Origin of the sequence: Rhodococcus sp. 05-340-2, from assembly GCF_002258915.1 — a bacterium.
Lineage (GTDB): Bacteria > Actinomycetota > Actinomycetes > Mycobacteriales > Mycobacteriaceae > Rhodococcoides.
This window is the reverse complement of sequence record NZ_NOYU01000006.1, coordinates 398,012-512,121: the sequence shown is the minus strand read 5'-3', so window position 1 is coordinate 512,121 and position 114,110 is coordinate 398,012. Positions and strand designations below refer to the sequence as shown.

General features: G+C 64.7%; 115 protein-coding genes and 1 pseudogene (1 of these 116 cut by a window edge). 37 read left to right on the top strand and 79 right to left on the bottom strand.

What is annotated here, in order from left to right; genetic code table 11:
• From CH271_RS03965 to CH271_RS03935, 8 genes are all read right to left on the bottom strand, one after another.
• Positions 1-621, bottom strand: partial view of a hypothetical protein gene (locus tag CH271_RS03965; RefSeq protein ID WP_094632703.1) — the 5' portion only. It extends 6 nt beyond the left edge of the window; the window shows 621 of its 627 coding nt (coding positions 1-621); its start codon is at positions 619-621; the stop codon falls past the left edge of the window.
• On the bottom strand, positions 618-1,592 hold the full coding sequence (gene hemB / locus CH271_RS03960; RefSeq protein ID WP_094632702.1) for a porphobilinogen synthase: 975 nt from the start codon (positions 1,590-1,592) through the stop codon (positions 618-620). Before hemB ends, CH271_RS03965 begins: the two co-directional genes overlap by 4 nt.
• Before the next feature lie 49 nt (positions 1,593-1,641).
• Positions 1,642-3,204 carry a uroporphyrinogen-III synthase gene (locus tag CH271_RS03955; RefSeq protein ID WP_037186964.1) on the bottom strand — a complete coding sequence of 521 codons (1,563 nt, stop codon included), beginning with the start codon at positions 3,202-3,204 and terminating at the stop codon, positions 1,642-1,644.
• The gene (locus CH271_RS28680; protein ID WP_155289207.1) at positions 3,201-3,371 is read right to left on the bottom strand and encodes a hypothetical protein; all 171 of its coding nucleotides are present in this window, start codon (positions 3,369-3,371) and stop codon (positions 3,201-3,203) included. The genes CH271_RS03955 and CH271_RS28680 overlap by 4 nt, the downstream gene beginning before the upstream one ends.
• Positions 3,364-4,332: a hydroxymethylbilane synthase gene (hemC, locus tag CH271_RS03950; RefSeq protein ID WP_094632778.1), complete on the bottom strand. Its 969-nt coding sequence runs from the start codon at positions 4,330-4,332 to the stop codon at positions 3,364-3,366. The genes CH271_RS28680 and hemC overlap by 8 nt, the downstream gene beginning before the upstream one ends.
• 5 nt (positions 4,333-4,337) lie before the next feature.
• Entirely contained in the window at positions 4,338-5,750 is a 1,413-nt protein-coding gene (locus CH271_RS03945) for a glutamyl-tRNA reductase (RefSeq protein WP_094632701.1), read from the bottom strand.
• Positions 5,747-6,607: a redox-sensing transcriptional repressor Rex gene (locus CH271_RS03940; protein ID WP_094632700.1), complete on the bottom strand. Its 861-nt coding sequence runs from the start codon at positions 6,605-6,607 to the stop codon at positions 5,747-5,749. Before CH271_RS03940 ends, CH271_RS03945 begins: the two co-directional genes overlap by 4 nt.
• Positions 6,608-6,763: 156 nt before the next feature.
• Positions 6,764-7,045, bottom strand: coding sequence for a glutaredoxin family protein (locus CH271_RS03935; RefSeq protein ID WP_037186951.1), 282 nt, complete (start codon positions 7,043-7,045; stop codon positions 6,764-6,766).
• A 193-nt stretch (positions 7,046-7,238) separates the two neighbouring features.
• Between CH271_RS03935 and CH271_RS03930 the strand changes: the two genes are divergently transcribed.
• On the top strand, positions 7,239-8,174 hold the full coding sequence (locus CH271_RS03930) for an HAD family hydrolase (RefSeq protein ID WP_052047400.1): 936 nt from the start codon (positions 7,239-7,241) through the stop codon (positions 8,172-8,174).
• 19 nt (positions 8,175-8,193) lie between these two features.
• On the opposite strand, the gene CH271_RS03925 is transcribed toward CH271_RS03930, so the two are convergent.
• From CH271_RS03925 to CH271_RS03880, 10 genes and pseudogenes are all read right to left on the bottom strand, one after another.
• Positions 8,194-8,682: a GNAT family N-acetyltransferase gene (locus CH271_RS03925; protein ID WP_094632777.1), complete on the bottom strand. Its 489-nt coding sequence runs from the start codon at positions 8,680-8,682 to the stop codon at positions 8,194-8,196.
• A 22-nt stretch (positions 8,683-8,704) separates the two neighbouring features.
• Positions 8,705-9,754, bottom strand: coding sequence for a lysophospholipid acyltransferase family protein (locus tag CH271_RS03920; RefSeq protein ID WP_037186946.1), 1,050 nt, complete (start codon positions 9,752-9,754; stop codon positions 8,705-8,707).
• Complete coding sequence (locus CH271_RS03915) at positions 9,751-10,860, bottom strand: NAD-dependent epimerase/dehydratase family protein (RefSeq protein ID WP_230596131.1); 1,110 nt, start codon at positions 10,858-10,860, stop codon at positions 9,751-9,753. The genes CH271_RS03920 and CH271_RS03915 overlap by 4 nt, the downstream gene beginning before the upstream one ends.
• A 144-nt stretch (positions 10,861-11,004) precedes the next feature.
• A complete protein-coding gene (locus tag CH271_RS03910; RefSeq protein WP_003402602.1) occupies positions 11,005-11,106 on the bottom strand; it encodes a 30S ribosomal protein bS22 in 102 nt (33 codons plus the stop codon).
• A 218-nt stretch (positions 11,107-11,324) separates the two neighbouring features.
• A complete protein-coding gene (locus tag CH271_RS03905; RefSeq protein ID WP_008713658.1) occupies positions 11,325-11,561 on the bottom strand; it encodes a helix-turn-helix domain-containing protein in 237 nt (78 codons plus the stop codon).
• Positions 11,562-11,688: 127 nt separating this feature from the next.
• Positions 11,689-12,504 carry a pyrroline-5-carboxylate reductase gene (proC, locus tag CH271_RS03900; RefSeq protein WP_037186940.1) on the bottom strand — a complete coding sequence of 272 codons (816 nt, stop codon included), beginning with the start codon at positions 12,502-12,504 and terminating at the stop codon, positions 11,689-11,691.
• 18 nt (positions 12,505-12,522) lie between these two features.
• Positions 12,523-13,380: a thioesterase family protein gene (locus tag CH271_RS03895; RefSeq protein ID WP_037186938.1), complete on the bottom strand. Its 858-nt coding sequence runs from the start codon at positions 13,378-13,380 to the stop codon at positions 12,523-12,525.
• A gap of 22 nt (positions 13,381-13,402) precedes the next feature.
• Entirely contained in the window at positions 13,403-14,245 is an 843-nt protein-coding gene (locus CH271_RS03890) for a sugar phosphate isomerase/epimerase family protein (RefSeq protein ID WP_037186935.1), read from the bottom strand.
• 12 nt (positions 14,246-14,257) lie between these two features.
• Positions 14,258-15,427 carry a hypothetical protein gene (locus CH271_RS03885; RefSeq protein WP_094632698.1) on the bottom strand — a complete coding sequence of 390 codons (1,170 nt, stop codon included), beginning with the start codon at positions 15,425-15,427 and terminating at the stop codon, positions 14,258-14,260.
• Positions 15,424-15,663: pseudogene (locus CH271_RS03880) on the bottom strand (Ppx/GppA phosphatase family protein); the annotation flags it as partial. The pseudogene CH271_RS03880 and the gene CH271_RS03885, both read right to left, overlap by 4 nt.
• Positions 15,664-15,777: 114 nt before the next feature.
• Here CH271_RS03880 and CH271_RS03875 point away from each other — a divergent pair.
• Positions 15,778-16,530: a hypothetical protein gene (locus CH271_RS03875; RefSeq protein ID WP_170945923.1), complete on the top strand. Its 753-nt coding sequence runs from the start codon at positions 15,778-15,780 to the stop codon at positions 16,528-16,530.
• A 67-nt stretch (positions 16,531-16,597) separates the two neighbouring features.
• Here CH271_RS03875 and CH271_RS03870 read toward each other — a convergent pair whose 3' ends face one another.
• The 11 genes from CH271_RS03870 to CH271_RS03820 form a co-directional block, all read right to left on the bottom strand.
• Complete coding sequence (locus CH271_RS03870; protein ID WP_032393874.1) at positions 16,598-17,287, bottom strand: response regulator transcription factor; 690 nt, start codon at positions 17,285-17,287, stop codon at positions 16,598-16,600.
• Positions 17,284-18,456: a sensor histidine kinase gene (locus CH271_RS03865; protein ID WP_037186927.1), complete on the bottom strand. Its 1,173-nt coding sequence runs from the start codon at positions 18,454-18,456 to the stop codon at positions 17,284-17,286. The genes CH271_RS03870 and CH271_RS03865 overlap by 4 nt, the downstream gene beginning before the upstream one ends.
• A gap of 137 nt (positions 18,457-18,593) precedes the next feature.
• On the bottom strand, positions 18,594-19,349 hold the full coding sequence (locus tag CH271_RS03860; protein WP_037186924.1) for a phosphoglyceromutase: 756 nt from the start codon (positions 19,347-19,349) through the stop codon (positions 18,594-18,596).
• Positions 19,346-20,488 carry a low temperature requirement protein A gene (locus CH271_RS03855; protein ID WP_094632775.1) on the bottom strand — a complete coding sequence of 381 codons (1,143 nt, stop codon included), beginning with the start codon at positions 20,486-20,488 and terminating at the stop codon, positions 19,346-19,348. Before CH271_RS03855 ends, CH271_RS03860 begins: the two co-directional genes overlap by 4 nt.
• A gap of 228 nt (positions 20,489-20,716) precedes the next feature.
• Entirely contained in the window at positions 20,717-21,085 is a 369-nt protein-coding gene (locus CH271_RS03850) for a hypothetical protein (protein WP_256986201.1), read from the bottom strand.
• A 47-nt stretch (positions 21,086-21,132) separates the two neighbouring features.
• Positions 21,133-21,699 (bottom strand): DUF3558 domain-containing protein, encoded by a 567-nt coding sequence (locus CH271_RS03845; RefSeq protein WP_143546001.1) that lies wholly within the window; start codon positions 21,697-21,699, stop codon positions 21,133-21,135.
• Between the two features lie 137 nt (positions 21,700-21,836).
• Positions 21,837-23,027, bottom strand: coding sequence for a lipase family protein (locus CH271_RS03840; protein WP_230596130.1), 1,191 nt, complete (start codon positions 23,025-23,027; stop codon positions 21,837-21,839).
• A gap of 56 nt (positions 23,028-23,083) precedes the next feature.
• Complete coding sequence (locus CH271_RS03835) at positions 23,084-24,835, bottom strand: CocE/NonD family hydrolase (protein WP_094632695.1); 1,752 nt, start codon at positions 24,833-24,835, stop codon at positions 23,084-23,086.
• A complete protein-coding gene (locus tag CH271_RS03830) occupies positions 24,832-26,040 on the bottom strand; it encodes a lipase family protein (RefSeq protein WP_037188651.1) in 1,209 nt (402 codons plus the stop codon). Before CH271_RS03830 ends, CH271_RS03835 begins: the two co-directional genes overlap by 4 nt.
• An 89-nt stretch (positions 26,041-26,129) precedes the next feature.
• Entirely contained in the window at positions 26,130-27,584 is a 1,455-nt protein-coding gene (locus CH271_RS03825; RefSeq protein ID WP_094632694.1) for an MFS transporter, read from the bottom strand.
• Complete coding sequence (locus CH271_RS03820) at positions 27,581-29,029, bottom strand: condensation domain-containing protein (RefSeq protein ID WP_094632693.1); 1,449 nt, start codon at positions 29,027-29,029, stop codon at positions 27,581-27,583. The genes CH271_RS03825 and CH271_RS03820 overlap by 4 nt, the downstream gene beginning before the upstream one ends.
• 259 nt (positions 29,030-29,288) lie before the next feature.
• Between CH271_RS03820 and CH271_RS03810 the strand changes: the two genes are divergently transcribed.
• Positions 29,289-30,311, top strand: coding sequence for an alpha/beta hydrolase (locus CH271_RS03810; protein WP_094632691.1), 1,023 nt, complete (start codon positions 29,289-29,291; stop codon positions 30,309-30,311).
• A 35-nt stretch (positions 30,312-30,346) separates the two neighbouring features.
• The gene (locus CH271_RS03805) at positions 30,347-31,312 is read left to right on the top strand and encodes a glucosyl-3-phosphoglycerate synthase (protein ID WP_094632774.1); all 966 of its coding nucleotides are present in this window, start codon (positions 30,347-30,349) and stop codon (positions 31,310-31,312) included.
• Between the two features lie 58 nt (positions 31,313-31,370).
• Here CH271_RS03805 and CH271_RS03800 read toward each other — a convergent pair whose 3' ends face one another.
• The 10 genes from CH271_RS03800 to CH271_RS03755 all read right to left on the bottom strand — a co-directional run bounded on the left by CH271_RS03800 (position 31,371) and on the right by CH271_RS03755 (position 43,805).
• Positions 31,371-32,960 carry an AMP-binding protein gene (locus tag CH271_RS03800; RefSeq protein WP_094632690.1) on the bottom strand — a complete coding sequence of 530 codons (1,590 nt, stop codon included), beginning with the start codon at positions 32,958-32,960 and terminating at the stop codon, positions 31,371-31,373.
• A 99-nt stretch (positions 32,961-33,059) separates the two neighbouring features.
• Positions 33,060-34,328: an ABC transporter permease gene (locus tag CH271_RS03795; protein WP_094632689.1), complete on the bottom strand. Its 1,269-nt coding sequence runs from the start codon at positions 34,326-34,328 to the stop codon at positions 33,060-33,062.
• Positions 34,325-35,572 (bottom strand): ABC transporter permease, encoded by a 1,248-nt coding sequence (locus tag CH271_RS03790; RefSeq protein ID WP_256986194.1) that lies wholly within the window; start codon positions 35,570-35,572, stop codon positions 34,325-34,327. The genes CH271_RS03795 and CH271_RS03790 overlap by 4 nt, the downstream gene beginning before the upstream one ends.
• Positions 35,556-37,058, bottom strand: coding sequence for an ABC transporter ATP-binding protein (locus CH271_RS03785; RefSeq protein ID WP_037186905.1), 1,503 nt, complete (start codon positions 37,056-37,058; stop codon positions 35,556-35,558). Before CH271_RS03785 ends, CH271_RS03790 begins: the two co-directional genes overlap by 17 nt.
• Positions 37,059-37,080: 22 nt before the next feature.
• Positions 37,081-38,172 (bottom strand): BMP family lipoprotein, encoded by a 1,092-nt coding sequence (locus tag CH271_RS03780; protein ID WP_230596128.1) that lies wholly within the window; start codon positions 38,170-38,172, stop codon positions 37,081-37,083.
• A 75-nt stretch (positions 38,173-38,247) separates the two neighbouring features.
• Positions 38,248-39,693 carry a nucleobase:cation symporter-2 family protein gene (locus CH271_RS03775; protein ID WP_094632687.1) on the bottom strand — a complete coding sequence of 482 codons (1,446 nt, stop codon included), beginning with the start codon at positions 39,691-39,693 and terminating at the stop codon, positions 38,248-38,250.
• A gap of 58 nt (positions 39,694-39,751) precedes the next feature.
• Complete coding sequence (locus CH271_RS03770) at positions 39,752-40,240, bottom strand: YbjN domain-containing protein (RefSeq protein WP_037186901.1); 489 nt, start codon at positions 40,238-40,240, stop codon at positions 39,752-39,754.
• Positions 40,237-41,565: a D-inositol-3-phosphate glycosyltransferase gene (mshA, locus tag CH271_RS03765; protein ID WP_179274749.1), complete on the bottom strand. Its 1,329-nt coding sequence runs from the start codon at positions 41,563-41,565 to the stop codon at positions 40,237-40,239. The genes CH271_RS03770 and mshA overlap by 4 nt, the downstream gene beginning before the upstream one ends.
• Before the next feature lie 24 nt (positions 41,566-41,589).
• A complete protein-coding gene (locus CH271_RS03760; protein WP_256986191.1) occupies positions 41,590-42,519 on the bottom strand; it encodes an alpha/beta fold hydrolase in 930 nt (309 codons plus the stop codon).
• 11 nt (positions 42,520-42,530) lie between these two features.
• Entirely contained in the window at positions 42,531-43,805 is a 1,275-nt protein-coding gene (locus CH271_RS03755) for an ROK family protein (RefSeq protein WP_094632772.1), read from the bottom strand.
• A 336-nt stretch (positions 43,806-44,141) separates the two neighbouring features.
• Between CH271_RS03755 and CH271_RS03750 the strand changes: the two genes are divergently transcribed.
• The gene (locus CH271_RS03750) at positions 44,142-44,897 is read left to right on the top strand and encodes an SDR family NAD(P)-dependent oxidoreductase (protein ID WP_094632686.1); all 756 of its coding nucleotides are present in this window, start codon (positions 44,142-44,144) and stop codon (positions 44,895-44,897) included.
• Between the two features lie 18 nt (positions 44,898-44,915).
• On the opposite strand, the gene CH271_RS03745 is transcribed toward CH271_RS03750, so the two are convergent.
• The 3 genes from CH271_RS03745 to CH271_RS03735 form a co-directional block, all read right to left on the bottom strand.
• Positions 44,916-46,172, bottom strand: a complete 1,257-nt coding sequence (locus CH271_RS03745) for a L,D-transpeptidase (protein WP_179274748.1) — start codon at positions 46,170-46,172, stop codon at positions 44,916-44,918.
• A 51-nt stretch (positions 46,173-46,223) separates the two neighbouring features.
• On the bottom strand, positions 46,224-47,774 hold the full coding sequence (locus CH271_RS03740; RefSeq protein ID WP_094632684.1) for an MBL fold metallo-hydrolase: 1,551 nt from the start codon (positions 47,772-47,774) through the stop codon (positions 46,224-46,226).
• A gap of 62 nt (positions 47,775-47,836) precedes the next feature.
• On the bottom strand, positions 47,837-48,853 hold the full coding sequence (locus CH271_RS03735; RefSeq protein WP_094632683.1) for a UDP-N-acetylmuramate dehydrogenase: 1,017 nt from the start codon (positions 48,851-48,853) through the stop codon (positions 47,837-47,839).
• Between the two features lie 58 nt (positions 48,854-48,911).
• Between CH271_RS03735 and CH271_RS03730 the strand changes: the two genes are divergently transcribed.
• From CH271_RS03730 to CH271_RS03720, 3 genes are read left to right on the top strand one after another with little or no spacing between them, the layout of a single operon-like run.
• Complete coding sequence (locus CH271_RS03730) at positions 48,912-49,421, top strand: DUF2505 domain-containing protein (protein ID WP_037186887.1); 510 nt, start codon at positions 48,912-48,914, stop codon at positions 49,419-49,421.
• Positions 49,422-49,432: 11 nt separating this feature from the next.
• Entirely contained in the window at positions 49,433-49,936 is a 504-nt protein-coding gene (locus tag CH271_RS03725; RefSeq protein ID WP_032380350.1) for a DUF2505 domain-containing protein, read from the top strand.
• The gene (locus CH271_RS03720; protein WP_256986189.1) at positions 49,893-50,714 is read left to right on the top strand and encodes a class I SAM-dependent methyltransferase; all 822 of its coding nucleotides are present in this window, start codon (positions 49,893-49,895) and stop codon (positions 50,712-50,714) included. Before CH271_RS03725 ends, CH271_RS03720 begins: the two co-directional genes overlap by 44 nt.
• 52 nt (positions 50,715-50,766) lie before the next feature.
• Here the strand turns inward: CH271_RS03720 and CH271_RS03715 are convergent, their stop codons facing one another.
• Positions 50,767-51,354: a type IV toxin-antitoxin system AbiEi family antitoxin domain-containing protein gene (locus tag CH271_RS03715; protein ID WP_037186882.1), complete on the bottom strand. Its 588-nt coding sequence runs from the start codon at positions 51,352-51,354 to the stop codon at positions 50,767-50,769.
• Positions 51,355-51,464: 110 nt separating this feature from the next.
• Here CH271_RS03715 and CH271_RS03710 point away from each other — a divergent pair, with 110 nt between their 5' ends.
• On the top strand, positions 51,465-52,211 hold the full coding sequence (locus CH271_RS03710) for an LmeA family phospholipid-binding protein (protein ID WP_052047274.1): 747 nt from the start codon (positions 51,465-51,467) through the stop codon (positions 52,209-52,211).
• Between the two features lie 14 nt (positions 52,212-52,225).
• On the opposite strand, the gene deoC is transcribed toward CH271_RS03710, so the two are convergent.
• On the bottom strand, positions 52,226-52,879 hold the full coding sequence (gene deoC / locus CH271_RS03705; protein ID WP_373453590.1) for a deoxyribose-phosphate aldolase: 654 nt from the start codon (positions 52,877-52,879) through the stop codon (positions 52,226-52,228).
• A 59-nt stretch (positions 52,880-52,938) separates the two neighbouring features.
• Here deoC and CH271_RS03700 point away from each other — a divergent pair, with 59 nt between their 5' ends.
• A complete protein-coding gene (locus CH271_RS03700) occupies positions 52,939-53,781 on the top strand; it encodes a class I SAM-dependent methyltransferase (protein ID WP_094632681.1) in 843 nt (280 codons plus the stop codon).
• Between the two features lie 13 nt (positions 53,782-53,794).
• On the top strand, positions 53,795-54,679 hold the full coding sequence (gene purU, locus CH271_RS03695; protein WP_094632680.1) for a formyltetrahydrofolate deformylase: 885 nt from the start codon (positions 53,795-53,797) through the stop codon (positions 54,677-54,679).
• A gap of 15 nt (positions 54,680-54,694) precedes the next feature.
• Here purU and CH271_RS03690 read toward each other — a convergent pair whose 3' ends face one another.
• The 5 genes from CH271_RS03690 to CH271_RS03670 form a co-directional block, all read right to left on the bottom strand.
• A complete protein-coding gene (locus CH271_RS03690; RefSeq protein ID WP_094632679.1) occupies positions 54,695-55,720 on the bottom strand; it encodes an alpha/beta fold hydrolase in 1,026 nt (341 codons plus the stop codon).
• Positions 55,721-55,801: 81 nt separating this feature from the next.
• Positions 55,802-56,089 (bottom strand): DUF2516 family protein, encoded by a 288-nt coding sequence (locus tag CH271_RS03685; protein WP_371828356.1) that lies wholly within the window; start codon positions 56,087-56,089, stop codon positions 55,802-55,804.
• Positions 56,090-56,161: 72 nt separating this feature from the next.
• Positions 56,162-56,953: a heparin-binding hemagglutinin gene (locus CH271_RS03680; RefSeq protein ID WP_094632678.1), complete on the bottom strand. Its 792-nt coding sequence runs from the start codon at positions 56,951-56,953 to the stop codon at positions 56,162-56,164.
• Positions 56,946-57,413: a helix-turn-helix domain-containing protein gene (locus CH271_RS03675; RefSeq protein WP_052047273.1), complete on the bottom strand. Its 468-nt coding sequence runs from the start codon at positions 57,411-57,413 to the stop codon at positions 56,946-56,948. Before CH271_RS03675 ends, CH271_RS03680 begins: the two co-directional genes overlap by 8 nt.
• A gap of 73 nt (positions 57,414-57,486) precedes the next feature.
• Positions 57,487-58,761, bottom strand: a complete 1,275-nt coding sequence (locus CH271_RS03670) for a DUF445 domain-containing protein (protein WP_037186872.1) — start codon at positions 58,759-58,761, stop codon at positions 57,487-57,489.
• A gap of 73 nt (positions 58,762-58,834) precedes the next feature.
• On the opposite strand from CH271_RS03670, the gene CH271_RS03665 reads away from it, so the two are divergent.
• Positions 58,835-59,575, top strand: coding sequence for a TetR/AcrR family transcriptional regulator (locus CH271_RS03665; RefSeq protein WP_037186871.1), 741 nt, complete (start codon positions 58,835-58,837; stop codon positions 59,573-59,575).
• Here the strand turns inward: CH271_RS03665 and CH271_RS28675 are convergent.
• Entirely contained in the window at positions 59,572-59,748 is a 177-nt protein-coding gene (locus CH271_RS28675; RefSeq protein WP_179274747.1) for a hypothetical protein, read from the bottom strand. The two genes, CH271_RS03665 and CH271_RS28675, sit on opposite strands and share 4 nt — an antisense overlap.
• A 61-nt stretch (positions 59,749-59,809) precedes the next feature.
• Between CH271_RS28675 and CH271_RS03660 the strand changes: the two genes are divergently transcribed.
• Positions 59,810-60,355 carry a type 1 glutamine amidotransferase domain-containing protein gene (locus tag CH271_RS03660; RefSeq protein ID WP_094632770.1) on the top strand — a complete coding sequence of 182 codons (546 nt, stop codon included), beginning with the start codon at positions 59,810-59,812 and terminating at the stop codon, positions 60,353-60,355.
• A gap of 16 nt (positions 60,356-60,371) precedes the next feature.
• Positions 60,372-61,364: an iron-siderophore ABC transporter substrate-binding protein gene (locus CH271_RS03655; protein ID WP_037186870.1), complete on the top strand. Its 993-nt coding sequence runs from the start codon at positions 60,372-60,374 to the stop codon at positions 61,362-61,364.
• Between the two features lie 68 nt (positions 61,365-61,432).
• On the opposite strand, the gene CH271_RS03650 is transcribed toward CH271_RS03655, so the two are convergent.
• On the bottom strand, positions 61,433-61,894 hold the full coding sequence (locus CH271_RS03650; protein WP_094632769.1) for a PPOX class F420-dependent oxidoreductase: 462 nt from the start codon (positions 61,892-61,894) through the stop codon (positions 61,433-61,435).
• Positions 61,895-61,926: 32 nt separating this feature from the next.
• On the opposite strand from CH271_RS03650, the gene CH271_RS03645 reads away from it, so the two are divergent.
• Positions 61,927-62,784, top strand: a complete 858-nt coding sequence (locus CH271_RS03645) for a PPK2 family polyphosphate kinase (RefSeq protein ID WP_094632677.1) — start codon at positions 61,927-61,929, stop codon at positions 62,782-62,784.
• Positions 62,785-62,862: 78 nt separating this feature from the next.
• On the opposite strand, the gene CH271_RS03640 is transcribed toward CH271_RS03645, so the two are convergent.
• The 4 genes from CH271_RS03640 to aceA all read right to left on the bottom strand — a co-directional run bounded on the left by CH271_RS03640 (position 62,863) and on the right by aceA (position 66,692).
• On the bottom strand, positions 62,863-63,903 hold the full coding sequence (locus tag CH271_RS03640; RefSeq protein WP_037186868.1) for an NAD(P)-dependent alcohol dehydrogenase: 1,041 nt from the start codon (positions 63,901-63,903) through the stop codon (positions 62,863-62,865).
• Positions 63,904-63,999: 96 nt separating this feature from the next.
• Positions 64,000-64,275, bottom strand: a complete 276-nt coding sequence (locus CH271_RS03635) for a hypothetical protein (protein ID WP_037186866.1) — start codon at positions 64,273-64,275, stop codon at positions 64,000-64,002.
• 91 nt (positions 64,276-64,366) lie between these two features.
• Positions 64,367-65,242, bottom strand: coding sequence for a 3-hydroxybutyryl-CoA dehydrogenase (locus CH271_RS03630; RefSeq protein ID WP_037186864.1), 876 nt, complete (start codon positions 65,240-65,242; stop codon positions 64,367-64,369).
• A 160-nt stretch (positions 65,243-65,402) separates the two neighbouring features.
• Complete coding sequence (gene aceA / locus CH271_RS03625; RefSeq protein ID WP_037186862.1) at positions 65,403-66,692, bottom strand: isocitrate lyase; 1,290 nt, start codon at positions 66,690-66,692, stop codon at positions 65,403-65,405.
• 531 nt (positions 66,693-67,223) lie between these two features.
• Between aceA and CH271_RS03620 the strand changes: the two genes are divergently transcribed.
• Entirely contained in the window at positions 67,224-68,147 is a 924-nt protein-coding gene (locus CH271_RS03620) for a DUF559 domain-containing protein (RefSeq protein ID WP_143546000.1), read from the top strand.
• A gap of 85 nt (positions 68,148-68,232) precedes the next feature.
• Here the strand turns inward: CH271_RS03620 and CH271_RS03615 are convergent, their stop codons facing one another.
• Positions 68,233-68,637 carry an SPW repeat domain-containing protein gene (locus tag CH271_RS03615; protein WP_094632675.1) on the bottom strand — a complete coding sequence of 135 codons (405 nt, stop codon included), beginning with the start codon at positions 68,635-68,637 and terminating at the stop codon, positions 68,233-68,235.
• A gap of 147 nt (positions 68,638-68,784) precedes the next feature.
• Here CH271_RS03615 and ramB point away from each other — a divergent pair, with 147 nt between their 5' ends.
• Positions 68,785-70,197 carry an acetate metabolism transcriptional regulator RamB gene (ramB, locus tag CH271_RS03610; RefSeq protein WP_037186857.1) on the top strand — a complete coding sequence of 471 codons (1,413 nt, stop codon included), beginning with the start codon at positions 68,785-68,787 and terminating at the stop codon, positions 70,195-70,197.
• A gap of 18 nt (positions 70,198-70,215) precedes the next feature.
• The gene (locus tag CH271_RS03605; RefSeq protein WP_094632674.1) at positions 70,216-71,004 is read left to right on the top strand and encodes an LLM class flavin-dependent oxidoreductase; all 789 of its coding nucleotides are present in this window, start codon (positions 70,216-70,218) and stop codon (positions 71,002-71,004) included.
• 6 nt (positions 71,005-71,010) lie between these two features.
• On the opposite strand, the gene CH271_RS03600 is transcribed toward CH271_RS03605, so the two are convergent.
• Both CH271_RS03600 and mqo read right to left on the bottom strand, forming a co-directional pair.
• A complete protein-coding gene (locus CH271_RS03600; protein ID WP_256986175.1) occupies positions 71,011-72,006 on the bottom strand; it encodes an MBL fold metallo-hydrolase in 996 nt (331 codons plus the stop codon).
• A 9-nt stretch (positions 72,007-72,015) separates the two neighbouring features.
• Positions 72,016-73,338, bottom strand: a complete 1,323-nt coding sequence (mqo, locus tag CH271_RS03595; RefSeq protein ID WP_094632673.1) for a malate dehydrogenase (quinone) — start codon at positions 73,336-73,338, stop codon at positions 72,016-72,018.
• Positions 73,339-73,408: 70 nt separating this feature from the next.
• Between mqo and CH271_RS03590 the strand changes: the two genes are divergently transcribed.
• The 5 genes from CH271_RS03590 to CH271_RS03570 all read left to right on the top strand — a co-directional run bounded on the left by CH271_RS03590 (position 73,409) and on the right by CH271_RS03570 (position 79,982).
• Positions 73,409-74,071 (top strand): TetR family transcriptional regulator, encoded by a 663-nt coding sequence (locus CH271_RS03590; RefSeq protein WP_179274746.1) that lies wholly within the window; start codon positions 73,409-73,411, stop codon positions 74,069-74,071.
• Between the two features lie 97 nt (positions 74,072-74,168).
• A complete protein-coding gene (locus CH271_RS03585) occupies positions 74,169-75,608 on the top strand; it encodes a gamma-aminobutyraldehyde dehydrogenase (RefSeq protein ID WP_094632671.1) in 1,440 nt (479 codons plus the stop codon).
• A complete protein-coding gene (locus CH271_RS03580; protein WP_094632670.1) occupies positions 75,605-77,557 on the top strand; it encodes a primary-amine oxidase in 1,953 nt (650 codons plus the stop codon). The genes CH271_RS03585 and CH271_RS03580 overlap by 4 nt, the downstream gene beginning before the upstream one ends.
• A gap of 27 nt (positions 77,558-77,584) precedes the next feature.
• On the top strand, positions 77,585-78,472 hold the full coding sequence (locus tag CH271_RS03575; protein ID WP_094632669.1) for a universal stress protein: 888 nt from the start codon (positions 77,585-77,587) through the stop codon (positions 78,470-78,472).
• Positions 78,465-79,982: an APC family permease gene (locus CH271_RS03570; protein ID WP_037186847.1), complete on the top strand. Its 1,518-nt coding sequence runs from the start codon at positions 78,465-78,467 to the stop codon at positions 79,980-79,982. Before CH271_RS03575 ends, CH271_RS03570 begins: the two co-directional genes overlap by 8 nt.
• A 67-nt stretch (positions 79,983-80,049) precedes the next feature.
• On the opposite strand, the gene CH271_RS03565 is transcribed toward CH271_RS03570, so the two are convergent.
• Complete coding sequence (locus tag CH271_RS03565) at positions 80,050-80,667, bottom strand: TetR/AcrR family transcriptional regulator C-terminal domain-containing protein (protein WP_256986174.1); 618 nt, start codon at positions 80,665-80,667, stop codon at positions 80,050-80,052.
• A gap of 82 nt (positions 80,668-80,749) precedes the next feature.
• Between CH271_RS03565 and CH271_RS03560 the strand changes: the two genes are divergently transcribed.
• On the top strand, positions 80,750-81,736 hold the full coding sequence (locus CH271_RS03560; RefSeq protein WP_094632668.1) for a nitrilase-related carbon-nitrogen hydrolase: 987 nt from the start codon (positions 80,750-80,752) through the stop codon (positions 81,734-81,736).
• The gene (locus tag CH271_RS03555; RefSeq protein ID WP_179274745.1) at positions 81,733-82,779 is read left to right on the top strand and encodes an agmatine deiminase family protein; all 1,047 of its coding nucleotides are present in this window, start codon (positions 81,733-81,735) and stop codon (positions 82,777-82,779) included. Before CH271_RS03560 ends, CH271_RS03555 begins: the two co-directional genes overlap by 4 nt.
• A gap of 10 nt (positions 82,780-82,789) precedes the next feature.
• Here CH271_RS03555 and CH271_RS03550 read toward each other — a convergent pair whose 3' ends face one another.
• The 3 genes from CH271_RS03550 to CH271_RS03540 form a co-directional block, all read right to left on the bottom strand.
• The gene (locus CH271_RS03550) at positions 82,790-83,116 is read right to left on the bottom strand and encodes a hypothetical protein (protein ID WP_143545999.1); all 327 of its coding nucleotides are present in this window, start codon (positions 83,114-83,116) and stop codon (positions 82,790-82,792) included.
• Positions 83,117-83,448: 332 nt separating this feature from the next.
• Entirely contained in the window at positions 83,449-83,970 is a 522-nt protein-coding gene (locus CH271_RS03545) for a hypothetical protein (RefSeq protein ID WP_094632666.1), read from the bottom strand.
• Entirely contained in the window at positions 83,967-84,179 is a 213-nt protein-coding gene (locus CH271_RS03540; RefSeq protein WP_094632665.1) for a helix-turn-helix transcriptional regulator, read from the bottom strand. The genes CH271_RS03545 and CH271_RS03540 overlap by 4 nt, the downstream gene beginning before the upstream one ends.
• Before the next feature lie 181 nt (positions 84,180-84,360).
• Here CH271_RS03540 and urtA point away from each other — a divergent pair, with 181 nt between their 5' ends.
• From urtA to CH271_RS03510, 6 genes are all read left to right on the top strand, one after another.
• Positions 84,361-85,638 (top strand): urea ABC transporter substrate-binding protein, encoded by a 1,278-nt coding sequence (urtA, locus tag CH271_RS03535; RefSeq protein WP_094632664.1) that lies wholly within the window; start codon positions 84,361-84,363, stop codon positions 85,636-85,638.
• A gap of 72 nt (positions 85,639-85,710) precedes the next feature.
• Positions 85,711-86,595, top strand: a complete 885-nt coding sequence (gene urtB / locus CH271_RS03530; protein WP_037186827.1) for an urea ABC transporter permease subunit UrtB — start codon at positions 85,711-85,713, stop codon at positions 86,593-86,595.
• Positions 86,592-87,683 carry an urea ABC transporter permease subunit UrtC gene (urtC, locus tag CH271_RS03525; protein ID WP_037186825.1) on the top strand — a complete coding sequence of 364 codons (1,092 nt, stop codon included), beginning with the start codon at positions 86,592-86,594 and terminating at the stop codon, positions 87,681-87,683. Before urtB ends, urtC begins: the two co-directional genes overlap by 4 nt.
• Positions 87,680-88,510 carry an urea ABC transporter ATP-binding protein UrtD gene (gene urtD / locus CH271_RS03520; RefSeq protein ID WP_037186823.1) on the top strand — a complete coding sequence of 277 codons (831 nt, stop codon included), beginning with the start codon at positions 87,680-87,682 and terminating at the stop codon, positions 88,508-88,510. The genes urtC and urtD overlap by 4 nt, the downstream gene beginning before the upstream one ends.
• Positions 88,503-89,195, top strand: coding sequence for an urea ABC transporter ATP-binding subunit UrtE (gene urtE, locus CH271_RS03515; RefSeq protein WP_037186821.1), 693 nt, complete (start codon positions 88,503-88,505; stop codon positions 89,193-89,195). The genes urtD and urtE overlap by 8 nt, the downstream gene beginning before the upstream one ends.
• Positions 89,196-89,206: 11 nt before the next feature.
• Positions 89,207-89,875: a GntR family transcriptional regulator gene (locus tag CH271_RS03510; protein ID WP_094632663.1), complete on the top strand. Its 669-nt coding sequence runs from the start codon at positions 89,207-89,209 to the stop codon at positions 89,873-89,875.
• A gap of 4 nt (positions 89,876-89,879) precedes the next feature.
• On the opposite strand, the gene CH271_RS03505 is transcribed toward CH271_RS03510, so the two are convergent.
• The gene (locus CH271_RS03505) at positions 89,880-90,797 is read right to left on the bottom strand and encodes an ABC transporter substrate-binding protein (RefSeq protein WP_179274756.1); all 918 of its coding nucleotides are present in this window, start codon (positions 90,795-90,797) and stop codon (positions 89,880-89,882) included.
• A 115-nt stretch (positions 90,798-90,912) separates the two neighbouring features.
• Here CH271_RS03505 and CH271_RS03500 point away from each other — a divergent pair, with 115 nt between their 5' ends.
• Entirely contained in the window at positions 90,913-91,473 is a 561-nt protein-coding gene (locus CH271_RS03500; RefSeq protein ID WP_094632661.1) for a carboxymuconolactone decarboxylase family protein, read from the top strand.
• Positions 91,470-92,234, top strand: coding sequence for a class I SAM-dependent methyltransferase (locus CH271_RS03495; RefSeq protein WP_252342042.1), 765 nt, complete (start codon positions 91,470-91,472; stop codon positions 92,232-92,234). The genes CH271_RS03500 and CH271_RS03495 overlap by 4 nt, the downstream gene beginning before the upstream one ends.
• A gap of 36 nt (positions 92,235-92,270) precedes the next feature.
• On the opposite strand, the gene CH271_RS03490 is transcribed toward CH271_RS03495, so the two are convergent.
• Genes CH271_RS03490 through CH271_RS03475 form a run of 4 tightly spaced genes read right to left on the bottom strand, consistent with a single transcriptional unit; the run spans position 92,271 to position 96,419 of the window.
• Positions 92,271-93,122 (bottom strand): SDR family NAD(P)-dependent oxidoreductase, encoded by an 852-nt coding sequence (locus CH271_RS03490; RefSeq protein ID WP_094632660.1) that lies wholly within the window; start codon positions 93,120-93,122, stop codon positions 92,271-92,273.
• Positions 93,119-94,633 (bottom strand): flavin-containing monooxygenase, encoded by a 1,515-nt coding sequence (locus tag CH271_RS03485; protein ID WP_094632659.1) that lies wholly within the window; start codon positions 94,631-94,633, stop codon positions 93,119-93,121. Before CH271_RS03485 ends, CH271_RS03490 begins: the two co-directional genes overlap by 4 nt.
• Complete coding sequence (locus CH271_RS03480) at positions 94,630-95,493, bottom strand: diiron oxygenase (RefSeq protein ID WP_094632658.1); 864 nt, start codon at positions 95,491-95,493, stop codon at positions 94,630-94,632. The genes CH271_RS03485 and CH271_RS03480 overlap by 4 nt, the downstream gene beginning before the upstream one ends.
• Complete coding sequence (locus CH271_RS03475; RefSeq protein WP_094632764.1) at positions 95,490-96,419, bottom strand: AurF N-oxygenase family protein; 930 nt, start codon at positions 96,417-96,419, stop codon at positions 95,490-95,492. Before CH271_RS03475 ends, CH271_RS03480 begins: the two co-directional genes overlap by 4 nt.
• Before the next feature lie 172 nt (positions 96,420-96,591).
• Here CH271_RS03475 and CH271_RS03470 point away from each other — a divergent pair, with 172 nt between their 5' ends.
• Together CH271_RS03470 and CH271_RS03465 are read left to right on the top strand one after the other, a co-directional pair.
• Positions 96,592-97,377, top strand: a complete 786-nt coding sequence (locus CH271_RS03470; RefSeq protein ID WP_256986172.1) for a TetR/AcrR family transcriptional regulator — start codon at positions 96,592-96,594, stop codon at positions 97,375-97,377.
• A complete protein-coding gene (locus CH271_RS03465) occupies positions 97,374-98,483 on the top strand; it encodes a DUF4873 domain-containing protein (protein WP_170945904.1) in 1,110 nt (369 codons plus the stop codon). Before CH271_RS03470 ends, CH271_RS03465 begins: the two co-directional genes overlap by 4 nt.
• Positions 98,484-98,490: 7 nt before the next feature.
• Here the strand turns inward: CH271_RS03465 and CH271_RS03460 are convergent, their stop codons facing one another.
• The 9 genes from CH271_RS03460 to CH271_RS03420 all read right to left on the bottom strand — a co-directional run bounded on the left by CH271_RS03460 (position 98,491) and on the right by CH271_RS03420 (position 106,799).
• The gene (locus CH271_RS03460) at positions 98,491-99,006 is read right to left on the bottom strand and encodes a hypothetical protein (RefSeq protein WP_141217024.1); all 516 of its coding nucleotides are present in this window, start codon (positions 99,004-99,006) and stop codon (positions 98,491-98,493) included.
• A gap of 55 nt (positions 99,007-99,061) precedes the next feature.
• Entirely contained in the window at positions 99,062-100,006 is a 945-nt protein-coding gene (locus CH271_RS03455; RefSeq protein WP_094632655.1) for an MlaD family protein, read from the bottom strand.
• The gene (locus CH271_RS03450; protein ID WP_170945903.1) at positions 100,003-101,028 is read right to left on the bottom strand and encodes an MlaD family protein; all 1,026 of its coding nucleotides are present in this window, start codon (positions 101,026-101,028) and stop codon (positions 100,003-100,005) included. The genes CH271_RS03455 and CH271_RS03450 overlap by 4 nt, the downstream gene beginning before the upstream one ends.
• Positions 101,025-102,134, bottom strand: coding sequence for an MCE family protein (locus CH271_RS03445; RefSeq protein ID WP_141217023.1), 1,110 nt, complete (start codon positions 102,132-102,134; stop codon positions 101,025-101,027). The genes CH271_RS03450 and CH271_RS03445 overlap by 4 nt, the downstream gene beginning before the upstream one ends.
• The gene (locus CH271_RS03440) at positions 102,134-103,144 is read right to left on the bottom strand and encodes an MlaD family protein (protein ID WP_094632762.1); all 1,011 of its coding nucleotides are present in this window, start codon (positions 103,142-103,144) and stop codon (positions 102,134-102,136) included. Before CH271_RS03440 ends, CH271_RS03445 begins: the two co-directional genes overlap by 1 nt.
• On the bottom strand, positions 103,141-104,148 hold the full coding sequence (locus CH271_RS03435; RefSeq protein WP_094632652.1) for an MlaD family protein: 1,008 nt from the start codon (positions 104,146-104,148) through the stop codon (positions 103,141-103,143). The genes CH271_RS03440 and CH271_RS03435 overlap by 4 nt, the downstream gene beginning before the upstream one ends.
• Entirely contained in the window at positions 104,145-105,182 is a 1,038-nt protein-coding gene (locus CH271_RS03430; RefSeq protein ID WP_094632651.1) for an MlaD family protein, read from the bottom strand. The genes CH271_RS03435 and CH271_RS03430 overlap by 4 nt, the downstream gene beginning before the upstream one ends.
• Before the next feature lie 2 nt (positions 105,183-105,184).
• Entirely contained in the window at positions 105,185-105,964 is a 780-nt protein-coding gene (locus CH271_RS03425) for an ABC transporter permease (RefSeq protein WP_094629802.1), read from the bottom strand.
• Between the two features lie 94 nt (positions 105,965-106,058).
• Positions 106,059-106,799, bottom strand: coding sequence for an ABC transporter permease (locus tag CH271_RS03420; protein ID WP_094632761.1), 741 nt, complete (start codon positions 106,797-106,799; stop codon positions 106,059-106,061).
• 334 nt (positions 106,800-107,133) lie between these two features.
• Here CH271_RS03420 and CH271_RS03415 point away from each other — a divergent pair, with 334 nt between their 5' ends.
• Positions 107,134-108,183, top strand: a complete 1,050-nt coding sequence (locus CH271_RS03415; RefSeq protein WP_094632650.1) for a M48 family metallopeptidase — start codon at positions 107,134-107,136, stop codon at positions 108,181-108,183.
• 78 nt (positions 108,184-108,261) lie between these two features.
• Here CH271_RS03415 and lpdA read toward each other — a convergent pair whose 3' ends face one another.
• The gene (gene lpdA / locus CH271_RS03410) at positions 108,262-109,677 is read right to left on the bottom strand and encodes a dihydrolipoyl dehydrogenase (RefSeq protein WP_037186801.1); all 1,416 of its coding nucleotides are present in this window, start codon (positions 109,675-109,677) and stop codon (positions 108,262-108,264) included.
• Positions 109,678-109,792: 115 nt separating this feature from the next.
• Between lpdA and CH271_RS03405 the strand changes: the two genes are divergently transcribed.
• Positions 109,793-111,826: a prolyl oligopeptidase family serine peptidase gene (locus CH271_RS03405; RefSeq protein WP_094632649.1), complete on the top strand. Its 2,034-nt coding sequence runs from the start codon at positions 109,793-109,795 to the stop codon at positions 111,824-111,826.
• Positions 111,827-111,829: 3 nt separating this feature from the next.
• Here CH271_RS03405 and CH271_RS03400 read toward each other — a convergent pair whose 3' ends face one another.
• Both CH271_RS03400 and CH271_RS03395 read right to left on the bottom strand, forming a co-directional pair.
• Positions 111,830-112,810, bottom strand: coding sequence for an alpha/beta hydrolase (locus CH271_RS03400; RefSeq protein WP_094632760.1), 981 nt, complete (start codon positions 112,808-112,810; stop codon positions 111,830-111,832).
• Positions 112,811-113,022: 212 nt separating this feature from the next.
• Positions 113,023-113,856 (bottom strand): alpha/beta hydrolase family protein, encoded by an 834-nt coding sequence (locus CH271_RS03395; RefSeq protein WP_094632648.1) that lies wholly within the window; start codon positions 113,854-113,856, stop codon positions 113,023-113,025.
• Positions 113,857-114,110 lie beyond the last annotated feature (254 nt).

Genomic DNA, 114,110 nt, shown 5'->3' with positions numbered 1-114,110 from the left:
TTTTCCCGAAGCGGCGACGAAGTATTCGTTGGATTCCCGACGATGCATCAGGTAGATCGCCCCGGCTGCCAGCACACCCTGGCCGATGCCGAGCACACTCATCACGATGTTCATCGCACCCGAGCTCGACGCAATGGAGAACAGCTCGAGGATCGTGGTGAACACGGTGAACGATCCGATGATGGTGAGCAGCATGCGCGCCCACATCTTGCCCGCACGCATTCGCTTGACCCAGAACAGGAACAACGCCCCGAAACCGAGCACGACGAACACCGTGACGACGAGCATCACCGTCACCATCGACTGCGTGGACTCCACCGTCATGTCGGCGGCCGCGTCCTGCGCTGCGAGATCGTCGAGTAGCGACTGTGCGAATTCCTCGCGCGCCCCGAACAGCGTCCACACCGAGAACAGCGCCGAGATCGCGCCGATCAGCGCCACTCCCCACCACAGGTGGCGTGCGGTCTCGACGTCGACGGGGGCCGGACGCGGGGTCGGCTCGAGCTCCGGGCCGGTCTGCGGAAACCCGTGTTCCATTTCCCAGCGCTGCCAATCCGGCTGCGGCGGCGGGTTGCCCGGTGTGTTGCTGTCGGGGTTGTTGTTCGGAGGATATTCGTTCACAACCAGCCCGCCACTTCGGTAGCCCAATAGGTCAGTACGACGTCGGCACCGGCGCGCCGAATGCCGACGAGCGATTCCAGTACCGCTGCGTCGCGGTCGATCCACCCGTTCTGCGCGGCGGCGGTGATCATGGCATATTCCCCGGAGATCTGGTACGCCGCAACCGGAACCGGTGACATCTCGGCGACGTCGCGAAGAATATCGAGATACGACATCGCCGGCTTGACCATCACCATGTCGGCGCCCTCGGCGAGATCGAGTTCCACCTCGTGGGTGGCCTCGCGGCGGTTGGCCGCATCCTGTTGATATGTCCGGCGATCGCCCTGCAACGAGGACCCCACTGCTTCGCGGAACGGTCCGTAGAACGCCGAGGCGTACTTCGCCGAGTACGCCAGCTGACCGACCTCGACGTGGCCGGCAGCGTCGAGTCCGGCGCGGATGGCACCGACCTGCCCGTCCATCATTCCGCTGGGTCCGAGCAGGTGCGCACCGGACTCCGCCTGCGCGACGGCCATGTCGACATAGCGGAGCAGGGTGGCGTCGTTGTCGATGGAACCGTTCTCCCCCAGGACTCCGCAGTGCCCGTGGGAGGTGAACTCGTCCAAGCAGGTGTCGGCCATGATGACGGTCGAATCCCCGAGGTCGGCCTTCAGCCGCGCCAGACCCCGATTGAGAATTCCGTCCGGGTCGGTTGCGCCCGAGCCGGTCTCGTCCTTGTCCTCGACCCTCGGTACTCCGAACAGCATCACGCCGCCGACGCCGGCCGCGACGGCCTCCTCGGCCGCAGCGCTCAGCGAATCCAGCGTGTGCTGGTACACCCCGGGCATCGAGCTGATCGCCCGAGGCTCGGTGATGCCGTCGGCCACGAACATCGGCAGCACCAGATGCCGTGCCTCGAGCGAGGTCTCGGCCACGAGTCGACGCAGTGCCGGGGTGCGGCGCAGGCGTCGGGGACGGTCGGTGGGGAACAAGCGAACTCCTTACGGACCGGGTGTGCCGATCGTCAGATCCGCGGCCGAGTTACCGGCGGCGCGACTTCTTTCGCGGCGGGGGCAGTGCACCCTCGGCCCGCAGGCGAGCCGCGTGCTCGGCGAGAGCCTCGACCAGCGGTCCGACCTGTGCCGACTCGGGCTGCACGTCCACGCGCAGACCGAATTCGACAGCCGTCTCGGCGGTCTTGGGGCCGATGCACGCCACCAGTGTGCGAGCGTGCGGCTTTCCGGCGATGCCGACCAGGTTCCGGACGGTGGAGCTCGACGTGAAGCACACTGCGTCGAAGCCGCCGGTCTTGATCATCTCGCGGGTCTCGGCGGGGGGCGGTGCCGCCCGGACGGTGCGGTAGGCGGTGACGTCGTCGATCTCCCAGCCCCGCTCACGCAGACCCTCGGCGAGAGTTTCGGTGGCGATGTCTGCACGGGGCAGCAGCACTCGGTTGACCGGGTCGAAGACCTCGTCGTACGGCGGGAAGTCCTCGAGCAGTCCGAGCGAGCTCTGCTCACCCGAGGGCACCAGTTCGGGGTTGATGCCGAACGAGCGCACCTTCGCCGCGGTCGCTTCGCCGACACAGGCGATCTTGACGCCCGAGAACGCGCGAGCGTCCAGGCCGAACTCCTCGAACTTCTCCCACACGGCGCGCACGGCGTTGGTGGAGGTGAAGACGACCCACTGGTAGCGGCCGTCGACCAGGCCCTTGACGGAGCGTTCCATCTGCGCCGGACTACGCGGGGGCTCGACGGCGATGGTCGGGACCTCGATGGGGATCGCTCCGTGGGTGACGAGGCGATCGCTCATCTCCCCGGCCTGATCCTTGGTGCGGGGCACCAGGACGGTCCAGCCGTACAGTGCGCGAGATTCCCACCAGGACATCTTGTTTCGGCCCGAGACGACCTTGCCCACAGTGACGACGAGCGATCCGACGAGCTCGGATCCGGCGTCGTTGAGGGTGGCGAGGGTGGCCTCGACGGTGCGCTGCTGGCGGGTGGTGCCGCGGACGGTGATGGCCGCGGGCGTCTGCGGTGCCAGACCGTGTTCGACGAGGGCACTGGCGGTTTCGGCCAGGTGACCCGATGTCGCGTGCAGCACCAGCGGGCCCGGAGCAGCAGCGAGCGCTGCCCAGTCGACCTCGCCGCGGACGTCGGCCTCGGTGTGACCCGAGCCGAGTGCCATTCCGGCGTAGCTGGGGACGGCCGATCCTGCGGGCAGACCGGGGAGCACCTCGAACGGCACGTGGGTGCGAGCGACGGCGCTGACCTCGGCGATCACCGAGTCGGTCGTGAGCGGATCACCGGAGACCAGGCGAACCACGTCGTGGCCGTTCTTGGCTTCGGCGAGAAGAGTTTTGGCGACCTCGGCCGGTTCGCCGAGTGCCGGACGAACCTCGACACCGTTCTCGCCCGTCTCCGGGTCACGCGGAACGTCGGCACCGACCAGGGCGGTGACGCCCTTGTCGACGTCGGGATCGGTGAATGCGAGCTCGGCCGCTCCGAGCACTTCCCGTGCCCGGACCGTGAGCAGAGCCGGGTCACCCGGCCCGGATCCCACGAACAGGATCCGTCCGTTGGTGTTCTTGCGGACTGGGCTCATCGGTTGTTCTCCAGTGCTGTCTTGTGTGGGTACTGCAGTTCTATCGGGGTTGCGGTGCCCCGTTTCGGAATCAGTCGAGCGGTGGCGATCGACTCACGTCGTACGACGGGACGGGTCGCCGTGCGTTTGGCGCGTCCGCGGACGGGTGCCGTTATGGCCCTAGACATGAGATCCACCCTGTACCCGAGAACCGGCCTGCGCTGGTTCGGTGACCGAAACGAGTTCGCGCGCACCGAGATCGAGCAGTTCGCGGGCCAATTCTCGGCCCAGCTCCTCGGCTCGGTCGGGTGATCCGACGATCGATGCGCGGATGGTGTCGCTGCCGTCGATGGCGGCGACGCAGCCCCTCAGGGACAGTTCGTCGAAGATGCGGCCGTCCTCGTCGATGGATTCGACGACCTCTGCGATCGCGCCGACCGGTGCGGTGCAGCCGGCTTCGAGTTCGGCGAGCAGTCCGCGTTCGGCTGCCACCGCGGCGCGTGAGTGTGCGTCGTCGAGGGTGGCGATCGCGGTCACGAGATCGGTGTCCTCGACGCGACATTCGACTGCCAGCGCTCCCTGGGCGGGCGCCGGGAGCAACTGAACCGGGTCGAGTGCTTCGGTGACGACGTCGAGTCGGCCGATGCGGGACAGTCCGGCGCGGGCGACGATGACGGCATCGAGCTCACCCGACGCCACCTTTCCGATCCGCGTGTCGAGGTTGCCGCGCAACGGCCGAACGTCCAATCCCTGTCCGAGAGCGCGCAATTGAGCGATACGGCGCGGAGCGGACGTGCCGACCTTCGCGTCGGCGGGCAACTCACCGAGTACCAGACCGTCACGGGCGACCAGGGCGTCACGAGGATCCTCGCGAGCCGGGATGGCGGCGATGACGAACCGGTCGTCGGCCGCAGTCGGCAGATCCTTGTACGAGTGCACGGCGATGTCGACGGTGCCGTCGGCCAGGGCCTCACGCAGCGCCGCGGTGAAGACACCGACGCCGATCGTCTGCACGGGAGCAGCAGACAGGTCGCCTGCAGTCTTGACGATCACCAGTTCCGCTTCGACTCCGGCTGCCGCGAGGGCCACCCGAACGGTGTCGGCCTGGGTGGTCGCGAGAAGGCTACCGCGAGTACCGATCTTGACGATGCCGGTCATTCGGCACGCTCCTGACCGGTGGTGCCGCCGGGGAAAGAGTCCGAGCGTAGGTCGGTGCGGCTGGCGGTGAAATCGTCCACCAGCTCCAGCGAGCCGATCTCCATCGGCGTGGCAACGGCGTCGACCGAGCCGGGGCTCAGCTCGAACAACTCGCGCAGCGCAGCGGCGTAGGAATCCCCGCCCGGCGTGCTGGCGAGCTGCTTGACCCGCACGGTGGGCGAATGCAGCAGCTTGTCCACGACGCGGCGCACGGTGCGCGCCACCTCGTCGCGCTGCGGCGAGTCGAGACCGGGCAGCCGCGATTCGAGCCGCAGCAGCTCACCTTCGACCACCTCGGCAGCGCGCTGGCGCAATGCCGTGACGGTGGGGGTGACCTCGGCAAGTCGTTGTCCGGCAAGGTAACCCGAGAGTTCACTGGAGACGATCTCGCGGGCGGCCGACGCGTCGTTCGCCGCGGCACCGGCGGCGGGATCGCGCTGCAGGGACTCCATGTCGAAGACGGTGATGCCCGGCAGACCCGACACCGCGGCGTCGACGTCGCGCGGCAGACCGAGGTCGCAGATGACCAACGGTCGATCCGAGCCGCGGCGGGCGAGCGCGAGGTGAGCGTCGGCGATGGAGACGACGGCCCCCACCGCTCCGGTACAGGTGACGAGGACGTCGGCCTCGGCGACTGCGTCGGCCAGGCTCTCCAGGGCGACCGAGGTTGCCGCGATGCCGTTGGAGACGGCGTTCTCGGCCAGGTGGTCGGCACGCTCGCGAGTGCGGTTGACGACGGTCAGCTCGCCGATGCCTGCGCGGCCGAGGTGGGCGACGGCGAGGCCGCCCATCGCTCCGGCTCCGAGGACGACGGCCTTGCGGCCGGCGAGGGAACCGTCGAACAGATCGGCGGCGCGGTCGAGGGCGACCGAGACCACCGAGGCTCCGGCGGCGTCGATTCCGGTTTCGCTGTGTACCCGCTTGCCCACGCGCAGGGCCTGCTGAGCCAGTTCGTGCATCACTCGGCCCGATGCCTGCTGCCCGTCGGAGGCGGCGTAGGCCGATCGGATCTGGCCGAGGATCTGCTGCTCGCCGATGACCATCGAGTCGAGGCCACTGGCCACGGCGAAGAGATGCTCGACGGCAGCCTCGCTGTAGCGGACGTAGGCGTGCTTGGTCAGGTCCGCGATCTCGAGCCCGGAGTGCTCACCGAGAACTTCGCCGACGGCGGTCAGCGCGCCGTGGAAGGCGTCGACGACGGCGTAGATCTCCACGCGGTTGCAGGTGGACACCACCATGACCTCGGAAATGCTTCCGCTGGCCATCAGCTTGTCGGTCAGTTTCGGGCGGTCGGTGTCCGTGATGGCGACACGCTCGAGGACTGCGACGGGAGCGCTACGGTGCGAAATCCCGACGAGAAGGACACTCACGGTGCAATCACCGATCCGTTTCTTGTCGAACTGTTGACTGGGCTTGGATTGCCGGCGATACGCGGGCCGTGACTGCGGCCGAGGCGTGCCGTGGACGTGAGCGGTGACGATGCGAGCGGTGACGACGTGAGAGGCGGCGGCGAGACCGGCTGCGGTCGGGGCGCGGTGACGATGGCCGGAGCGGCGATATCGGCAGGCACGGAGACGTTGCGAGAGCTGTTGAAGGAGAGCACCTGCATCTCCACCGCCAGGTCCACGCGGCGCACCTCGACGTGTTCGGGGACGTCGAGAACCATCGGCGAGAAACTCAGAATGCACTCGACGCCGCCCGAGACGAGCTTCTCGGCGACGCTGTGCACGGCCTCGTCGGGGGTGGCGATGACGCCGATGGTGGCTTCGAGTTCGCGGCAGGCGACCGCGAGTTCGTCGACGTGCCGGACGGTGAGGCCGTCGATGTCGGTGCCCACCCGCGCGGAGTCGCTGTCGAAGAGCCCGACCATCGTGAAGCCGCGTCGAGCGAATCCGCCGTAGCCGGCCAGCGCCTGCCCGAGGTTGCCGACTCCGGCCAACACGACGCGGTGGCCGCGATCGAGTCCGAGTGCACTGTCGATCTTGGCGCGCAGGCGGGCCACGTCGTAGCCGACTCCGCGAACGCCGTTGGGGCCGAGAAAAGAAAGATCCTTGCGCAGTTTCGCCGATCCGACGCCTGCCGCGGTGGCCAGTTCTTCACTGGAGACGATGAGAACGCCCTCGTCTGCGAGGATCGAGAGGACCCGCAGGTACGTCGCCAGACGGGTGACCGTAGCCTGAGGAATGACCCGCTCTACGCCGCTGGGCGACGGGCGCTCTTCGGTCACGTCTGGGGCTCCTCGTCCGAACGGCGTCGATGCCGGTCTTCACGCTGATCCTGCGTTCGTGTCTATTTCACGGACGCTGTTCACACCACGGTAACTGCTTGTGAACGAATGAACAAAGTTGCGCACACCGGCCCTCACCTGCACACGCGAGAGCAATCACACGTTCTTAGGGTGCCCTGCACGGGCGAGATCGGCCCGCAACCGCGGCACGTCTACCTCCCAGTAACTGTGTTCGATGCCGTCGAGCAGCACCACGGGCACTCGATCCCCGTACTCCGCACGCAGGTCAGGCGATTCCGCTGCCGCCTCGTCGACGTCGACGACGGTGACTGCCACGTCGAATTCACGGCACACCTCGCTCAACACCTCGAACGCGTGAGTGCAGGAATGGCAGCCTGCGCGGGTGAGAAGAGCCACGCCGGTGGGTGTCGTCTGCATCCGTCCACTGTGACACGACGGCAACGGAGACGAAGGTCACAGTCCCGGGTCCGGACGAGGGCGTCGAGTGCTGCCCTTCGCCTGCGTCCGGGCGACCCCGACTAGGCTTGCGGCGAGCGACTCGACTGGGAGGAGGACGGAAGTGAGTGACGGGGGACCAGACCTGCCGATCGAGGACACGCCAGATATCGACATGGTCGATACGAACGATCCGAGCCAGGACAAGCAGTTCAAGCGCCGCATCCGCAGAATCCGCAATCCGTTCGGTCCGACCGACGCCGAGGTTCGCGCCAACGTTGCAGGCCAGGCCAGTGCCGATGCCGCCCTGGCGTTGCAGATCGAGTCCGAGGGTGCCGTTCCGCGGGATCTGACTGCTGCGGCCTTCTTCGACGTGGACAACACGATGGTGCAGGGCGCGTCGATCATTCACTTCGCTCGCGGGTTGGCCGCACGCAAATACTTCACCAGCGGTGATCTGGCCCAATTCGCTTGGCAGCAGGTCAAATTCAGGGTCAGCGGGAAAGAGAACAGCGAGGACGTGGCCAGCGGACGGGAGAAAGCGCTCTCGTTCATCACCGGACGTCCCACCTCGGAGCTGACCAGGCTCGGCGAAGAGATCTACGACGAGATGATCGCCGACAAGATCTGGGCCGGTACCCGGGCTCTCGCCCAGATGCACCTCGACGCCGGTCAGCAGGTCTGGCTGGTGACGGCCACTCCCCTCGAACTCGCCCAGATCATCGCCAAGCGCCTGGGCCTGACCGGGGCCCTCGGAACGGTCGCCGAGAGCAAGGACGGGGTGTTCACCGGCCGCCTCGTCGGCGACATCCTGCACGGCATCGGCAAGGCGCACGCGGTGCGCTCGCTCGCGGTGCGTGAAGGTCTCAATCTCAAGCGCTGCACCGCATATTCGGACAGCCACAACGACGTGCCGATGCTCTCGCTGGTCGGTACCGCCGTGGCGATCAACCCCGATACCGATCTGCGTGAGCTGGCCAAGAACCGGGGCTGGGAGATCCGCGACTACCGCACCGGACGCAAGGCCGCCAAGATCGGCGTGCCCACGGCGTTGGCCCTGGGCGCGGTGGGCGGCGGGCTGGCTGCGGTGATCGGCCGTCGCAAGGCCTGATCCGTCCGGGTGACGGCGATCAGAGCGTGAGCTGCATCAGCGTCAGGTCGAGCCACCGACCGAACTTGACGCCCACCTGCGGCATCTGTCCGACGGTGACGAATCCGAACTTCTCGTGCAGAGCGATCGACGTGGTGTTCTCGGACTCGATGAACCCCACCAACACGTGTATGTCGTGTGCTTTCGCTCGCTCGATCAGCTCGCTCAGGAGCGCACTGGCCAGCCCGCGACGGTAGAAATCTCGGTGGATGTACACCGAGTGTTCCACCGAGTGCCGGTAGCCGCTCTTGACCCGCCACTGCCCGTACGACGCGTATCCGGCCACCCGTCCGTCGACCTCGGCCGTCAGGACGGGGTACCCGGCGGCGATCCGTCCTTCGAACCAGGCCGTGCGGTCGGCGAGATCGACCTGTTCTTCGTCCCAGATGGCGGTGGTGTTGGCGACCGCATCGTTGTGGATGTCGAGAATCTCGGGTAGATCGGCAGCGGAAGTCTCGCGAATATGCACTGCCACACGATAACCCGAGCGTCTAACCCAAGAAGACGTTGCGCCTCTTGGCCAGCAGTCGATACAACGTGTGCTGAATGGTTTCGCGTACATGGTCGGTCAACTCGAACAGCACCATCGGATCCTCGAAGGCGGTGGAGTCGTATCCATCGGTGGGGATCGGCTTGCCGAACTCGATGTACCACTTGGACGGCATCGGGATCAGACCCAGCGGGCCCAGGTGCGGGAAGAACGGCGTGACCGGAAAGTAGGGCATGCCCATCAACCGAGCCAGTGGTGCGATGTCGCCGATCTTGGGGTAGATCTCTTCCGAGCCGACGATCGAGCACGGAATGATCGGCACACCCGTCCGCAGAGCGGCCGAGACGAATCCACCGCGACCGAATCGCTGCAACTTGTAGCGCTCGCTGAACGGTTTGCCGATGCCCTTGAACCCCTCGGGGAACACGGCGGCGACCTCGCCGGTACGCAGCAGACGCTCGGCGTCGGGGTTGCACGCGAGCGTGTGCCCGGCCTTGCGCGCGATCGTACCGACGCCGGGCATCTCGAATGCCATGTCGGCGGCCAACATTCGCAGAGGCCGGTGCGCCGGGTGGTGATCGCGCACGGCGACCGACGCCATCAGCGCATCGACGGGGATGACACCAGCATGGTTGGCGACGACGAGCGCACCGCCGTCGGACGGGATGTTCTCGATGCCCTTGACCTCGACGCGGAACCACTTGTCGAACAGCGGCCGCAGCAACGGGAGCCAGACCGCGTCGGCGAAGTGCGGGTCGTAGCCGAACTCGTCGACGCTGTAGTCACCGGCCAGACGCCTGCGTACGAACTCGGCGACCGAGGAGATCTGGTCGACGATCGTGGACTTGGTGTCGTCGATCATCGACAGCAACGGAGTCGGGATCGACGGCGTCACAGCCGACGCGTCGGCGGGAGCCGGGTCGAGCAACGGCGTCGGCTCTCGAGGATCGGCGTAGGCGGAGGGGTGCCGTTCACGCGAGCCCGCAGCCGCGCGGGCCGAGCGGCCGGACGTGCCGCCGTGCAATGGAATCACTTTGGCCACGTCGCTCACCTGTCCCCTCCCGAACTGCGCAGCGCTGCCAGGGCACGCGCCGTGGACGCGCCCGTTTCGACGGCCGAGACCAGTCGATCTTCGACGCTGTCCACCCATTCGGTTCTGATGACCGGCCGCAGCGCTGCGCCTCGGACGAAGTCGTCGAACGCCTGAACCGTGGTCCACCGCGGCTCGAAGCCGAGGACGGACCGCATCCGGGTGGTGTCGAGTCCACAGCCGAAATGGAAGTAGTCGAGCTGCTCGGTGGTGAACTCGCGCATCATGCCGCCCATCAGGGCGCGGCCGACGCTCTTGAACAGCGGAAACGGTACCGGCACCTGAACGCGGCCTGCTCGGCGAATCGCCTGGGAGAGCATGATCGTGCCGTCGGCTCCGATGTTGAACGTGCCTGCCGACCCGCCGAGAGTCGCGCGCTCGAGCGCAGCCAGGGCGTCTTCCTCGTGCAACAACTGCATGCGCGCGTCGCGACCGACGATGCTGGGGATGAGCGGCGAGGTCATGTAGCGCGAGATGGTGCCGTTCAGTCGTGGACCGATCAGCGGTGCCATGCGCAGGATCGACACCGCGATGTCCGGTCGTCGACGCCCGAGACCGCGCACGTATCCCTCGATGTCGATCGAGTCCCGCGCGTACCCACCGCTCGGGGGGCGTCGGGCGCTCATCTCCTCGGTGAATTTCACCGGGTCCTTCGCGCTGCAGCCGTACACCGAGGACGACGAACGCAGTACGACCCGCTCGACGGTCGGTGACTTCTGGCAGACCGCGAGCAGCTGCATCGCGCCGATGACGTTGAGGTCCTTCATCGTCGCGCGTCCACCGGATTTCGGGGGCTTGGCGACGGTGGCTGCGTGCACGACGGTGTCGACGCCGGCATTGCGAATCACTTTGCCGATCAGCGGATTACGGATGTCGGCGCGGACGAATTCCGCGCGCCCCATGCGGCGCAGCAGATCCTTGCTCGGAGAGACCGCATCGACGGCGATGACACGCTCGATGTTCGGATTCTGGGCCAGCCTGGTGACGAGGTAGCCGCCGAGGAACCGGCTCGCTCCGGTCACGAGGACCACTCGGGGCGCAGCCGATCCACGATCGCTCGGACTCACTGCGCACCCCCAACGTCGGTTCCGCTGCAAAGCCTACTGGATCATCAGGGGTCGGCGTGGGTGAGAAGCAAAGCCCGTTCTTCGAACGGAAGAAGCCCGCCACCGATGGTGACGGGCTTCCTCGTGAAGCAGATGACGGCAGGCTTACTTGCCGAGTTTCCTGCGCTGCACGCGGGTACGACGAAGCAGCTTGCGGTGCTTCTTCTTCGACATGCGCTTGCGACGCTTCTTGATCACTGAACCCATGCGGGTGTCCTCACGTTCTTCTCTAGCGTTTTCGCGCACGCCGTTTGCGTACGCCTACCTGACAACCAAGCCCAAGGGCCTCGAGCCAAAAGCCTTGGTCACCGAGCTGGCGCTGGGGCCACGTACTCGCCCACGGCTGCACACCGGCTGGCTGGCACGACGAGCGCCAATCCTACCGGTGTGAACCAGGACTTACGAAACCGGCCCCACGTGCACTACTAGCCTGCGTCGAAGTACGAGGTCTCGAGATAGTCGTGGACCGCCTTGGCGTGCACACGAAAAGATCGACCCACTCGTACAGCGGGCAATTCTCCGCCGTGCACCAGCCGGTACACGGTCATTTTCGAAACCCTCATCAGCGTCGCCACTTCGGCGACCGTGAGGAACTGCGTTCCGGCCAGAGCCGGTTGACCGTCCGGGGACGAACCCTTGGACGGCTTGTTTATAGACGCCATCAATCCACATACCTCCGGCACGTCTCATGCGGCAGGCTTCCCCTCCTGCCGAACAGACACGCACGTGCTGCCCCCGAGCCTATAGGGACAGATGGGGTTACTGCGACGGGTGTGGGGAAAAGATTTTTTATTCTGCTGTGATGCCCATCTCAATGGATCGGGCATTTGCGGCACCGAGGGCATCGAAAAACGCTGCTCGGAGGCCTTTTCGCTCCAGTTCACGGACCGCTGCGGCGGTGGTTCCGCCCGGAGAAGTCACCGCATATCGGAGCTCGCTCGCGCTCTCGTCGGAGCGATCGAGCATCGCCCCCGACCCCACCATCGTCTGAACCACGAGCGCCGACGCCACGTCGCGGGTCAATCCAAGGCCCACTCCCGCGTCGATCATGGCCTCCGCCACCAGGAAGAAATAGGCCGGACCGGAGCCGGACACGGCCGTCACGGCGTCGAGCTGATTCTCCTTGACCACGACCACCTTGCCGACGGCCGAGAGGATCGAGCGCACGAGTTCGAGGTGCTCGGCGCGGGCGTACTTGCCCGGTGCCAACACGCTGACGCCCTCCCCCACGAGCATCGGGGTGTTGGGCATGACCCGAACCACCGGGAAGCCGGCGGGCAGCTTGGGCTCGAACTTGGCGGTGGGGACGCCTGCGGCCAGGGAGACGATGAGCTGTTCGCGATCGCCGTCGAGCTCGATCTTCGTGATCTCGGTCAGTGCCGTCTCGACGTCGGCCGGCTTGACCGCCAGCACGATCACGTCGGCACCCTCCGATGCGTCGCCGACGGAGGTGGTCAGCACACCGAATTCCTCGGCGATCTCCTTGGCGCGGGCCTCGGACTTCTCGGCGACCACCAGATCGCGCACTGCGTGGCCGGACTCGAGGAGTCCCGCGATCAACGCCTCGCCGATCCGTCCGCCGCCGATCACTGCAATTCTCGTCATGCGAACAAGCCTGCCATGTCAGTTCGAGCGCGGCACCATCGCCAACTGTCTGCTCTGCACCACGACGGCACCGGTGGAATCGAGCACAACGTGGTCCTCCTCGAACCAGGTGCTGCCGATGACGGTGCTGGTCGCCGCCACGCGCAGCCAGCCCGGTGCCGGACGGCGGCGCAGGTAGGTCGTCAGCTGCACGGTCGGAGCCCAACCGAACATTCCGCGGTTCATGGTCACCGGAGCCGAGATGTCTCCGGTCATCAGTGCGAACAACACCGCCGTGTCGACGTCGGCCTCGTCGCCCGCGAAGGGTCGCACCCACAATCGAATCTCCGCCTCGCCCTGCTTACCGGTCAGGAACGACGCCGAGGACTCGTCGATACGCATCTCGCAGCCCTTGGCCACGTGCACGATGGACGCCATCGGATGATCGCCCGCAACCGCGAGGGTCTCCGCGGGCGGCTCCACGGCCATGGACGCCAACGACGTCGGCGTCTCGTGGTGAGGGTCGTCGGAATCGGGACGACCGAGGGTCACCACCGCCCGCACGGCAACGCGTCCGGCCTGGGTGAGTTCGACGTCGACGTGCGAGACCTGGCGACCGCGCTTGCGCACCACCGTCGTCAGCGCGACCTCGCCGGGATCGGGAGCGGCCAGGTAGCTCACGCTCACCGCGAGCGGCTGGATCTCGGCCTGATCCGGGTCCGTCGCGACGATGTGCTTGCGCGCTGCGGCCGCGCAGACGGCGAGCATCACGCCGCCGTGCACCTTCGGACCGATGGTCCAGGTGGAGTCGATCGCGCCCGCGAAGGACGCGGTGTCGGCGGCGACCTCGAGCGCGGTCAGGGTGGTGGCGGCTGTGAAGGGGCTGGCAGAACTCATTCCCGACAACTTACCGGCGGCCTCAGGACAGGTGTGCGCGGGCGAACTGCAGTGCTTGTCCGAGCATCGAGGAACGCTCGGGGACCGTCCGCGCGTTCTGTGTGTTGATCTCGATCACTGCCTGACCCTCGAAGCCGCGGCGTACCAGTTCGGTGCACACCTCCACGCAGGGCTGACTACCGTGGCCGGGGATCAGGTGCTCGTCGACCGATGCGCCCCGGCCGTCGGCCAGATGCAGGTGCGCGATCCCCTCGCCCATCCGGTCGAGCATCTCGAGCGCGTCCGAGCCTGCGGTGGCCGTGTGCGAGAGGTCGAGCGTGTAGTGACCGTGGCCGACGTCCGTCGGGTCGTACGACGGCGAGAACGCCGACAGTGCTGCGCCCGGCCCACCACGTCGTTCGAGTCGCTGTGCGGATTTCTCCTTACGCCCGAAGAAGCGGTCGGCGCGCATGGGGAACATGTTCTCGACCGCGACCACCACGTGCGAGTTCGATTCGAGTTCGGCAACCTGATCGGCGAAGCCGTCGCTGTACTTGCGCTGCCACCGGAACGGTGGATGCACCACGACCGTCGCCGAGTCCAGCTTCTCGGCCGCCTCGACCGAGCGGGTGAGTTTGGCGACCGGATCCGATCCCCACACTCGCTGTGAGATCAGCAGACACGGCGCATGGATGGCCTGCACCGGAATCGAGTACTCCCGGGAGAGCGCGGCCACCGCGTCGACGTCCTGGCTGACGGATTCGGCCCACACCATCAGTTCGATGCCGTCGTACCCGAGCTCCGCCGCGTAGCGGAACGCCGCCTCGGTGTTCTGCGGGTAGACCGAGGCCGTGGACAGTCCCACCCGAATTCGCTTCGCGCCCATCGGAGTGCCGACTCAGCCGGTACTGAGCTGGAAGGCGAGCGGACCGAGCGTGACGAAGACACCGACGGCGATCGCGATGACGATCGATATCAGATCGTCGGTGCGTCGCAGAATCCTCACCACCGCGACGAGCCCGACGATGACCAGCACCGACAGCACCAGAGCGACCCACGGCAACACGTCCCACAGTTGCTCGAAGCCCTTGAACAGCAGCGCGCCGACGGCGATCGACACCACTGCCTGACCGATCAGCACCAGCCACTGCCGGACGGCACCGCCCTTGCCCTTGACCGCTGCTGCCCGGCGGTCGGTGCGCGAGGCCGCAGTCGCGCTGTCGGCCTCCGTGTCCGACGCGGTTTCGGTGTCGGGCTCGACGTCGGTCGTGGTCTTTTCTTCGTCGTCGATCTCCGGCTTCACGAGATCGACGGTCTCGGTGGCGGCGGCCGCCTGGACCTCCGTCGGCTCGTCGGTCGAGATGTCCTTGTCGGCAGACCCGGCTTCTTTGTCGTCGGCGCGTCGGATGCGCGGGGACACCGCGGTCTTGGCCACGTCGTCGACGTCGACGAGCGCTGCTCGCGGAGCGACGTCGGTGTTCGGCTCGGCCACCTCGACCTGCCGCGATGCCCGGAATCCCACAGGCTTGCGGGTCCGTCCCTGCTCGGCCGGGGTGGATCCGTACGGAAGCCGATCCGACGTCGGCGTGGAGGGCGCAGCCGGACGCTTGGCGCGTTCGGTGTCGTCGTGCGAGCGGTTGAGCAGATCCCCGGCAACCGTGGTGGAGCCCGACAGCAGCTCCGGCTCGGGCTGTTGCTTCTCGCGCTTGCCTGCCGGTTGGAACGGGGTGGGGCGAGTGGTCTGCGGCCGGGCCGGTTGCGGCCGGGAGGAGCCGGCGGCGCGTGCGTCGTCCTCGGCCACATCGCTGCTCTGCGGCGCTGCCGGGGCGACGTCGGGCGTCTCGGGCTCGGACGCGTCGGGAGCCGGGGTTTCGACCACCACGGCGCTGCGGTTGCCGGGCTCGTCCCGAACGACGGGGATCTCACCGGTCAGCTCGGCGACGGAGATGCCGCCCTTGACGCCACGGCGACGGCGACCGCCTGCGCTCAGGTTCGTCTTCTGACCGTTTCGGGCCAGCAGCTCGGCAACCGAGATCTGTCCGGTGTCCTCCGGGTTGGTGTCGCTCATCTCGAACTCCCCACCAGATCGCCGTCGGTTTCGGGGTCCAGCTTCCTCAACATCAAACCTTCCTTCAGCGCCCACGGGCATATCTCGAATGACTTCGTTGTCGATGCCCGCATGCTCGCCTCCGCTACCAGAGCCCCGGCCACCCGTTGTGGCGACCTGTCGGCGCTGACACGTTCCAATTCTGCACGGTCGGCCGTCATGATCCGCGATACGAACGCTACGAGTCGCCTCGAGCCCGCGTCTGCACCGACGTCGAGCACCCCTATTCGCACATGCCCACGGTACTGGGTCTACCGTCGACGTTTGTGACATCAGGTCGTGAGCAGCAGTCGTTCGCTGCAGAGGTCGAGATGGATTTCCCTCGAGAATGGGTCGAGTTCCCCGACCCCGACAATTCGGAACATCTCATCGCTGCGGATCTGACGTGGTTGTTGTCCAACTGGACCTGCGTGTTCGGAACTCCGGCATGCCAGGGAACCGTCGCGGGCCGACCCGACGACGGTTGCTGCTCCCACGGCGCGTTCCTGTCCGACGATGACGACAAACGCAAGCTCGACGAGTCGGTGAAGTTGCTCACTCCGCAGGATTGGCAGCTCATGGACAAGGGTCTCGGCAAGAAGGGGTACGTCGAATACGACGATCTCGACGACGAGCAGTCGCTGCGTACGCGGCGCTACAAGGGTGCCTGCATCTTCCAGAACCGTCCCGGGTTCGAGGGCGGAATCGGGTGCGCGCTGCATTCGATGGCGCTGCGCAAGGGCATCGAGCCGCTCGAGGTCAAGCCCGACGTGTGCTGGCAGCTGCCGATCAGGCGCACCCAGGACTGGGTGACGCGGCCGGACGGCTCCGAGATTCTCAAGACCACGATCGGCGAGTACGACCGACGCGGCTGGGGCGAGGGTGGTCTCGATCTGGACTGGTACTGCTCGGGCTCGCCCGATGCGCACGTCGGATCGAAGCAGGTGTTCGAGTCCTACAAGCCGGAATTGACCGAGCTGCTCGGTAAGGCCGCCTACGAGGAATTGGCGTCGCTGTGCAAGCGCCGCCGCGGTCTGGGTCTGATCGCGGTGCATCCCGCCACCCGTGAGGCGCAGCGCCGATAACTGCCTCCGGCAGTGGTGTGGTCATGTGCCCTGGAGAGCACTCGACCGCACCACTGCGCGCAGCGCACTACCCCTCGAGCTTGTAGCCCAGTCCACGCACTGTCACCAGGTGTTCCGGCTTGGCCGGATCGGATTCGATCTTCGAGCGCAGTCGCTTGACGTGCACGTCGAGTGTCTTGGTGTCGCCCACATAGTCGGCTCCCCACACCCGGTCGATCAACTGTCCGCGGGTCAGTACGCGACCGGAGTTGCGCAGCAGGTACTCGAGCAGATCGAATTCCTTGAGCGGCAACGTGATCTGCTCGGATCCGACCATCACCACGTGGCGTTCGACGTCCATTCGCACCGGTCCGGCTTCGAGCACTCCGGTGTCGACTCCACCGTCGACCTCGGCGTCGGAGCCGCGTCGCAGAACCGCGCGGATCCGGGCGATGAGTTCGCGTGCCGAGTACGGCTTGGTGACGTAGTCGTCGGCACCGAGTTCGAGCCCGACGACCTTGTCGATCTCACTGTCGCGTGCGGTCACCATGATCACAGGAACGCCTGAACGCGAACGCAATTGCTTGCACACGTCGGTTCCGCTCATGCCCGGAAGCATGAGGTCCAGCAGCACGATGTCCGCCCCTGCGCGATCGAATTCCGCGAGTGCCGACGGTCCATCTCCGACGACCGTGGCCTCGAAACCTTCCTTGCGGAGCAGGAAGGCCAGTGGATCGGCCAACGACTCTTCGTCTTCCACGATCAGAACGTTGGTCACTGATTCTCTCTTTCTGTAACCGAAGCGTCGTCTTCTTCTTCGAAGTACGCAGGGATCTGGAGGGTGAAGGTGGATCCGGTGCCCAGCTTGCTCCACAGCGAAATGCTGCCGTTGTGGTTGGCTGCGACGTGTTTGGCGATGGCCAGGCCCAGGCCTGTGCCACCGGTTGCCCGCGACCGAGCTTTGTCGACGCGGAAGAATCTCTCGAAGACGCGTTCCTGGTCTTCCTTGGCGATGCCGATGCCGCGGTCGGTGACGGCGAACGCGACGTTGTCTCCGCGCAGGGCGCGGCTCACCGACACCGGAGCACCGTCCGAGGAGTAGGCGATGGCGTTCTGAATGAGGTTGGCCAGGGCCGTCACCAGCAGCGCTTGATCGCCGAGAACTTCGAGGCCGCTCGGGTGGTCGGTGGTGACGAAGATACCGGCGTTCTCGGCGGCGAGTTTGGATCGGTCCATCGCCTCGTTGACGACGGTGTCGACGTCGACGACCTCGAGGTCGGGGAGCTTCTCTGCACCCTGCAGTCGCGAGAGGGCGATCAGTTCGGTCACCATGTTGCCGAGCCGTTTGGATTCGGCGACGACCTTGCCGCCGAAGTGCCGGACGGACGCCGGATCATCGGCCGATTCGAGCAGCGCTTCGGCCAGCAGGCTCATCGCGCCGACGGGCGTCTTGAGTTCGTGGCTGACGTTGGCCACGAAGTCCCGACGCGTCGCCTCCATCCGGACCTGCTCGGAATCGTCGTCGGCGAAGAGCACCACGAACCGCTTGTCTTCCTTGCTGAGCAGGCGCGCGACGCAGCGGACGGCGATCTTGTCCCGGCCGGTTCTCGGGTTCTTCGAGCTGAGGTCGACTTCGACGGGGTTGCCGTCGGCGAGGACCTTGAGCGCGGCATCCCAGGCCCGGTCGTCGATCAGACGGTTACGCACGAGCCCGAGCTCCTCGGCTCGCGGATTCGACAGCACGACGTCGTGAAATTGGTCGACGACGGCGATGCCGCTCTCGGATGCGAGGACGATCAGGTCCAGTACCTGCGACATCGTGAGCCCGGACGTGGCTCGGCGGCGCTCCGAGTGTCGGGTGTTGAGGTAGGGAATCAGAACACCGCCGACGAGGTATCCCACGAAGGCCGCGGCGATAGCCAGTAGTACGGCCGATGCAACACTCACACCGGAATCGTACGTTCGATGGACAGCTCACATACGCAGGGTGCAGGCATTTCCCTGGTCGTCATAGTCCCCGTCGGCAGTGTTCTTCGATCGTTCACCTGCAGTTACGACAAAACGTCGGTTCGAGCGCCGTAGAGCTACTTACCGCCCTGGTTTGCCACGGCAGCTGCACCTGCGGCCGCTGCTTCGGGATCGAGGTAGGTGCCGCCCGGGTTGGTGGGCTTCAGCTTGCCGTCCGACTCGGTGAGGTCGTACTTCAACGGAATGCCGGTGGGGATGTTGAGTTCGGCGATGTCCGCGTCGGAGATCTCGTCGAGGTACTTCACCAGCGCACGCAGCGAGTTGCCGTGCGCGGCGACGAGGACGTTCTTGCCTGCCTTCAGATCGGCGACGATCGTCTCCTCGAAGTACGGGATCAGGCGCTCGACGACGTCGGCGAGGCATTCGGTCAGCGGAACGCTGTCCAGGTCGGCGTAGCGCGGATCGGCGTCCTGGCTGTGCTCGCTGCCGACCTCGATGGGCGGCGGGGGGGTGTCGTAGCTACGACGCCACAGCATGAACTGCTCGTTGCCGTACTTGTCCTTGGTCTCGGCCTTGTTCAATCCCTGCAGCGCGCCGTAGTGCCGTTCGTTCAGACGCCAGTCGCGGACGACGGGGATCCAGTGCCGGTCGGCAGCGTCGAGCGCGAGGTTGGCGGTGCTGATCGCGCGACGCAGCAGCGAGGTGTACAGCAGGTCGGGCAGGATGCCCGCCTCGGCGAGGAGTTGGCCGGCGCGCTTGCCCTCGGCCTCGCCCTTCTCGGTCAGTCGCACGTCCACCCAACCGGTGAACTGGTTGGACGCGTTCCATTCGCTCTCGCCGTGACGAAGCAGAATCAGTGTTCCGATACTCATGTGGTCAGTTTCTCATGCTCCGCGTCTCTTGGCCCGCGTGCGACCAGGACTCCGACGACGACGATCATGACGACTGCGGTGAGGGTGATCGGGATGGGAATGATCGGGTCGAACAACACGAGTAGGGCGCCCAGCGGAACCGCGATGTTGACGATGCGGTCCGCGTGGGCGCGAATAGCGATCAGCCAGACACCGAGGACGAATATCGCAATCGGCACCGTGACGGTGAACGACGCGGCGACGTCGCCGAGCTTGCTGTGCTCGGTCAATACGTCGATCTCGACCTCGATGCCGGCCGAGAACGCACCCGCTGCCGCGAAGATGAAGTAGTGCGCGTAGCCGTAGACCACCGAGTTGCCGAACTGGCCGATCGCCCGGTGATGCGGGGGCCAGAAGTAGATCCACCACAGGCTCGCGGTGACGACAAGGGTGAGGACGGAGATCGAGATCAACGGTGCCAGGGCGGTCTCGTCGTGTATCGCTTCGATGATCGCGTTGGCCGACGCGAGTAGGGATTCGCCGAGCAGAATCAGCGTGAACAGTCCGTAGCGTTCGGTGATGTGGTGGGGATGCCAGGGTGTGGTGCCGTTGCGTTCGGCGATCAGCGGCACCGACATCTCGACGCCTGCGAGTACGACGAACACGATGACGGCTGGGGTGCCGTCGAGCAGCAGGGCCCAAAGAATCCACAGAATCTGAACTCCCGCAATGCCTGTCGCGTAGGTCAGCGCGGTCTGCCGATGTTCGGGATTTCTCGATGCCCGCAGCCATTGAGTCACCATCGCCACGCGCATCACCACGTAACCGATCACCACGATGGTGAAATTCTCGTCGACGACGGACGGTTCGATCCCGGCGGCCAAGGTCAGGACGCCGGCCATCTGTACGACGGTCAGCACGCGATACAGCCAGTCGTCGGTATCGAAGGACGTGGCGAACCACGTGAAGTTCATCCACGCCCACCAGATCGCGAAGAACACGAGCGCGTAGCCGAGCAGGCCGTCGGCGATGTGGTTCTCGGTGAGGTCGTGATGGAGTTGAACCGCCGCGATGCTGACGGCCACCACGAACACCAGGTCGAAGAACAATTCGAGGGGGCTCGCGGAGCGATGCGGTTCCTTCGGATCGCGCGGTCGCATCGGCACCAGACGGGCAGCGGAGAGATTCACGATCGCAGACTAAGTCATCGGATTCGCGAATGTTGTCTCGATTGTGTTGCAGGGGTTGGCGTTACGGACAATTCGGACAGTGTTCGACGGTATGGCGCAAGGATCTACGGGACCTCACACCCTTTTTGCCGACCGAGCGCCTGGGTTCACGTCATAGCGGGGGTGTGAGGTCGAGAAATGGGGTGTGAGGTTGCGAGCTCACTCCCCCAAGCCCGCCCCGATACCTCCGATCCGAGCGCCCACACCCCGATCGAGCTCTTCGGTCTCGACGAAATAGCGTCGAAACACCGACCGCATCAATTGAACGACCTCGATGTGTTGCCTGATCACGACGGCCGCCGACCCCTCTTCCCCATCGGCAAGTCGCTTGAACTTGCGACCCAGCTGTTGGGCTGAAGGAAGGGTGCCGAATGCGTCGACATCGACGAGAAACTCCGTCCTTTGCAACATGCCATTCAGGTGTCTGAGGTATTCGGCACACGCCTGGTCGCACTGGAACGCCACGCCCTCCGGAATCTCCAGCGCCCCCGCGGCAGCCTGCTCGGACAGGTTGCGCCACTGCTGCATCGGCGCTGCAAGACTATCGACGTTAGATCCCACCAAACCCCCGTCAGTCAATTTGCTGCCCGAGGCAGCGACGAGTGCAGAGAGCCTGCGATTCGCATGATCTCCATGCACGGGTCACCCTGCGGTTCTTCGGAACCCATTGTGTCGAGGACGAAGTACACCAATCCGTAGTCGACTTCGAAGGCCATGCCGCAGCTTCTTCCAGCGGGACGATCGGCACGCAAGAATTGGTATCCACCAAGGTTGTCGACCTTCGAGAACTGGCCGAAGCGGTCGTTGCTTCGCAGATTGTCCAATGAGTGGAAGCCAGAGAACACTCCCAGGAAATACCACGATCCGGGATCAGGGTCCGTCCAGATGCATGTCTTCCAATCGGTGGACAACGGCGCGTCTCCGAACAGGTTCGTGCTCTTGCTGTCCACATCCAATCCCGCTGCCTCGATGGCGTCGTTCGGGATGGTGCAGGGATCCCATAGGTCGTCCGCCACCGGCGACGCAACCACCGAGCTCGTTGCCGGCTCTGCAACCGGCGCACCCTCCGTCGCCCCGCCACATCCGGCGACCAATGCCATCACGCCGACCACTCCCGCCACCCACCACCGCGTTGCCTTCACCTCTGGTTGGACGCGGCGAACAGCGTTCCGGTTCCACAACGACCTCACACACCTACTACCGACTGCGCGCCCCCACTCACTCGATAGCAAGGGCGCGCAGTCGACAAATACGGTGTGAGCTCACTACCGAGCGGACATCAGCCGCAGTTCGACGGTGCCGGCTCACCTCGGAATCGTGCGTCCACGTAGGCGTAGGCGTCGGGCAGACCGACGAGCGATCCGCTGAAGTGCTCGGCAAGCGGATAAGCCCGAAATTGGACGGTGGCTCCGGCCGCACAGTATCGGTCGACCGTCTCCTTCACAGGCGCGAACGGGGTGATGAAGTCGTTGACCCCCTGCCACATGTACACCGGGGCCGTGGGCACGCCCGGGTAGTCCACCAAGCTGTTCTTCTTCAACACCGCCTGCGCGGAGGGCAACGACGCGATGTCCACGTTCGAGAGATCGCGCGCACTGCGAAACGCTCCTCCGACGATGATGCTGCGCCTGCACTCGTTGCTGACGCGATCCCGCAACGCCAGGCCTGCCGCATTCAGGTTCTCCGAGACGGGAAACTCGGTCGGGTATTCACGCTCGAGCCCGAGTGATGCCGCGAGTGCCATTCCGAACGCGGGGTGCGGAATCGGGCTGTAGCCCAGGTTCTTCGCGATCAATTCGAGGTCGGCCGGAATACCGCCCTGCACGGTGGCCACGATGTTCAGCTCCGGCGCATACGTCGGTGCCATGGCTCCGGCCCACGAGGTCGCCAGTGCGCCACCGGAGTAACCGAGCAACGCGACCGGGCTTTCCTTCAGCGGCAATTGCTCGAAGTTCTGCACTGCCCGAACTCCGTCGAGCGTCAACCGACCCTCGTACTCCGCTGCCCCGTAGGCACCGTTCGGGCCGAGGTAGTCCGGAACTGCGACAGCCCAGCCGCGGGCGACCATGCCGAGGTACAGGCTCGGAGCCTCACCGATCTCGTACGTGAAAAGGCCATGCGACGGAGCACATTTGACACCCAGAGCATTGATCACGGCCTGGTACGACACCAGTGGCGTTCCCGCACCTCTACCTCGGGGCATCAGCACAGTGGTCACCGCGGCAACGGGAGCACCTGCGGAGTTGGTCGATCGGTACTTGAGCTGCCAGATGTCGGTGTTGGGGTACATCCATGCGTCGGCCCGACGGCTGGCGAGGATGTCACCCGGCGCATGATCGGCTATGTCGGCCGGTGCAGCGTAGAAGACGTCCGGATCGGGGATCGTCGGCGCGGGGGCTGCCGAAGCTGTTGGCCCCGTTGCGAACAGGGACGCACACAGTGCCACGAGGGTGAAACCCAGGGCAGACATTCTTCTTTTCAAGGCGAGCCTTTCGGTGATTTCTGATCGATCGCCACGGCACTGCGTCACGGCGTTACGGGTAGGGAGAACTGATTGATCGGATCCGTCGAGGAGAAGGTGACGTCCGCCGGGCCGGGTCCACCGGCGAACGACGGATCGGACGCGGTGATGTCGACGCCGATGCGATGGCCACGGTCGAATCGATGGACGATGTTGGGCAGCGAGATCGTCACCGGGTCCGAGGATCCGGTGAGCACGGCGGGTGCGACGAGCCCGTGAATCGGACTCCGCGCACCGTTCGGTGCGACGTCGAGCACGGTGACGAAGACCGTCGCAGGCCCGGACACCGTGGGGCTGATGGACAGCTCCGGTGCGCCGACCACGTCGACGGGTTCGGCGAGCGGCGCGGTAGTCCAGGTCGCGGCAGAACCGGGTAGCGAGACCCGCGGCACGGGCAATTCGGCCGCGAGATTCGGGAGTCCGAACGTGGTGGGCATCGACGCACCTGCACCCCGAATCGTTTGCGTCCACGCACCGTTGGTCGAGTCACCCACGGAAAGCGATCCATTCGACAAGAAGAACGTGCGGCGGGCACCGACGGGAAATATCTCGGATTCGACGTAGGCCGGCGACGCGACGCCGGTGTAGGGCACCCAGTCCCTGAAGTAGGTGAATGCGGGTCTGCGGTCGACGTCTCGATCCTTGAGGAGTCGGTCGAGCCAGTTGCCCACGAGGGCCGCTTCGTGCTGAGTGAACGGGTCGGGCGCCTTGATGTCGAACTCGCCGGGAGCACCCTTCCGATCGTTGTGTCCCCAGGAGTGCCAGATCATCGACGTTTCCACCCCGCGCGAACGCAAGGTCTCGTAGGTGGCCGCTGCCTCGTCCAGACCGAACAGCGAATCCTTCTGCCCCTGAGTGAGCAGAACCGGAACGTTCACACGATGGAGATAGTCCACGGGTGAGACGTGCCGCATGGCCGCCAGAGTTTCCGGGTCCGGTTCCCGGTTCGCAGCGAACGCGAGTGCCGCGTCGCACACCCACTGGGCATAATTCGGGCAACCCTCCGCCCGCGCCGGATCGACGGCGTAACCGGACGGGCCGGCCAGTACCGCACCGGCCGTCAGGAATGCCGAGCCGAGGATGCTCTTGACCGGCCCCACCGGCCGTCGGCCGGTCGCCTCCGGTGCCAGCGAACGCGACAGATCGTTCCAGGTGATCATCGATGCAACCGTGTCCAACCGCGAATCCATCGACGCGGCGGCCAATCCTGTTGCGCCGGCATAAGAACCACCGAGGTAGCCGACACGTGGATCACCTGGTCCATCCAGCCGAACCACATCGAGCGGCGGGGCGGCCGTCGTCCGCGCAGGATCGGTGAACACACCGTCGTTGTCGCCGGCGAGATAGCCGATGAGCGACGACGCAGCGATGCCGTCGTAATCGGGATCCGCGAAATAGATCTTGCACGTCGAGCCACCGAAACCCAAGGCGGAGTATGACAGAACAACGTAGCCGTGCGTCGCGAATCTCGCCGCGGCACCCGCTTGGTCGTCCTTGGATCCGCCGAAACCGTTGCTGGTCAGGATGGCCGGAGCCCGGTTGTCCGGTCCCAGACCATCTGGGACGTAGATGTCGCCCACGACGGTGCAGTGTCGATCCCGCTCAGGTCCCACCACGACGTCGAAATATCGAGTCTGCACCGAGAAGTCGCCGAACGATTGCGGGGCCAACACCGGAAGGTCCGCGGCGTGAGCCGGCGTAGAGGCCACGACCAGAGCTGTGGTCGCGGCCACCACGGCGGGTGCGAGCCGTTTCATCGGACGCAGTTGGTCGGCGGTGCGACACCCCGAAACCTGTTGTCCAGGAATGTGAGCGCAGCAGGAAGACCCTCGAACGCCGCCTGAATGTGCTGCGGGGCATGAACGACGTCGAACTGCAGAGTCGCCCCGTTCGCGCAGTACCGTGCGGCCGTGTCGCGCAGGGCACCGATCGGGATCAGGGGGTCGTTGTCGCTTCCCCACAGCAACGTGGGTGCGGTGGGAACCCCCGCATACTTCACCAAACTGTTTTCGTCGATGATCTGCTGCGCTTCCGGGCTGTCCACCAAGGACGTAGTGGTCGAGACCGCCAGTGCACTCTTGAAGGCTCCGGCGGCAAGGATCACCGGGGTGCACGCGTTCGAGACCTGATCCCTCAACACGAGACCGGTGGGATTGAGCTGAGCCGTGATCGGTAGACGGTCGGGATACTCGCGTTCGAGTCCGAGAGCGGCGGCAAACGCGAGCCCGAATGCCTGATGCGGCGCAAAGCCCAACGCGCGAGCGATGTTGTCCAGATCGGCCGGCACCCCTCCGGCTGCGGCACCGACGATGTTCAGCTCGGGTGCATAGCTCGGAGCGAGCGCCGCGGCCCAGGCCGTCGCCATTCCGCCACCCGAATACCCGGCCATTCCGACCGGACCGGCCGACAGTCCGAGTTCGGGAACCCGCTGCGCGGCGCGAATTCCGTCGAGGGTGATTTGTCCGCCCAACCTGGCTGCACCGTAGGCACTCTGGGGTCCGAGGTGGTCCGGTACAGCGACCGACCATCCACGCACCAGCGCCAGGTTGAGAAACTCACGCTCCTGCACACCGGTCGTCGGATCGGCCCCGAACAACGATTCCGACGGTGCGCACTGCAACCCGAGCGCGTTGACGAACGGCTGATACGACAGCAGTGGCCCACCGGGTGCTCGGTTCGCAGGCGCGAGAACTGTTGTCACAGCGGCGATGGCGTCTCCTCGGGAGTCGGACGATCGATACTGGATCTGCCAGATGTCGGCCCCGGGATACAACGGACTCGAAAAACGCCTGGTGCCAACGACATCACCGTTCTCGGTTCCGGACAGATCCGGCACCGATGCGTACAGGGTGCCGGGTACCGGTGTCGGACCGGTGGGCGCAGCCGACGCGTGCGGTGCAACGACGAACGACATCGACATCAGCCCGACCACGAGTGTCGAGGTCACGAGGGTACGAAGCATGCTGTAACTCTTCTCGATTTCGATCGGCTCGAACGCTCGGTTCGGGTGAGGGGTTCTTCGATTGCACTGTTGTGCAGTGGATTTCGCAGTCACTGTGGCACCCTCGTGGAGACAATCGACTGGTCGGCGTCGACAGCCCTGTGACCGCCTCGCGGCAGGGCGGCCGCGACGACGGTGGCCACCGCCATGGTGGCGGCCAACCCGAACAGCACCGTCCGCTGCGACGTCAGGTAGTCGGCGGCCACCGGATCCGAAGGAAGCAGCGCGAAGTACACGGCACCGGTCGTTGCCGTTCCCACGGCCGACCCCACTTGCTGGACCGTCGGCAGAATCCCCGAGGCCGAGCCGAGAGCATGCGGCTCCACCCCGGCCACGATGGTGCTCTGCAGCGGCGCGATCACCGATCCCAAGCCGGCACCGACCAGAACCAACGGGATTGCCATCCACCAAGGGAAGCCGACTCGATCCAGGTAGTCGGTGGTGACGCCGAGGACGAACAGCGATATGCCCATGGCCGCCGCGCCCGCAGCCACGACGCGAGAGTCCCAGCGGCGGAACGACACCGGCGCGGCCACGGACGCGACAATGGCACCGAGCGCAAAGGGAACCGTGATCGCGCCCACGGTCGTCGCGCTGTCCCCCAGGCCGGTCTGCAGTGTCACCGACATCGTCAGGACGAACCCGGTGAACGTGCCGTACACCAGAGCAGACACAGCGCAGCCCAAAGAGAACCCGCGCTCACCGAAGACCCCGATGTCCACCATCACGTGTGCGCCTGCCGCCCTTCGTCGGCGTTCCCACATGGTGAATCCCGCCAGTGTTGCCAGGCCGATCGCCACGGCGGGCACAGCCGTGACGAAACTCGAGCTCGCCATGACCGGATAGACGATCATCAGCGCCCCGATCGACCACAGGCCAACCCCTACGGGGTCGAACCGTCCACCGCTTCCGACTCCCGAGTGCTTCGACTCGGGTGGGACGAACCGGCGGCCGAGTGCAATCGCGGCCAGCGCTATCGGGGCGTTGATCAGAAATATTCCTCGCCAGCCTGTTCCGAGCATGTCGAGGTGCAGAAGCAGTGCACCGATGGCCGGTCCGGTCAGTCCGGCCAGCCCTGCGGTGCCGCCGTACAGCGCGAACGCGGTGGTACGCCGAGTGCCGGAGTAGGCGGCGGTCACGATTGCCACCGTTTGAGCCGACATCGCCGCTCCCGCAAGTCCTTGCAGCACCCGAGCGAGAACGAGCAACTCTATGGTGGGCGCGTACGCGCAGAGCACCGACGTCACCGCGAACAGTGCAGTGCCGGTGACGAACACGGTTCTGCGCCCGAACACCTCCCCGGTGCGCGCCATCGTGAGCAGCGCGCAGGCGAATGCCAGCAGGTACGCCGTCGGTATCCAGACCTGCTGCGCGCCCGATGCATCCAGATCCCGGCCGATCGACGGCAATGCCACGGTGACGGCGGTGACGTCGATCATCTGCATCGTGACCGCCAGCAGGCAGGCGCACAGCGTCAGCCACGACCCTCGGCGGCGGTGTGTCATACCCTGCTGACGTCCGTGAGCTCGTGCGCGAACACGCTCGCGATCTCCGGCGTGTAGTCACCCGATTCGACGACGGCCGTGAAGATCTCGAATATCTTGGAGAAGTACAGGTCGATCGATCGATCGGCCTCGTCGGTGCCGGGATAGAGAAACTCGACACCAGTGTGGTCCTCGAAGCGGTTGATCCACATGAAGACTTCCTCGGAGCTGCCACGGTTTCCGTACAGGCCGGCCCCCGCGGCATCCAGTTCGGCTTCGCCCGGCAGCTTCCGAACGTCGACGTAGGAGATCATCGGCGCGGTCCAACCCGGCTGCGTCGTGATTCCGTGCTCCGGCAGCGCCAGTTCGAGTACCCGGTGGTAGGAGGTGTTCGCCAGCAGCTTGCCGGAGTCGAATGCCTGCTGCGCGAGGACCGCGAGGGTCAGGAACGTCGGCTTCGCACCGAGATCGAAACGCACGGGAATCAAGCTCGAATACCATCCGATGGAGGCGAATTCGCCCGGCGTCGACCGAGTGCTCTTGGGCGTCAAGCCCAAGTAGCTGCTCCGGCCGGCAAGCTCGTACTCCGCCAGGGCCGCCGCGGCGAAGATGCCTCCGATGAATTTTGCTCCCACTCCCGCACATGCTTCGTCGACGGCCCGGGCCTTCGCGCCGTCGAACAGTGGGAACGAACTGTGCGAGGTCCGCGTGTAGTCGATACTGCTGCGTCCCAAAGGAAGTGGGAACGTCGGAAGATCGCCGCCGTTGTCCGTCACCAAGTCGATCCAGGTCTGGACGGCCGAGGACTCCAGAGTCGTGGCATCGCTCTCGAGGCGTTCGCGCTGGCAGTACTCGAGGTAGCTGCCCGGGGTGAACAGTCCATCGGACTCCCCCGTCACCGCGTTGCGGTAGAGCTGGCGCAGTTCGTAATACGTCAATGCCTGCGAGATACCGTCGGTGTCGAGGTGGTCCACCGCCGCGTACACCACGAAGTGGTCGTCGTGTTCGATCGTGCCGAACGAGAAGCAATCCCAACTGTCGGGACCGGGAGTGCTGTCCTGAACGTGACGCCGAATGGCCTCGGAGTCCGAGGGAGTGCCGAAATCGGTTGGTTCGAGCACGATGTCGGCGACGTCGACCAGGTGGCGCGTCGCCCCCTCGGCCGTCGTGGAGAACCAGCTGCAGAAGGAATCGTGTCGGGTGACGAACGTGTTGAACGCCCGACCCATCGCCGCGCGGTCCAACGTGCCCTCGATTCGGAACGTCACGAGACACAGCCGGGAGAAGCGGAACGACGAGCCTCGGTTACGGAACGCGGCCTCGAGATACGCCTGCTGGATATGGGAAGGGGGTGCCGGGTGGGCAGGCGCAGCCGCGGCAGCAGCTCGCGAGGAGACGGTGGGCGACCACGTGGTGAGCGGTCCTGGAGCTGGCTTCCACTCGTCGATGAGTCCGAATGCGACCACGACACAACCTTTCGAAGGAGACAGAGCGATTCGACGCGGTGAGTGCGTCGGAGGAGTCAGTGGATCATTCGGGCCGAATCGAAGAAACCCCGGCGACGAGGATTTTGGAAAATCGACAAGGATTCGCGGGATACCTGTGTCAGAAATGAGGAATCGTCAACGTTGTTGTCGATTGCAGCCATTCGCTCTACCGTCGGTGACATACCGCGCCCGTCGGACTCCTTGTCGTGCGCACCTCCCACGATGTCAGGAACGGTTGATGCTCAGTCGATTTCGCCTTCGGGAGGCGACTGTCTCGGCTCTCGGCGTCGTCGTGACGGTCGTCGTCCTCGTGTCGAGCTCGGCCGCCGTGGCGTCAGCAGAAACGGGGTCGTCGATCGTCGCCGTGGACAGCGCCGGTGCGCGCCGGGACGTCGTGCAGGTTCACTCCGCGGCGATGGATCGCGATATCACCATCGACGTATTCCGGGCAGAGGTGCGCGGTGCCCCCACTCTCTACCTGCTCAACGGCGCAGCCGGTGGAGACGGCGGAAGCAGCTGGTTCGACCAGACCGACGTCGCCGGATTCTTCGGCGCCAAGAACGTCAACGTCGTCGTGCCTCGGGGAGGTGCCGCCAGCTATTACACCGACTGGTTGAAAGACGACCCGGTTCTGGGCCGAAACAAGTGGTCCACCTTCCTCGGTCTCGAACTCCCGCCGCTGATGAACGAACTGCTGGGTGGCAACGGCATCAATTCGGTCGCCGGTATCTCGATGGCAGGAACGTCCGTTCTGCAGTTGGCGATCGCCCACCCTTCGGTGTATCGCTCGGTCGCGTCGTTCAGCGGATGTGCGCGCACATCCGACCCGGTCGGTGCGATGTACGTCAGATCCGTCGTCGAAGCCCGCGGCGGCGGATCGACCGCCAACATGTGGGGACCTCCCGGTAGCGACGGCTGGGCGGCAAACGACCCCTACGTGCGCGCAGAAGGTCTGCGCGGCATCGCCGTCTACATTTCCAGCGGTACCGGAGCGCCCGGCGCTTTCGATGTGCCCGGTGGACCCGGCATCGGAAGCGACTACGGCAAGCTCGTGCAGCAGCTGGCCGTCGGCGCGGTCATCGAAGCGACCACGGACAACTGCTCCCGTCAGATGCAGCAGCGACTGCAGGAACTCGACATCGCCGCCACGTACAACTTCCGGCCCACCGGAACCCATTCGTGGGCCTACTGGGAACAAGATCTGCACGACGCGTGGTCGGTGATCGCGCCGTCCATGGGCCTGCCGACGGGCACCCGCTGAATCCACGACGTTCGCGCGACAACGAAGGAAATTCGATGAAACGATTCGACGCTGTCGGCACACCCGCTCTTGCCGCCACGTGGGTTCGACCCCCGTGGCCGCTCGCGGAGATCGTTCGGGCCAAGCGCGGCCGGACCGTGTCCGTTGTGCTCCCGGCGCTCGACGAGGAAGACACCGTCGCCGGCGTCGTCTCCTCGATCACTCCGCATCTGGGCGGCTTGATCGACGAGGTGGTGGTTCTGGATTCGGGGTCGACCGATCGCACAGCGGAACGGGCACGCGGTGCAGGGGCCACAGTGGTCTCGCGGGAGGAGGCGCTCCCGGGCACACCCGTTGTGCGCGGCAAGGGTGAAGTGCTGTGGCGAGGGGTGGCCGCCACCTCGGGCGACATCGTCGTGTTCGTCGATTCCGACCTGGTCGAGCCGGGCTCGCACTTCGTCCCTTCGCTGGTCGGCCCGTTGTTGATGACAGAGGGCCTGGAGCTGGTGAAGGGCTTCTACCGCCGGCCGCTGACGATCGGCGACAGCACGGACGAGGACGGCGGGGGCCGCGTCACTCAACTGACGGTGCGGCCCCTGCTGACCGCACTGGTTCCGGAACTCGCGGGAGTGTTCCAGCCGCTGGGCGGCGAATACGCCGCCACCAGGCAATTGTTGGAGTCCCTCCGGTTCGCCCCGGGCTACGGAGTCGAAATCGGTCTGTTGTTGGACACCTATCACCGGCTCGGCGCAAGCGCGATCGGACAGATCGGCCTCGGGACCCGTCGGCACCGGAACCGGCCGACCTCCGAACTGGCCGTCATGAGCCGCCAGATCGTCGCCACGATGTTCTCGCGGCTCGGCCTGACCGACTCGGGAGCCGGTTTCACGACGTTCGAAACGTCCGGAAATCAGCTCTCCGCGAAGATCGCACCGCTCTCACTCGTCGACCGCCCACCGTTGATCACGCTGGACCAGTACACCCGCACCGCCCGACGTCATGCGATGAGCCAGCCCGTCTGATACGAACGCACCCCCCACCGTCGAACATGGTGAGGGGTGCGAGCATCGAACTGCGGAGCTACTTTCCGGTCTCCGCGGCGCGCAGGTCCTTGCGCAGAATCTTGCCGGCCGCGGACTTCGGGACGATGTCGATGAACTCGACGCGTCGTACCTTCTTGTGCGGCGACACGCGCTCGGCGACGAAGGCGATGATGCCCTCCTCGTCGATGGTGGCACCCTGCTGGCGGACGACGAATGCCTTGGGGATCTCTTCGCCCTCGTCGTCGAGCACACCGATGACGGCGGCGTCGGCGATCTCCTCGTGCGTGAGCAGCAGTGCCTCGAGCTCGGCCGGGGGCACCTGGTAGCCCTTGTACTTGATCAGTTCCTTGAGGCGGTCGACGATGTAGACGACACCCTCGGGATCGACGACGGCGATGTCGCCGGTGTGCAGGTAACCGTCGGAGTCGAGGGTTTCCGCGGTGGCGGTGGGGTTGTTGAGGTACCCGACCATCACGTTCGGTCCCTTGACCCACAGCTCACCGGGCTTGCTCAATCCCTCTGTGGGCAGGTCGATCTCCTCGAGCGTGCCCGGGTCGACGAGCTTGTTCTCGGTGTTCGCCAGCGGCTGGCCGACCGAGCTGAGCGGCATGTCGTCGCGATCGAACGGGATGGCGTGGCTGACGGGGCTGAGCTCGCTCATGCCGTAGCCCTGACGCACGCGAGTGTTCAGACGCTTCGCGACGGCCTTGCCGAGCTCCTCGTCCAGTGGAGCCGCACCCGAGAAGATGGTGTGCACGCTGGAGAGGTCGTACTGATCGATGAGCGGGTGCTTGGCCAGCGCGACGGCCACCGGCGGTGCGATGAACAGGTACGTCAGCTTCTGGTCCTGAATGATCCGCAGGAATTCGACGAGGTCGAACTTCGGCATCGTCACCAGATGCGCGCGCAGCTTCAGCGCGATGTTGAGCAACACCGTCAGGCCGTAGATGTGGAAGAACGGCAGCAACGCCAGGATCGCGTCGTCGCTGTCGATACCCACGCGCGGTTCCATCTGCGCCACGTTCGCGACGAGGTTGCGGTGGGTGAGGATGACGCCCTTCGGCACACCCGTCGTACCGGAGGAGTACGGCAGCACGGCGACGTGCGTGGCCGGATCGAAGGAGACCTCGGGGGCCGGTGCGCCCTGGGTGAGCAGGTCGCGCAGGTTCGGGTGGCCCTCTGCGCCGTCGAGCACGATGACGTGATCGGCGTCGAGGCCGACCTTCTCCGCAGCAGCCTTGGCCTGCGGGTACAGCGGGGAGACGGTGAACAGGAACTTCGCGCCCGAGCCGGTGAGCTGCTTGGCGATGTCCTCGGCCGTGTACAGCGCATTGATGGTCGTTGCGGTTCCGCCTGCGCGCAGGATGCCGTGCAGCACCGACGCGAACGCGGGCACGTTCGGCGAGTGGAGTCCGACGACGTCGCCGACCTCGAGTCCACGTGCAGCCAGAGCGCCTGCGATGGCGTCGATCTGACCGATGAGCGACTTGTAGGTGGTGACCGCACCCGACGTTCCGTCGATCAGTGCAGGCTTGTCGAGGTCGGACTCGGCGATCGATCCGAACAGGAAGTCGTAGACGCTGAGTTCGGGAATCTCGACATCGGGAAAGGGACTGCGGAAGCTCATGGCTCTCCTTCGAAAAACTGCGGCAACAATGACCGAACCCTACAGTGAAAGCGGTCACAACGGACAGCGACCCTACCGCTGAGTCAGGTAGTGCGGGCGCTAACTTCGCGACGCATACGGTTTACCGGCTGCGGCCGGTCCTCGAACGTGGCCCACCAGGCCCGCGACGGCGAAAATGGTCACCACGTAGGGCAACATCAGCATGAATTCGCTCGGCACGGGCGAGCCGATGATGCCCAGTACGTTCTGCAGGTTCGACGCGAATCCGAAGAGCAGTGCGGCCAGCGTCGCGCGTACCGGATCCCAGCGGCCGAAGATCACGGCGGCGAGAGCGATGTAGCCGGCACCTGCCGTCATCTCCTTGCCGAACGCGCCGACGGAGCCGAGGGTGAAGTACGCACCACCGAGTCCGGCGATGGCACCGGCGAGGCAGACATTCCAGAAGCGGGTGCGTGCGACGTTGATTCCGACGGTGTCGGCAGCTTGCGGGTGTTCACCGACGGCACGCAGTCGCAGACCCCATTTGGTGTGGAACAGCCCGAAGAAGACGAGCGCCACGGCGATATACATCAGGTACACGATGAGCGTCTGTCGAAACAGCACCGGACCGAGAATCGGAATCTGCGAGAGCACCGGAATGTCGATGCGCGCGAACCGGGGTGGCGAGTTGAGTGTCTCGGCGTTCTTGGTGAGCACCACCGAGTACAGGAAGCTGGTCAGTCCGACGACCAACACGTTGAGCACCACACCCACGATGACCTGGTTGACGAAGTAGCGGATCGAGAACACGGCCAACAGAGACGCGGTGAGCGCCCCGGCGATCAGTGCCGCCAGTAGCGCGACGTACGTCGAACCGGTGATCGAGGCGACGACGGCGCTGACGAAAGCTCCTGCGAGCAACTGACCTTCGATGGCGATGTTGATGACGCCGACGCGTTCGGAGATCACGCCGCCCATCGCGCCGAAGATCAGTGGAGTACTCAGAGCGACTGCGCCGATGAGCAATCCGGGCACCGGGATGGTCTCGCCGTCGGCCGCCCAGGCCAGGAATCCGAACACGAACAGCACTGCGAACACGGCGAGCAGCCACAGAGGCGTCGAGCGGTACTGCGAGGCGAGCAGCGACGCGTAGGCGGTGATGACGGCCAGCAACACGACCACGACGAGACCGGTGCCGAACGACGGCACGCCCACGGCAGGCAACGCGAAGAAGTCGTCCTCCGACGCCAGCGCGAATGTGCTTGTACCCGAACCCCTCTGGACGACGAACAGCACCAGGGCGAGCAGTGTCACGACCCCGAGGATCGACGGCACCTTCCAGCTACGACCGAGTACCGCCTCGGCGGGGGCGTCGACGGACGTGGTCACAGTGCACCCACCTTCGCGGTCTCGGCCTTCGCGAGTTTCTCTTCACCTGGTTTGGGCAATCGGAACACGGCTCGAACCAGTGGCGGTGCGGCGATGAACAACACGATCACCGACTGCACGACGAGCACGATGTCGATGGGTACGCCTTCGGCCGCCTGCATGGCGAACCCGCCGGCCTTGAACGCGCCGAACAGGATTCCCGCGAAGAACACGCCCCAGGGTTTCGATCGCCCGAGCAGTGCGACGGTGATGGCGTCGAATCCGATGCCGGCGTCGATGTCCGCACTGAAGCCCGTGGTGACGGTGCCCAGCACCTGTGCCACACCGGCCAAGCCGACGAGCGCACCCGACAGAATCATCGCGTACAGGTAGATCCGGTTGACGTTCATACCGGCGACGCGCGAAGCATGCGGGTTCTCGCCGACGGCGCGGAAACGGAATCCGAGGCTCGATCGCTCGAGCAGCCACCACACCGCGATCGTCACGAAGATCACCAGTACGAAACCGAGGTGCAGGCTGTAGCGGTCGCCGAAGAGCTTGGGGAACACCGCAGTCGACGCGATGGGCGCGGTCTTGGGATTGTTCGATCCCGGTGCCTGCAGAGCACCGGGAGTGCGCAGCAGGTACGCGACGAGATAGAACGCGATGTAGTTGAGCATGATGGTGACGATCACCTCGTGGGCGCCGGTGCGCGCCTTGAGGAATCCGGCGATGCCGCCCCACACTGCGCCGCCCAGGACTCCGGCGAGTACGGCCACCAGCAGGTGGATCCCCGCAGGCAGGTTCACTCCGAATCCGACCCAGCCTGCGCACGCAGCGGCGATGAGCATCTGGCCGCGGCCACCGATGTTGAACATGCCGACGCGGAAGGCCAGTGCCACACCGAGTCCGGCGACGATCAGCGGAGTGGCGAAGGTCAGCGTCTCGGTCAGCGGCCGGATGCCGTTCTCGAATCCGGGACGCCGAAAGTTGTACACCGAACCCTGGAACAACGAGGAGTACGCTCCGGCAACGGAATCCCAGATCGCCTTGAGCATGTCCGAGGGACGGGAGAAGAAGTACCCGGCCGATTCCTGCACGCCCGAGTTGGTGGCGGCGATGAGCACCGCACCGACGATCAGCGCGAGAAAGACTGCGAGAACAGAGATGATGGCGCTGCCGGTGAAGATCTGCCGCAACACGACATGTGACTTCGACGGTTGCTGGGATACCGGCGGCTGCTCGGCCTCACTCACTTCGCTCACCGCCCATCATCAATCCGAGTGTTTCGCGGGACGTATCCCCGGGGACGATTCCCACGATTGCTCCTCGATACATGACGGCGATGCGATCGGCCAGTGCGGCGACCTCATCCAGTTCGCTCGACACCACGATGACCGGGATCCCCGAGTCTCGGGTGGCGACGATGCGTTTGTGCACGAATTCGATGGATCCAACGTCGATTCCGCGAGTCGGCTGCGCCGCGACGAACAGTCGCAGATCGCGGCTCAGTTCTCGGGCGAGCACCACCTTCTGCTGGTTGCCACCGGAGAGGCGGCCGACTGCGGTGCCGATTCCCGGTGCGCGAACGTCGAATTCGCTGAGCTTCTCCGAGGCGAACTTGTCCAGATACTCGCGTTGCACCGCGCCGCGCCGCACGAACGGCATGCTGTTGGAGCGATCGAGCATCAGGTTCTCGGCGATGGAGAATTCGCCCACCAGTCCGTCGACGGTGCGGTCCTCGGGGACGAAGCCGACGCCTGCGTCGAGCACGTCCTGCACCGTCGACCCGACGAGTGAGTTGCCGTCGAGGCTGATCGTGCCGGATACGTTGTCCTGCAAGCCGAGCAGGGCTTCGACGAACTCGGTCTGACCGTTGCCCTGCACGCCTGCGATGGCGAGGATCTCTCCAGCCGCGACTTCGAGGCTGACGTCGTCGACGGTCTTGTTGCCCTGGGCGTCGAACACCGACAGGTTCTCGATCACCAGTGCCGCGTCCCCGGGCGTGGCCGGGTCCTTCGAGACGGTGAGCTGCACGTCGCGTCCCACCATGAGTGCAGCGAGCTCGGTGTTGCTGGCGGTCGGCTTCGCTTCTCCGACGACCTTGCCGAGCCGGATGACGGTGATCTTGTCTGCTACTTCGCGTACTTCGCGCAGCTTGTGGGTGATGAAGACGATCGTGGTGCCCGACGCCGCGAGTTCCCGCATGATCCGCATCAGATCGTCGGTTTCCTGCGGCGTCAGGACGGCCGTCGGCTCGTCGAACACGAGCACCTTGGCCTCACGAGAGAGTGCTTTGACGATCTCGACCCGCTGCTGCACGCCGACGGGAAGGTCGTCGACGAGAGCATCGGGATCGAGGTCGAAGCCGAACCTCGCGGATATCTCCCGCACCAGCTTCCGCGCTGCCACGAGGTCGAGTCGTCCACCGAGCGAGGTGGTTTCGTTACCGAGCACGATGTTCTCGGCAACGGTGAACACCGGAATCAGCATGAAGTGCTGATGCACCATGCCGATCCCGGCAGCCATCGCCTCGCCGGGTCCGGCGAAATTCTGCTCGACGTCGTCGAGCAGAATCTGGCCTTCCTCGGCGCGATACAGGCCGCTGAGCACGTTCATCAACGTGGACTTGCCTGCGCCGTTCTCGCCGAGGAGGCAGTGGATCTCGCCGGATTCGACGCTCAGATCGATGTGGTCGTTGGCGATCAACGAGCCGAATCGTTTGGTGATACCGCGAAGTTCGAGCTTCATATCCCTTTACGACCGCTTGGTGCTACTTGGGTGCCGACGGCGACTCGACGGTGATGGACCCGTCGATGATGCCGGCCTTGATCGTGTCCAGCTCGCCCTGCAGTGCGGGGTCGACCTCGGACTCGAAGTCGTGGAACGGTGCGATACCGACTCCGTCGTTCTCGAGCGTGCCCACGTACGGGGTGTTGTCGAACGCATCGGCACCGGAGTTGGCGACGACCTCGTCGACGCTGGTCTTGAGTCCCTTGGTCACCGACGTGAGCAGCAGGTCACCGACCGAGGGGTCGGATTCGAAGACGTCGGCGTCGGCACCGATGAGGGCGACGGGACGCGAAGAGTCGCGAATGGCCTGTGCCGCACTCTGATAGATGGGACCGCCGACCGGGAAGATGACGTCCGCGTTCTGGTCGATCAGACCCTGGGCGGTGTTCTTCGCGACCTCGTTGGCGGTGAATCCACCGGTGAACGAACCGTTCTGCGAGGGTACGTCCCAGCCGATGACGCGGACTGCCTGGCCCTTCTGCTCGTTGAAGTAGTTCACGCCGTCGGCGAACCCGTCCATGAAGATGGTGACGGTCGGCAACTGGGAGCCACCGAACGTACCGACCACTCCGGTCTTGCTGTAGCTCGCGGCCGCGTAGCCGGCGAGGAATGCGGACTGCGACGCGTCGTAGGTCAGCGGCTTGACGTTCGGCAGATCGATCGTGGAGTCGTCGATGATCGCGAAGTCGATGTCGGAGTTGGCCTCGGCTGCCACCTTGGTGGCGTCGGCCAGATCGAATCCGACGGTGACGATGAGGTTGCAGCCCTGATCGACGAGGTTGTTGATGTTGGGGCCGTAGTCGGTGGGCGACGCGGACTCGACGGTGCGTGGCTCGACGCCGAGCTCTTCGGATGCTTCGGTCAAGCCCTCGAACCCGAGCTGGTTGAACGACTTGTCGTCGAATCCGCCACTGTCGGAGACCATGCAGGGCAGGAAGTCACTCGATCCGCCTCCGCCCGATCCTTCGTCTTCGGGGGCAGATCCACAGCCTGCGATCAGGGCGATGGCACCGAGCGACGCGACGCCGCCGAGTGCTGCCTTCCGCGTACTCGTGCGGGTAACGAATGACAAGATGTCCTCCAATTTAGATGTACTTCGTCTGGGTCGGGACGCTACTCGCGCGGGCGAGGGTGCGCAGGATTTCACTCAGGTGTCCTTATCGGATGCAGCCTTGTTCGGCACAGCCTTGTCGGGCAAGCTGCCGCCTTCACGGAGTATTCGTGCTTCGTCCTCACGCACCATCACTGCCGGCCCCGCTGCCACCACCGAGGGGTTCGGCGGAGTACCGGGCTTGAACACGTTGAAGAATACGTTGAGTACCACCGCGACGATGCTGGCGGCACTGATTCCGGAGTGGAAGATCGTGACGAACCAGTCCGGGAACTCGTCCCAGAAGTCGCTCGCGACAACAGGTATGAGACCGAACGCCAAGGTCACGGCCACGATGACGACGTTGGAGTTGTTGTCGTAGTTCACCTTGCCGAGGGTGCGGATACCGCTGGCGGCGACGGTTCCGAACAGCGCGATTCCTGCGCCGCCGAGGACCGGAAGCGGGACGACCCCGACGACGGCCGCGAGAATCGGCGAAAGGCCCAGCAGCGCAAGCACGCCACCGCCCATCGCGACGACGAAGCGGCTCTTGATGCCGGTCATCGCAACCAGGCCGACGTTCTGCGCGAAGGCCGTGGCCGGGAAGGTGTTGAAGATCGGGGCGACGGCAGAGGACACCATGTCGGCGCGCAGGCCGTCGCCGACGCGCTTGGAGTCGACGTCGGTTCCGACCACTTCGCCGACGGCGAGGATGTCGGCGGTGGTCTCGACCATGATCACCAGGATGACGATGGTCATCGACACGATCGCGCCGATTGCGAAGATCGGTGAGCCGAAGGCGAAGGGGGTCGGGACGGCCACCACGGATGCGTCGGCGACGCCGTCGAAGTCGGTCTCGCCGACGATCAGTGCAGCGATGGTTCCGACCACGAGTCCGAGCAGGATCGACAGCCGTGACAACCCCGGAATCTTCGTCATCACCAGCACGGCGAGGAGGGTGAACATCGCCAGCCCGATGTTGCCGGGATCGAGATAGTCGGGGTTCGGCGCACCGCCCACCAACTCTTGGCCGGTGATCCAGCGTGCGGCCACCGGCATCAGCGACAGTCCGATGACGGTGATGATGCTGCCGGTCACCAGCGGCGGGAAGAACCGAACGATCTTGGAGAAGAACGGAGCGATGCCCAAGCCGATCAGCGCGGCGACCAGAACCGCTCCGAGCACCGTGCGCAGTCCGGTTCGTCCGTCCTCCGCGCTACCGATGATCGTGAGAACCGTCGAGACCGACGCGAACGAAATGCCCTGTACCAGCGGCAGTTGCGAGCCGAAGAACGGGATGCCGATCGTTTGCAGCACAGTGGCCACGCCACTGACGAACAGTGCGCAGGAGATCAACAGTGCTTGATCGGCCCCCGAGAGTCCGGCTGCGCCGCCGACGATGATCGGAACAGCGATGACGCCGCCGAACATCGAGAGAATGTGTTGCAGACCGTAACCGAACATCTGCAACACCGGCGGGCGAGCGTCCTCTGGCCTGGTCATGGGTGTCAGGCTAGGAACCGGACGTTACGGGCAGCGACTCCGACCTATTTCGAGCGAGTTACGCTTCGCGCTTGTCCACGAGGTGCTCGAACGCCTTCAGGTTCGCGAGCGATTCGCCGCGCGAGACACGCCACGCCCATTCGCGTTTGATGGACTCCGCGAATCCCAGCTCGAGCAGCACGTTGAAGTCACCGTCGGCAGCCTCGAGAGTCTGCCCCAGAATGCGATCGAGTTCGTCACCGTTGACGGCGTGCAACGACATTCGGCCGACGAGGTAGATGTCCCCCACCTTGTCGATCGTGTAGTGAACCCCGTACAGGCGACGGTTGCGGCGCAGCAGGTATTTGTAGACGCCCTCGAAGTTCTCGTCGGGTTTGCGGCACACGAACGCCTCGATGCGCACCCCGTGATGCCCGACGGTCAGCATCGTCGTCGTTTTGAGTTTGCGTTCCCCTGGCAGTTCGACGGTGAAGACGTCGCCGCGCCGCGTGTAGTCCAGCTCGCGGTCCTTCAGTGCCCGGTCGATCAGTTCGGCAGTCTCGCTCATGCAGTCACAGCTCCTGATCTGCGTAGTGTCGACAGTCCTCGGACGCGTCGCGGAGAGAACTCGCTCGGTCCCTCGCCTCGGTCGAAGTGGAACTTGGCCTGCCGGTAGCTCTCGATGAGTCCGTCGGCGGTGTGCTCCCACGAGAAGTTGCGGGCGTGCCGCGGTGCTGCGGTCGCCATGTCGGCCAAGGCAGCCGGGTCCGCCAGCATGGACGAGAGTGCATCCGCCCAATCCTCGGTGCGGTGGCCCTGCACCAGGCGTCCGGTCTCGCCCGATCGCACCGCCACGCCGAGTCCGCCGACGTCGGCGGCCAGGACCGGAGTTCCGCAGGCCTGGGCTTCGATGGCGACCAGGCCGAACGATTCGTTGTAGCTCGGCACGGCGACGATGTCCGCGGCGCGGTAGACCTGGGCCAGGCGCGCCGACGGTTGCGGCGGCATGAACGTCACTCGGGGACTTATCCCGAGGTTCTCGGCCAGATCGATGAGACTGTCGGGGCGATCCAATCCGCTGCCGGACGGGCCGCCGACGATGAGGATTCTCAGTGGTGTTGCCGGATTGCGCTGCAGCACTTCGGCAGCCGCGGCGATCAGCACATCGGGGGCCTTGAGTGGTTGGATGCGTCCGACGAATGCGACGATCGACTCGTCGGAATTCAACCCGAGTTCGGCGCGCGCCGCGAGCTTGTCCCCCGGATTGTATTGCGCCAGATCGGCTCCCGGTGCAACCACATCGATCGAACCCTGCTGCGCCCCGTAGATCTCGACGAGAGACTTCGCTTCCTCGGTGGTGTTGGCGATCAGTCGGTCCGCCTCGGCCACCACTTGCTGCTCGCCGATCTGACGCGCGGCCGGCTCGGGCGAGTCGCCCTGCGCCAGAGACGCGTTCTTGACAGCGGCGAGGGTGTGCGCGGTGTGCACCAGCGGCACTCCCCAGCGATCGCGCGCCAGCCAGCCGACCTGACCCGAGAGCCAGTAGTGCGAGTGCACCAGGTCGTAGTAACCGGGTTCGTGGCGAGCTTCCTCTCGCAGCACCCCGGCTGCGAATGCGCACAACTGAGTGGGCAGGTCGTGCTTGTCCAACCCCTCGAACGGGCCCGCGACGATGTTGCGCACCAGCACACCGGGAGCTGCCTCGACGACGGGAGCATCGGTCGACGCCGTCGCACGGGTGAAGATCTCGACCTCCACGCCCCGTTTGGCCAGCTCTTTCGCGCTCTGCAGCACGTAGACGTTCATGCCGCCCGCATCACCCGTTCCCGGCTGCGCCAGCGGGGAGGTATGCAAGGACAACACAGCGACCCTGTTCAGCTGGCGTCCAGTCACTTCTTCAGTGTGCACGCCTCCACATTACGTCTCGATAACTACCCCTTCCGACGACCGGGCACACTCAGACCATCCGGGAGTGCAGCCTGCGGAACGACCCAGGCTGTCGACGAACTCGGTCACCTCGGTGAGGAAGCGCTGCGGATCGGCCACGAACGGGCCGTGGTCGACGCCATCCCAGTACGACGCCACGGCCGTGGGGATCAGTTCCGCAGCGTGCCGTCCGGCAGAGACGTCGACGACGGTGTCCTCGGTTCCGTGCAGCACGAAGGCGGGGATGTCGAGGCTGCGCAGCAGGTCATCGTGGCCGACCGCTCGATCGAACAGGGCGGCGCGAACCCGTGGCCTCGTGGACAGCGTCAACCCGAACAACGCCTGCGCCTCCGTGCCCTTGCCTTCCGTCGGCCCGGTCAGCGCGTGCCCGAAACTCCCGAGTGCCTTGATCGCGACGCGGGGCTCCTCGGCCATCGCACCGGGGATCGCCGCTCGCATGGCCGTCCCGACGCGGCCGCCTGCCTCTCCCCTGCCGATGCTGGTGATCGCGCCGACGAGCACGATGCCCGACACCGCCCCCGTGCCGTGTTCGGCGAGGTAGTCGCAGATCACCAGTCCGCCGTACGACCACCCCAGCAACACCGCGTCGGCGGTGATGCCCTCGGCCGTGAGCACCGCGTCGACATCGCCGGCCCAGGTCTTGGGATCGTCGTAACCGGCGGACGGGGCGTCGGAGTAGCCGTGACCGCGTAGATCGACGGCGAGAACGCGGTAGCGCTCCGCCAGGTCGGTCAGCAGTCCCTCGCCCCAGCAGGCCGAGCTCTGTGCCCACCCGTGCAGCAGGACCAGCGGCCGCGCAGCAGGGTCACCGCTGACGCGGTAGACGATGTTGGCTCCGTCGATGCCGGTGGCCTGACGGACTGGTCCTGCTGCACGGGTGCTGAAATCGGGCTCGCTCATAGTAGGTGAACCTACGCCGCGGCCCTGCGCATCGAGGCGAGCGGATCGGAGTACAGGGCGCTGAGCGAGACCACGGTTGCGGCGTATTCCTGCACCTTGTCACCGAAGCCGGTCACCCGAATATCCCTGCGTGCCAACGTCGAATACGTGGCGAAGGCCTCCCCCACGTGCGGAATTCCGGCCGGGTACGCGGTGAACGCCTGGCCTCCGAGTACGACGCGGTCCGGATTGAACATGTCGCGTAGCAGCGCCACCGTCCGACCCAGAATCTGTGCCCGCTCGACGAGCAACTCCCGCGCGGCCTCCGAGCCACCCTGCGCCGCCTGGTACACCGTCGCGATACTCGGGTTCGGTTGCGGTGCAACGATCCTGCGGTCGACGGCGGCTGCGACGACCGCTCGATCGCTCACGGAGGCCTCGAGGCATCCCCGATTTCCGCAGCCGCACAGCGCCGACGATCCGGTGGGTAGGTGCGCGATGGAGCCCGGACCACTCGTGGGAGTGTGCACTCGGCCGTCGATGGTCAGCGCCATGCCCGCGGTCTCGCGTGCGTAGAAGTACAGCGACGTTCCGCTGTTGCTCTGCGCCGCAACACTGTCCGACAGACGCGGGGCGAGGAGCAGCTCCGAGGCCGCCATGGCCTCGACGTGCCCGGAGACCGAGATCGGCAGTCCGAGTCCGCCGCCGATGATGCCGGCGACGCGGCCGTTCTCCCATCCCAGCCGCGGATGGTCGACGGTGCCGCTCGCGGTGTCCACGCGTCCACCGATCGCCACCCCGACCCACAGCGGGGTGCGACGGTGCCAGCGTCCGGCGAAGGCACCGGCGCTGCGGGTGACGGAGGCCAGCGCTGCCTCCGAAGAGCCGGCGGGCGTGGGTATTTCGACGGCACCGAGTATGCGTCCCCGCAGATCGCTGACGGTGATGCCGGTGACGACGGCTCCGATGTGGATGCCGATGGTCGAGAACGGTTCGTGGTTGACCTCGAACGGCACCCGCGGGCGTCCGATCGCCCCCGGAGCCGTCAGGTCTGCGCGCTCACGGAGCATCCCGACGGCGAGCAGGGCCGACACCTGACGGTTGACGGTGGCGATGCTCGAACCGGTTGCGCGAGCAGCACGCTCGCGCGAGATGGGACCTTCGACGCAGGCCACCCGAAGTACCGACGCGGCGGGGCTGTCGGCGATCCGCAGATCGGGTGCGACGAGTTGGACGCGCGATCGAGGCCTCGCGAGAGACCGAAGAGAGGTGGGGCCGGTGTGGTGGTGCAGCGTTGAAACAGACATCCGTTGGGTCCTCAGCAATGGCAGACCTCCGTCGTGGAGGGACAACGACGAAGGAGCGAAGTGATGCAGGTCAAGGAAGGGCGCGGTGGTCGCGAAGAACCACGACACGCGAATCGACTGTCTGCAGCTCGAAACAGGGAGCTAGAGACGGATTCCTTGGCCGGGACAACACAGTTCCCGAGGAAGCGGCAAGCGAGAACCGAGGGATGCGGTCACATAGGTGACCCGCATCGCGGTGGTCTCACTGGCGGACATGAGTCCAAAATTAGCACCCTCGCGTCCGAAGTCCAATCGGGCATCGGAAAGCACGGGGTACGCCGGGCATAGAATTTCACCATGACCTCGTCCGAACACATTTCCCCCGATGCCCGAATCGCCGTCGTCACCGGAGCGAGCTCCGGCATCGGCGCGGCCACCGCCCGCCAACTCGCCGCCGACGGATTCCACGTCGTGATCGGAGCCCGCCGCCTCGACCGGCTCGAGGAGTTGGCGTCGGAGATCGGCGGCACTGCCCTGGAACTCGATGTGACGGACGAGGATTCGGTCGCTGCCTTCACCGCGGTCATTCCCCGCGTCGACGTGTTGATCAACAACGCCGGTGGCGCGAAGGGCTTGGCCCCGGTGATCGACGCCGACCTCGACGACTGGCGCTGGATGTGGGAGACCAACGTGCTCGGTACCTTGCGGGTGACGAAGTCGTTGCTGCCCAAGCTGATCGACTCCGGCGACGGCCTGATCGTCACCATCACGTCGGTTGCGGCATTCGAGGCGTACGACAACGGTTCGGGCTACACCTCGGCCAAGCACGCTCAGGCAGTGCTGCATCGGACGTTGCGCGGCGAGCTGCTGGGCAAGCCGGTGCGATTGACCGAGGTCGCGCCGGGTGCCGTGGAAACCGAGTTCTCGCTCGTCCGGTTCGACGGCGACGCAGACAAGGCCGACGCGGTCTACCAGGGCATCACACCGCTCGTGGCAAGCGATATCGCCGAGGTGATCGGCTTCGTCGCATCTCGCCCGTCGCACGTCAACCTGGATCAGATCATCATCAAGCCACGTGATCAGGCCGGTCCGGGGCGCTTCTCCCGTAAGTAGTGCCTACGGCACTTGCGCTCACCCAGCGGGCGCAGGTGCCGTCGTCGCAGGTGTCGTGGTCGCGGTCGCTCCGCCGGCAGGAAGTGCCGACATCGACTCCCAGGTCGACCAGTCGATGGCCCAGTCGTACAGGTCGCCGTCGGCTGCCGAGAGGTCGATGCGCGTTCCGGTGACCTCTACGGGATCGCCGTACATCGCCGTCTGGAAGTACTGCTGAGCGTCGGCGTCGGAGAGGTTGATACATCCGTTGGTGACGTTCGATGCGCCCTGCACACCGGTGGTCAGCGGATTGGCGTGGATGAATTCACCGTTGTTGGAGATGCGCACCGCCCAGCGTTCGCGGACGTTCTCGTAGAACGGCGGGTTGGACATCAGGAAGTCCTCGTGCTTCTCGGTGACGACGTGGATGCCGCTGCGGGTGACGTTGCGGTCCTCGTTGCCCTCGCCGTAGCTGACGGGAATGTCCATGATCGTCTGGCCGTCGCGGACCACCTGCATGCGGTGGCTGGTCGCGTCGGCGACGACGACCTGGCTGCGTCCGATGCTGAAGTTCAGGGTGACGTCGTCGGCACCGTACGCGCCGTCGCCGTAGTTCACGCCGTAGAGCTTTGCGTTCACCGACACCGTCGTGCCGGGTGCCCAGTAGTTGGTGGGACGCCAGTGCACGCGCGAGCCGTTGTCGTCGGGGAACCAGGCCCATGCGCCGGGCGTCGGCGGGTTGGTGGTCACCGTCAATGCCTTCTCGACGGCGGCTTTGTCGGCGATGGCGGAGTCGAACTGCAGGATGATCGGCGCGGCGATGCCGACTTCCTGGCCGTCGCCGATGTTGGTGCTCACCGACGTACGGCTGTCGGGCTCGACGGTGGTGAAGGCACCGGTGATGTCGACGGTCTTGTTGTCGCTGCCCAGGGCCGAGCCGGACCACGTGTACTGGACGCCGTAGCCGAGGGGCTCGGTGACGGCGTACGAGGTCTTGTCGGGCGAGAGCGCGCCCTGGACGACCTTGCCGTCGGGGTTGGTCAACGCCACCTGGGTGAGCGTTCCGTCGGTGACCGAGACCGAGATCGGCGCGACGGGACTGACGTCGACGGCACCTGCGACCGGGTTCTGGGTGATCTGTGCGACGGGCGCTGCCTCGGTGGTCGGGGCCGCGGCACCCGAGCCACCCTCGCCCGATCCGACGGTGCAGCCTGCCACGAGGGCCACCAAGGCGACGAGCACGGCGATCAACCACACCGTGCGCGTCCGTTTTGTCTGTTCTACCTGCTCATGCACGTTGTCCAACGTACCTGCGTCTGCGAACTACCCCGATTTTTGGGGGCAGTCTCACAGCTTGCGCGTTCGAAGTTCGTGCCCTTTCGAGGTGAGGCAGCGGCCGGAATCGAGGCTCCAGTCCCACCCGTGCAGATTGCAGGTGAGCTTGTTCCCCTCGACGATGCCGAACTTCGTCAGGTCCGCTTTCAGGTGCGGGCAACGACGTTGGATCTCGTAGCCGCCCATCGTGATCGTGGCCGTGTCGTCGTGCGCCTCGGAGAACCAGCCGTCGGCGTAGGCGATGCGCTCGTCGGTGAGGCATTTGAAGAACGTGTAGAGGAACTCGTTGTAGCCGCCGACGCGTCGGGCACGGAAGCGGGTGGACAGGAAGATCGAGTTGACCCAGTCCGGCTCCTGGTCGCGGATGGCGGTGCGTACCAGTTCCGGCGGGATGGTGAAGCTGTAGCGGAACCGCTCGTTCGAGATCGGTTCGCGCACAATTCGTTTCGGGAAGTCGAGCACAACGGTTTCGTCGCCCATGGTGATTCCGACGGGGTAACCGATGCCGTCGCAGATCAGATCCGTCTGCGCCATGATCGGCTCGAACAGGCCTCGCATCGGCTCGAGCAACGGCTCGCCCTCGGCCGGAGCCCACGCTGCCTTCTCCGCGGCGATGACCGACGCCTGACGCTGGGCGTAGGCCTCGATGTACTCGGCCTTGCCGGTGGTGAAGATGGCCTCGGCCTCGGCCGTCGGGATCGGGTGCTCGTGCGAGATCAATTCGGAACCGTCGAACGTCGCAGCGGTGCCCGGCATCATCAGCAGACCCTTGTCGTGCCCGTGCAGTCGCATCTGCTCGAGAAACACCATCTGGTCCGGAAACACGTTGGCCGGGTCGCCGTAGACGTCGTTGAGCGAGCGCAGCTCGTCGTCCAGGAAACACGGCGGGCCCGCCGACGGGACGACCCACGTCGAGCCGACCTGCTCGATGTACTGGCGTGCCCGATCCATCTGACGCTGACGCTTCTGGATGCCGAAATTCTTCTTCGCACGCGAAACCATGTCGTAGACCATCGGGTACCAGATCGCGCCCGAGTACTGCAGCATGTGCACGTCCACGGGACCGAAATTCTCGGTCATCACGTCCAGGTCCACCGGCCTCGCGTCATTCATGTTGAACGCGACGGTCTTGCCGTCCGAGACGACGAGACCCGAGTCGCCGATGGGACCGTCGGCGGGCGCGCGCAGCGCGATGATCATGATGTCCAGATCGCCCTTGGGACCGGAGATCGTGTGCTTGACCGAGTCCGTCGTCTCGTAGAACTTGTGGAAGCCGAGCTTCTCGAGCTCGTGCTTGAGATCGAGCACCGGGTAGTCCGGCAGCAGCACGGTGGCGTCCTTGTTGACGTGCTCGGCCAGGTTCTTCGGGTCGAAGTGATCCTTGTGCAGGTGCGAGACGTAGAGGTAGTCGCAATCACCCAACTCGTCCCAGTCCAGGCCCGAGTTGTCGGGAAACGGGAACCACGACGCGTAGAACGACGGGTTGACCCACGGATCGCACAGGATGCTTCCGGCGTCGGTCCGAATATGGAATCCCGCATGTCCCACGCTGGTGACCTGCACTGATTTACCTCCTACGAGCTTTCACTTGCAAAGCTCCATCGTATGCGCCGTTTCGACCGGCCCTAACCCAGCGCGCAGTTGACGAGGTCACATTCGGGCGTGAGCGTGACGCCGAACTTCTCCTGCACCCCGTCTCGCACGTGCGTGGCCAGCGCCATGATGTCCGACGCGCTCGCCCCACCCCTGTTGGTGACGGCCAACACGTGCTTGGACGACAACGCCGCGGTGCCGCGCCCGAATTCGGTGCCGTACCCGCGCGGGAAGCCCGCGTTCTGGATCAGCCAGGCAGCCGGGATCTTGGTTCCCGCGGGGTCGGGGAAGCTGGGTGCGTGCGAAGCGGCCTCGGGCACCTCGGCCAGCACCGGGTTGAGGAAGAACGATCCGACGCTCCACGTGTCGTGGTCTCCTGCGTCGAGCACCATGCCGCGTTCGCCACGCAGAGCCAGCACGGCCGCGCGCACGTCCGGCACCGGTACGACGTCGCCGATCTGCACGTCGAGACGCTCCGACAACGCCGCGTACCGCACCGGTAGCGACTCGGTCGTCTTCTTCAGCGCGAACGTCACATCCAAGATCACGTACCGCGAGGATCGCTTGAACACCGACGACCGATGCGTTCCGAAACCGCACTGCTCCGGCGTCCACACCGCCGTCTCCTCGGTCTCACGGTCGTAGACGGTCAGGCCGTGCAGCAGCTCCGACGTCGACGCGCCGTACGCGCCGACGTTCTGGATGGGCGTCGCGCCGGTGGTTCCGGGAATGCCCGACAGCGCTTCCATGCCGGACAGACCTGCTTCGATCGTCGCCTGGACGACGGCATCCCACTCGACGCCGGCGTCGACCGTCACGATCTCGCCGTCGATGTCCAGCCGCGAACCGGTCACTCGAATCACCCGGCCGTCGAACCCGTCGTCGCCGACCACCAGGTTGGATCCGCCGCCGACGACCAGCACGTCGGTCCCCGCGCGATCCGCGTCGCGCACCAGGGAGACCAACTCGTCGCCGGTCGTCGCAACGGTGAATTCACGGGCCGGGCCACCCACGCGGATGGTGGTGAGCTCCGAAATTGCAGTAGGCACGGACTCTCACGCTACCGGTCGCGCACTGCTGTCTTCAGTCACCCGGTAACCTGCGCCTATGCCTCGCCCTATTGAGCACAGCTCGACTGTGCCCGCCTCCGCCGACAAGGTCCACGCTGCACTGACGTCCGAGCAGTACTGGAAGGACCGCATCGAGCAGATCGGCGGACCGGGCGCAAGCCTGAAGAGTGTCACCGTCGGCAACGGAACCATCGACGTCGTCATGACTCAGGCCGTCCCCGAAGAAGAGTTGCCGTCCGCGGTGACCGCCTTCAAGAAGGGCGACCTCATCATCGAACGCACCGAGAGCTGGGGACCGTTCGACGGCACCCACGCCGACGGCACGTTCGGAGCGACCGTCGAAGGCGCACCGGCCCGCATCACCGGCACCACCACCCTCGATGCCACCGGCGATGCGACGACCATCGCGCTGGCCGGCACCACCGAGGTCAAGGTCCCGATCTTCGGCGGCAAGATCGAAGCGATGATCAGCGAGCAGGTGCTCTCGCTCATCGACAACGAACAGGACTTCACCGGTAACTGGATCGCCGCGAACACGAACGGCTAACCTGGCGCACTATGGCTCGCCGAATGAACTACTCCGCCCGGTTCACCCACTCGACGCAGCAGGTCTATGCAGCGCTTTCCAGTCGCGATCACTGGGATGCGCGCATCGAGGAGATGCGTAAGTACTCGGAGAACGAGCTGAAGAGCTTCGAGGTGTCCGACGCCGGAATCGACATCGTGATGCACCACGTCATCCCGCGCACCGAACTGCCCGACATCGCGCAGACGGTGATGAAGAAAGACATGGTCATCACCCGCAACGTGCATTTCGACGCCTACGAAGAAGTCACCGCGGGCCACTACGACGCGTCGATTCCGGCCGGACCCGGCTCGCTGAAGGGCACCACCTCGCTCTTCCCCACCAACGGCGGTTCGACGCTGCGCACTTCCTCGGAGGCCAAGGTCTTCCTGCCGTTCATCGGTGGCAAGCTCGAGCAGCTCATGCTCGTCAACCTCATCGACCTGTGGCGCGGTGAAGGCGAAGTCACCGCCGACTGGCTCGAAAAGAACGCCTAGCCCACTGAGCAAGCCTGAGGGCGTCATCACCCGCGGCACCACCGGCATCAATCGGTTGCGTCGCAGCGACCGGTGGCTGGTGCACAACCCCGATGTTCGACGCGTTCTGCTCGACTCGCCGAATCCCCTCGTCGTCGACCTCGGGTACGGGGCGATGCCGAACACGACCCTCGAGCTGGCCGGTCGACTGCGCACCGTCCGGCCCGATCTCCGAGTCACCGGTCTCGAGATCGACCCCGCACGCGTCGTCCCGGGGAGTGACGGCGTGGAGTTCGCCCGCGGCGGTTTCGAGCTGGCGGGCTTGCGCCCCAACCTGGTGCGGGCGTTCAACGTACTGCGGCAGTACCCCGAGGATGCGGTACCTGCTGCCTGGCAACGCATTTTGGCGGGTCTGGCACCCGGCGGCCTACTGATGGACGGCACCTGCGACGAGCTCGGTCGACGCTGCGCCTGGGTGTTGCTCGACGCCGATGGGCCGCGCTCGCTGACGCTGGCATGGGATCCGTTCGACGTCGAGATGCCGTCGGACATCGCGGAGCGGCTACCGAAGGTGTTGATACATCGCAACATCGAGGGTGAGCTCGTGCACGATCTGCTTCGACGGGCCGACAGGGCGTGGTCGGTGTCGGCACCGCTGGCACCGTTCGGGCCTCGAATTCGGTGGCGCGCAGCCATGAAAGTGCTTGTCGAACAAGGTCTTCCGATCACACTCCCCCGCCGACGGATGCGAGACAACGTGCTGACGGTCCCCTGGTCGACGGTCGCACCTGCACCGTGAATCGGGTGCAGCCGACCGCGCTCAGCGCGGCCGGCTGCACCCGATCCCGCGGCTACGTGCAGGCAGACAGTGCCAGTTCGACGCGTTCGGCCACTCGGTCGGTGCTGCTTCCCGCCTCGGAGTACAGCGTTTGCGGGTCGACGCGACCGATCGCGACGGCGTCGCACACCACTTCGTCGAGGGTGATCTGGGAGATGCCACCAGCGGCGAGGTCGAGCACGGTACGCACCGGCGTGGTGAGGTTGAATGTGCCCGCAGACTCGACGTCCCGTGGCTCGAGCCGCAGACGATGAACCGCCAGCCTGGTGTCGGTCAGTCGAAGGTCGCCGAATGCGCAGACGTGTACGAACTGAGGGTGCAGGTGCCCGAATCCGTGTAGCTCCGCCGCACTCTGGTGCGAGATCACGGCCTCACCGCCGAACCAGGCGCACCACATGGCGAACACTTCGAGTTCGCTGCGTGGCCACTGGCCGAGTCGGAACAGGTTGCGCTCGACGCGAGTCCACGTGTTCGTGGCCAGATTGACGCGCACCATCGCAGAATCGAAGCCGAGTTCGCCGGCCTGCTCGGCCGTGAAATAGCCGTCCTGACGAGTGGCCAACGAGTGCAGCTCGTGCACGCTCGGTCCTGTCGTACTCATGACGCAAGCCTACGTCACAATGTGTTACAGGTCACAAAGTTTCGTACCGAGAGCACATGTTCGGCGAGTTTCACAGAGCTTGCTCAGAATCATCGGGAAGACTGCCAGGAATGTCATCCACAGCAAGGCGCAGCACAGCACCGCTGATCGCAGTCTCCGTCGTTGTCGTCCTCCTCGTCGCCGTCATCGGTGGCGAGTTGTTCGTGCGTCAGCAGATCAAATCCTGTCTCGCCGGACAGCTCGAATCCGAGCTCGGCAGCCAGGTCGAGGTCGGTCTCGGCCTCAAGCCGGTCCTGCTCTCGCTGGTGGACAAGAAGGTCTCCTCGGTGACCGTCGACAGCAACGACGCGCGCTTCGGACCCGCCGAGGGCATGGTCGTCCAGGCCGAGGCACGTGATCTGAATCTGACGCAGACCGCCGACTCCGGCGGCACCATCGGCAGCTCGAGCGCCGACATCTCGTGGTCGACCGACGGCATCACCCGCACCCTCCAGAGCCAGGGCATCGGCGCGATCGTCTCCGGCGTCACCTCGGATGCATCGGCCGGCACCCTCGACTTCGCCGTCGGTGCTCTGGCGAACCTCACCGTCAAGCCGCAGGTCGTGGACGGCAGGGTCGACTTCCAGACCGTCGACGCGTCGATCCTGGGTCTCGGCATTCCCACCGATCTGGTCGACTCCGTCGTCGGCGTGCTGACCGACAGCCTGCAGGCCTACCCGCTGGACATGGCTCCGACCTCGCTGACCGTCACCGACAGCGGCATCGAGCTCACCCTCGAAGGCGGGCAGTACACGATTCCGGTGACCCAGCAGGATCAGAATCAGCCGACTCCCGAGGGTTGCTCGCTCGTCGCGTAATCCTCGCAGTCGCTCTAGCTCAATCCGTCCAGCACCGCGCGGGTGCCCGAGAGTCCCAATCGTGTTGCGCCCGCGTCGATCATGGCCAGGGCGGCGTCCGTGGTGCGGATGCCGCCGCTGGCCTTGACGCCCAGTCGGCCGCCGACGGTCTCTGCCATCAAACGCACGGCTTCGACGCTTGCGCCGCCCGCGGGGTGGAATCCGGTGGACGTCTTGACGAAGTCGGCACCGGCCTTCTCGGCGGCGCGGCACACCTCGACGATCGCGTCGTCGGACAGCGCTGCAGATTCGATGATGACCTTGAGGACCGCGCTTCCGGCGATCCCTTCGCGGACGGTGACGATGTCGGCCAACACCGCGTTGTAGTCCCCCGCGATGGCCGCGCCGACGTCGATCACCATGTCGACCTCGTCGGCACCTTGCTGCACCGCGAGCCTGGCCTCGGATCCCTTGATCAGCGAATGATGCTTGCCCGACGGGAATCCGGCGACGACGGCGGTGAGCATTCCCTCGGCGCGAATCGGCAGCATCGACGGCGATACGCACACGGCGAGTACTCCGAGCTCGCGGCCTTCCTCGATGAGGGCGGCCACGTCGGCCTGGGCGGCTTCGGGCTTGAGCAGGGTGTGGTCGACCATTCCGGCGAGGGCGGCGCGGGTGAGTGTCATGCGGTCCAGCTTTTCACAGCTCTGCCATTCGTAACCCTGTCGGTCTACGATTTTCGGTCATGACCGCAGCGTCGCTCGCCGCCACCTTCAACGCCACCAGCAGGGAGTTCGACGGCCTGACGCCGCAGGTGTGGGGCCCGGCCGGGCAGTCTCTCGCTTTCGCACTCCGATTGGTCACCGGCGACGCGGTTCTCGACGTCTGTTCCGGCACCGGGGCGTCGGCCGTTCCTGCGGCCGCGGCGGTGGGCCCCGACGGTCTCGTGCATGCCATCGATCTCGCCGACGACCTGTTGGAGGTGGGCCGCGTGAAAGCCACCGATCGCGCCCTGCGCAACATCGACTTCGTTCTCGCCGACGCCGCCGAGTGGGAGCCGCCGTCGACGGTTCCCGATGCCGGATACGACGCGCTGGCCTGTTCGTACGGCATCTTCTTTCTGCCCGATCCCGAGGGGGACTTCGCTCGTCTGGTGTCTCTGGTTCGTCCGGGCGGCCGCGTCGGGGTGACGGTGTGGCGCAAAGGTGCGATCGAGGCGTTCGCGAGCACGTACTTCGAGGTGATCGGTGCGCACTCGCCGCCGAACGAGCACGACGGGCCACTCGCGCAGGACGGCTACGACCGGCACCCGATCCGTCGAATGGAGACGGCGGATCTTCTGTCCGCGTGGCTCACCGCGGCCGGCACCACCGATGTCGAGGTCGTGGAGCTGTCCAACCACGTTCCCGCAACGGAGTCGTTCGTGTGGGATCTCGTGCTGGGCAGCGCGATGCGGGGCGCGCTGACACCGTTCGACGATGGGACCCGGACGCAGATCCGTGCCGAGTTCACTGCGCTGCTGACCGAGCGCGGAATCGATTCGATCGATCTCGGGACACTGGTGGCAACCGGGGTACGGACGCCCTGAGACAATCGGCGGTATGAGTTCTTCCGTATCCGAGGATCGCCGCTACGTCCTGTCGCTCGGTTGCCCCGACAAGACGGGCATCGTCGCCCGCATCTCGACCTTCCTCGCCGAGGTCGGTGGATGGATCGTCGAGGCCGCTTATCACGCCGATCCCGACACCGGCTGGTTCTTCACCCGGCAGGCCGTACGCGCGTCGTCCGTGGACATGACCATCGAGGAGCTACGCACCCGTTTCGCCGTGGTCGCCGCCGAGCTCGGCCCGGAAACCGAATGGACACTTCATGATTCGGGTGAACCCAAGCGCGTGGTCCTGCTCGTCAGCAAGGAAGCACACTGCTTGCACGACCTCCTCGGCCGCGCAGCGGGCGGCGAGCTGCCCGCTCAGATCTCCGCGGTGATCGGCAACCACAAGTCGCTCGAGCCGATCGCCGCCGCGCACGGCACCCCGTTCCATCACGTCGAGTTCGCGAAGGAACCGGCCGAGCGCGGGCCTGCTTTCGAGGAAGTGCGATCGCTGGTCGATTCCTACGACCCCCACGCGGTGGTGCTGGCACGGTTCATGCAGGTTCTCCCCGAGTCGCTGTGCACGCACTGGGCGGGCCGGGCCATCAACATCCATCACAGCTTCCTGCCGTCGTTCGTCGGCGCACGTCCGTACCACCAGGCATTCGCGCGGGGCGTGAAACTGATCGGGGCGACGTGCCACTACGTAACGGCCGAGCTCGACGCGGGTCCGATCATCGAGCAGGACGTCATCCGCGTCGACCATTCCGACGAGGTGGCCGACATGGTGCGTCAGGGCCGCGACATCGAGAAGCTGGTGCTCTCCCGCGGCCTGCGGTGGCACCTGGAGGATCGTGTCCTGGTGCACGGCCGCAAGACCGTGGTGTTCAGCTAGGCGAGACCCGAACGATCACAGGTTCCGGAGCCGAACCACTTCGGCGTTGAATTCGTCGATTGCCTCGACGGAACTCATGTGTCCGATGCCCGGGATCACGATCAGTCGGCTCAGGTGATCGTGATCGTCCAGGGCGCGGGCGAGTTTGCGAGCGTGCACGGGCGGGGTCAATCGGTCGGCCGATCCGACGAGCACGCTGGTGGGGACGGACATGTTCTCGAGCGCTTCGTGGATGTCGAGGTCCGTGAGTGCCGCACCCCAGATGCCGCGGGTGCGCGGCGCGCATTCGAGCACGATCTTCTCGCAGAACGCCACCTCGGCGGCAGTAGCACTGGGTGCCATGGAGATGTATTTGATGGCTTGGCGCACCACCGGTGACGGGCGCAGCGGAAGTGCCGAGCTGAGCACGGCCTTCCCCACGGGGGTCGGGACGCGCGGGAAGCGTTGCGGCAGTGGGATGACGGTGGTTTCGCGGACGAGCGAGTCGGTCGCGGTGCTGGCGAGCAGCACGGCACTGACGAGTCGATCGACCTGCTCGGGATAGTTCCCGGCCCACGCCATGATCGACATGCCGCCCATGCTGTGGCCCACCAGGACGGCCTTGTTGTCCTCGGCGACGGTGGCGGAGAGGATGGCGGCGAGATCGTCGGCCAGCACGTCGGGGCTCAGCGGTCGCGTTCCCACGTCGCTGCGGCCGTGGCCACGCTGGTCGTAGGCAATGACGCGGTAGCGGCCGGCGAGGGCGTTGATTTGCGGAAACCAGTAGTCGGCCGAGCAGGTCCAGCCGTGGCTGAAGACGATCGGTTCGGCATCGGCGTCACCGTAGCTGCGAACGTGCAGGTGCGCACCGTCGTCGGTGACCACCTCGGTGACGAGCGGCTCGATCGTGGGATGCTTCAGAAGCTCGTCGGGCCGAACATCGGTCGTCCTGGTGAACGAATGCAGGCGACGCCGCCGGACGACGAATGCACCGACGGAGGCCGCCGCGGCCGCGCCGCCGATTCCGAACAGCACACGTTCGACTACCTTGCGTGAAACCACAGAAAATTCCCCTCTACCTCGACCCCCTGGCGGGTGCGGTAGACGGTACGCCCACGATCTCGTGAGCGTCGATGCGGCTGCCTACCAGCGGGGTCCGCGTTGAATGCTGTCGATCTTCGGTCGTACGTCGACGAGGTACACGCACACGGCGACGACACCGATGATTCCCAGGAATCCGATCACTCCGGAGACCAAAATAAGAAGCAGACCCACGAAAAGAATGGCCAGCCAAGCGTTCTTGGTGAGCTTGTCCACGGCAGGAAAGGCGTCGGCGCGCTGACGCAGGGCATGGAAGATCGCGAATCCTGCGCCTACCACTCCGAGGATCTGCAGAAAGGTCAGAATGTAGTAGCTGAAGCTGCCGGCGATGCTCACGCGGCCAGTGTACGAGAAACGACCCCCGCACCGCGCGGCGCAGGGGTCGTTTTCTTTACGATTGCTTTAGCGAGTGGTCTTCTTCGCAGGAGCCTTCTTGGCTGGAGCCGGCGCGGTCTTCTTGGCAGCCGGTGCCGGTGCCGTCTTCTTCGCGGGTGCCGGAGCAGGCTTCTTGATCGGCGAGTTCGCGCTGCTGCGGGTCTTGGCCTCGACCTTGCCTGCCACGCCGCTCACCTTGTCGGAAGCCTCGACGGCCTTGTCCTTGGCCTCGTCGCCTGCTTCGTCGATGTTCTCGGCGAGCTCGTCGGCGGCCTCGGAGATTTCCTCGGCACCTTCACGAACCTTGTCCGACGCGAGGCCGGCCAGTGCAGCGGCGCGCTCGCCGACTGCGCGGGTCTGCGAGGCGACGGTTCCGAGGGCCTGCTCGGTGAGGTCGACGACGTCGTTGGCAGCGGTGTTGGCGCGCTCGAGGCCTTCTTCGACGGCCGGGGTGCGGCGGATACGCTCGACGGTCTCTTCACCGCGCTCGGCGAGCGAGGTGTAGAGGTCGGAGGCGACCTTGAGGTATGCCTCGGCCACCTTGCGGAGCTCTTCGGGGGTGAAGCGCTCGCGGAGTTCGGCGATCTCGTCGGGAAGCTCTGCGGGCAGGTTCGCGAGGCGCTCGCGCAGGCTCTCGACGCCTTCGGTGACGTCCTCGGAGATGTCGGCGATGCGGGCGTTGACCTCGCTGGTACGGCTCTCGGCGCGCGAACGCACCTGAGCGACGACGTCCGCTACTGCCTGGACGACGGCGTCGCCTGCACCGACGGCTGCGAAGATGGGGGTCTTGACGTTCTCGAAGTTCTTGGAATCAGACATCGGGTGTCTCCTGTTCGTCGGGTTCGGGCTCCTGCGTCGACTCGTTCTCACGACAGAACGAGTCGTAGATCTCGATCAGCACTTGCTTCTGCCGTTCGGTGATGTGCTCATCGCCGAGCAGAGCTTCGCGCACCGGACCGTGGGGACGCGCTTCCAAGATCCCGGCCCGGACGTACAGCACCTCCGAGGAGACGCGCAGACCCTTGGCTATCTGCGCTAGCACTTCGGCGGACGGATTGCGCAGTCCGCGTTCGATCTGGCTGAGGTAGGGGTTGCTCACTCCGGCCCGACTGGCGAGTTGCCGCATCGATACCTGCGCGGCTTCCCGTTGCGATCGGATGTAGCTGCCTATGTCCTGTGCTGCAGTCGTGACGACTGCGGCAACAAGATCCCCCGCCTCGGCGACGACCTGCGTCGCCTCGGTCGCCTTTGCGACCAGATCCCCCTCGTCATCGGCCATCTCGGCCTCCTGTTTTCGGTGTCCTACTGGACGGTACCGAAGGGTGCTAACTATTGCAAGCACTCTGCTAGCACTAGTGCCCGAAGATCAGATCCGAGATCGTGTAGATGGCAAGACCGGCGATGGAACCGACGACGGTTCCGTTGATGCGAATGAACTGCAGATCGCGTCCCACCTGCAGTTCGATCTTCTTGCTCGCTTCCTCGGCGTCCCAGCGCGCGACGGTGTCGCCGATGATCGTGGTGATCTCGTCGGCGTAGTTCGCGGCGATGTAGCTCGCACCACCGAGGAGCCAACCGTCGACCTTGCCGCGCAGGTCCTCGTCGTCGCGCAGACGGACGCCGAGGTTGGCGGTGTTCTCCTTGATCTTGGTGCGCAGCGTGCTCGTCGGATCGTCCACCGACTCGGTGATCAGCCGCTTGGCCACCTTCCACGTCGCCGCAGCGAGGCCGGTGATCTCCTCGCGTCCCATGATCTGCGCTTTGAGCTTCTCGGCCTTCTCGATGGTCACCGGATCGTGCTGCAGGTCGTTGGCGTAGTCGATGAGGAACTTGTTCGCGGCCTGACGGACGTCGTGCTCGGGGTTGGAGCGAATCTTCCAGGTGAACTCGACGAGTTCCTTGTAGACCTTCTCCCCCAGCAGAGTGTCGACGAACTTCGGCGACCAGTTCGGGGAATCCCTCGCGACGACGCGATCGATCATCTCCTGGCTGCCGAGCGCCCACTGGTGAGCGCGCTCGGCGAGCATGTCGATCAACGGCAGTTGACGGTTCTCGCGGAGCAACTCGTCGAGGATGCGGCCGATCGGCGGACCCCACTGCGGATCGGCGAGTCGACGCACGATGGTGCTGTCGATGACGGCGGTGATGTCCTCGTCGTTGAGTACGTCGACGACGCCGTGCAACACGGTCGCCGCCTCGGCCGCGACGCGTTCGGCGTTGTCGGGCTGGGCGAGCCAGGTACCCAATCGCAGCGGAACCTGCGCCGACGCGACCTTCTCGGACACCACCTCGGGCGCGAGGAAATTGCTGCCGACGAACGAACTCAGGCTCGCGCCCAGCTGGTCCTTCTTCTTCTTGATCAGAGCCGTGTGCGGAATCGGGATACCCAGCGGGTGCTTGAACAGTGCCGTCACCGCGAACCAGTCGGCGAGTGCGCCCACCATGCCCGCCTCCGACGCCGCTCGGACGTAGCCGACCCAGGCACCTGCGCCCGTCGACTCCTGCCATCGGCAGAAGAGATAGACGATCGATGCGAAAACGAGAAAGCCCGTCGCGACTGTTTTCATCTTGCGGAGGTCGCGACGTTTGGTCTCGTCGTCGAAGTTCATGAGCTGCACAACCGACATTGTGCCCAGAAATGTGGCAGATCAACCGGACGCAGCCTGCAATGGTGTCGGACAAGGCGCATAGGGTGGGGTTGTGGCGAGAAATACGACGGAGGCAAAGCTGAACGAGTCCGAGCCGAGCGAGGACAAGCCGAAGGTCGAGAAGCCGGACGGCCGAAAGCGTCGGTGGCGTGAGCACAAGATCGCGCGCCGCGAAGAGCTCGTCGACGGCACGTTGGCCGCGATCCGGTTGCGAGGCCGCGAAATCGGGATGGACGAGATCGCGTCGGAGATCGGTATTTCCAAGACGGTGCTCTACCGCTACTTCACCGACAAGAACGACCTGACGAGCGCGACGATGTCGCGGTACGTCGAGACGACTCTCGCACCTCGCATCTACGCTGCGATCTCACACGAGCTCGACGAGTACGAGCTCACTCGCGTCGTGGTGACCGCGTACGTCGAGACGGTGGCCACCGATCCCGAGGTGTACCTGTACGTCATGGCGAACAACGCCGGCAACAACCGCGACGTGGTTGCCGAGTCCGAGCGAATGATCGCCGAGTTGCTCTCCACCGTGTTGGGTGAACGCCTGCGGCAACGCGAGATGGATTCCGGTGGCTCGGTGCCGTGGGCCTTCGCCATCGTCGGTGCGGTTCAGTTGGCCACGCACTGGTGGATCTCCAACAAGTCGATGTCCGCCGACGATCTGATCGACTATCTCTGCATGATGATGTGGGGCGGAATCCACGGGGTCGCCATGGCCGACGGCTCCCCCGCGAAGTTCAAGTCGCAGCCGCATCCTCTGGTCGACGAAGAGCCGAACACGCCTTAGCGCTCGTCGTACCCGTCGTCGTCCAGGGGTACTTCTGCTCGTTGATCCAGCACGTCCCTGGCGTCGGCCTCGATGGGCAGCTCGTCCGCACTCGGCTCGTCGGGCTCGTCCACGATCGGCAGGTTCTGCAGGGCGCGATCCTCGGCCGGAGTTTCGATGGGTGATTCGCTCATGGGTCCATTCGTACCATCGCTCGTCGGTTTGGGATCCGGCCCCGTCGGACATTCGAACGTCATGACTACCGAAACCTTGACCGGACGCCGCGTCGCCATTCTCGCCACCGACGGGGTCGAGCAAGTCGAGCTGGTTCAGCCTCGCGAAGCCGTCGAAAATGCCGGAGCCACAGTCACATTGGTCGCACTCGACCATGGCGACATCCAAGCGATGGAGAGCGACGTCAATGCCGCCGACACCTTCACGGTCGACCGCGTGGTCGCCGAGGTCTCCGCGGACGACTTCGACGCACTGATTCTGCCCGGCGGCACCACCAACCCCGATCAACTTCGCGTCGACGCGGACGCAGTGGAGTTCGTCCGCGCCTTCGTGCAGGCCCGCAAGCCCGTCGGCGTGATCTGCCACGGCGCCTGGACCCTCGTCGAGGCCGACGTTCTGAAGGGCCGGACGTTGACGTCGTACCCGAGCATCCGAACCGACATTCGAAACGCGGGAGGAACCGTCGTCGACGAAGAAGTCGTGGTCGACGGCAACCTGGTCTCGAGCCGCAATCCGGACGACCTGCCGGCCTTCTGCGCGAAGATCGTGGAGCATTTCGCCGCTTGATAGGTTAGCGTGCCCTATGCGCATCTCACGTTCGTCGGCTCTGCCTGCGGCAGCCCTCGCCCTTGCCCTCACCCTCACCGCATGCAGCTCCGACGGTAGTGACTCCGACGGCGCCACCGACTCGGCAGAGTCCGGCGGCGTCGTCGTGACCGACATGTTCGGCGAGGTCGAGGTACCTGCGAACCCGCAGCGAGTGGTCGCACTCGGATGGTCGGACGCCGAAACCGCGCTGGCGCTCGGCGTCCAGCCCGTCGGTGCCAGCGACTGGCTCGGCGTCGGCGGAAACGGGCTCGGTCCGTGGGTCGACGAGACCTACGACACCGACCCCACGATCGTGGGCACCTTCGACGTCGACATGGAATCGATCGCGGCGCTGGCGCCGGATCTGATCCTGTGGACTCGCAGCACCAACGACAAAGCCGTCTACGACGACCTGTCCGAGATCGCCCCCACTGTTGCGGCACCGCCCGGAACCGACGTCGCCTACGGCACCACGTGGGACGGCCAGACAGAGATCGTCGCCCAAGCGCTCGGAAAGGTCGACGAGGGCAAGAAACTCGTCGACGACACCAAGACACTGTTCGACGACACCATCGCGGCCAACCCCGAATTCGCCGACAAGACCGTCGCCGTCGGCACGCTCTACAGCGGACAGGTCGGTGCCTACGTCCGCGGCGACACCCGCGTCGACTTCCTCGAATCACTCGGCCTGACCAACACCCCGGCCATCCAGACCCTCGCCGAACCCGGAGCGTTCAGCATCGAACTGTCGGAGGAGAACATCGCCGCGCTCGACGCCGACCTCACCGTCATGTTCCCCATCGGCACCGGACCCGAGGTGATCACCGACAACCCGTCGATCCAGGGCCTGCCGTCGGCACGCGACGGACGCCTCGTCGTACTCGGTGACACGAACCTGTCCAACGCATTCTCGGCCGCCTCGGTCGCAGGCACCCGATACGCACTCGAGAACGCCGTGCCACTGTTCGCGGCACCGCTGAAGGGCTAGTCACACCCTCCCTGGCGGGCTTGTCACACTCTTCCCGGGGGCTTGTCACACTCTCCCGGGTGGGCTTGTCACACTCTTCCCGGGGGAAATCCACCCGCGGCGATCGGGCCCCAGGTGTCGATCACGATGCGTATCAACGACTTTCCCTGCTTCACCATCGCCGCGCGGTACTCGTCCCAGTCCGAGTGCTCGCCGGCGATGCTGCGGAAGTACTCCACCAGAGGTTCGACGGCGTCGGGAAGATCGATGATCTCGGCCGTACCGTCGACCTGGACGTAGTCGCCGTTCCAGTCGTCACTGTGCACCAGCACCGTGACGGCGGAGTTGCGGCGGATGTTGAGCACTTTCGCGCGCTCGGGGTAGGTGGCGATGACGATGCGGCCTTCCGAGTCCACCCCGGCGGACACCGGGGAGACCTGCAGACCGTCGTCGCGCTTGCGAGTGATCAGGGTGTGGTGGTGCCGCGGAGAGACGAACTCGAGCAGTTGCTCACGCGACACGGTTTCTGCTTTTGCAATGGTAGGGGCCATGAATCCCATGGTAGAGAAGTAGTCTTCCGCCTATGGCCGACAAGTCGAAACTGTGGACGCTCTCTCCCGTCGATGTGCTGCGCGCCAGCGCCTCTCCCCGTGTGGAGGACATCGACTTCACGGCAACTCCGGGTTTCGACGGCGCGAAAGCACACGGCAACGACGTCCTCGAGCAGCGCGGAGCGGTGCTGGCGGCACTCCAGGAAAAGCTCTACGCCCACGGCCGCGCAGGCGGCAGCAAGTCGGTTCTGCTGGTGCTGCAGGGCATGGACACCGCAGGCAAGGGCGGCATGGTCAAGCACGTCATCGGGATGGTCGATCCGCAGGGCGTCGACCTCGCGTCGTTCGGGGTACCCACCCAGCAGGAGAAGCAGCACCACTACCTGTGGCGCATCCGCAAAGCCCTTCCACGGGCCGGCCGGATCGGGGTGTTCGATCGATCCCACTACGAGGACGTTCTCGTCGTCGCGGTCCACGACCTCGTGCCACGGCAGGTGTGGGAGAAGCGATTCGACGAGATCAACGCCTTCGAGAAGGAACTGGTCGACGAGGACACGGTCGTCGTCAAGGTGGCCCTGTTCGTGTCGGCCGACGAGCAGAAGAAGCGATTGCAGGAGCGGCTCGATCGACCCGAGAAGCACTGGAAGTACAACCCGGGCGATGTCACCGAGCGTGGCTTCCTACCGCAGTACCGACAGGCATATCAGCGGGTGCTCGATCGTACGGACTTCGATCATGCGCCGTGGTACGTCGTTCCGGCCGACCGCAAGTGGTACAGCAGACTTGCGGTCACGGAGATCCTGATCGACGCCCTGGAGAAGCTCGATCTCGATTGGCCCACAGCAGATTTCGACGTCGAGCACGAGAAGAAGCGGCTGGCCGAGAGCTGAACCCGCTTCGATGACGTGAATGGTCCATTGACCCCGTCTGGGCAGGTCAATGGACCATTCACGCGTCCAAGGAAACAGTTACAGCGTGGCTGCGTCGATCACGAAGCGGTAGCGCACGTCGGACTTGACGACGCGGTCGTATGCCTCGTTGATCTTCTCGGCCGGGATGACCTCGATCTCGGCACCGATGTGGTGCTCGGCGCAGAAGTCCAGCATTTCCTGCGTCTCGGCGATGCCACCGACCATCGAACCGGCGAAGGAACGACGGTTGGCCAGCAGGTTGAACGCGGGCACCTCGAGGGGCTTCTCGGGAACGCCCAGCTCGACGAGGGTGCCGTTGCGGGCGAGCAGTCCGAGGTACTTGCCCATCGGCAGGTTCGCGGAGACCGTGTTGAGGATGAGGTCGAACTTGCCCTGCAGATCCTTGAGGGCGGTGGTGTCCTTGGTGGCGTAGTACTCGTCGGCACCGTAGGCCTTGCCGTCGGCTTCCTTGGCGTCCGTCTGGCTCAGCACGGTGACGTGGGCACCGAGAGCGTGCGCGATCTTCACGCCGATGTGGCCCAGGCCGCCCATACCGATGATGGCGACCTTCTTGCCCGGTCCTGCTCCCCAGTGCTTGAGCGGCGAGTACAGGGTGATGCCCGCGCACAGCAGCGGTGCGGCAACGTCGAGCTCGACGCCTTCCGGGATGCCGAGAACGAATTTCTCCGTCACGACGATCTGGGTGGAGTAGCCGCCGTGGGTGAACTCGCCCTCGTAGGTCTTCGAGTTGTACGTCTGGACGACGCCCTTGGTGCAGTACTGCTCGTCGCCGTCCTTGCACGCCTCGCACTCGCCACAGGAGTCGACGAAGCAGCCGACGCCGACGCGGTCGCCCACCTTGCGGCTGGTCACCTCGGAGCCGACCTCGGCCACGATGCCTGCGATCTCGTGCCCGGGAACGACGGGGTACGTGGTGCCGCCCCACTCGTTACGGGCGGTGTGAATGTCGGAGTGGCAGATGCCGGCGAACTTGACGTCGATGAGGATGTCGTTCGGTCCGACTGCGCGTCGCTCGATCGTCGCCTTCTCGAGCGGGGCGTCCGGAGCGGTGGCCTGGTAAGCGGTAGCTGAAGTCATATCTACATTGCTACCTACGCATCAGTGAGAGCGCAAGGCAGCTACCGCCTCGACCAGGCTATTCCTGCTCTAAACGAGTCGTTTGCAACAGTAACGTCAGCTGTTCTTGGCGATGTTGGCCCCGAGCCACAGTACGTATGCGCCCAGACCGACCAGTCCGATCTTACGCGTCTTGGGGTACGCGATCGCCGCGCCGACGGCCAATTCGGTGGCACCGTTACGACTGATCCAGGTTCTGGTGTCCTTGGGGAACGGGAGCTTGGTGATTCCCTCGAATGCCTCGGGCACCACGAAGTGGGCGGCACCGGTGGCGGCCAACCCGATCCCGAATGCCTTGGGAACCACACCGTTCGACTTCGTGGACTTGCTCACTGACACGCTCCTGTGATCGAAGTGACTGCGTTTCGCAGACCGACAATAGCGCTCCGGTGTCCGTCGCGGGGCAACCCGCCCGGGGCGGTGTCTACTTTGCGATTCGGCCGTTCTCGTAGCGATAGAAACCGGCTCCGGCTTTCTTTCCGACGCGGCCCGATTCGACCATGCGCAGCAGCAGCGGCGGCGCCAGGAAGAGAGGTTCCTCGAACTCCGAATACATGGAATCGGCAATGGCTTTGACCGTGTCGAGGCCGACGAGGTCGGCGAGTGCGAGTGGCCCCATGGGGTGCGCCAGACCCAGCACCGTCGCCTTGTCGACGTCTTCCTTGGTGGCGAATCCGGATTCGACCATGCGAATCGCAGAGAGCAGATACGGCACCAGCAACGCGTTGACGACGAAGCCCGAGCGATCTGCTGAGCGCACGACCTGCTTGCCGAGGACATCGCCTGCGAATCGCTCGGCGCGGTCGGCCACTGCCGGTGAGGTCAGGTCGGTGGTGACGAGCTCGACGAGTGGCAGTACCGGGACCGGGTTGAAGAAGTGCAGACCGACGACGCGGCCGGGTGCCGTCGTCGCGGCTCCCAGGCTCACGATGGGAATGGAGGAGGTGTTCGAGGCGATGACGGCGTCGGGGTCGGTCACCACCGAGTCGAGTTCGGCGAAGATGTCGGCCTTGATCTTCTCGTCTTCGAGTACTGCTTCGACGACGAGCTGGCGATCGCGAAAGTCGGCGAGGTCGGAGGTGAATCGCAGCCTTGCCGCAGCGTGCTCTCGCTCGCGTTCGGTGATCTTGCCGCTGCTCACTCCGCGATCGAGGGACTTCAGGATGCGGGTGCGTCCGGCGCTCGTCAGCTCACGAGTCTGTTCGTAGACCAACACGTCGACATGGGCGCGGGCGCAGACCTCGGCAATTCCTGCCCCCATCTGCCCGGCTCCGACGATCCCCACCCTCTCGACCGTCACAGGAAGCTCCTAGTCATAGATGTTGCGGCACAACAGGTTCAAGCGAGATGGGGGTAACTCTTCCGGGGTACGCCCAGAACCCAGGCGATACAAATCAGGCGGCCCGCAGCGAATCGCTGGGGCCGCCTGACTGGTGCGCTAGAAGGTCAGGAGAGGCGGCTCAGTGGAACTGGCCTTCTTCGGTGGAGCCCTTCAGTGCAGCCGTCGAGGTGTTGGGGTCGACGGTGGTGGCGATGCGGTCGAAGTAGCCGGCGCCAACCTCACGCTGGTGCTTGATGGCGGTGAAGCCGCGCTCTTCGGCAGCCTTGAACTCGCGCTCCTGCAGGTCGACGAACGCGGTCATGCCTTCGCGGGCGTAGCCGTGTGCCAGGTCGAACATGCCGTAGTTGAGCGAGTGGAAGCCTGCGAGGGTGATGAACTGGAACTTGAAGCCCATGGCTCCGAGTTCCTTCTGGAACTTGGCGATGGTCGCGTCGTCCAGGTGTGCCTTCCAGTTGAACGAAGGCGAGCAGTTGTAGGCGAGCAGCTGGTCCGGGAACTCGCTGCGAACCGACTCGGAGAACTTCTTGGCGACCTCGAGATCCGGCACGCCGGTCTCCATCCAGATGAGGTCGGCGTACGGGGCGTAGGCCTTCGCACGGGCGATGCAGGGCTCGATGCCGTTCTTGACGCCGAAGAATCCTTCTGCGGTGCGGGTTCCGTCGAGGAACTCACGGTCACGCTCGTCGACGTCGGAGGTGATCAGCGTGGCTGCCTCGGCGTCGGTGCGGGCGATGATGACCGACGGGACGTCGGCGACGTCGGACGCGAGGCGTGCCGAAGTGAGGGTGCGGATGTGCTGCTGGGTGGGGATCAGAACCTTGCCGCCGAGGTGGCCGCACTTCTTCTCCGATGCGAGCTGGTCCTCCCAGTGGACGCCTGCGGCGCCGGCCACGATCATGGCCTTCTGCAGCTCGTAGGCGTTCAGTGCGCCACCGAAGCCTGCTTCGGCGTCGGCGACGATCGGTGCAACCCAGTTCTTGACGGACGTGTCGCCCTCGATCTTGGCGATCTCGTCGGCGCGCAGGAGAGCGTTGTTGATGCGACGGACGACCGACGGCACCGAGTTGGCCGGGTAGAGGCTCTGGTCCGGGTAGGTGTGGCCCGAGAGGTTGGCGTCGCCTGCGACCTGCCAGCCGGAGAGGTAGATCGCCTGAAGGCCGGCGCGAATCTGCTGCACGGCCTGGTTGCCGGTGAGGGCACCGAGCGAGTTGATGTAGTCCTCGTTGTTCACGAGGTCCCAGAGGATCTCGCTGCCGCGGCGAGCGAGTGTCGCTTCTTCGACGACGGTGCCCTGGAGGTCGGAGACCTGCTGTGCGGTGAAGTTACGGGTGACGCCCTTCCAGCGGGGGTTGGTGTCCCAATCCTGCTGGATCTCGGCGATGGTCTTCGGGGTGCCGGTGGTCGACATCTTCAGCTCCAGTCTCTTCTGCTTCTCGGCCTGCCTCGAGACGAATCTTCACATCGTTGCCAGGCCCTTCTGGTGTACTCCAAAACAATGGCACACCCGAAAACAGGCGTCTACCAGTTGTTAGTGCCAATCTTGGCTAGCTTTCCCGACACTGTTGCTAATGTTGCAAATTTTCGGTCGGCGCAAACCTCTCCGATCGGACGGCGTGGTTACTCGCCAGTAGCGATGAATCCCCAGTTGATGAACGCAATGAACAAAAACTCATACAGGACGCTTGTACGGTTTGCCGGGGGCGTCTGAATCGAGTCAGAAACTGCCGGTCTTGTGACCGACATCACAGTACCCCGATCTCAAGATGTGGACATGCGCGGGGCGCTCCACTCGACGCCACTTCCCACGAAATCACGCGTCCGACGCCCCCGAATGGAGCGCTACGTGCACTCATCCACAGACACGCAGCTATCCACAGGGCACTGCATTCCCCCAGGTCGAGCGTCGGAGGACACCTACAGCATCGCCGACGCTGCATCCATGACACCCGACAACGCCGACGCAGGCTCCACTCCCGGACCCCAGGGTCATTCCGCAGGCTCCACTCCCGGACCCCAGGGTCATTCCGCAGGCTCCACTCCCGGACCCGCCACCCTTCAGCAGCTCCTGGCCTCCGGGCTCCACCCCAGCACCGTCTCGCGGCGCTTCACCCGTGTTCTGCCGACGGTCCACATGCGCGGGGAACCGTCCACGATGGATCGGTGTCGGGCCGTTTCGTTGTGGCGACCGGACGCCGTGCTCAGTCACCGGTCGGCCGCATACCTGCGGGGCTGGACGACCGAACCGACCACCCTCGACGCCACCGTCCCTCGCTCGGCGAGGTTGCGGCCACCGCCATGGCTTCGGCTACATCGTCGCGCACTCGATTCCAGGCTCGTCGACGAGGTCGAGTCCCTGCCGTGCACCGCGCCCGCACAGACGATTCTCGATTGCCTGGCGGTACTCCCCCGCGCCGAGGCCGAGTTGCTGATCGACGAACGCCTGAAATTCGGACTCGACCCCGCGTCACTGCTCCGCCTGCTCGAACGATTCCCGGGTCGACGCGGCAACGCAGAGTTGGCTCGCCAAGTTCGGCTGGCGGTGACCAGATTCGCCTCGGAACCGGAGCGGGCGTTGGGACGCGCGCTGCACCGGATCGGGCTGTACCTGGAGATGAATGCGGTAGTCGGTCCGTACATCTGCGACCTCGTCGACCGTCGCAGCCGAACGATCATCGAAGTGGACGGGCGTGAATTCCACAGTGCAGCTGGGGTATTCAGCAAGGATCGGCGTCGGCAGAACGCTTTGGTGCTCGATCGCTGGCTGGTGCTGCGCTACTCGGCATTCGACGTGCTGGCCGAACCGGACGTCATCGCCGGCGAGATTGCGTCGGTGATCCGGCGACGTCGGGAATCGAGGCGATGACTGCACAGAATGCTCCACTCCCGGGGCCGCGCACGATATTCATCGCGCACGCCCCCGGGAGTGGAGCGCCGGTTGCAGAGAAGGCTCAGACGCGAACGCCGGTGTGCTCGTCGCTGTGTGCAATCACCCGGGAGGTGATCGGAGTCCGACGCGAGGAGAGCACCCCGAGCGCACCCATGGCGGCGATCACGAGTCCGCCGACGATGGCGAACAGGTCCGCTGCCAGCAATCCGGACGGGAACACCATCAGCGCGGGCGAGACCGCGAGCAGCAGGCCGAGGCCGACGTGGGTCCAGTGACTCTGCCTGGACGACGATCCGATCGCCCACAGCGCGGTCGATGCGGCGAGAATGCCGAGCACGAGGATGGCACCGGTGACTTCCTGGTCTCCCTGGACGGGCAGCCAGACGGTGGATGCGACGAGTACGGCTCCGGTGACGAATACGACGACGTCCCTGACGATTTCGGAAGTGCGTTGACGGTTGGACATGACCGCTCCTCGTGGTGCGTGGTGAATAGCTCGTATACCGGTATACGCCTTTACTTCGGCTAATGTTCCCGAACAACATCGAATTGTGACTCAGCAGCTAGTTGCCAATGCTGTTAAGTCAATTCTTCGCAGGCGTAGCCTGGCGATATGTCCAAAACCTTCGTCGGCGTGCGGCTTCGGCAGCTCCGCAGCGAACGCAGCATGAGTCAGGTATCGCTGGCGCAGAAGCTGGGAATCTCGGCCAGTTATCTCAACCAGATCGAGCACGACGTGCGTCCGTTGACGGTGCCAGTACTGCTGCGGATTTCCGAGGTGTTCGGCGTCGACACGTCGTTCTTCTCCTCCGAGGACGACACCAGGCTGGTTGCCGAACTCCGCGAGGTGGCGCTCGATCAGGACATGGGCATCGACGCCGATGCGCACGAGATCGCGCAGATGGTCAGCTCGCACCCGCAGCTGGCACGAGCGATGGTCAACATGCACCGCCGATACCGCAATACGACGGCTCAGCTGCTGGCCGCTACCGAGGAGCGTTTCTCCGACGGCAGTGGCAGTGGTTCCATCAGCAAGCCGCACGAAGAAGTGCGCGACTACTTCTATCAGCGGCAGAACTATCTGCACGAATTGGACACTGCGGCAGAAGCTCTGACCTCGAGAATTCGGTTCCATCGCGCCGACGTCGGCGGCGAGATCGCCAAGCGATTGCGGACGGTCCACGACGTGCAGATCGTCAATCGCATCGACCTCGGCGAGAATGTGCTGCACCGGTTCGATCCGCAGACGCGAGTACTGGAGATCTCACCGCATCTCTCCGGCGGGCAGAAGGTGTTCAAGTACGCCGCCGAACTCGCCTATCTCGAATGCGGGGATCTGCTGAAGAAGATGGCCGACGAGGGCAATTTCACCAGCGAGTCGTCGAAGAAGCTGGCCGTGCTCGGATTCGCGAACTACTTCGCAGCCGCGACGGTGTTGCCGTACCACCAGTTCCACGACGTGGCCGAGGATTTCCGGTACGACATCGAGCGGCTCTCGGCCTTCTTCTCGGTCAGCTACGAGACCATCTGCCATCGACTCTCCACCTTGCAGAGACCCGAGCTACGGGGTGTGCCGTTCTCGTTCGTGCGGGTCGATCGCGCCGGGAACATGTCGAAGCGTCAGTCCGCCACAGGTTTTCACTTCTCGTCCAGCGGTGGCACGTGCCCGCTGTGGAACGTGTACGAGACGTTCGCCTACCCGGGCAAGATCATGACACAGATCGCCGAGATGCCCGACGGCCGCAGCTACCTGTGGATCGCGCGCACCGTGGAGCGACGCGCCGCGCGATACGGCCAGCCCGGCAAGACCTTTGCCATCGGCCTCGGTTGCGAACTGCGCCACGCCGGACGGCTGGTGTACGCCGACGGTCTGGACGTGCAGGGGTCGGCGGCGGCGACGCCCATCGGAGCGGGCTGCCGGGTGTGCGAACGCTCGAACTGCCCGCAACGTGCGTTTCCGCCACTGGGCAAGGACCTCGATATCGATGAGCACCGAAGTTCGGTGTCCCCGTACCTCGTTCGCTGAGAAGAAAGGAAGAGTGCCATGACTCGAATCGGCGTCGTACTCCGACCCGAACTTGCGCCGGAGGATCTCGTCGAGGCGGCACGTGCGGCCGACCGTGCGGGCGTCGACGAGGTGTGGTTGTGGGAGGACTGCTTCTATTCCGGTGGAGTGTCCACTGCTGCATTGGTTCTCGCGACCACCGAACGCGTGAACGTCGGCATCGGGGTGCTACCCACTCCGATGCGGAACGTGGCAGCCACAGCCATGGAGATCGCTACCATCGCCCGAGTCCACCCGGGACGGCTCCGCGTGGGGCTCGGACACGGTGTGCAGTCGTGGATGGGCCAGATCGGGGCGCGAGTGCAGTCGCCCCTGACGTTGCTGAGCGAGCAGATGACAGCGCTCACCGCACTGTTGGCGGGCGAGAGCGTCACCGTGCAGGGTCGGTACGTCTCACTCGACAACGTGCAGCTGAATTGGCCTCCGCTGCAACCGCCGCCGCTGCTCGTCGGTGCGACGGGGCCGAAGACTCTCGCCCTGAGCGGCCGTCACGGCACGGGGACCATCCTCACCAGCGAGACGTCACCGGATCAGGTGCGAACAGCCATCGGGCACATCGACGGCGGGCCCGATCACGACGTGGTCGTCTACGTGTCGTTCGGCTCCGAGTCCGATGCGGCCCCGAGCAATATCCGACGATGGATCGACGCAGGAGCCACCACCATTGTGCTCGAACCCGCCGCGGATAGATTAGATCTTTCCGACCTGTTCGCACACGGGGCATCGTTGACACAGCAGTTCGGTTCGCCGGAGCTGCACTCGCGGTGAGCACACCTACTGCTCTCGCAGGAACCGTCCCGCGTCCGCGAACGCCCGTGCTCGACGCGTCAGCGTGGGTGGCGCAGGCTTCTCGCCGCGCCACAGGCGGTAGAGGGTGCTCATGCTCAGGATGAGTCGTTCCGGTGAGTCCCAGTGTGCGTATTGCCGGAATTCGTTCGATTTCAGCAGGTTTCGGGCGGCCTCGGTGGAGTCGAGTCCGGCGTCGAGGCAGTTGCGTCCGGCCTCGGACACCCAGGTCCAGTAGTTGCGGACGGCGCGGATCTCGTCGGTGCCGCACAGGGGTCCGTGGCCGGGGACGTAGACGGCGGCGTCGAGCTCGAGGAGATGGTCGAGGGCGTCGATCCAGTTCTGCAGCGGACCGTGCCAGAGCACCGGGGTGGCGTCGATGAACAGCAGGTCGCCGGCGAACACGACTCCGACGTCGGGTAGATGAGCGATGAGATCACCCTCGGTGTGCGCCGGGCCCAGGTAGCGCAGATGGACGGATCTTCCTGCCACATCGATGGTGTCGGTGGTCTCGAAGGTGTGATCGGGCAGCCGCGGCAGAGCCCCGGGGAAGGTGGCGTCGCCGCGGACCCGGTTCATGTAGGAGCCCATTGCCCCGACCGGTCCCGGCACCCAACCGATCTTCGCACCGAGAGAGGCGAACGCGTCAACCCCTTTCGGTGGTGTCTCCTCTTTCATGGCATGCAGAGACGCGGCGCTGGTGGTGATGCGCGCAGTGGCGGGGACGGTGTCGTTTCCCCACCAGTGATCACCGTCGGAGTGGGTGTTGAGTACTTCGGTGATCGGCGCGTCGGCAACCAGTTCGGCGGTGTCGACGGCGACCCGCTGCGCCCAGTTCACATCCCACACGGTGTCGATCAGCATCGACGCGGACCCCGGGCTCACGATCAGTCCGGTGTTGGTCTGTCCCCAACTGCCGGGCGGCCGCATGAATGCCCAGGTGTCGTCGGCGATCTGTCGGTACCCCACCTCTGTGTCTCCCACCGCCACAGGCTAGCCGGTGAGCAGCTCGTTCAGGTGGGAGTCCCACTGCCGTTCCGGGAAGCACCGATTCAACAGCTCGATCAGGATGGGTACGGCAGTGGACGCACCGGGCGACGCGCCGAGCACGGCCGCTATCGTACCGTCCTGCGAGGCAACCACTTCGGTGCCGAACTGCAGTGCACCGTTTTTCACGATCTGAGCGCGCTGACCGGCGCGGGCGATAGACCAGTCCGCGGAGTCGGCGCGCGGCAGAAACTCACGCAGCGCGGCGATCTTCCTGCTCCGCGTCGCGGTCAACTCGGAGAGCAGCAACCCGATCAACGGAGTGTTGCGACGGGCCATCGACAGCAGCGAGCCGATGTTGTCCGCCTCGATCGAGCGCGGCAGGTCCATCAGGGATCCGTGTTTCAGAAACTTCGGGTTCGCCCCTGCGTACGGTCCGAACAGGACCGATCGCCGCCCGTCGACGATTCGAGTGTCCAGGTGCGGCACCGACATCGGCGGAGCTCCGATGGGCAGTGTCCCGTAGACCTTGGCATCGTGCCGATCCACCAGTTCGGGCCGATCACAGCGTAGGAACTGTCCGCTGATCGGCAACAGTCCGTAGCCTCGCGCCTCGGGAATTCCCGCTCGGCGCAGCAACTTCAGAGCCCATCCACCGGCTCCGACGAAGACGAAGCGAGCACGCTCCACCGGCCGACCGCCCCGCACGTCGAGTCGCCAGGACCCATCTCTGTTCTGGCGCAATCCACGCACTTCACGGCCGGTCTCGACGCTCGCGCCTGCGACCGCCATGGCGTCGAACAGCTGCCGCGTCGCTGCGCCGAAGTCGACGTCGGTACCCGTCGCATCGCGGGTCGCCGACCACCGCCCCGTCCTGCCCTCTGCCACGAGCGGTGCCCATTGCTGCAGCACCGCAGCGTCTTCGGTGTATTCCATGGCCTCGAACAGTGGGTGAGCACTCATTGCACGATGCCGTGCGCGCAGAAACTCGACGTTGTCTGCACCTCGTACGAGCGTCATGTGCGGCACCGGGCGCACGAAGTCCACCTGGGGCAGTGTCGACCAGAAGCGACGGGTGGTCGCGAACTGCTCGGCGATGCCCACGGCTCGATCGACGTCGACGGTTCCGTCGGATCGCAGTGTCGTGTAGTTGGTCTCGCACAGACCGGCATGCCCGGTGCCGGCGTTGTTCCATCCGTCGGATGCTTCCGCGGCCACTCGAGGCAATCGCTCGAGCACTCGGATCGACCAGGTCGGTTCCAGTCTTTGCAACAGCGTTCCCAGTGTCGCGCTCATGATTCCGCCGCCGACGAGGATGACGTCGTCCATCTTCCACCCCTTTCTCGTACTAAGTACAAGTCACGCTAGCACCGACTCGTACACCTGTATAGTTCTGCCGATGCCACGCTTGACCAGGACAGCCGTCGTCGACGCCGCGTTGGACGTCGCATACCGTCGCGGACTGGACTCGCTCACCATCCGCAAGATCGCCACCCAACTGGGCGTCTCCCCCATGGCGATCTACTGGCATGTGAAGAACAAGGACGAGCTACTCGATGCCATGGGTGACCGCGTGTGCCAGGACCTCGAGATCACCGTGGATCCCGCGGCACCGTGGTGGGAGCAGTTACGGACCGTGCTCGAGGATTTCATACGCGCCTTACGCGCCCACCCGGGCGCAGCCGACATCGTGGTTCCTCGAATGCTGTTCTCACCCAACAGTAGAGAGGCGATGGAGTTGGTGTTGAGGGTCCTCGGCGAGGCCGGTTTCTCCCTTCCCGACGCCACCCAGCTGGCCCGTCACGGCGTCCGGGTCGCCATTTCACTCATCACCGAGCCACTGTTCACCGGTGTAGAGGTCGAGCCGGAGCGTCGGGCACACGTCGAGCGGGAGGTGGCGTCCACGATGGAGTCGCTCGATTCCGACGAGTTCCCGAACATCCTCGCGTCGGCCGAACATCTCGGCGATCCCACCTCGCGTCCGGCGTTCGAGAAGCTCGGTCTCGACACCTTCATCGCGGGCGTCAGGGCCCTGGCCCGAGAGACCGACATTCCGTCCTGATTCGAAGCGATGCATTGGACATCTTGTCGGGTGGCGAAGTCTCGTCCGTAGGTGCAGGCTTTGCAGAACCGAAACAGTCGACGCTAGGGGTTCAGTGATGACGGTGCCTGTCCTGCAGAACTACATCGACGGGGCATTCGTGACGCCCTCGGGCACCGAGATGCTCGATGTGATCAGCCCGGTGGACGAGTCGATCGTCGCCCACTCCCCCATTTCCGACGCCGCCGATGTAGAGGCCGCGATGTCGGCCGCTGCCAGCGCATTCGAGACCTGGGGCAAAACGACGCCGGGCGAACGGCAGAAGGTGTTGCTGAAGCTCGCCGACGCCATCGAGGCGCACAGCGACGAGATCGTCGAAGCGCAGAGCCGCAACACCGGCCAGCCCAAGGCCACCATCGCCGCCGAGGAAGTCACCGTCGGTGCAGATCAGATTCGCTTCTTCGCGGGCGCGGCCCGGATGCTCGAGGGCAAGTCGGCCGGCGAGTACATGGACGGCTTCACCTCCTATGTTCGACGCGAACCGATCGGTGTCGTCGGCCAGGTGACCCCGTGGAACTACCCGTTCATGATGGCGATCTGGAAGATCGGTCCTGCGCTGGCCGCCGGCAACACCATCGTCCTCAAGCCCAGTGACACCACTCCCGAGAGCACGTTGGTGCTCGCGAAGCTGTCCAAGGGCATCGTTCCCGACGGTGTGCTCAACGTCGTCCTCGGCAACGGCGGCACCGGTGCCGCGATCGTCGAGCACAAGACTCCCGGCCTGGTGTCGATCACCGGTTCCGTCCGCGCCGGCATCGCAGTGGCCGTGGCCGCCGCCAAGCAGCTCAAGCGCGCGCATCTGGAACTCGGCGGCAAGGCTCCGGCAATCGTGTTCGACGACGTCGACATCAGCAAGGCCGCAGACGGTATCGCCGAGGCCGCGTTCTTCAATGCCGGCCAGGACTGCACCGCCGTCACCCGCGTCCTGGTCCACGAGTCCGTGCACGACACTCTCGTCGAAGCGCTTGTCGCCAAGGCGAAGACACTGAAGGTCGGCCTCCCCGACGACCCCGATACCTTCCTGGGCCCACTGAACAACATCAATCACTTCGGTCAGGTGAGCACCAAGGTCGACGGCATCGGCGCGCATGCCACGATCGTCACCGGCGGCAAGCGCATCGGCGACAAGGGTTTCTTCTTCGAGCCCACCATCATCACGGGCGTGCAGCAGTCCGACCCCATCGTGCAGGAAGAGACATTCGGCCCGGTGCTCACGGTGCAGAAGTTCACCGACGAGGCCGAGGCGATCGCGCTGGCCAACGACGTCGACTTCGGTCTCGCGTCGAGCGTCTGGACCTCCGATCATGCTCGCACACTGCGCATCTCGGCAGCTCTGGACTTCGGTGCCGTCTGGGTCAACTGCCATATCCCGTTGGTGGCGGAAATGCCGCACGGAGGATTCAAGTACTCCGGTTACGGCAAGGACCTCTCGGCGTACGGCGTCGAGGACTACACCCGCATCAAGCACGTCATGAGCTCGACGGAGACCATCGCATGACCTCACCGCAGAGCACCTTCCACCCACTCGATCCCCTGTCCAGCGACGAATTCGCCACTGTGGCCGAGGTTCTCGGCCGCGATCACGGCGTCGGCGACGGCTGGCGCTATGCCTCCATCGAGATGATCGAACCGTCCAAGCCCGAGATCGCCGCGTTCGACGTGGCCGGGACCGTACCTGCCCGTCGAGCAGTTTCGGTGGTGTTGAACCGCGCCGAGAACAGCACCTTCAAGGCCGTCGTGTCACTGGACGATCGCACCACCGAATCGTGGACGAACATCCCGGACGTGCAACCCAACTTCACCGTCGACGAGTGGGAGGAGGCCGATGCGGCCTTGCGTGCCCACCCCGATGTGATTGCTGCCCTTGCCGATCGAGGTATCACCGATCTGGATCTGGTGTTCATGGACACCTGGACCTACGGCGAGGCGGTGACACCCGAGAAGTACAAGGGTCGACGCCTCGGTTGGTCCGACACGTGGGTCAAAGCTGCGGAGGGTGCCAATCCCTACGCCGGACCGGTGGGCGGATTCCACTGCGTGATCGACGTGAACACGATGGAATTGCTCGAGATCGAGGACACCTATCGCGTCGAGCGGCCGGAGATCATGGGCGAGTACGTCCCTCGCCATATCCCGGAGCGAATCAGGAACGCCAGCACACGCCCGCCCTTGAAGCGCCTCGAGATCACTCAATCCGACGGGCCCTCGTTCGACCTCGACGGCAACAAGTTGACGTGGCAGAACTGGTCGCTGCGGGTGGGATTCAACTATCGCGAGGGCATGACACTGCATGCCGTCAGCTACAACGACAACGGGAACGTGCGGTCCGTCGCCAATCGAATGTCGTTCGCGGAGATGGTCGTTCCCTATCGCGATCACACCGAGGATCACTATCGACGCACCGCGTTCGACATCGGCGAGTGGGGTCTCGGTTTCATGACCACCTCGCTCGAGCTCGGGTGCGACTGCCTCGGCGAGATCCGCTACCTCGACGCGGTGCTGCACAACAGCAAGGGTGAGCCGTACACGATCACCAACGCGATCTGCATCCACGAGGAAGACAACGCCGTGCTGTGGAAGCACGTCGATCACGACGCCGGGGCCGAAGTCCGACGGATGCGTCGCCTCACGGTCAGCTTCCATGCAACCGTCGCCAACTACGAGTACCTCGTCTATTGGCGGTTCTATCAGGACGGCAACATCGAGTGCGAGGTTCGCGCGACGGGCATCATGGTGGTCACCCACTTCGACGAAGGCGGCACGCACCCGTCGGGCACGCTGGTAGACAAGCGGACCTACGCGCCCTATCACCAGCACTTCTTGGTCGCCCGGCTCGATCTGGATATCGACGGCACCGAGAACACCGTCTATGCCAGTGAGACGCAACGCGTTCCGATGGGCCCGGACAATCCCTACGGCCTCGCGCTGACTCAGGTCAACACTCCCCTGACCACCGAGTCCGAGGGCAAGCAGGATTACGACTGGAACACCCAGAAGGCGTGGAAGGTCGTCAACGACAACGTCACCAACGGCCTCGGCACCCGGCCCGCGTACAAATTGGTTCCGGGAGCGGCGATCCCGTCGATGTTCGATCCCGCGTCGCCGATCTTCCAACGCGCCCAGGTGATCGGGCACACCGTCTGGGTCACCCCGAACTCACCCGACGAGCGTTGGCCCAGCGGCGAGTTCGTCAACCAGAGCGGCGTCGACCACGGACTTCCGGAGTGGACCGAAAAGGATCGCAGCATCGAGAACACCGATGTCGTCGTCTGGTACACCTTCGGCATCCACCACATCACTCGGCCGGAGGACTGGCCGGTGATGCCCGCGGACACGGTCTCGTTCTGGCTCAAGCCGTTCGGGTTCTTCGATCGCAATCCCTCGCTCGACGTCGCACCGTCGGAGCCGAAGTCGTGCCACACCGATCCCGGTAGCACCTGCCATTAGCTCGCCAACCTCAGGGAAGGTCCGCCCATGCGTCTGATCGTGGGGTACCAGGCAACACCGAGTGGAGCGGACGGAATCGCCCTGGGCGCAACGCTCGCGCGTTCGCTGCAGGCATCGCTGGACATCTGCCTGGTGCTGCCGCAGGAGCGTCCGGTGCCGTCCAAGGCGCCGGTCGAGGCCGCGTACGACGACATACTGATCGATCGGGCCACCGGCTGGCTCGACGAGGCACTCACGCTGGTACCCGAGGATGTGCAGGCACGCGCACACCTGTTGTTCGACGAGTCCTTCGCGCAGGGTCTGCTCGACGCGGCCAGGAGTGGAGCCTGCGGAACGACCGAGGGCGACGAGGAGTCCGATGCGTACATGATCGTCGTCGGTGCGGCCGGCGACGGTCTGCTCGGACGCCATTCGATCGGTACCGTCACCAGCGATCTGCTGCACGTGGCGCATGTGCCGCTCGCGCTGGCTCCGCGGGGGTATCGGCATTCTCCGCCGCAGCGCATCAGGGAGATCACCTGCGCCATCGGAAACAGGCCGGGGGCAGCAGAACTGATCGAGGCAGCCACCGACCTGTCCGTCACCGCAGAGTTGCCGTTGCGCCTGCTCTCCCTCGTTTCCGCGGACGAGCAATCGGCGCAGGGACAGGGCGGTCTCGCCAAGGCCGAGGAGGTGCTGCGCACCGTGCAAGCGGAATTGCCCGCGGGATCGGACGTGCAGTTGAAGGTGGCGGAGGGCTCCGGCATCGAGAAGGCCGCTTCTTCGCTCGACTGGCACGACGGCGATGTGTTGATGGTGGGGTCGTCTCGACTCGCCCAGCCTCACCGTCTCTTCCTGGGATCGGTTGCCGCCAAGATGCTTCGGGTCGTTCCCGTTCCGATGATCGTTGTTCCGAGAGAGGCCGGCGATGAATGAGCACAAGGTAGTGGACGTCGAGTCCAAGGGCCTGTCCGCCGGCCAGCTCGGGTTGCTCGCAAGTGTGGTCCTGGGCATCTCGACCATTGCACCCGCGTACGCGCTCACCGCGTCGCTCGGGCCGACGGTCACCGAGGTCGGGGTCCATCTGCCTGCGATCTTCATCGTCGGCTTCATCCCGATGTTGTTGGTGGCGTTGGGCTATCGAGAGCTCAACGCAGCCGAACCCGACAGCGGCACGTCGTTCACGTGGGCGTCGAAGGCCTTCGGACCGTACGTCGGCTGGATGGGCGGGTGGGGCCTGATCGCGGCAACCATCATCGTGCTCTCGAACCTGGCCGGAGTGGCCGTCGACTTCTTCTATCTCTTTCTCGCCCAGGTCACCAGCAACGACTCCTTGGCCGACCTGACCGGCAACAAGCTCGTCAACATCGTCACGTGCCTGGTGTTCATGGCGTTGGCGGCGTGGCTCTGCTACCGCGGAATGCAGGAGACCAAGCGTGTCCAGTACACGATGCTCGGCTTCCAGCTGCTGGTGATGGCGTGGTTCATCGTGGCCGCGTTCGTCAAGGTCGGTGCGGGCGACGGGGCCGAGGACATCTCGTTCAGCCTGGACTGGTTCGACCCGTTCGGCATCCCGAGCTTCTCCGCGTTCACCGCGGGCCTGTCCCTGTCGATCTTCATGTACTGGGGTTGGGACGTCTGTCTGACGGTCAACGAGGAAACCTCGGGCAGCGCAAAGATTCCCGGCCGCGCAGCGCTGGTCACGGTGTTCTTCATCATCGTTCTGTACTTGCTCACCGCAGTGGCCACCCTGCTCTTCGCCGGCACCGGCGACACCGGAAACGGACTGCAGAATCCCGACACCACCGACAACGTGTTCGCCGCCCTCGCCGGGCCGGTGATGGGTCCGTTCGCGATCCTGCTGTCCCTGGCCGTGTTGAGCAGCTCCGCCAGTTCACTGCAGGCCACGTTCATCTCGCCGGCCCGCACGTTGCTCGCGATGGGTCACTACCAGGCCCTGCCGAAGCGGTTCGCCTCCATCACACCGCGATTCAGCACACCGGGCTTCGCGACGCTCGTTGCAGGCGGGGCATCGGCCGGCTTCTACGCCGTGATGCGGGTGGTGAGCGACAACGTGCTCACCGACACGATCGCCGCGCTCGGCCTGATGATCTGCTTCTACTACGGCATCACTGCATTCGCCTGTGTCTGGTATTTCCGTGAAGAGTTGTTCACCAGCACCCGCAACTTCTTCTTCAAATTCCTCGCCCCGCTACTCGGTGGCGTCGGCATGGCCGTGGTGTTCGTGCAGACCTCGGTCGATGCCTGGGATCCCGAATTCGGCAGCGGCTCATCGCTGTTCGGAATCGGCATGGTGTTCCTCATCGGCGTCGGCATCATCGTTCTCGGCATGGTCATCATGGCGGTGGTAGCACTGCGCAAGCCGGAGTTCTTCAAGGGCGACATTCTCCGCCGTGATACTCCGTCGCTGATCGTCGAGGACTGACGCTCTCCCTGGCCTTCGTCAGGGACGGGAGTGCTCGATGCCCCACCGGAACGCCGCTCCCACCGGCTCAACCGTCGAGCACGTCCGAGGCCATGGGGTCGAATCCGGCCAGCAGCGCTCGAAGCCCGTACTCGAAGGCATCCTCGGATCGCTCGCGCAGATCTCCCGCGGTGTCCAGTGCAGCTCTCAGTTCCGGTTCCACGTCGCGGCTGCTGAGCCACGGTGCCTCGGGAGCGGCCAGATCCAACGCCGAACCCAACACGTAACTGTCGAGCACAGTGATGATGCGGAGCACGTCTGCGGGCGCGAAGCCGGCGTCTGTCAGCACCCGCGCCAGCGTGTTGTACATCCCGAACGCAGCACTGCTGTTCACGGCCTGAGCCGTCAGCAGTGGAATCAGCCGCGGGTAGCGTCCATAGCTGTTTCGATAGCCGCGCGCGATCCAGGCGAGCGCCTCACGCCACGGCACACCGACCTCCGGCATCTCCACCTCGGACATCGCCCGACCCCGCAGCAACTCGATGATCTCGTCGCGTCCGGACACGTGGTTGTAGAGCGAGGACGGACTCACCTTCAGCTTCTTGGCCAGCTGAGGCATGGTGAATCCACCCGACTCTTCGACGAGAGTCAAGGCCGCCGTCGTGATGCGATCGAGGTCGAGCAGGGGTGCCGACGGTCGTCCCACAGCATTTCTCCCGTATCTGTTGCGTTCGAGGCAGACATCCACGATACTTAACGAATCACATTCGTTTTAACAGGAGATCAGCATGCTGACACTCACCAATCTCGCCGCCCCCGAGGCCCTGACCCGCACCACTCCGACCGATCGCGCGCCGCTCCGCGTCGGACTGGTGCAGCATCGCTGGAACCCCGATGCCGCGGCACTGAAAGCCGAACTGCTCGAGGCCATCTCCACAGCCGCGGACCTCGGAGCGAAGGTCGTCTTCCTGCCCGAGATCACCCTGTTGCGCTACCCCGCCGACACCCGGGCCGGAGCCAACCCCGGTAGCGAAGCCGAGGAGTTGCTGACCGGGCCCACGTTCACGCTCGCCGCCGAGGCCGCAACCGCGAACGGCATCGTGGTCCATGCCTCGCTGTACGAGAAGTCCGAGGCAGCAGACGGATTGGGGTACAACACCGCCATCATGGTCTCACCGACAGGCGAACTGCTGGCGAGAACCAGAAAGCTGCACATCCCCATCTCGGCCGGCTATTACGAGGACACCTACTTCCGGGCCGGACCGGCCGAGGACCCGTATCCCGTGTACTCCCCGGCCGAACTCGGCGGTGCCCGAGTAGGCCTGCCCACCTGCTGGGACGAGTGGTTCCCCGAGGTCGCGCGCAGTTACGCGCTCGGCGGCGCAGAGATTCTCGCGTATCCGACGGCCATCGGGTCCGAGCCGTCGTTCCCCGCCTTCGACACCCAACCGCTGTGGCAACACGTCATCGCCGGCCATGGCATCTCGAGCGGCCTGTTCATGGTGGTGCCCAATCGCTGCGGCGACGAGGGCGAGATCACCTTCTACGGCTCGTCGTTCATCTCCGATCCGTTCGGCCGCATCCTGGTTCAGGCACCCAGAGACGAATCGGCCGTCCTCGTCGCGGATCTCGACCTCGATCAGCGTCGGGAATGGTTGGAGCTCTTCCCGTTCCTGTTGACACGCAGACCCGACACCTACGGTCGCCTCACCGAACCGGTGAACACCGACGCCCCGTACGGTGACGGACACCCCGCGACTCCGGTGATCAAATGACAACCACTGCAACGACGTTCACCATGCCGTCCGAGACCGCTCCGCAGGACAAGGTGTGGATGGCGTTCCCGTGCGAGGGCTACTCCCTCGGAGACGACCCGGAGGCGAAGCACGAGGCCCGCTCCACGTGGGCGGCCGTGGCGCACGCTGTTGCCGCGTTCGAGCCGGTGACCGTCGTCGTCGACCCCGCCGAACGCGCCGTGGCATCGACCTACCTCTCACGCGACATCGACATCGTCGAAGCACCGTTGAACGACGCCTGGATGCGCGATATCGGTCCGACATTCGTTCACGCACAGGACGGTTCGGTCGCCGCCATCGATTGGATCTTCAACGGCTGGGGTGCACAGGACTGGGCGCAGTGGGACAAGGACAGCCGTATCGGCGAATTCGTCGCGAATCAGGCTGCAGTACAGCGAATCACGTCGCCGATAGTGAACGAGGGCGGCGGCATCGCGGTCGACGGCGCGGGCACGCTGTTGGTGACCGAGACCGTGCAGCTCGACCCGGGCCGCAACCCCGGACTGTCGAAAGCCGACATCGAAGCGGAACTAACACGAACCATCGGTGCGCAGCACGTCATCTGGCTGCCGCGCGGACTGACGCGCGATTCCATGCGTTTCGGTACCCGCGGACACGTCGACATCGTCGCGGCCATTCCGTCGCCGGGAACAGTGCTGGTGCATCGGCAACACGACCGGGCTCACCCCGACTACGAGGTCAGTTCACTGATCGTCGACACCTTGCGTGCCACTCACGACGGCTCGGGTGAGGACTGGAACATCGTCGAGGTGCCTGCTCCGCGGACACTGCGTGATGCCGACGGCTTCGTCGACTACAGCTACATCAATCATCTGGTCGTCAACGGCGGCGTGATCGCCTGCAGTTACGACGACCCGTCCGACGCCGACGCGGCAGCGATCCTGCGCGACGCGTACCCGGGCCGAGAGGTGGTGACCGTGGACGCGAGGCCACTGTTCGAGCGAGGCGGCGGGATCCACTGCATCACCCAGCACCAGCCTTCGGCGAGAAAGCTCGGCTGACAGTCGGGTCCTACGAGCTGCGACGAACCTCGAGCTGCTCGCCGACGGTGACGGTGTGCGCCTCGGTCACGCAGTCCAGGCGTCCGTCGAAACGCAGTGAGACGTTGTATTCACCCTGCTTGAGGTTGAACGTGGTGATGGTGATGCTGGTGGCGTTCTCGTCCACGACCACACGCCGACTCAACGACAGCATCCCGTTGTGCAGAACTTCGCACATCTGCCCCGGCAGGACGTTGTCCACGTGAACCGTGATGGTCTTCGGTCCGCCGAGAGCCTCGATCGTGGGCTGCGGCGTGCTCGATCCGACGAGTCTGAGGTAACTCTTGTCTCTGCGCACGGCCTCGACTTCCCTGTTAGCGTGCTCCACCCGAAGGTGAACGTCCGACGTGGTCTCGTTATTGGTTCGTGGCGCGATGGAAGACGGATTGGTTTCACACATCGTCATCGGCCTCGACCCGAGCCTTCCTTTACATCGGGGGCGCAACCGTCCGCGTTACGAACCCGCCTCCGACCAGCCCACCCACAGCCGCAAACATCCAGGGAATCTCGATGTCATCGGTCAGAACATACCTCCCGTACCGCGGATCTGCGAGCAGACCGTTCGAACCGATATCTTTACGTATCTTTGCACCCTGTAAAACTCCGCGCTGCTGATTCGCGGCGCCAGAATCAGTCCGTCTCCTCGAAGCCCTGCAGTTCGGCCTTCTCGGCGGCGAGCTCGGCGTCGTGCCGGCGACGCCGTCTGCGCTTGATTCCCACAGCGCCGGCGACGAGCCCCAGAGGCGCACCGATCGCGGCCCCGAACAACACCGGCCCGAAGCTGCCGCCACCGTAATGAATCAGTAGCCGAATACCAGCTCCGCCGAAGCCCAGGAAATACAGCACCAAGCCGACCATGAGCCGGGGGCGGCGTAATTCCTGCACTGTGTACATATCGATCCCCCGAGCCCGGGCGTACCCGATGACCACGTAGGCGACGGTGAGGAGCGCGACGATTGTCCCGATCGCCACCCACGCCCCGGTGACACCCGCCACATAGGGCAGGATCGCACCCGCGATCAACCCGATCCACAGCAGTGACTGGAATCCGACGGCCGAGGCCTCGTTCCAGATGTCACGTTGCAGCTCGTCGGCGTAGAACTCGTCGTCGAGGTCACCGACGAATCGGGCTGCTCTGACGAATGCGCTCATGATGAGGACTCTCCTTCGTCTCCGAACAGTGTTTCCACCGTCGTATCGAGTGCGCGCGCCAATCGCAGCGCCAGGTAGACGCTCGGCGCATAGTCGCCGCCTTCGACGGAGACGATGCTCTGACGACTCACCCCGCAGATGCTGCCGAGTTCGGCCTGGGTGATGCGTGCCAATTTGCGATGCGCGCGAACGTTGTTCGTTCCGGGCATACCCAAAAGTCAACTCTGCTTGTCATAAAATGTCAAGAGGAGTTGTCATCTCACGGCATTTACGTCCGCGTAACGCGGGAAACAGACTCGTGACCGCAGAACATACCGACGCAATAACTTCCCTTTACTGTTCGCAATCGCGAATACAACTCCGTATACAAAACCTCCGAAAGGGCCGTAGATGCCTGCTGTCTCGAAGCGCATGTCCTTCAAGCGCGTCATGGTCGTTCCCGCAGCGCTGGCTGCATTGAGCCTGGTAGCCACCGCGTGCGGAAGCAAGGCGAGCGACACCACCTCCGCCGATGGCGGCGGCGGTTCTGCCACCTCGTGTGTCGACACCTCCGGTGACACCATCAAGGTCGGCTCGCTCAACTCCCTGTCCGGCACCATGGCGATCAGCGAAGTGACGGTGCGTGATTCGATCGCGTTGGCCGTCGAGCAGATCAACGCAGCGGGCGGAGTCAACGGCAAGCAGATCGAGGTCGTCGCCGAGGACGGCGCGTCCGAGCCCACCGTGTTCGCCGAGAAGGCCGAGAAGCTGATCAGCAGCGATTGTGTCGCAGCCGTTTTCGGCGGTTGGACCTCGTCGTCGCGCAAGGCGATGCTGCCCGTGTTCGAGGACAACGACGCTCTCCTCTACTACCCCGTGCAGTACGAGGGCCTCGAGGCGTCGAAAAACATCTTCTACACCGGTGCCACCACCAACCAGCAGATCATTCCGGCCCTGGACTACCTGAAAGAGAAGGGCGTCAAGTCCCTCTACCTCGTCGGTAGCGACTACGTCTTCCCGCAGACGGCCAACCGCGAGATCAAGGCCTACGCCGCGGCCAACGGAATCGAGATCAAGGGCGAGGACTACACCCCGCTCGGCTCGACCGACTTCTCCACCATCGTCAACAAGGTGCGCTCGGCCGACGCCGATGCGGTGTTCAACACCCTCAACGGCGACTCGAACGTCGCATTCTTCCGCGAGTACACCAATGCCGGCCTCAAAGCGGCTGATATGCCGGTCATCTCGGTATCGATCGCCGAGGAGGAAGTGGCGGGCATCGGAGCCGCGAACATCGAGGGCCAGCTGACCGCCTGGAACTACTACCAGACCGTCGACAGCCCGGAGAACACCAAGTTCGTCGCCGACTACAAGGCGAAGTACGGTGCCGACAAGCCCACCTCGGACCCCATGGAAGCCGCCTACACCTCGGTCTACCTGTGGAAGAACACCGTCGAGAAGGCCAATTCCTTTGCAGTGGCCGACATTCAGGCTGCGGCCGACGGTGTCAGCTTCGCCGCTCCCGAGGGCGAGGTCGTCATCGACGGCGACAACCACCACATCTCCAAGACCGCCCGCATCGGTGAGATCCGCCCCGACGGACTGATCTACACGGTGTGGGAGTCCCCCGAAGCGATTGCACCCGACCCGTTCCTCGAGACCTACGACTGGGCCTCCGACCTCAACTGACCACCACCCATGTGAATGGAACTTCGTAGCCTGCTACGAAGTTCCACTCACATGCTCCGAAGGAGCTCCCCCATGGACGTCGTGATCGGACAGTTGTTCACCGGCCTGTCGATCGGATCCATTCTCTTGCTCGCCGCCCTCGGGCTCTCACTGACGTTCGGTCAGATGGGCGTCATCAACATGGCGCACGGCGAGTTCATCATGGCCGGTTCGTACACGGCCTACGTGGTGCAGCAGATCGTCTCCACCGGCGGCGCATCACTGTTCATCTCTCTGATCGTCGGCTTCCTCGTCGGTGGTGCCATGGGAGTGTTGTTGGAGGTCACGCTGATTCAGCGCATGTACCACCGACCACTCGACACCCTGCTCGTGACGTTCGGCGTCGGACTCATCCTGCAGCAGCTCGCTCGCGACATCTTCGGAGCGCCGGCGGTCAACGTCGTGTCCCCGGGATGGCTGACCGGTGGCGTCGACATCCTCGGTGCCGTGGTGCCCAAGACCAGAATCTTCATCCTCGTCCTCGCGGTCGTCGCCGTTGTCGCGCTGTCGATCGCATTGAAGAAGACCGCGATGGGTCGACGCATCCGTGCGGTGGTCCAGAACCGCGATCTCGCGGAGACCTCGGGCATCTCGAGCCGCAGGACCGACATCTCGACGTTCTTCCTCGGCTCCGGTCTCGCCGGTGTCGCAGGCGTCGCGCTCACCCTGATCGGTTCCACCAGTTCCACTGTGGGACAAAGCTATCTGATCGACGCCTTCCTGGTGGTCGTCGTCGGCGGCCTCGGCCAGATCAAGGGTGCGGTCATCGCCGCCTTCGCTCTGGGAATCCTCAACTCGTTCATCGAGTACAGCACCACAGCGTCGATCGCCAAGGTCATCGTGTTCGTGCTCATCGTGATCTTCCTGCAGGCCCGCCCGCAGGGCTTGTTCGCCGTCAAGACAAGGAGCCTGGTATGAGCGAGTTCATCGCCAAGCGCGGCGCTCTACTGGGATTCGCGCTCGCCGCGATTCTGTTGTTCGCCGTCGCTCCGGCCGTCCTCAGCGACTTCCGGCTGAACCTGCTGGGCAAGTTCATCTGTTACGCCATCGTGGCCGTCGGAATCGGATTGGCATGGGGGCGTGGCGGAATGCTCACCCTCGGGCAGGGTGTCTTCTTCGGCATCGGTGCCTACATCATGGCCATGCACCTGAAGATCTCCGACGCCGATCTGCGTGGTGACGACGTACCGGACTTCATGTCGATCGCCGGAATTCGCGAACTGCCCTCGTACTGGGTGCCGTTCACCTCGCCGATCACCACGATCCTGGGCATCCTGTTCGTGCCGGCCCTGGTGGCACTGGTGCTCGGTCTCGGCGTGTTCAAGCGTCGAGTCAAGGGCGCGTACTTCGCGATCCTCAGCCAGGCACTCGCCGCCGCGTTCGCCATTCTGCTCATCGGGCAGCAGAGCACCGGTGGATCCAACGGTCTCAACAGGTTCCGTACGTTCTTCGGGTTCAACCTCAACGACCCTGCGAACAAGCAGATGCTGTTCTTCATCGCCGCAGGCGTACTGCTCGTCGTCGTCGCCATCACCCGCCAGCTGATGTACTCGCGCTACGGCGAGCTGTTGGTGGCGGTGCGCGATCAGGAGGAGCGGGTGCGGTTCCTCGGGTACGACCCCGCCAACGTCAAGATCGTGGCCTACGTGGCCGCCGCGTTCTTCGCGGGTCTCGCGGGCGCACTGTTCGTTCCGATCGTCGGCATCATCTCCCCCAACGACGTCGGCATCGTCCCGTCCATCGCGTTCCTCATCGGTGTCGCGATCGGCGGTCGCACCACCCTGCTCGGCCCGGTCCTCGGCGCGCTCGGCGTCGCCTGGGCTCAGACCACACTGTCCGAGCAGTTCCCGTCGGGCTGGACGTATGCGCAGGGGCTGCTGTTCGTGGTGGTCGTCGGGTTCTTCCCCGCCGGTATCGCAGGACTGTTCGCGCTGCGCAAACGAAAGAAGGAATCCGAACCGGTTCCCGAACCGAGCGAAGAGCCAGAGAAGGAACTGACGCGATGATCCATGTCGAAGGTCCGCAGCCCACGTTCGGCGGCAACGCCGGCATGTCGAGTCAGTACCTCGAAGTACGCGACCTGACAGTCAGTTTCGACGGTTTCAAGGCCAACACCAACGTCGATCTGACGCTGATGCAGGGCGATCTACGCTTTCTCATCGGACCCAACGGTGCCGGCAAGACCACGCTGATCGACGCCATCACCGGCCTCGTCCCGGCGACCGGCTCGGTCACCAAATCCGGCGTGGAACTGCTGGGCAAGAAGGTGCATCAGATCGCGCGCCTCGGCATCGGCCGAACCTTCCAGACCGCCAGCATCTTCGAGAATCTGACGGTGCTGCAGAACCTGGACATAGCCGCCGGATCCGGACGATCGGTGCTGACGATGTTGCGTCGTCGCGGATCGGTGCTGCCTGCCATCGAGGAGGCTCTCGAGACCATCGGTCTGACGGCCGAGCGTGACAAACCCGCGGGAATTCTCGCGCACGGTCAGAAGCAGTGGCTCGAGATCGGAATGTTGTTGGTGCAGAACGCCGATGTGCTTCTACTCGACGAGCCGGTCGCCGGAATGAGTCACGAGGAACGCGAGGAGACAGGTCAGCTGCTGCAACGCATCGGCGGTGAGCGGACCGTGGTGGTGGTGGAGCACGACATGGACTTCATGCGCATGTTCGCCACCTCGGTGACGGTGTTGGCTGCCGGACGCGTTCTGGCCGAGGGCACAGTGGCCGAGGTACAGGCCGATCCGAAGGTCCAAGAGGTCTATCTCGGCACCGCAGCGGCGGGCGAGGAACTCGAACAGATCGCAGAAGAAGGAGCCGGTCATGCTTGAACTGGTCGATGTGCGTACCGGTTACGGCCGCAGCGAGGTGATTCACGGTGCTTCGCTGACGGTTCCGGCCGACGGTGTGGCCGCGGTGATGGGACACAACGGCGCGGGCAAGACCACTCTGCTGCGGGCAGCGGTCGGATTGCTCAAGGTCAATTCCGGCAAGGTCATGTTCGACGGTGAGGACGTGAGCGCGTTGCGTCCCAGCGCCCGCGTCGCCCGCGGACTCGCGTACGTGCCCCAGGGTCAACAGTCGTTCGGCCAGTTGACCACGGCCGAGAATCTGCAGGTCGTCGCCGACGGCCGCAAGCGCGGTAAAGCTCTCGTCGACGAGGCACTCGATCTCTTTCCGGCGTTGAAGGAATTGCTCGGTCGCAGAGCGGGATTGCTCTCGGGCGGTCAGCGCCAGCAGCTCGCGATCGCGCGGGCACTGATCACCGAACCGCGGATGTTGATCCTGGACGAGCCGACCGAGGGCATCCAGCCGTCGGTCGTCGCCGAGATCGAACGCACCGTCATCGAACTCACCCGACGCGGAGGCCTCGGAGTGTTGTTGGTGGAACAGCACATCGGCTTCGCACTCGAGTCTGCGCAGAACTACTACATTCTCGAGGCCGGCCGCATCACGTCCACCGGCGTGGGCGGAGCCGAATCCGAGGCGGACGTCCGCGCAGCCATGGCAATCTGACCGGACGCATCGTGCCGCGCAAGGACCTTCGCGAGAAGGTCTATTCGTCACTGCGCCGGGATCTGATCTCCGGTGCCATCAGCTCCACTGAACGGCTCGGCGAGGAGCGTCTCGCCGAGCTGTACGGTGTCTCGCGCACTCCGGTGCGCGAGGCACTGGCGCGGTTGCAGGCGGACGGCCTCGTCACCCGCGACGACGCCGGTCTCCACGCGTACCGCCCACGACTGGGCGAACTGCCCGATCTCTACGAGCTGCGGGCCACCCTCGAAGCCCGCGGCATCACTCGCTCGATGTCGCACCCGGTCGATCGATCGTCGCTCTCGAACCTGTTGGACACCTGGATCGGTTTGCGTGCAGATCCTCCCGGGACCACCGACGATCTGGTGTCGCTCGACGAGAACTTCCACGTCACATTGTTGGCCGCGTCGGGTAATCCGGCTCTGACCGAGGCGCTGTGCACCGTCAACGCCAAGGTGCGTCCGGTTCGGATACTCGGCGGACTCGACGCCGCCGCCGTCGTCTCGGCGATCGATCAACACATCGACATCGTCGAACGCGTGCTCGCCGGGACCCTGGACTCGGCACTGGAACTGCTACTGGCTCACATCGATTCCTCACGCGATCGAGTGCTCGAGCGGGCCGAGCAAGCTGCGGCGCTGGCGGGAGCCGTCCGAATCTGACGCGTCAGGCACTACCCGAGAGAATCCGATCGATGTCGTCGAGCACGGTCTGCCCACCCATGGGCCCGACACCGGTGATCCAGTACGACAGATCCACCGCGTGTGGATTCGGCAGTGCCGCCGCATTGGCGGTGATCGACGCCGGAATCGCTGCGGGGTCCGACGGGTCCGAGGCGGTGACGACGATCAGATCCGCGGCCGCCTGAGCAGCCAGCTCGGGCGAGAGGTCGACCGAGATCTCGTCGGCCCATTCCGGCCTCGGCGGAGTGGTGAAGCCTGCGCATTCGAGGGTGCTCCCGGCGAACGACGACGGCCCGTACAGGGTCAGTTCGCCGGCGCGTGGACGAATCAATTGTGCTGTCTTGCCGGCGGTGTCGAATTTCTCGGCGATCTCGGCACACCGGTCGTCGTACGCGGTCAGCAGTTTCTCCGCGTCGTCCTGCTTGCCGAGGGTGCGTCCGACGAACCTGACGTTCTCGCGCCACGGATCGGATTGGGATGCCATGAACACCGTCGGCGCAATGGCGGTGAGTTGGTCGTAGTACTCGGCGTGTCGAGTCTCCGTGCCCAGGATGAGATCCGGCTGCAGGGCCGCGATGTCCTCGATGGTCGGTTCGGCAACCGTACCGACCATCGCGATGTCCGCGGCTTCGGTACCGAGGTACGACGGCACGCCGCTCGCCTCGCTGAGCACTGCGGTACCGACGGGCACGACGCCGAGGGCGATGGTGGTGTCGAGCTCGACCGGCTCGAGGGTGACGACGCGCAGCGGGGTCTCGGGAACGTCGACCGTTCCCCGGACGGTCTCGACGGATCGCGTCGCGCTGCCTGCGCCGTCGGAGACGGCGTCGGAGACGGCGTCGGTGGACGAACACGCCGACGCAGTAACCCCGAGGGCGGCGATGGTGAGGGCGAGGGCCATGATGCGGGCATTGGACTTCGTCAAGGGTCCTCCGAGGGGAAATTGTACAGAATGGAAAGGAGGTTAGCCTATCCTTCTGCGTCCCGGTGACGTCCGGCTGGGCAGTCGGTACGGTGTGGCTGTGACCACACCACGCATTCCGTCCGGAACCGCCAAGACCCTCGGGCCCATCAACTGGGTCATCTGCAAGGTGATCGCCAAAGGTGCTGGGGTGCCCAATCCTCACTTGTTCACCACCCTCGGGCGCACCGGTGGTCTCTACCGAGCCTGGCTGTTCTACAGCGGCCACCTGATGCCCGGCGGGAAGATCTCACGCAAGGAAACCGAAATGGTGATCCTGCGCGTGGCGCACCTCCGCGATTCCGCGTACGAGATGGACCACCACATCCGCCTCGGCAAGCGAGCGGGCATCGACCGGGATCTGCTCGAGCTGATCAAGACCGGACCCGACGCACCGGGACTGTCGACGCGGTATCGAACCATTCTGACCGCGGTCGACGAACTCATCGCCACCAAGATTCTCTCCGACGCGACCTGGAATCAACTGGCCACCCAGTTCGACGAGCGGCGACTCATCGAATTCGTCCTGCTGGCCACCCAATACGACGGCCTGGCAACCACTCTCGCGACCCTGCGGGTCGAGCGGGATTACGGCGACCGGCCACCACGCCCGTGAGCGAGTCGGCCGAGACCGCGCTGCACCGCGCGCTCGCCATGATCGAGCCGACGACGCTGCGCGGGCTGGCGCGCACCGACGGCGGCTACGTAGAGCTGCTGCCGGACGTGCCCGCACCGAACCCGTCGCCGGCCAGTATCGCGATGAACAATCGTGTGGTGGCAGCGATCTACGAAAGACTGTGGCGGCCGTTCGGGGTATCCATGATGGGCATCGCGGGCATGTCGATGGCGGCCGAGCGCGCCAAAGCCGTTGCCGACCTCAGATTGCACGGCCCCCAGCGCGTGCTCGACGTCGCCTGCGGCCCCGGCAACTTCACCAAGTTTCTCTCCGACGCTCTCACCGACGACGGCCTCGCCGTCGGGTTCGACATCTCCGAGGCGATGATCGCCCGTGCCGTGGCGGACAATCGAGGACCGCGTGCGGCGTACGTACGCGGAGACGCTGCCCATCTGCCGTATTCGGACGACACTTTCGACGCCGTATGCTGCTACGCCGCACTGTATCTCGTTCCGAAGCCCATGACAGTGCTGGACGAATTGATTCGCGTCGTCCGCCCGGGTGGACGCATTGCGATCATGACCAGCTGCGAGCCTCGTCCGGCCCCGCTGGGCACAGTCGTCGGCTTCGGAACCGGCCTGGCGGGCGTGCGGATGTTTCCGAAGAACCTGTTCGTCGACGTGTTCGAGGCATCGGGACTGACCGAGATTCAGCACGACGTCCGGGGACTGGCCCAGTTCGTCAGTGCCACGAAGCAGTAACGGGCAGAGACGAACCTATGAGCTGATGCTGCGCAGCTACTTCTTCACCCCGGCGCGTTTCTTTCCCGCTGACTGGCCGAGCCGACCGAGCGGAGCAAGAATGTCCTGATAGCGCGGACCGACGAGTCGCGGAATCAGATCGAACGCTCGGGCGTCGGGGCCGATCAGAACTCGCGGCTTGTTCCTTTCCACTCCCGCGAGGATCACCTTGGCGGCCCTCGTCGGTGTCGTCAGGGCGATCTGCTGGAAGCGACGCGAGGCCTCGTCAGGGGTCCCTAGGTCGTCCATTCCACGGGCGTTGGCCACGATGTTGGTCTTGATGCCGCCCGGATGCACGCACGTCACTCCTACGGGATGTCGAGCGATCTTCATTTCCTGACGCAACGCCTCGGTGAATCCCCGCACGGCGAATTTCGCGGAATTGTAGGCACTTTGACCAGGGATGCCCATCAGACCGAAGACACTCGAGACATTGACGAGGTGACCCTCGCCCGACTCGATCAATGCCGGCAGAAATGCCTTGGTTCCGTTGGCGACTCCCCAGAAGTCGATGTTCATGACCCACTCGAAATCGTCCCAGGTCATGTCGAGTACATCGGCACCCAACGCGACTCCGGCGTTGTTGGCGACGAAATTCACGCGTCCGAATTCGCTGAGCACTGCGTCGGCGTGCGCGTGGACCGCTGACCGGTCCGATACGTCCAGCTCGTACGTGACCGTGCGGGCTCCGATCTTCTCGCACAGAACGAGGGTCTCGCCGAGTCCTTCGCCGTCGATGTCGGAGAGCGCAAGCTGCGCTCCACGCTCCGCCAGATCGAGCGCGAGGGCGCGACCGATCCCCGAACCGGCACCGGATACGACGGCGACCTTGTTCTCGAAATTCTTCATATACGCACTTCTTCCACGTTCTCGCTGTCGGTTCCGGCTCCGGTCGGGAGCAGGAATTCGTACTGTGCCGGGTCGAACTTCCTTGTACGAAGCCAGTATTGCCAGGTGAATCCAGGCCAGACCGTCCGGTTGGCACCGTGCGAATCGAGGTACCAACTGGTGCATCCGCCCGTGCTCCACACGCCCTTGTTCAGCTTCGCCTGGATCTCGGCCGTGAATCGATCCTGCGTCTGTCGACGAACCGTGAGTCCGTCGGCAGCCCCCGACTCGACGAATTCGATCGCTCGCAGCGCGTACCCGATCTGTTGCTCGATCATGAACACCACGGAGTTGTGCCCGAGCCCGGTGTTGGGACCGAGCAGGAAGAACGCGTTGGGATATCCCGCGGCCACGATCCCCAGGTGAGTCTCGATTCCGTGTTGTTGCCAGTGCTGCACCAACTTCCGCCCACCGATACCGGCCACGTTCAGACCGTCGAACCCGTCGGTGACATGGAAGCCGGTCGCGTAGATGATGACGTCCACCTCGCGTTCGGTCCCATCCGCGGTGACGATCGACCGTTCGCGTACCTCCGCGATGGGGTCGGTGATCACATCCGCGTTGGGTCGAGTCAATGCCCGGTAGTAGGTGTTGGATCCGAGCAATCGCTTGCACCCGATGCGATAGCTCGGGGTCAGTTTCTTGCGCAGCTCCGGATCCGACACCTCCTTCTCGATGAATCTCCGCGCAGCTGCCTCGACGGGACGAAGGAGATTGGAATGCCCGTTGAGGCCTATCGCCAGAGACTCCGCAGACCAGTAGATCGAATTTCTGAACACCTTGCGCGCCACTGCCGATCGACGAAAGAGTCGTCGGAGAGCACTCGGGATGGCGAAATTCCGTCTCGGGAGCACCCACGCGGGAGATCGTTGGTACAGGTGCAGTTCGCCGACGGTCTCTGCGATCTGTGGAACGAACTGCACAGCGCTCGCCCCAGTTCCGATGACTGCCACTTTCTTGTCGGTCAGATCCACCTGGTGATCCCACCGCGCCGAGTGAAAGGCCGCACCCGTGAACGACTCGACGCCTGCGAGCTCCGGAGTGTTGGGAACGTGCAACGCTCCGATGCCGGAGACGATGAACTGGGCGACGTATTCGTCACCGTTCGTTGTCGTGATGTGCCATCGGTGTTCGCTCTCGTCCCAGTGACCACCGTCGCACTCGACCCCGAATCGGATGTTGTCGTCCAGGCGGTACTTGACCGAGAGTCGTTGTAGATAGCTCAGAATTTCCGGTTGGGCAGACCACATCTGCGACCACTCGGGATTGGGCTCGAACGAGTAGGAATACATGTGCGAGGGGACATCGCACGCGCAGCCCGGATAGGTGTTGTCTCGCCAGGTGCCCCCAACGGACTGCGCCTTCTCCAGAACGAGGAAGTCGTCGCGACCGCGGGTACGGAGCGAGATCGCCATCCCCAACCCGGAGAAGCCACTGCCGATGACCAGAACCCCGGTGTGATGGACGGTCATTGTCGACCCTCCGTTGACACGACTCCGGTCATTCTCCACAGCGCGGCGGTGATCGTCCCTTCGAGCAACCCGACCGAATCCAGGAAGGCGACGGTGTTCGACGCGTCCCGCCGCCTGATCGCTGCCCGGCGACGCCGCGAGGCGAGCACGCCTCGAACCGGGGACATGCCGATGGATCGATACACCTGGAACGAAACACCGAGACGAAGGATCACGTTGGCGAGTACCGCGAGGAGCAACCGGTTGAATGCTCGGGACAGTCTGTTCGACTTCTCCTGCGCTGCTACCACTTCCGATCGGGCGAATGCGAAGCGGTCGGCGCTCTCGAGTCGATGGATCTTCACCGCCTGTCGAACGTGGGGTTCGATTCCCGGTTCTGTCACCGCACCCTGCATCGACCGGGCGAAGGTCTCTTCGACCAGGAGGGTCGACGCATGCGAGGCGACACCGAGGGGCAGGAAACCCAGGAGCTTGACTGCCGTTGTCGTGCCCTTCGGGAGCCTGTAAGGCGGCACTTCCGAGGCCCGAACGAGCCGTCCGAAGGTGATGGTGGTTCGGGAACTACCCGCGACCTCTGCGAGAGCATTACGGGACGCCGGGCTGTTGAGCCCCTCTTCCGCCGCCCGCCGGAGCTGGTTGCCGGTCAACATCGCGGACAGATAGGACACGGTGCTCCATCTGCTCACTGCCTCGTGCAGGGCAAGCGTGCGCCGGTCCTGTTCGGTCAACTTGGTCCAGAGACGAGTTCCGTGCAACGTCACCGATTCACGGGGAAGCGCAAATTCGCCTGTCTGCCAGGGAGATTCCCAATCGATATCGACATGCGGATCGTACTGAACCGCCGACGAACGCGGGCTCATGCCAGATCGTCCGGCATCGCCCTGGTCATCTTCCACAGGCGACTGGTCACCACACCGTCGCACATGCCGGCATCGGCGAAGAAACGGATCATGGGTTCGGAGAAGAACTGCATGTTCGTCTTGTAGGTGGGACTCGCCATGGCGGTGACGATTCCGCGGATCGGGTTGATACCGATCGATCGGTACACCTTCGGGTTGATGAGGGCCAAGTACGTGAAGTTGGCGATCGACGCGAGGATCACGCGGTGGATGGCACGGTTGACCCGATTCGTGGCTGCCATCGCGCGCACCATTTCCTCGCGCGCGTAGGTGATGTGGCGCGACTCCTCGATGACGTGGATTCGCATCATCTGACGCAGGTGCGGTTGCATCTCGGGGTCGTACTGCGCCTCGCGCTGCGCCCGATCGAGTACCTCCTCGATGAGCAACACCCCGCCGTAGGTGGCGGGTCCGAGCGGCAGAAACTGCCCGATCTTGGCCATGAACGTTGCAGGCTTGGGCATCAAATACGGGGTGAGGCCGGTCTTCTCGATCAGCTTTCCGAACATGATGGAGTGCCGGGACTCCTCGCCGATCTCGGCTATCGAATACATCGAATGATCGGAGAACGTGCCTTTGCCGAACACCCGGAGCAGGTTCGCACTGAGCATGCCTTCGGCATAGATGCCGAACGAGAGAATACTGACGATCTCGTGGCGGCCCAGTTCGCGGCGCTGCTCTTCGGTCAGCTTGCCCCACAACCTGGTTCGGTACAGCGAGATTCTGTGCTCGGGCATCCAGCGCATACCGTCGACGACCGGGGCATCCCAATCGATGTCGGCCTCGCCGTCGTAGAACTTGTTGGCGGTCGACTTCAGCAGTCTTCGCGCCGTCTTCTCTCTCGGCCCGACAGTCCGCGCGCGCGAAGTCGACTGATCCTCGGTCATCAGCCGACTCGGCGACGATCCGGCCTCCCCGGACGTCCCGCCGCCGACCCGCTCACCGACAATTGCACGCTTCACAACCGATCCCCCTTGTGATAAACGAGGCCCCCCGGCCCTTCCGACTACCCCGAACTCACGGTAGCCAGTACCGGCGGTAGTAGGTACTGTAACGAGTGTGGTTCAACTCACCGGACGTGTCAACCCCGAAGATGGGAGACACTCGACCCATTGCAAGAAGATCGACGCACGCACCGAACGCTGGCGCGAACACCGACTGGAGGTACGAAAGAAATTCGTCGCGGCGGCATTGGTCGCGATCGATCTGCACGGTCCGAGTGTCAGCATGGGTGATATCGCGAAGGTAGCCGGTACCGCCAAGCCCAAGCTCTATCGACACTTCGCCGACCGGTCCGATCTGTATTCGGACATCGTCGAGCACGTCCAGCACATGCTGTGGGATCGAATCGCCGGCACGGTTGATCTGTTCGAGGATTCGGTGACCGACCTCATCGATCGCAGTGCCGCCGGCTACGCGGCAGTCGTGTCGGAACATCCCAACCTGTTTCGATTTCTCGTCCACGGCCACTTCCTGGCACGCACGAGTGGACGGCCGAGCACGACCGAATCGGCTACGGACCCAGCGCTGGCCTCCGCTCGCGCCGCATCCGACACCGTAGCTCAGATGCTCTCCGGTCTCATTCACGGACCGACAGTGGACAGTTCGACGGTCGAGATGGTTTCCTATTCTGCATTCGGCGCGGTGGCGACCGCCACGGACTGGTGGCTCGGCAGCTCGGACGACCACGAACTCGTCATACCGATCGAAGCCTTCACCGCTCATCTGGCAGCCATCGTGCGCGGAATCGTCGAATCCTCGTGTGCGCTCGTCGGCGTCCGCATCGAATCCAATCAACCTGTGCATGTCGCGTTCGTACGCGAAGAGGGAAGAGGAAACCCGTGAGTGATCTCTCCGGCAAGCCCGACTACCGCGGGCCCGCCACATTGACGTTCGACAATCCCGCGGCCGAGTTCGACGTCCAGATCGATCTGCGTGGCCACTCCCAACCCATCGACGGCATCTTTCGTTGGTACGGACGCGTCCGGCCGCACGAGGAACTGCAGGGGTTCATGGAGACCATCGGCAGCAGCCGCAGAGGCAAGCTCAGCACCGACAGCGGGGACGTGCCCGTTCTGGTCTCCGACGTGGACTACTGGGGTCGATACCGCCTCCAGGGCACCGGCATGCCGCCGTATCCGCTCGAACCCGAGGAAGATCAGGACAGCGCGGCCGACGTCGACGTCGACGTGCCTCCCGAGAGCCGGGCGCTCGAACGCGCCGCAGCCCTACTGGAACCCGAATTTCGCTCGGGTGCAGTCACATCCGACGGCTACGTGGAGCTACTCGGCGGCACGCCTGCACCGTCGACGACCACCGCGAGTCGGGCCATGAACAACCGCCTGGTCGCCTCCATCTACGAGAAGATGTGGCGGCCCGCAGGCGTCGCCATGATGGGGGTCGGTGGCCTGTCCATGTCCGCCGAACGCGCCAAGGCCGTCTCGGACCTGCGACTGTCCGGGGACATGCGCGTGCTGGACGTGGCATCGGGACCGGGAAACTTCACCAAGTATCTCTCCGACCACCTCAGCGGAGACGGTGTGGCCGTCGGGTTCGACATCTCCGAACAGATGATTCGCCGCGCCGTCCGAGACAACCGTGGCCCCCACGCCGCCTACATGCGCGGTGATGCGCAGTCACTACCGTTCGCCGACAACACATTCGATGCCGTGTGCTGCTTCGCCGCTCTGTACCTGATCCCGAACCCGCTGACCGTGGTCGACGAACTCGTCCGGGTGCTGCGGCCGGGGGGTCGAATCGCGATCATGACGAGCTACGGCCGCAACACCGCGCCGGTGAGGTCGGTGGTGGGTGCGGTGTCGGGGCGTATCGGGGTCCGCATGTTCGAGAAGGAGCAGTTCACATCGATCTTCGAGGCATGTGGGATGACCGACATCGAGCAGGAGGTGCGCGGACTCGCCCAGTTCGTCAGCGCTACGAACGCCTCCTGACCGTGGGTCAGGTCTTGGGGCCGTAGTCGCTGACGATCCACTGACCGTCCTGCTCGGTGACCGTCACGAGCAGGAGGTTGGGCACCTTGCCGGGGTCCGGCTGCTGCACGTTCTGCGTCGTCTGCTGCGCGTACACCGCCACCTTGTACTCGCCTCCGGACTCGGAATCGATTGCAGCAGAGAGCACCTCGCCGTTGGCGACCACCTGGGACTCGTTCATGATGGCGGTGAGCGCCTCACGAACTCCGCTGTACCGATCCTGCAGAGACTGCGATGCCCCCTGGTCGACGCCGTCGAAGAACGCGTCGAGGTTGCGATAGTCGTAGGTCAACGACCGCGCCGTGTAGTCGGTGGCCGTGTTCAACGCCATCTGTCGATCCTGATCGTGCGCACGCTCGTCGGCCAGATCGCCTGCTGCGGAACGCCACAGCACTCCGAACACCACCGCGAGCGCGACGCCCGGTACCGCGGCAGCGACCACGGCCCACCGAATACGGCGACGTCGGGGGGTCTCGGCGGACACCGGTGTTTCCTCGGTCCGAGTTTCTTCTACTTCGACCATGAGGGGGTCACTCCTATCAGTTCGGAATTTCTACGGAAAGCCTTGCAGGCCCGCCGGGAGGGAAGACGGTCTGCATCACGTCGACGATCGAGCCTGCATCGATCCGCATCGGCTTGATGGGTTCGGTGTACGGCTTGAGGAGTGTCGCTATCAGCGCGAGATCGGGCGAGAGCGGCGTCAGGTACTGGTCTATCTTCGGCCCGATCTTCCCGAGCGGATCGTCCCAGACGTCCGCTCCTACGTACGAGTACTCGTTGAAGCCCTCGAGCAAGTTGGCCACACCCGAACCGGTCGCACCGACGTACGGTGCCGCGTCGGACATCACCGGGCCGTATCCGTACGCGTTGCGTCCACCCTGCTGCGCATTGTCGTACAGGCGGCGAATCTCTCCGCTCTTGTCCCGCAGCGTCGCTGCCAGGAATCGGAATGCCTCCACCAGACGATCGATATCGGAGCCGCGGCCTTCGACGGCTGCCGACGCAGTATCGGTCAGTCCCCTCAAGGCATTCGTATCGAGTTGCGAGGCAAGGGAATCGCCCAGGCTGAGGGCCTCGCTCACGGTGACCGACGGCAGCACGTGATCACTGCCGAGTACATCCCCGTCCGTGAGGTACGGCCCTCCGGTGCTTCGAGGCCGAAGGTCGAGGAACTGCTCCCCCGCCGCCGACAGGTTCGCGACGACGACCTCGGAGTCCGCCGGTATACGGTGGGCGGCATCGAGCGCGAGCGTGACGTCCAGGCCGCCCGGTACCACTGCGATAGCCTCGACTCGCCCCACCTGGATTCCCCTCGAGGTGACCTGCGAGGTGTCCATCAGCCCGCCGGAGGATTCCATGTGAACCACGACGTGGTCGATCGTTCTGGTCGGGTTCAAGTCGAGCACACCCACGACCAGGTAGCCGATGCTCGCAACGGTCATGGCCGTCAGGGCCACGAGTGAGACGAGTGTGCCGCGCTTCATCGGACGATTCCGATGCCGCGCAGGATCCCGATCATCTCGTCGGCCATTGCTCCGGCCCCCTGATCGGTCGACACCGACCGCACCGCGATGTTCGGTGTGGACTCGAAGTACGGAATCAGGCGCTCTCGCAACAGGGTGTTCGCTTTCTCCATGTTCATGGGCACCGTGGTGTCGGCATTGGAGATCGTGATCAAAGCCGGCGCGATGATATCGACGGCATCTCTGAGTTCCGGATACGGGCCCGAGAGAACGTCACCGACGTTCTGCGACATGTACCCCAGCATGAAAATCATGTGAACGACGCTGAACAGGACCTCGGACAACCCGTCCGATCGTCTCGGGCCCAGCTCGAGAACGCGTTCGAGGCCGTCACGTTGCGTCACAACGGTATTCGAGATGCCCTCCGCCGCAGCAAGAATTCGATCGATCTCGCCGGTGTTGTCGCCGATGTCGGTCAGCGCGGTCCGAGCGGCCAGATTGATCTTGTCGACCTCGGCCGGATCGGGCGGAACGGCGGCATTGACGTTGTTCACCGCCTCCTGCAGTTGGACGTAGCGACCGCCGGTCACGAGATTCGACAAGCCTCGCAACACGTCCTCGACGTTGTCTGCCGGGACCGTCCGCTCCACGGGAATGACGTCACCGTCCCGAAGATAAGGGCCGCTCGAGCTCGCGTTCGCGTTCGCGTCGGACGGCGGTTGCAGCGAGATGTAGATCTCACCCAGGATCGACGACTGTCGAAGCTCTGCGACGGTGTCGGTGGGAAGCTGAACATCGGCCGACAGATCCACGGTCGCCACTGCGGTGGAACCCACCAACTCGACGGTGTCGAGAACACCCGCGTCGACGCCCTCGACGATGACCTTCGCCTTCTCGGGGAGATTGAGTACGCTCGCGAATTCGATTTTCAGCGAGTACTTGTCCCCGGCCACATAGCTTCCCGGAATAGGGAGGTCTGCTGGGTCGACGCTGCACGCCGACAAGGCGACAACACAGAACAGCCCGATGATCGTGCGCCTCATCGCCATCCTGCCGAACCCAGCACCAGCTGCACGAGACCGACGTCGATCACGTCACCTCGTTGCTGATCGGCCGAACACGTCGGGCGGTACTTGTTGAGCAGAGCGCAGACCTCGTTCGGCGAGTTGGTGTCGATCTCGAACTGCGGCGGGTGATAGATCACGCGCCCACTCCTGGAATCGTTGTCGTACATCGTCATCAAGTTCTGCCCAATGGTCGGCACCTGCTCCAGAATGTCCTTGATATCGCCCACTCGCCCGAGCAGAACATCGACCACAGGGGCCGCCTGGTCGAGAAATCCATAGACCTTGTCGTCGTATTTCGCGACGTTGCGCGCCAGTGGCGGAATGAACTCGGTCGTGAGAGCGACTGTGGTGCCGAAGGCTTGGGTGAACTCCGACAGCGTCACCATTCCCCGCTTCAGGTTGTCCAGTAGCTTCGCCACCTCCGGCCAGCTCACCACGAAGGTGTCGATGAGGCCGTCGAGATTGTCGATCAGCCGCCGCACGGTGGTGTCTCGGTCGGCCGGATCGCCGACCAGCAGGGCCAGCTGCTGGAGGCTCTGGTTGAGCTGGGCACCGGATCCGCGGAGCGAACCGTCGACCGCACGAAGTGTGTCGCCCAGAACTTCCTCGTGCTTTCCGTCGGCATCGGCCGGACCCAGCAGATCCGCAGTCAGGCCCGACACGGCATTGAGAGTATCGCTGATTCCCAGCGGAGTTCTGGTGCGCTCCAACGGAATGCATTGCGCGCGATCGAATTCGGACCCGCCGGTGTACGGCTTTGTGAATTCCACGTGCCGGTCGGTGACGATCGAACTGGACAGTGTCACGGCACCGACTTCGGCAGGCAGCTCGAGGCTGTCGTCGACATCCATCGTGACCATCACGGAGGCGTCGGTGTTCTCGATGCGCGTCACCGTTCCGACGACCACACCCAGCATCATGACGGAATTGCCCTCGTACAACCCGACCGTATCGGTGAACTCGGCGCACACCGACGAGCTGCCCGCACCGGAATCGATCACCGAGGTCGCCGACGCGACCGAACCGACGAGAGTGACCACCACAGCCGCTGCTACAGCGACCTTCACAGCTCTGTGCCTCATCAGCACGCCCTCCCTGGCAACGGAATGCAGACGCCGGCACCGACGACCGTGTCCTGCGACTGATCGATCACGGGACCTTGACCGCCCCCGATCAAGGCGGCGAGACCGTCCGTACTCTGCTGCATGGTCGTGATCGCCCCGTCGAAATCACCCAGCTGCGCGAAGAGCTTCTGCGTGATCTCCTCGAGCTGGACGATCGACGGCTCCAGCCCCTTCTCGAAGGCGACCACAGGTCGATGGAAAAGCTCGAACATTCGCCCGAGCAGGGCGAAGGCATTGACTACATCTTCGCGCTTGTCGCCGAATCCCTTTGTCAGTGTGCCGAGTTCGCGAACCAGCTCGATGAGCATCACCCGATCGGCTGCCAACGCGCCGACGTACTCGTCCGAGACCACGAGCCCACGCTCCAGCTGTTCCGAGCGGGTGGCGATCACGTCGGTGAGCGAGGACAGATTGTCCACGATGGCACGGGTCGACTGCGGCTGCGTGCTCACTGCCCGGTCCAGTTCGGCCACGGTCTCTCGCAACGTCGGGCCGTCGATATCGCGAACCAACGGAGTTGCCTGCTGGATCGCATCGGACAGTTCGTAGGGAAGCGCGACCCGCTCCGGCGGAATAGGGGCAGAGTCGAGTTCGCCGTCGCCATGCGAGGTGAGCATCACGTAATGACCACCGATCGGCGTGAGCAGCTTCACCGTCAGCGTCGAGGCGTCCCCCACGAAAACATCCGATCGAACACTGAAGTCGACATCGACGTGATCACCCGCGAGCTCGACCGAGCGCACGGAGCCGACGGAAATTCCGGCGATCCTGATTTCGTCACCCGGCTTCACCCCTGCGGCCGAGCCGAACTCCGCAGTGTAGGTGCGATCGCCGAACGGGACCGTGTACAGAACGGCCGCGACGAGGAGGAGGACCAGAGAGAAGGCGACACCGACAGCACCCCACAAGAAATGTGTCTTGTTTTCCGACTGCTCGTCACGAACGCCCTTGCGCAGTACGCGGTTCATCGACACACCACCAAATTCTGTCCGCCGAGCACTATCTGCCCGATCCCCGGAATGTCTTGTTGGCCCTGACTGCACGAGTAGGTCTGGGCACCCGGCGCGGGAATGCTCGCGTTGAGACCGGTCAACAATGCAGGTGCAAGGGCGAGCATCTCGGTCACCTGTTCCGTCTGCGGAAGCATTCGCCGCAGCGCTCCGTCGACCGGCGCGTAACTGTTGTCGTACGCGCTTTCCAGGCCCTCCATCAGACCGACCAGCGGAGTGAGCCCATAGTTGGCCTGATCCAACGAGGCGAGCACCCCGTCCATCTGTGTACTGAGCTTGGACACCAGACCGTGTAGTTGTTCGAGAAGTTCGGCGACGGAGGAGGACTGGCCACCGATCGAGTCCGAGATCTGACCGAGATTGTCGATCAGCAGACCGATGATCGACTCCCGCTGAACCGCGAACTGGGTGATGCGGTCCACGTCGCGGAGCACTGGACCGAGGCCGGACCCGTCACCCTGCACCATGCGCAGGATGTTCTCGGTGAACTGATTGAGCTGTGCGGTGTCGAGCGTGTCGAAGATCGGTTTGAATCCATTGAACAGCGTGGAGATATCGAACGACGGAATCGTGTGATCCACCGGGATCGTCTCACCTGATCCGAGAGGAGCACCGGCAGCCGCATCCTTCTGGATCAGCTCCACGTACCGCTGGCCCAGAAGGTTCTGGTAGCGGACGGCCGCCTGGGTGTTCGCGAAAATCGGTCGTCTGTCCTCGATTTCGAGTCCGACTCGCGCAATACCTCCTTCGAGGTCGACCGAGGAGACCTTGCCGATCTGCACCCCGGACATACGCACGTCGTCACCCACGTACAGGCCGGATACGTCGTCGAACTCCGCGCCGTAGGACGACAGCGGTCCGCCGACCGGGGTACGGAGTGCAGCCACAATGATCACGGCGCACACCGCGGTCACCGTGAAGAAGACGAGCAATTTGAGCGCAGGTCCGGTTACCTTCTTCACCCGTTCCCCTCCTGATATGCGGCAACGGATCCGGCCAGATTGGGCATGGTCCGGACAATCAGGTCGAGCTGCAACTGCGGCTTGCCGTCGACGATGGGGAATGCGTCGGAAACGCCGTCGATCACCTGCGGGACGCGATTGTAGGTGGGCGCGAACGTGCCGATCGACGCCGTGATCGGCACCAGCAGATCGAGCACTGTCGACAACAGCGTGGTCAGGTTCGGATTGTTCTTCTTCAACAAGTCGCCCACCGGAACCATCAGCTGATTGCTCAGACCGTCGTTTGCCGCGATGGTCCTGGCCCTGTCGGCGGGTGCTTCGACGTACACGCTCTTGTCCACCACTCCCACCACCAGATCGAGGAGAGGCGGAATCAAGTCGGCCATGCCGTCACCGAGCTCTGCCCCTCGGTGCAGCTTCCAGGCGAGCGGGTCCATCTGGTTGTTCGCCATCATCTGCGCAGTATCGAAGTAAGGCTTCAGGTTTCGACTCACCTCGACGGACGTGTTCGCGATGAGATCCAGAAGGTTCTGCACTTGTTCGGTGTCGAGTACCTCGGTCAGTTCGGCAACTCGCCGGAACACACCGGTCACCGTTGCACCTCGCAGCTCGCTCGACACAGCCAGGGTCGAGTTCGAGGCGAGCGGATTGCCGGTCCCGTCGGAAAGCAATTCGATCGCAGTGGAACCGAATACGTTGGACGAGGAGAACTGGGCCTGCATGGTGTCGGTCAGCTCGCCCGCCTGACTCGGGTCGATCTCCAGTTCCAGTCTCTGGTGGCCGAAGCCGACCGTCTCGATGTGGTCCACCGTGCCGATCGACAGGCCTCGGAACTTCACCTCAGAGCCCGGGGTGAGACCGTCGCCGACCGATGCCGCATCCAGCGTCAGCTCGAAGGGCGACTCGAAGGCCCCTCTCGCATACGCGGTGAGGCCGCCTGCGAGTACGGCCATGGCCACCGCCACCGCCAGCCCGCGCACACGGAGCGCGGCGGGACCGGCCGATCGACCGGTCAGATCATCGAACACTGCCATCTCTACCCCGAAATCCTTATGCCCGAGTCGAATCCCCACAGAACCAAGGTCATGATCATGTCCAGCACCACCACTGCCACGAGGCTGGCTCGGATGGCGCGACCCGACGCGCGCCCCACACCTTCCGGACCGCCCGAGGCGTAATACCCCTGGTAGCCGTGAATCAGAATGATCGTCACGACGAACACAGCAGCCTTCAGCAGTGAGAACAGCACGTCGATCGGCTGTAGAAAGGCACTGAAGTAGTGGTCGTAGGTGCCGGACGACTGTCCGCCGACGACCCGGACCACGAACGCGCAGGACAGGTAGCTCAAGATGAGCGTCAGCAGATAGAGCGGCACGATCGTGACGATTCCCGCGATCACCCGGGTGGTCACGACGAACGGCATCGATTGGATCCCTTGAGCTTCGAGGGCGTCGATTTCCTCCGAGATCCGCATCGCACCGATCTCGGCCGTCATTCGACATCCTGCCTGCGTCGCGAAACCGATGGCCGCGATCATCGGGGCAAGCTCACGAGTACTGGCGTACGCGGAGATGAAGCCCGTCAGCGGCTCCATACCTACCATGCCGAGTGAATTGAACCCCTCGATTCCCACGGACGCACCCACCGCGACACCCAAGACGACGAGAACCGACACCGTTCCGCCACCGACGATCAATCTTCCACTGCCCCAGGTGATGTCACTGAGGATGAGCAGCATCTGCCGGCGGTAGGCACGAACCGTGTGAGGTATCGCGACGAGCACCTTGACGCAGAACGTCAGTTGATGGCCCAGCATCTCGAGTACCGCGAACGGCTTGCGTCCGAGGTATCTGGCACCGCGCGTGAGATGAGCGGTGCCGTGCACCGTGTACCGAGAAGGAGTCGCCACGTCAGCCCAATCTCTGCGGCATGAACATCGCGACCAACTGAGTGATGACGACGTTGACTGTGAACGCGGACACCACACCGAGGACCACGGACGCATTGACCGCGTTGGCCACCCCGCGAGGACCGTGCGACGCGGACAAACCGCGTTGGCACGCGACAACGATGACGATGACCCCGAATATCTCGGTCTTCACCAGGGCGACGACGAGATCCGTAACCGAGGCGAAGCTCGCGAACGAGCTGATGTAACTGCCGGGCGTGCCACTCTGGAAACCGACGTTGATCGCGTAGCCGGCGGCCAAACCCATGAAGATGATCAGAATGCACAGAAACGGTGCTACCAGGAGGATGGCTGCCAGCCGCGGCGTGACGAGTCTGCGCACCGGGTCGATTCCCATCGTCGACAGCGCGTCGATCTCGTCTCGAATGGTGCGGGCCCCCAGATCGGCAGCGACCGCCGAACCTGCGGCACCGCCCAACAACAGAGCCGCGACGATCGGTGCACCCTGACGGATCACCCCGAGACCACCTGCGGCACCTGCGATGGACGTCGCGCCGATCTGATCGGTGAGACTGCCGACCTGCACGGAGACGATGACGCCGAACGGAATGGATACCAGGATCGCGGGGACCACGGTGACGGTGACGACGAACCACGCCTGGTCGACGGTGTCACGCCACGGATGACGCAGCGTGGCGATATCGCGCACGAGGTGAACGAAGGCCAACACCCCCAGCTCCATCGTCTGACCGAACGTCCTGAATCCACCGGAAACCCCGTCGCTGACGCGTGCGAACGTCGATATCGGCGACGACAATTCCCCACCCCCAAGCTCGTGTTCGGCGCGACTCCCCCGCGCCGAAAACGAAAAGTACCAGCCGACAGTCGCCCAAGTGACGTTTTCCTCACTTACCGACCTATGAGAAATCACAGACTTCGGCCGGGCCGCCTGAGGTTCCGATGCGACCGAGCGCTCGGGTGTGCGCAGCGTCTCGTGGGCATCGTGAGCCTCGAGTACGGACCGATCACCCCGCTTTACTGATACTTTGGATTCTCATCGACGCTGGGAGAACAGATTGACATCCGCCCCGGATCGCACCCGCATCGAATTCCCCGACATCAGCTCGCGCACATGGGAACACCCGTCGGATCGAGCTGCCCTGGTCACCCTGCGCACCCTCAAGGGTTTCGACACCGTTCTGCGCACGCTGTCCGGGCTGCTGCGCGAACGGCAGCACCGACTGATGTACCTCGCCACCGCGGTGCGCGTCGACGATCGGCAGTTCAAGGACCTGAACGACCTACGCACCGACTGCGTGCAGATTCTCGGTGCCGAGGAAACACCGGAACTCTTCGTGGTGCAGTCGCCGATGGTCAACGCGTTCACGATCGGCATGGATCGACCGTTCATCGTTCTCACCACCGGACTCCTCGACATCATGACCTACGAGGAGCAGCGATTCGTCGTCGGCCACGAACTCGGCCACGCGTTGTCCGGTCACGCGGTGTATCGCACCGTACTCATGCATCTGATGCGCCTCGCCGGCACCGTCGGCTGGGTTCCGGTGGGCGGTTGGGCGCTGCGCGCGCTCATCGCAGGCCTGATGGAATGGCAGCGTAAGTCCGAATTATCCGGCGACAGAGCAGGTTTGCTGTGCGGGCAGGACGTGCACACGGCAATCCGAGTACAGCTCAAGCTGGCGGGCGGAGCACGAATCAGTGAGATCGACGTCGACGCGTTCCTCGCCCAGGCCGCCGAGTACGAGGCCAGCGGCGACCTGCGCGACGGTGTGCTCAAGTTGCTCAACATCGAACTGCTCTCGCACCCGTTCTCGGTACTGCGGGCAGCCGAGTTGAAGAAGTGGGTCGACAGCGGCGACTACGCAGCAGTGTTGCGCGGGGACTACCCGCGCAGGTCCACCGACCACGAGGCCAGGCCGTCCGAGGAATTCCGCACTGCCGCTCGCTCGTACAAGGCCGGTTTCGATACCTCGGAGGATCCGTTGGTCCGGACGATCCGCGATTTCGGCAGCGGCTTCACCGGCGCGGTCGACGCCGTCGGCAACGGAATCGGCGACGTGGCGTCGGACATCAAGGGTCGCTTCGATCACTGGCGAAAGTCGTAGCACCAGAACAGAACCCATGAACGACAGACGGCGGCGACCACCGAAGTGGTCGCCGCCGTTCTCGTCGTACGGCAGAGATCAGAAGTTGATCATGTGGCCCGCGAGGCCGTGGATCGCTTCCTGCAGTGCCTCCGACAGCGTCGGGTGCGTGTGGACGTTGCGGGCGAGCTCGTTGACCGTCAGGTCCCACTTCTGGGCCAGGGTCAGCTCGGGCAGCAGCTCGGACACGTCCGGTCCGATGAGGTGTCCACCGAGCAGTTCGCCGTGCTCGGTGTCGGCGATGAGCTTGACGAAGCCGGTGGCGTCGCCCAGTCCGTGTGCCTTGCCGTTGGCGGCGAACGGGAAGTTCGCGACCTTGATGTCGGACCCGCGGGCCTGAGCCTCTTCGCGGGCCTGGTCCTCGGTGAGGCCGAAGCTCGCGACCTGCGGCTGGCAGAACGTCGCGCGCGGCATCATGCGGTAGTCGTCGATCGGCAATGTCTCTGCGCCGCCGATGGTTTCGGCAGCAACGACAGCCTGGGCCTCGGCCACGTGGGCAAGCTGGAGCTTGGCCGTGACGTCGCCGATGGCGTAGATGTGCGGCACGTTGGTCTGCATCGTGTTGGTGATGCCGATGGCACCGCGATCGGTGAGCTCGACGCCGGTCTTCTCGAGGCCGAATCCTTCGACGCGGGGCGCGAAGCCGACGGACTGCATCACCTTGTCGACGGTGAAGGTCTCGCTCTCACCGGACTTGTTGTGCTTGATCGCGACGGTGACCTTGGAGCCGTCGTCGTCGATGCTCTGCACGCCTGCGCCGGTGATGACCTTGACGCCGAGCTTCTTGTACTGCTTCTCGATTTCCTTCGAGACGTCTTTGTCCTCGTTGGGGAGCGCCCGATCGAGGAACTCGACGATGGTGACGTCGACTCCGTAGTTCTTGAGCACGTAGCCGAACTCCATGCCGATGGCACCGGCACCGACGATGAGGATCGAACCCGGCAGGTCCTTCGTCATGATCTGCTCTTCGTACGTGACGACGTTCTTGCTCAGTTCGGTGCCGGGAAGCAGCTTGGTGGTGCTGCCCGTCGCGATGATCGCGTTGTCGAACGTGATCGTCTCGGTGCCGCCCTTGGTCAGCTCGACCTCGATGGTGTTGGCATCGGTGAACGTGCCCTTGCCGTCGTACTCGGGGATCTTGTTCTTCTTCATCAGGAAGTGGATGCCCTTGACGCGGCCGTCGGCAACCTTGCGGCTCCGATCGAACGCTGCGCCGAAGTCGAAGGATGCTTCGCCCGAGATGCCGAACAGCTTCGCCTCTTTGGTGAAGAGGTGCGCCAGCTCGGCGTTACGGAGAAGTGCCTTCGAGGGGATGCAGCCGACGTTCAGGCACACACCGCCCCAATACTTCTTCTCGATGATGGCAGTGCTGAGTCCGAGTTGTGCCGCGCGGATAGCAGCGACGTACCCACCGGGACCGGCTCCGAGGACAACGACGTCATAGTGTGAGGTCACGAGTACCCAGCGTAGTCGTGCCGTCCGACGCTGTCTCGACCTGGTCTTCGTTACCAGCCGGTAGCCACGCGAGCGCCGACCACCCCGACTGCCCGAGTGCTGCTAGAACTGTGGAATGGCAATCTCGGACGACCCGTACCTCTGGCTCGAAGACGTCACCGGCGACGCTGCGCTCGCGTGGGTGCGCAAGAAGAACGAGGTGACGGTCGAGTCGCTGAGCGGCACGGCCTTCGACGCCACCGAGGCGAGTATCCGAGAAATTCTCGACACCGACGCCCGCATTCCGTACGCCCGTCGTCGTGGGCAGTTTCTCTACAACTTCTGGCGCGACGCCGAACACGTCCGCGGCCTGTGGCGTCGAACGACGATGGACGAGTACCGCACCGAGAATCCGGTGTGGGACGTGCTGCTCGATCTCGACGCGCTCGCCGACAGCGAGGACGAGAACTGGGTGTGGGGTGGCGCGCAGGTGCTGCGCCCCGATCAACGACTGGCGCTGGTGACGCTCTCGCGCGGCGGGGCCGACGCGACGGTGGTCCGTGAGTTCGATCTCGATTCCCGCACGTTTCGCGCCCAGGAGGACGGCGGATTCGCGCTACCCGAGGCCAAGACCGACATCGGGTGGATCGACGCCGACACCGTCTTCGTCGGAACGGATTTCGGACCGGGTTCGCTGACCGAATCGGGCTATCCGCGGATCACCAAGCGGTGGCGGCGCGGTACCCCACTCGCCGACGCCGAGACCGTGTACGAGGGTGCAGCACAGGACATCTCGATCTCCGCCTGGCACGACCGCACCCCGGGATTCGAGCGCGACTTCGTTCAGCGTGCCACCGACTTCTACAACTCCGAGACCTACGTTCTCGACGGCTCTGCGTTGACCCGGATCCCGACGCCGACCGATGCGTCGACCTCGGTACACGAGAACTGGTTGCTGGTCCGCACGATGACACCGTGGACGGTCGGCGACAACACCTATCCGGCCGGCGCACTGCTCGCTGCGAATTTCGACGAGTTCATCTCCGGCACAATCCCTCTCACCGTTCTCTTCGCCCCGGACGCGCACACGTCACTGCACCAGTACGCCTGGACCGAGAATCATCTGCTGCTGGTGACGCTGCAGGACGTACGGACGCAGTTGCACGTCCTGACCCCACGTGCGAACGAGTGGGACGCCGGCACGATCGACGGGTTGTCGGACCTGACGTCCACCGAGATCGTCGGCACCGACGCCGAGGAGAACGGTGACGAGTTCTTCCTCTCCTCGTCCGGCTATCTGACGCCCGCGACATTGCTGGTGGGCACGGTGGGCGGCGAGCTCGAAGTCCTCAAGCAGGCTCCGGCATTCTTCGACGCCGACGGTCTGACGGTGCAGCAGTTCTTCGCCCGGTCCGACGACGGCACCGACATCCCGTACTTCGTCGTCCGACGCTCCGATTCCGGACCCGGGCCCACACTGCTCTACGGTTACGGCGGCTTCGAGATCTCGATGACCCCCGGCTACAGCGGCGCAACCGGACGGGCGTGGCTCGAACGTGGTGGCACCTACGTCGTCGCGAACATCCGCGGCGGCGGTGAGTACGGGCCGTCCTGGCACACCCAGGTACTGCGTGCCGGACGCCATCTGGTGCACGAGGACTTCGCCGCCGTCGCGCGCGACCTCGTCACCCGAGGCATCACCACCACCGAACAGTTGGCCGCGCAGGGCGGAAGCAACGGCGGCCTGTTGATGGGCATCATGGTGACGAAGTACCCGGAACTGTTCGGCGCGTTGGTATGTCAGGTCCCGCTACTGGACATGAAGCGGTACCACCTGCTGCTCGCGGGCGCGTCCTGGGTGGCCGAGTACGGCAACCCCGACGACCCGGACGAGTGGGAGTTCATCTCGCAGTACTCCCCGTATCAGAACGTGGTCGCCGCATCGGATCGTCGGTATCCGCCGATCCTGATCGCCACGTCCACCCGCGACGATCGCGTCCACCCCGGACACGCACGCAAGATGGCGGCTCGACTGGCCGAACTCGGTCACGACGTCAGCTACTACGAGAACATCGAAGGTGGGCACGGCGGGGCGTCGGACAATGCGCAGTTGGCGTTCAAGACCGCGTTGACCTACGAATTTCTGTGGCGGAACCTCGCTCGCAGCTGACGGTCAGCCGGCGAGAGCGTCCTCGAACATCGGCCAGGAATCGTGCAGGTCGTCCTGCCAGTAGCCCCACGAGTGGGTACCGCGCTCACGCAACTCGAAGTGGGCCGGGATGTCGAGCTGCTCGAGGGCCGCCTTCAACCTACGAGTGCAGTCCCCGGTCGCCACCTCGATGGCACCGCCCACGACCATCTGGTTGAGCAACACGAAGCCGGTTCCGTTGGGATTGGTGCCGTCGAGAGTGTCCGATGCCCCGGCCAGTCCACTGCCGTTGGAGATGTACAGCGCTGTCCCACGCAGCTTCTCGGCGTTGACGACCGCATCGTTGCGTACCCAGTCCTGGTTGTCGTCCGGCCCCCACATGTTCGTCACGTTCGCGCCGAGCGCCATGGACACGACCGTCTTGACGTATGCCCGTCCCAGCGCGTCGGTGGTCGACGCGCATCCGCTGTAGGAACCGACGGCTCGGTACAGCCCCCGATGGTGAGCGGCCAGGTTCAACACCGAGGTCGCGGTCATCGAGATACCTGCAATCGCGTTGCGGCCGTTGGTATCCAACAGTTCGTCGACGAGCGGTGGCAGTTCGGCGGTGAGGAACGTCTCCCACTTGTTGCGCCCGAGCACCGGGTCGTCGTGTTGCCAGTCCGTGTAGTAGGAGTAGGCCCCGCCCACGGGGGTCACCACGTTGACGTTCTTGTCGGCGAAGAACGACACGACGTCGGTCTGGGTGTACCAGTCCATTCCGTCGAGTCCGCCGCCCGCGCCGTTGAGCAGGTACAGCGTGGGACTGGGAGCCGTCCGATCGGGAGACCGCAGAATCTTCAGTGGGATCGTTCGGTCCATCGCGGCAGAGTGAACGAAGGCCGTCATCGCGGTGTCGTCGGCGACCTCGGTGCGCACCACGTACGACTCCGTCGGACCGGTCACCGGGTCGGCCGGGGCCGCGGACGCGATCGGGTGAACTGCCGCCGCCATCACTGCGACCATCGACACCACAGCCAACCTGCGTACCGCAGCGGAGCGAAACGACCCCGTACCACCCCCGCGTCGACCTCCTGAATCCCCCAGGCCGTTCATAGTCGTGCTCACTATCGTCGTAGAACAATTGCTGGTTCAAAGACTTTCTACACCAAAACGAACCGAAAGCAGGTAGGAATGGCAGATAGCGAGTGAAACGACCAAAAGTTAATTCGAGCGAACTACCTGTGCATCCACTCGGCGACGAGGTCGGCGACCGCCGTGGGGTTTCGGATCCACCCGTTGTGTCCCAGTGGCTCGTCGACGTGCACCGAGGTGACCTCGGCACGGGCCAGCTTGCGCACGAGATTGTCCATCGAGCCACGGGGCGCCAGGTCGTCGCCCTCGATGGTCACCGCCAGCACCGGCAGCGTCAGCCGGCCCATCCGTTCCTCGTAGTCCATGTCCGCACCAGCCGGCTCGATCGAGCCGGTCCGCGCGAACCGGGACCAGTCGTCGATCAGAACCCGCGACTGCCGACCGAAGCCGCCGATGCCGATCCGATCCCCCGGCCAGAACCCCGCGATGCTGCTGGTGATCGCCATCGCCGCCGCGCCCACGTACAGCGGGACACCGCGGGTCGTGCCGAAACCGCGGTGATACGGCGACCCCGACGCCACCAGGATCAATCCGCCGAGCCTGCCCCTGATGCGGGCGGCGTACATCGAGCCAAGCTGCCCACCCATGCTGTGCCCGAGCAAATACGGCGTCGCCTCAGGGAACTGCTCGCGAACCACCTCGAAGATCGCCGGAAAATCGACCGACACCAGCTCCTGATACCCGTACCGACTCGCCGAACTCGGCTTCGGCACACTGTCGCCCTGGCCGCGCAGGTCACCGATCGCGGCGTGGAAACCGCGCGCGACGAGCGCCTCGGCGAACAGTCGGTAGTAGCCACCGGGAATGCCGAGGCCGGGAAGAATCACGATCACCGGCGCATCGTCGCGGCCCTCGCCGGGAAACAGTGACACCGGCACCGTCGAACCGTCGGGCATCTGAATGGGAACGGTCTGCATCGGGCAACCCTATGCCGAGGATTCACCGGCCCGCCCGAGCCGTTCCGGGTAGTCGGAACGCACCGATTTCACACTTCTTCGAAATACGAAAGCCGGGCCCGACGGTGTGTCGAGCCCGGCTCACGGTTGTGGGTCAGACGATGGGGCCGGGGATCTCGATGGGGCCCAAGTCGCCTTCGGAGCTACCGAGCGCGAGCAACTGAAGCAGGATGGTGAGCAGTTCCATGAAAACTCCTTGACGAGAAGGGTATTCG

Excerpts from the sequence above, each read along its gene's own strand:
- CH271_RS03955 (WP_037186964.1), bottom strand. The coding sequence starts at position 3,204 with ATGAGCCCAGTCCGCAAGAACACCAACGGACGGATCCTGTTCGTGGGA.
- CH271_RS28680 (WP_155289207.1), bottom strand. The coding sequence starts at position 3,371 with ATGTCTAGGGCCATAACGGCACCCGTCCGCGGACGCGCCAAACGCACG.
- CH271_RS03935 (WP_037186951.1), bottom strand. The coding sequence starts at position 7,045 with ATGCAGACGACACCCACCGGCGTGGCTCTTCTCACCCGCGCAGGCTGC.
- CH271_RS03930 (WP_052047400.1), top strand. The coding sequence starts at position 7,239 with ATGGTCGATACGAACGATCCGAGCCAGGACAAGCAGTTCAAGCGCCGC.
- CH271_RS03910 (WP_003402602.1), bottom strand. The coding sequence starts at position 11,106 with ATGGGTTCAGTGATCAAGAAGCGTCGCAAGCGCATGTCGAAGAAGAAG.
- CH271_RS03905 (WP_008713658.1), bottom strand. The coding sequence starts at position 11,561 with ATGGCGTCTATAAACAAGCCGTCCAAGGGTTCGTCCCCGGACGGTCAA.
- proC (WP_037186940.1), bottom strand. The coding sequence starts at position 12,504 with ATGACGAGAATTGCAGTGATCGGCGGCGGACGGATCGGCGAGGCGTTG.
- CH271_RS03895 (WP_037186938.1), bottom strand. The coding sequence starts at position 13,380 with ATGAGTTCTGCCAGCCCCTTCACAGCCGCCACCACCCTGACCGCGCTC.
- CH271_RS03890 (WP_037186935.1), bottom strand. The coding sequence starts at position 14,245 with ATGGGCGCGAAGCGAATTCGGGTGGGACTGTCCACGGCCTCGGTCTAC.
- CH271_RS03885 (WP_094632698.1), bottom strand. The coding sequence starts at position 15,427 with ATGAGCGACACCAACCCGGAGGACACCGGACAGATCTCGGTTGCCGAG.
- CH271_RS03875 (WP_170945923.1), top strand. The coding sequence starts at position 15,778 with ATGGATTTCCCTCGAGAATGGGTCGAGTTCCCCGACCCCGACAATTCG.
- CH271_RS03860 (WP_037186924.1), bottom strand. The coding sequence starts at position 19,349 with ATGAGTATCGGAACACTGATTCTGCTTCGTCACGGCGAGAGCGAATGG.
- CH271_RS03855 (WP_094632775.1), bottom strand. The coding sequence starts at position 20,488 with ATGCGACCGCGCGATCCGAAGGAACCGCATCGCTCCGCGAGCCCCCTC.
- CH271_RS03850 (WP_256986201.1), bottom strand. The coding sequence starts at position 21,085 with ATGCAGCAGTGGCGCAACCTGTCCGAGCAGGCTGCCGCGGGGGCGCTG.
- CH271_RS03840 (WP_230596130.1), bottom strand. The coding sequence starts at position 23,027 with ATGTCTGCCCTGGGTTTCACCCTCGTGGCACTGTGTGCGTCCCTGTTC.
- CH271_RS03835 (WP_094632695.1), bottom strand. The coding sequence starts at position 24,835 with ATGAAACGGCTCGCACCCGCCGTGGTGGCCGCGACCACAGCTCTGGTC.
- CH271_RS03830 (WP_037188651.1), bottom strand. The coding sequence starts at position 26,040 with ATGCTTCGTACCCTCGTGACCTCGACACTCGTGGTCGGGCTGATGTCG.
- CH271_RS03825 (WP_094632694.1), bottom strand. The coding sequence starts at position 27,584 with ATGACACACCGCCGCCGAGGGTCGTGGCTGACGCTGTGCGCCTGCCTG.
- CH271_RS03810 (WP_094632691.1), top strand. The coding sequence starts at position 29,289 with ATGCTCAGTCGATTTCGCCTTCGGGAGGCGACTGTCTCGGCTCTCGGC.
- CH271_RS03805 (WP_094632774.1), top strand. The coding sequence starts at position 30,347 with ATGAAACGATTCGACGCTGTCGGCACACCCGCTCTTGCCGCCACGTGG.
- CH271_RS03800 (WP_094632690.1), bottom strand. The coding sequence starts at position 32,960 with ATGAGCTTCCGCAGTCCCTTTCCCGATGTCGAGATTCCCGAACTCAGC.
- CH271_RS03785 (WP_037186905.1), bottom strand. The coding sequence starts at position 37,058 with ATGAAGCTCGAACTTCGCGGTATCACCAAACGATTCGGCTCGTTGATC.
- CH271_RS03775 (WP_094632687.1), bottom strand. The coding sequence starts at position 39,693 with ATGACCAGGCCAGAGGACGCTCGCCCGCCGGTGTTGCAGATGTTCGGT.
- CH271_RS03770 (WP_037186901.1), bottom strand. The coding sequence starts at position 40,240 with ATGAGCGAGACTGCCGAACTGATCGACCGGGCACTGAAGGACCGCGAG.
- CH271_RS03760 (WP_256986191.1), bottom strand. The coding sequence starts at position 42,519 with ATGAGCGAGCCCGATTTCAGCACCCGTGCAGCAGGACCAGTCCGTCAG.
- CH271_RS03755 (WP_094632772.1), bottom strand. The coding sequence starts at position 43,805 with ATGTCTGTTTCAACGCTGCACCACCACACCGGCCCCACCTCTCTTCGG.
- CH271_RS03750 (WP_094632686.1), top strand. The coding sequence starts at position 44,142 with ATGACCTCGTCCGAACACATTTCCCCCGATGCCCGAATCGCCGTCGTC.
- CH271_RS03730 (WP_037186887.1), top strand. The coding sequence starts at position 48,912 with ATGCCTCGCCCTATTGAGCACAGCTCGACTGTGCCCGCCTCCGCCGAC.
- CH271_RS03725 (WP_032380350.1), top strand. The coding sequence starts at position 49,433 with ATGGCTCGCCGAATGAACTACTCCGCCCGGTTCACCCACTCGACGCAG.
- CH271_RS03715 (WP_037186882.1), bottom strand. The coding sequence starts at position 51,354 with ATGAGTACGACAGGACCGAGCGTGCACGAGCTGCACTCGTTGGCCACT.
- CH271_RS03710 (WP_052047274.1), top strand. The coding sequence starts at position 51,465 with ATGTCATCCACAGCAAGGCGCAGCACAGCACCGCTGATCGCAGTCTCC.
- deoC (WP_373453590.1), bottom strand. The coding sequence starts at position 52,879 with ATGACACTCACCCGCGCCGCCCTCGCCGGAATGGTCGACCACACCCTG.
- CH271_RS03700 (WP_094632681.1), top strand. The coding sequence starts at position 52,939 with ATGACCGCAGCGTCGCTCGCCGCCACCTTCAACGCCACCAGCAGGGAG.
- purU (WP_094632680.1), top strand. The coding sequence starts at position 53,795 with ATGAGTTCTTCCGTATCCGAGGATCGCCGCTACGTCCTGTCGCTCGGT.
- CH271_RS03680 (WP_094632678.1), bottom strand. The coding sequence starts at position 56,953 with ATGTCTGATTCCAAGAACTTCGAGAACGTCAAGACCCCCATCTTCGCA.
- CH271_RS03675 (WP_052047273.1), bottom strand. The coding sequence starts at position 57,413 with ATGGCCGATGACGAGGGGGATCTGGTCGCAAAGGCGACCGAGGCGACG.
- CH271_RS03670 (WP_037186872.1), bottom strand. The coding sequence starts at position 58,761 with ATGTCGGTTGTGCAGCTCATGAACTTCGACGACGAGACCAAACGTCGC.
- CH271_RS28675 (WP_179274747.1), bottom strand. The coding sequence starts at position 59,748 with ATGAGCGAATCACCCATCGAAACTCCGGCCGAGGATCGCGCCCTGCAG.
- CH271_RS03660 (WP_094632770.1), top strand. The coding sequence starts at position 59,810 with ATGACTACCGAAACCTTGACCGGACGCCGCGTCGCCATTCTCGCCACC.
- CH271_RS03655 (WP_037186870.1), top strand. The coding sequence starts at position 60,372 with ATGCGCATCTCACGTTCGTCGGCTCTGCCTGCGGCAGCCCTCGCCCTT.
- CH271_RS03650 (WP_094632769.1), bottom strand. The coding sequence starts at position 61,894 with ATGGCCCCTACCATTGCAAAAGCAGAAACCGTGTCGCGTGAGCAACTG.
- CH271_RS03645 (WP_094632677.1), top strand. The coding sequence starts at position 61,927 with ATGGCCGACAAGTCGAAACTGTGGACGCTCTCTCCCGTCGATGTGCTG.
- CH271_RS03640 (WP_037186868.1), bottom strand. The coding sequence starts at position 63,903 with ATGACTTCAGCTACCGCTTACCAGGCCACCGCTCCGGACGCCCCGCTC.
- aceA (WP_037186862.1), bottom strand. The coding sequence starts at position 66,692 with ATGTCGACCACCGGCACCCCGAAGACCATCGCCGAGATCCAGCAGGAT.
- CH271_RS03620 (WP_143546000.1), top strand. The coding sequence starts at position 67,224 with ATGACACCCGACAACGCCGACGCAGGCTCCACTCCCGGACCCCAGGGT.
- CH271_RS03615 (WP_094632675.1), bottom strand. The coding sequence starts at position 68,637 with ATGTCCAACCGTCAACGCACTTCCGAAATCGTCAGGGACGTCGTCGTA.
- ramB (WP_037186857.1), top strand. The coding sequence starts at position 68,785 with ATGTCCAAAACCTTCGTCGGCGTGCGGCTTCGGCAGCTCCGCAGCGAA.
- CH271_RS03605 (WP_094632674.1), top strand. The coding sequence starts at position 70,216 with ATGACTCGAATCGGCGTCGTACTCCGACCCGAACTTGCGCCGGAGGAT.
- mqo (WP_094632673.1), bottom strand. The coding sequence starts at position 73,338 with ATGGACGACGTCATCCTCGTCGGCGGCGGAATCATGAGCGCGACACTG.
- CH271_RS03590 (WP_179274746.1), top strand. The coding sequence starts at position 73,409 with ATGCCACGCTTGACCAGGACAGCCGTCGTCGACGCCGCGTTGGACGTC.
- CH271_RS03585 (WP_094632671.1), top strand. The coding sequence starts at position 74,169 with ATGACGGTGCCTGTCCTGCAGAACTACATCGACGGGGCATTCGTGACG.
- CH271_RS03580 (WP_094632670.1), top strand. The coding sequence starts at position 75,605 with ATGACCTCACCGCAGAGCACCTTCCACCCACTCGATCCCCTGTCCAGC.
- CH271_RS03575 (WP_094632669.1), top strand. The coding sequence starts at position 77,585 with ATGCGTCTGATCGTGGGGTACCAGGCAACACCGAGTGGAGCGGACGGA.
- CH271_RS03570 (WP_037186847.1), top strand. The coding sequence starts at position 78,465 with ATGAATGAGCACAAGGTAGTGGACGTCGAGTCCAAGGGCCTGTCCGCC.
- CH271_RS03560 (WP_094632668.1), top strand. The coding sequence starts at position 80,750 with ATGCTGACACTCACCAATCTCGCCGCCCCCGAGGCCCTGACCCGCACC.
- CH271_RS03555 (WP_179274745.1), top strand. The coding sequence starts at position 81,733 with ATGACAACCACTGCAACGACGTTCACCATGCCGTCCGAGACCGCTCCG.
- CH271_RS03545 (WP_094632666.1), bottom strand. The coding sequence starts at position 83,970 with ATGAGCGCATTCGTCAGAGCAGCCCGATTCGTCGGTGACCTCGACGAC.
- CH271_RS03540 (WP_094632665.1), bottom strand. The coding sequence starts at position 84,179 with ATGCCCGGAACGAACAACGTTCGCGCGCATCGCAAATTGGCACGCATC.
- urtA (WP_094632664.1), top strand. The coding sequence starts at position 84,361 with ATGCCTGCTGTCTCGAAGCGCATGTCCTTCAAGCGCGTCATGGTCGTT.
- urtB (WP_037186827.1), top strand. The coding sequence starts at position 85,711 with ATGGACGTCGTGATCGGACAGTTGTTCACCGGCCTGTCGATCGGATCC.
- urtC (WP_037186825.1), top strand. The coding sequence starts at position 86,592 with ATGAGCGAGTTCATCGCCAAGCGCGGCGCTCTACTGGGATTCGCGCTC.
- urtD (WP_037186823.1), top strand. The coding sequence starts at position 87,680 with ATGATCCATGTCGAAGGTCCGCAGCCCACGTTCGGCGGCAACGCCGGC.
- urtE (WP_037186821.1), top strand. The coding sequence starts at position 88,503 with ATGCTTGAACTGGTCGATGTGCGTACCGGTTACGGCCGCAGCGAGGTG.
- CH271_RS03505 (WP_179274756.1), bottom strand. The coding sequence starts at position 90,797 with ATGGCCCTCGCCCTCACCATCGCCGCCCTCGGGGTTACTGCGTCGGCG.
- CH271_RS03490 (WP_094632660.1), bottom strand. The coding sequence starts at position 93,122 with ATGAAGAATTTCGAGAACAAGGTCGCCGTCGTATCCGGTGCCGGTTCG.
- CH271_RS03485 (WP_094632659.1), bottom strand. The coding sequence starts at position 94,633 with ATGACCGTCCATCACACCGGGGTTCTGGTCATCGGCAGTGGCTTCTCC.
- CH271_RS03480 (WP_094632658.1), bottom strand. The coding sequence starts at position 95,493 with ATGAGCCCGCGTTCGTCGGCGGTTCAGTACGATCCGCATGTCGATATC.
- CH271_RS03475 (WP_094632764.1), bottom strand. The coding sequence starts at position 96,419 with ATGACCGAGGATCAGTCGACTTCGCGCGCGCGGACTGTCGGGCCGAGA.
- CH271_RS03455 (WP_094632655.1), bottom strand. The coding sequence starts at position 100,006 with ATGAAGCGCGGCACACTCGTCTCACTCGTGGCCCTGACGGCCATGACC.
- CH271_RS03450 (WP_170945903.1), bottom strand. The coding sequence starts at position 101,028 with ATGAGGCGCACGATCATCGGGCTGTTCTGTGTTGTCGCCTTGTCGGCG.
- CH271_RS03445 (WP_141217023.1), bottom strand. The coding sequence starts at position 102,134 with ATGAGGCACAGAGCTGTGAAGGTCGCTGTAGCAGCGGCTGTGGTGGTC.
- CH271_RS03440 (WP_094632762.1), bottom strand. The coding sequence starts at position 103,144 with ATGAACCGCGTACTGCGCAAGGGCGTTCGTGACGAGCAGTCGGAAAAC.
- CH271_RS03430 (WP_094632651.1), bottom strand. The coding sequence starts at position 105,182 with ATGGCAGTGTTCGATGATCTGACCGGTCGATCGGCCGGTCCCGCCGCG.
- CH271_RS03425 (WP_094629802.1), bottom strand. The coding sequence starts at position 105,964 with ATGCTGGGCCATCAACTGACGTTCTGCGTCAAGGTGCTCGTCGCGATA.
- CH271_RS03420 (WP_094632761.1), bottom strand. The coding sequence starts at position 106,799 with ATGGAGCTGGGGGTGTTGGCCTTCGTTCACCTCGTGCGCGATATCGCC.
- CH271_RS03405 (WP_094632649.1), top strand. The coding sequence starts at position 109,793 with ATGGCAATCTCGGACGACCCGTACCTCTGGCTCGAAGACGTCACCGGC.
- CH271_RS03400 (WP_094632760.1), bottom strand. The coding sequence starts at position 112,810 with ATGGTCGCAGTGATGGCGGCGGCAGTTCACCCGATCGCGTCCGCGGCC.
- CH271_RS03395 (WP_094632648.1), bottom strand. The coding sequence starts at position 113,856 with ATGCAGACCGTTCCCATTCAGATGCCCGACGGTTCGACGGTGCCGGTG.